Genomic DNA, 113,045 nt, shown 5'->3' with positions numbered 1-113,045 from the left:
TCTACCACCTGCCGACGGTGCGCGCCCGCGCCCGTGCACTGGCCGCAATCAAGCCGATCGACCAGCGCTACTACGCGATCAAGGCCAACAGCCACCCGGCCATCCTGCAGCTGCTGGAAGCCGAAGGCTTCGGCCTGGAGTGCGTGTCGCACGGCGAGCTGAAGCATGTGTTCCAGCACCTGCCGGAACTGTCGCCCAAGCGCGTGCTGTTCACCCCCAGCTTCTGCCCGCGCAGCGAGTACGAGGCGGCGTTTGCGCTGGGCGTGACCGTGACCGTCGACAACGTGGAAGCGCTGCAGCGCTGGCCGGACCTGTTCCGCAACCGCGAGCTGTGGCTGCGCGTCGATCTGGGCCGGGGTGAGGGCCACCACGCCAAGGTCCGTACCGGTGGCAAGGAGTCCAAGTTCGGCCTGCCGATCGCCCGCGTCGACGAGTTCGTGCGCGCGGCCACCGAACTGGGCAGCCGCGTGGTGGGCCTGCATGCGCACCTGGGCAGCGGCGTGGAAACCGCGCAGCACTGGCGCCTGATGTGCGATGAGCTGGCCGGTTTCGCCCGCCGCATCGGCAGCGTGCAGACCATCGATATCGGTGGCGGCCTGCCAATTCCGTACAGCGACGAAGACGAACCCTTCGACCTGGACGCCTGGGCCGAGGGCCTGGCCGAGGTCAAGGCGCTGCACCCGGCATTCCGCCTGGCGATCGAGCCGGGCCGCTACCTGGTGGCCGAATCGGGCGTGCTGCTGACCCATGCCACCCAGGTGGTGGAAAAGGACGGCGTGCGCCGTGTCGGCCTGGACGCCGGCATGAACGCACTGATGCGCCCGGCGCTGTACGACGCCTGGCATGACATCGAGAACCTCAGCCGCCAGGGCGGTTATGCCGAAGCGGCGTTCGATGTGGTCGGCCCGATCTGCGAATCCAGCGATGTGTTTGGCAAGCGCCGCAAGCTGCCGGTGTCGACCGCGCCGGACGACGTGATGCTGATCGCCGATGCCGGTGCCTACGGCTATGTGATGGCCAACACCTACAACCAGCGGATGCTGCCGCGCGAAGACGTGATCGAATGACCACCGCGCGCGCCCTGCACCCGCCCACCGACACGCCCCGCGCCTTCGCGCGGGCCCGTGCCTGACCGGATACACCATGACTGCTTTCGACAAACACCAGGTTTCCCGCTTCCGCTTTGTCCGCTGCGAGTTCGCCGCAGAGACCGGCGTGGCCAAGCTGGTTTATGCCTTTGATGACGGCCCGGAGATGGTGGAAACCATCACCGTGCCGGGCGCCCCGTTCGTGCTGGACGAGGCGCGTGCCGCCGCCGTGCAGCGTGCGCTGCAGCTGCTGCACCTGATCGCCGGCGTCAGCTACTACAAGGCCGGCGTACCGGATACGGTCAGCATCGACAGTTACAGCATCGATGCCGATACCGCCGCACTGGTGGAGACCATTTACCTCAATGGCCTGGGCGAATTCGCCTACCGCAACGGCCTGAACCTGCGCGGCCGCTTCCGGTTGCCGGTGCAGGGCGAGGCCGTGCAGGCGCCGGCGCTGGGCCTGCGGCCGCACGCGCTGGTGGCCATCGGCGGCGGCAAGGATTCGCTGGTCAGCATCGAAGCGCTGCGCCGTGCCGGCGTGGACGAGACGGTGACCTGGATCGGTGGCTCGCAGCTGATCCGCGCCTGCGCCGAGCGCACCGGCCTGCCGACATTGAACCTGGGCCGCACGCTGGCACCGGAACTGTTCGAGTTGAACCGCCAGGGTGCCTGGAACGGCCATATCCCGGTGACGGTGGTGAACTCGGCAATCATGGTGCTGGCCGCCCTGCTGCACGGCGTGGACCAGGTCGTGTTCTCCAACGAGCGTTCGGCCAGCTACGGCAGCCAGATTCCGGGCACCGGCGAAGTGAACCACCAGTGGTCCAAGGGCTGGGCCTGCGAGCAGGCGTTCGGCAGCCATGTGCGGAAGTACGTGGCGGCGGATCTGCAGTACTACTCGCTGCTGCGACCGATGTCCGAGCTGGCGGTGGCCCGCCAGTTCGCCAAGACTGATTTCTACGACGCGCACTTCTCCAGCTGCAACCGCAATTTCCACATCCTCGGCGAGCGCCCGGTGAACCGCTGGTGTGGCGTCTGCCCGAAGTGCCATTTCGTGTTCCTGGCGCTGGCCCCGTTCATGCCCAAGACGCGCCTGGTGCGCATCTTCGGCCGCAACCTGCTGGACGATGCCGAGCAGGCCGGTGGCTTCGATGCGCTGCTGGAATTCCAGGACCACAAGCCGTTCGAGTGCGTGGGTGAAGGCCGCGAATCGCGTGCGGCGATGGCGACGCTGGCGCAGCGCCCGGAGTGGAATGAAGACGTGCTGGTGAAACGCTTCTGCAACGAGATCCAGCCGCAGCTGGATGCCGCCGAACTGGAACTGGCACCGCTGCTGCAACTGCAGGGCGAGCACCGCGTTCCGGCTGCGCTGTGGGAACGGGTGCGTGAAGATTTCGAAGCTTGAAGGAAAGCGCGTCGCGCTGTGGGGCTGGGGCCGCGAGGGCCGCGCCGCGTTTGCGGTGCTGCGTGAGCGCCTGCCCACGCTGCCGCTGAGCCTGTTCTGCCCGGCGGCCGAAGTCGAGACCGCGCGTGCGGAAACGCAGGGCGCGCTGGACGTGCGTGGCGAGCCTTCTGCTGAAGCGCTGGCCGCGTTCGACGTGGTGATCAAATCGCCCGGGATCAGTCCCTATCAGCCGATCGCGCTGGCGGCGGCAGCGCAGGGCACCACCTTCATCGGCGGCACCGCGCTGTGGTTCGCCGAACACGCGGCCGACGATGGCATCGTGCACGACACCGTGTGCGTGACCGGCACCAAGGGCAAGAGCACCACCACCGCGCTGGTCGCGCACCTGTTGCGCGCGGCCGGGCATCGCACCGGACTGGTCGGCAACATCGGCCTGCCGCTGCTGGAAGTGCTGGACCCGCAGCCGGCGCCCGAGTACTGGGCCGTCGAGCTGTCCAGCTACCAGACCGGTGAAGTGGCGCGCAGTGGCGCCCACCCGCAGGTGGCAGTGGTGCTGAACCTGTTCCCGGAACACCTGGACTGGCACGGCAGCGAACAACGTTACATCGAAGACAAGCTGCGGCTGGTGACGGAAGCCGCACCGCGCATTGCCGTGCTCAATGCCGCCGATCCGCACCTGGCGGCACTGTCGCTGCCCGATAGTGAGGTGGTCTGGTTCAACCAGCCGCAGGGCTGGCATATGCGGAGCGACATCGTGCATCGCGGCGAACAGGCGGTGTTCGATACCCGCAACACGCCGCTGCCGGGCCGCCACAACCGCGGCAACCTGTGCGCGGTGCTGGCCGCGCTGGAGGCACTGGGCCTGGACGCGGTGGCGCTGGCGCCGGCGGTGCAGGATTTCCGCCCGCTGCCGAACCGCCTGCAGCGCATCGGCGTGGCCGATGGCCTGACCTACATCAACGATTCGATCAGCACCACGCCGCATGCCAGCCTGGCTGCGCTGGAGTGCTTCGCCGGGCAGCGCATCGCGCTGCTGGTGGGCGGGCACGATCGTGGGCTGGACTGGACCGATTTCATGCAGCACATGGCGCACGACGTGCCGCCGGTGGAGATCGTGACCATGGGCAGCAACGGCCCGCGCATCCACGCCATGCTGCAGCCGCTGGCCGACGCCGGCCGCTTCGGCCTGCACGCTGCGGGCGATCTTGCCGAGGCGATGGCGTTGGCGCGCACGGCGCTGGGCGCGCAGGGCGGGGTGGTGCTGTTGTCGCCGGGTGCGCCGAGCTTTGGTGCTTACCGCGACTACGTGGCGCGCGGACGTCATTTCGCCGAACTGGCTGGGTTCGATCCGGACAGCATCAGCGCGATTCCGGGGTTGGGCATCGCTTGATCCGCCGGATCGGGGTCGGATCCCTTTCCTCAGGAAAGGGCTCTGACCCCGGCGAGTTACCATGGGCGCATCCCCGGACGGACCCGGATAGCCGCGTGTGCACCTTCATTACCCTGTTCCTGCCCGCATCCTTATCGCACATTGAAGCCGCCGCGATCATGCAGCGCAGTGGCCGGCGCCTGTTTGCGCAGGATTCGCCCAGCCTGCAGTCAGCGGTCGGGCCCGGTTGGCAGCCGTGGTTGAGTGCCGTGCACTGCGATTGCGGTACTGCGCTGGCCTCGTCGCAGGCGGTTCGTGCGTGGAACGGCGATGCCGATCGCTGGCGGAAGAAGGGTTGGAGCGAGGCGAAGATCGCCCGCGCGCTGGCCGAGCAGTTGGCGCGGCATGAACACGATCAACAGGTGCGTCGCGAGGAAGCCCTGCATGATGCTGGCCACTGGCTGCAGCGCATCGATGCGCTGCTGCAGGCTGGTGCCGCGCGTATCGGCCTGCTGGTGCGTGACTACGACGGTGCGGTGAGTGACCGGCAGCCGAAGCCGCCGGAACGTCACTGGCCGCGGGACCAGCTGGCCGCAGCGGATCTGCTGGCGTTCGAGCCGGGCACGTTGCATTGGATCGAGCGTGGGTGAGGTCGTCATCCACGCATGGCGTGGATCTACTGTAGAGCCGAGCCCATGCTCGGCTGGATTTCAGTCCTCGTGCCGGATGAACGCGTAATCGCGATCAATCAGCTGCTGCAGGTACGCATCGAAGCTGGGTGCGATGACTATGTAGCTGTCCGGATCGTGCAGATAGCGCACCACCTGGCCGACGGTGCCGCCCGGTGCGGGGTTGAAATCCAGGTACAGCTTCGAGGTGCCGCCGTTGTTCGTGCAGTGCGAGAAGCACAGGCGGCGGTCCATCGGGACATCCGCATCAATACCGTCGCCAAGAATCTCCGGCTCGTCGTCCAGCCATTCTTCGTAGATGGTGCGGATGCTGTCGTCCCACTCATCCTGGTCTTCGAAGATGTCTGCGGCCGAGCTCAGGTAGTAGGGATAGCGGCCGTTCTCGACATCCGAACCCAGCATCAGCACGCACACCTCCCCACCGGGATATCCGCGGAAGTATGTGCCATCCACGCGCGACAGCAGTTCCAGCAGGCTGTCCGGCACCTTTGGCCACTGCGCGCGCAGGCCCTGCAGGTCATCGGTGCTGGCGCCCTCGACATGCGCCCATTGCGCAGCGTCGTTGGCAGGCAGACGCGGAATCAGGCCGGAGAGGAAGCGCTCAACAAGGCTCATGCGGAATTGGGGGTCGAAAAGAGTTGAGTCGTATCCCACCACACCTGCGTCACGTCGCCAAGGCAGAATGCGACACGGGAGGGCGTTCTGCGACGTGATCCCCTCCGTCCCTTTTCATTGGAGCAGGCGCATGAACCGTTGGCGTTGCGGCGTGGCGATGGTACTGGGACTGGCGGCGATGCCAGCGTGGGCGGCGATGAAGACGCAGCCGGTGGAATGGAAACACCAGGGCACGACCTTCAGTGGTGTGCTGGTCTATGACGATGGCGAGCATGACCAGCGCCCCGGCCTGGTGATGGTGCCGAACTGGAAAGGTGTAAACGAGTCGGCGGTCGAGAAGGCCAAGCAGCTGGCCGGTGATGACTACGTGGTGCTGGTGGCTGATGTCTACGGCAAGGACGTGCGGCCGAAGACCGATGCCGAGGCGGGGCCGGTGGCCAGCAAGCTGCGCAACGACCGGCCGCTGCTGCGCGCGCGTGCACTGGAAGCGGTGAACGTGCTCAAGGCGCAGGCCGGCAAGGTACCGCTGGATGCCAGCCGGATCGGTGCGGTCGGTTTCTGTTTCGGTGGCACCACGGTGCTGGAGCTGGCCCGCGCCGGTGCGCCGCTGGCCGCTGTGGTCAGCCTGCACGGTGGGTTGGGTTCGCCGCTGCCGGCGCAGGCCGGTGGCGCCCATCCGTCCGTGCTGGTGCTCAACGGGGCCGATGACAGGAGCGTGACCGCCGAGGACATCGCCGCTTTCCAGAAGGAAATGGATGCGGCCAAGGTCGATTGGGAGTTCACCAACTACAGCGGTGCCGTGCACTGCTTCGCCGAGCGCGACGCCAACAGCCCACCGGGCTGCCAGTACAACGAGCGGGCGGCCAAGCGCGCGTGGAAGGCGCTGGATGAATTCTTCGAGGAACGCTTCGAGAAGCGTTAAGCCGTGCAGTGGTAGTGCCGGCCGCTGGCCGGCAACCTCATGATGCTGCGGATGTCATCGGGAATGCCGGCCAGCGGCCGGCACTACCGATGCTTCAATGCCGGCCAGCGGCCGGCACTACCGGATGCGGTCAATGCGACCGTTTCAGTGCCGACCAACGGTCGGCACCCACCGGAATGCCGGTTTGGTAGGTGCCGACCGTTGGTCGGCACTACCGGTCAATGCGAGCGCTGCACCGCGTAGCGGGCCAGGCCACGCAGGGCGGCCACGGCATCGTTGTCGCCCAGGCCATCGAGCGCGCGCTCGGCGGCTTCGGCATATTCCTCGGCACGCGCGCGGCTGTACTCCAGGCCGCCGGTAGCACGGATCGCGGCCAGCACTTCCGGCATCGCCGAGGCATCGCCGTCCTGCACGATGGTGCGCAGGCGCTCGCGGGTAGCGTCATCAGAGTGGGCCATCGCGTGGATCAGCGGCAACGTGGCCTTGCCCTCGGCGAGGTCGTCGCCCAGGTTCTTGCCCAGCTCCTCGGCGTTGGCCGAGTAGTCCAGCACGTCGTCGGCGATCTGGAAGGCGTAGCCCAGGTGCATGCCGTAGTCGAACAGGGCCTGCTGGGTGGCTTCATCCACGCCGCTGGCCAGCGCGCCCAGGCGGGTGCCGGCGGCGAACAGCACCGCGGTCTTGCGCTCGATCACGCGCAGGTAGGCGGCTTCGTCGGTATCCGGGTTGTGCACGTGCAGCAGCTGCAGCACTTCACCCTCGGCGATGCGGTTGGTGGCGTCGGCCAGGATCTGCATCACCGGCATGCGCTCAAGCTCGACCATCAGCTGGAAGCTGCGCGAGTACAGGAAGTCGCCCACCAGCACGCTGGGCGCGTTGCCCCACAGCGCGTTGGCGGTGCTGCGGCCGCGGCGCAGGCTGGATTCGTCCACCACGTCGTCGTGCAGCAGGGTAGAGGTGTGGATGAACTCGATGATCGCGGCCAGCTGGTGGTGCTCCGGGCCGGCCTGGCCGACCGCATGGCCGGCCAGCATCACCAGCATCGGGCGCAGGCGTTTGCCGCCGGCGGAAATGATGTGGTCGGCGATCTGGTTGATCAGCACGACGTCCGAGGACAGCCGGCGCCGGATCAGGGCGTCGACGGCGGCCATGTCGGCCGCGGCAAGCGACTGGATCTGGGGCAGGCCCAGGGCGGGACGGGTGTCTTCGGTGATGGTCATGCGATCAGGCTTTCAGGCTCACCATCGATTATAGGCGCTGGCCGTGAATTCGGGCGCAAACCGGGCGGGCCGGCGTTCCCGGCCCCGCAAACGCTGCGGCCTGCGTGAATACGTATGCAGGTTGCGCCATGCCCGCGGGGCCGCCGCTAAGCTTGCTGGAACAGGATTTCGGCCCGCTTCTGGCGGGTCCCGCATGCCCGGAGGGGGGCTGTCGATGTCGCACTATCCATGGTGGCGCGGAGCCGTCATCTACCAGATCTACCCGCGCAGCTACCTCGATGCCAACGGTGATGGAGTAGGCGACCTGCCGGGCATCATCCAGCGCCTGGACCACATCGCCGCGCTGGGCGTGGACGCAATCTGGATCTCGCCGTTCTTCAAGTCCCCCATGGCCGACTTCGGCTACGACATCGCCGACTACCGCGACGTCGACCCGCTGTTCGGCAGCCTGGACGACTTCGACCGCCTGCTGGCCAAGGCCCATGGCCTGGGCCTGAAGGTGATGATCGACCAGGTGCTGAGCCATACCTCGATCGAGCATGCCTGGTTCCGTGAGAGCCGCCAGGACCGCAGCAATCCGAAGGCGGACTGGTACGTCTGGGCCGACCCGCGCGAGGACGGCACCCCGCCGAACAACTGGCTGTCGCTGTTCGGTGGCGGCGCCTGGCAGTGGGAGCCGCGCCGTGAGCAGTACTACCTGCACAACTTCCTGGTCGACCAGCCGGACCTGAACTTCCATCACCCGGACGTGCAGCAGGCCACACTGGACAATGTGCGCTTCTGGCTGGACCGCGGCGTGGATGGCTTCCGCCTGGATGCGATCAACTTCTGCTTCCACGACGCACAGCTGCGCGACAACCCGCCCAAGCCGGCGGAGAAGCGGGTGGGGCGCGGCTTCAGCCCGGACAATCCGTACGCCTACCAGTACCACTACTACAACAACACCCAGCCGGAGAACCTGCCGTTCCTGGAGCGCCTGCGCGCGCTGCTGGACGAATACCCGGGGGCGGTCAGCCTGGGCGAGATCTCTTCGGAAGACTCGCTGGCCACCACGGCCGAGTACACCCGCGATGGCCGCCTGCACATGGGCTACAGCTTCGAGCTGCTGGTGGACGACTACAGTGCGGCCTACATCCGCGATACGGTCTCGCGGCTGGAAGCGGCGATGACCGAAGGCTGGCCGTGCTGGGCCGTGTCCAATCACGACGTGGAGCGTGCGGTCAGCCGCTGGGGCGGTCACCCGGCCGATCCGCGCCTGGCGCGGATGCTGGTGGCGATGCTGTGCTCGCTGCGCGGTTCGGTCTGCCTGTACCAGGGCGAGGAGCTGGGCCTGGCCGAGGCCGAGGTGCCGTTCGAGGCCCTGCAGGACCCGTATGGCATCACCTTCTGGCCGAATTTCAAGGGCCGCGACGGCTGCCGTACCCCGCTGCCATGGACCGATGCGCCATTAGCCGGTTTCACCACCGGGCAGCCCTGGCTGCCGATCCCGGCCGAGCACCGCGCGGCGGCGGTGGCCGTGCAGGAGCGCGACCCGCATTCGGTGCTGGCGGCGTTCCGCGCGTTCCTGGCCTGGCGGCATACCCAGCCGGCCCTCCTGCACGGCAGCATCAGATTCCTTGAAAGTGCCGAGCCTGTGCTGCTGTTCGAGCGTATGCTTGCAGATGAAACCCTCCTGCTGGCCTTCAACCTGTCGGCCGAGGCGGTGACCCATCCGCTGCCGCCGGGGAACTGGCAGCAGGTGGCGGTACCGGGCCCGGATGCGGGCACGGTGCAGGGCAATGAACTCCAGCTGCCGCCGCGCGCGGTGTATTGCGCCCGACGCAGCTGACCGTTTTCTCCGGTGGCGGTACTTGCGGGGACGGGGCCGAAGCGCCCCGTCCCTTTTTTGTGGGTGGAATTCCGGTGAACGGCATCCACGCATGGTATGGATCTACGGCTTGGAATGTCGCTGCATGGACCTTGCTGATCACGTGCCGGCATCCGCGCAAAAGAAAACCCGCTGCCTGCGCAGCGGGTTTCCGGTCCTGCTCCCTTTGTGTTGCCGGCCAGCGGTCGGCGCTACCGGGTTCGGGGTCCCAGCCAGCGGCCGGCACGACCCGGCCGTGATCAGAACTTGTAGTTCACGCCCAGCATGTAGGTGCGGCCCCACTCGATGTACTCCAGCGGGCGGTCCTTGCTGCCGGCGTAGGTGCGGTACGGCTCGTTGGTCAGGTTGCTGCCCTGCAGCAGCAGGGTCAGGCCACGCAGGGCACTGCTGTCGCTGAAGGTGTAGCTGATCTGCGCATCGGTCACGTTCTCGCCGACCACGTAGCGCAGGCTGCGGTTGCCGTTGAAGTTGCCGATCTCGCCGATGAAGTCCGAACGGCGGCGCTGGCTGACGCGTGCTTCAAAGCCGCTGCGCTCGTAATAGGCGGTGAAGTTGTACACGCGCTTGGACAGGCCCGGCAGGCTGATCGGATCACTGCCCACGCTGGAGGCGCTCTCCGGGTCCAGGATGGTGATGTCGCTCTTGTTGAAGGTCGCGCTGGCCTGCACGCCGAAGCCACGCAGGCTGTCGGTCAGCATCTCCAGCGGGAACGATGCGGTCAGTTCCAGGCCCTTCAGCGTGCCGCCCTTGCCGTTCTGCGGGGCGGAGAAGGTGCCGGTGGTCAGCACCGGTGCCGTCATGCCCGGCGGCGGCACGTAGCTGCCCAGCAGCGCGGTGAAGTCGTAGTTGTCGACCGATTGGGTGTAGACGTAGCTCTTCAGGTCCTTGTAGAAGATCGCGGCGGCCACGTAGGCCTTCTCGCCGAAGTACTTCTCGTAGGACAGGTCCAGCGCGGTGGCACGCCACGGGTCCAGCAGCGGATTGCCACCGCTGCCGCCGGGGCGGCCGGTGCCGGTGTCCACGCCGAACTCCAGGCCGGCGCGCATCTGGTCCACGCGCGGGCGCGCGACCTGCTTGGCGACGGCGAAGCGCAGCGTCTGCTGGTGCGGGAACAGGAAGGCCAGGTTCAGGCTCGGCAGCCAATCGTTGTAGGTGCGGCCGTTCGAGTACGGCTGCACGTTGTTGCCGGCCGACTGCGAGCTGTCCCAGTAACGCGAATCCGAACTCTGGTCGGTGTGCTGCATCTGCACGCCGATGTTGCCGCGCACGCCGACGTCGCCGATGTCGGCGTTGATGTTCAGGCGCGCCCAGGCGGTGGTGATCTTCTCCTGTACCGTCCACGACTTGGGAATCAGGTAGTCCAGGTTGTCGACCGGGTTGAAGGTCATGTAGCGGCCCACCGCGGCCGGCACGTTCCAGGCCGGGATGGTGCCGAGGCCGGCGAAGCCCAGGTTGACCGGGCGGTACTGCAGGTCCGAGGCGATGTTGGCGTCGCCCTGCGCACCCAGCAGGATGTTGCCTTCGGACTGGGTCTTCACCTTGCGGCGGTCAGCGTAGTTCACGCCGATGTCGATGTCCGGCGCCCATGACGCGACGGCATCGGGCAGGGCGATGGTGGCGGCCAGCTTGCCACCCTTCAGGCGGTCTTCCACCTGCGGCACCTTGCCGTAGCCGGAGCCGTAGATGGTGTTGGTCAGGAACAACGCATCCGGGTTGGAATAGTTCAGCCCCGGGCTGATCTGCGAGAAGCCGTCCTGGCGGATCGACACGCCGACCGTATCCAGCTGCGGCATCGGGGTCAGCTGCAGGTTGTTTTCCAGGTTCAGCTCGTCGCGCGTGGCCTTGGAGTAGTTCAGGTCGGCGACCAGCTTGACGCCACTGAAATTGAACTCGTTGTTCCAGCCGAACGCGTCGATCTTGTCCTTGCGCTTGTTGTACATGCCGCGTACCAGCGGGTACACGCCGCTGGCGGTGCCGCCAGTGAACGAACCATTGGCGTTGACCTGCGGGTTGCTGACCAGCAGGCCCGGGGTGTAGTTGCCGTTGTAGTTGCTGAGGTTCAGCTCGAACTGGTTGGCGGTGTCGATCTGCTCGGCTTCGGTGTGGAACGCATCGAAGGTGCTGGTCCAGCTGTTGTTCGGCCGGAACTGGATCGTGGCCATCACGCCGTCGCGCTTGTTGTTGCCGGTGCGGCGCAGCGCCTTGATGCCATCGGAGAAGTAGGTGCCGGCACCCACGCCCGGACGGTCGCCCTTGTCGGTGTGCTCGGTGGTCCACGGTTCGTACAGGCCGACCTGGTTCTCCTGGATCGGCATGTCGCTGTGCGCATAGCCGATGGCGATGCCCAGGGTCTTGTCCAGGAACTGGTCGATGTAGCTGGCGCTGAAGCGGTTGCCGTACGGATCGGTGTTGGCGGCGCGGCCCAGCGAGCTCTTCTGGTAGCGGCCACTGACCGCGATCACGCGCTCGCCGAAGCTGAGCGGGCGCGCGGTCTGCATGTCGATGGTGCCCGACAGGCCCTGGCCGACCAGCGCCGCGTCCGGGGTCTTGTACACGGTCACGCCGTTGACCAGCTCGGACGGATACTGGTCGAACTCGACGCCACGGTTGTCGCCGGTGCTGACCACTTCGCGGCCATTGAGCAGGGTGGTGGCGAAGTCCGGCGACAGGCCGCGGACGCTGATCACCTGCGCGCGGCCCGCCACGCGCTGGGCGGCCAGGCCGGGCAGGCGCGAAATGGACTCGGCGATGCTGACGTCGGGCAGCTTGCCGATGTCTTCGGCGGAGATCGCTTCGACCACCGAGGTGGCGTCCTGCTTGACCGCGATCGCGCTCTCGATGCCGCGGCGGATGCCGGTGACCTGTACCGTATCGAGGTTGGTGGCGGCGGTGCCGGCCGGCGTGGTGGTGCTCTGCGTGGACTGTGCCGACGCCAACGTCGGCGCCAGGACAACGGCCAGCGCGATGCTCAGCGCGCTGCGCTTGTGGTTCAACATTTTCCCCTCCCAGGCAATGTTGCAGATCGATTTGTGAGCGTTCCGGCGGCGCCGTGAACGTGCGACGCGGTGGCCGCTGTCGTCGCCGCTATGGTAGGCAGCGCGTTCTTCGCGGGAATCACCCTGCATACGTATTCAATGGCGTCTGCAGGGATGTAATCGCTTTCAAGTGTCTCGTTCTGTAGAGCCGAGCCCATGCTCGGCTGCATTTCGGCGCTACGCACCGCCGCCCGAGCGTGGGCTCGGGCGCTACGGGGGCGCAGGCAGGAAAACGTTCAGCGGATCGGCGTGAAGCGAATGGCCTGGCCACCGCCGGGTGCCAGCACCAGCGTCAGCGCATCGGCGCTGGTCACTTCGCGGGTTTCGCGAACGAACGCGAACGGGTTGCTGCGGAAATCCGCGCCTTCACCATCACGGTAGATCTCGGCGCGATAGCGCACGCCAGGTTCCAGGAAGCCCAGTGACACCGGCAGCACGCGGCCGTGTTCATCGGTGATGCTGCCGAGGAACCAGTCGCGGCTGTTGCGGTCGCGGCGCACGATCGTCACGTAGTCGCCCACTTCGCCATCGAGCACGCGGCTCTGCTCCCAGTCCACCGCCACGTCCTCGATGAAACGGAACGCCTCGCGATGCTGCAGGTAGTGTTCGGGCAGGTCGGCGGCCATCTGGATCGGGCTGTACAGCACCACGTACAGCGCCAGCTGCCGCGCCAACGTACTGGGGATGGCCTGGCCGTGGCGGCCCTTGAGGCTGAGGATGCCGGGGGTGTAATCCATCGGCCCGGCCAGCATGCGGGTGAACACCAGGTTGACCTCGTGCTCCGGCGGGTTCGGTGGTTGGCCCCAGGCGTTGTACTCCATGCCGCGAGCGCCTTCGCGCGAGATCCAGTTGGGATAGGTGCGGCGCAGGCCGGTGTCCTTGATCGGCTCATGCGGGTTCACCGACAGGTGCCGGCGCGCGGCTTCCTGCACCACCTTCAGATGGTGGCGAGCCATGAACTGCCCGTCATGCCACTCGCGCCACAGTGGGCCCCCCGTGGGATTGCGGCGGTCGACCTGGCCGTCGTCGCAGACGTAGCCGGTCTTGAACTGGTCCACGCCCAGCCGTGCGTACAGGTCCAGCGCGGCGTCCAGCTGGGCCTCGTAATGTTCGATGGCGCAGCCGGTTTCATGGTGGCCGATCAGGTGCACGCCTTTCTTCAGGCCATACGCCGACAGCGCTTCGATGTCGAAATCGGGCGTGGCGCGGGTGAAATCGAAGTCGTAGCCATTGCCCACCCACATGCCGTCCCAGCCTGGGTTCCAGCCCTCCACCAGCACGCCGCGGAAGCCGTGTGCAGCGGCGAAATCGATCACCTTCTTCGTCTTGGCGGTGGTGGCTGCGTGCTTCGGCCCGGTCGCCCAGCTCTCGTTGTCCAGGTGCATCGACCACCACACGCCCAGGTACTTGGCCGGCTTCACCCAGCTGACATCGCCCAGCGCATTGGGTTCGTTGAGATTGAGGATCAGGTCCGATTCGACCAGGCCGCCGGCACGGTCGGCGATCTGCAGCGTGCGCCACGGCGTGGCGAAGGGCAGGGTGCGGCGCACCTTCCAGCCTTCGGCCGAGGGCGACAGCTGCGCGCGCAGGCGCTGCCCCTCGCTGCGGCGCAGCCACATGCCGGCGTAGTCCACCAGCGCGGCCTCGTGAATGGCCACATGCAGGCCATCGCGGCTGCGCAGGGTCATCGGCGTATGCACCAGCGGTACTTCGCGCAGCGGGGTGCGCTGGTACAGGTACTCGTAGTGGATCGGTTCGCCGGCGGGGATCCACCAGGCGGTGGAGTCCTGTGCGATGGCGAACTCGGTCAGCTCGTCATCGATGATGGCCTCGCGCAGATTCGGCTGTTCGGGGAATACGTAGCGGAAGCCGAGGCCATCGTCGTAGACGCGGAACACTACATCCAGCCGGCGCTTGCTGCCGGTGGTTTCGGCCAGCTGCACGGTCAGCTCGTTGAAATCGTTGCGGGTGAGCCGGCGTTCGCCCCACGGCTGCTCCCAGGTGTCATCGACGCTGCGCCGCTGCTGGCCCAGCAGAGTGAAATCGCGGTCCAGGCGACCGTCGCGCAGGGCGAAGCCGAGCTTCGAATCCTCCACCACAGTGTCGCCCAGGCGCTCGACCCGGTAGCGGGCCGTGCCGCCGTCCAGCACCAGGCTGACCTTCAACACCTTGCCCGGCGATTCGACGCTGGCCACCTGGGGCGCGGCCTGTACCAGCGTGGCCCATCCGATCAGGGCCAGGCCCAGCATGTGCGCGAATACCGCGCGTACAGCAGTGGGTGACATCGGCAATTCCCCTCCCAAGGCGCCGTTGGCAGACCCGGACCATAAGCCAGCGCGGCGGGTGCGCTACCGCGCGACGCCATGAATACGTATGCAACTGGACGCAGCCGACAGCCCCGCGTCTACCATGGCGCCAGGGCACCTTGAGGGAGGGGCCGCGCCCGCCCGCCGGCAACGACGGTGCGGACCTACAACGCGTGCAGAGAGGGAGGGAGGCCGACGGGCGCGAGCCGGTCCGCCGCTTCGATGCTGAAGATCATTTGCCTGACCGCTGCCCTGGGGGCAGCGCTGGGGACGACCGCGCAGGCGGCCGACCTGCAATTCGACGGCCGCCATGCGCGCGCCGAAGCCACTGCCAAGGGCAGCTTCGTGCTGCATGCGCCGAAGCGCGAGGTGCGCATCGCGCCGATGCCGATGCGCAGCCAGACCGGCAGCGTGATGTTCGATGCCCTGTTCGCACTGGCCCAGCAGGAGATGGACCAGGACCGCGTGGATGCGATCCGTGATCCCGCCTTCGACGAAGGCCGGCCGGTGCCGTGCGAGTGCTTCCAGACCGGCGCGCGCTGGCCCTATGTGTGGACGCGCGATGTCAGCTTTGCCGCCGATCTGGCGCTCGCACGCCTGGACCCGAAGCGCACCCGGCAGTCGCTGCAGTTCAAGCTGTCGGCGGCGCGCGATGGCCATACGCCCGGCCTGTTCGTTGCGCAGGACACCGGCTCCGGCGGCAGCTGGCCGATCAGCAGCGACCGCGTGGTGTGGTTCCTGGCCGCGCGTCACCTGCTGGAGGATCGCGCGTTTGCCGACCAGGTCTGGCAGGCGCTGCAGGGCACGCTGGCGCAGGACCGCGCGATGGTGTTCGACGCGCAGATGGGCCTGTACCGCGGCGAGACCTCCTTCCTGGACTGGCGCGAGCAGACCTATCCAGACTGGACCCGCGAGGATGTGCGTTTCATCGGTGATTCCTACGCACTGTCCACCAACGTGCTGCACTACCAGGCACTGCGCCTGGCCGAACGCCTGGCCGGGCAGCACGGCGATGCCCGCGCGGCCGACTACAAGGCCTGGGCCGATGCATTGGCGCAGCAGATCGATGCGCGCTTCTGGCGCGAGGATATCGGCCAGTACATGAGCTACATCGGCGAAGCCGCGCACCCGGTGCCGTACGCCAAGGTGGATCTGCTCGGCCTCTCGCTGGGCATCCTCGCCGAGGTGCTGCCGCCCGAGCGCGCGCGGCGTGCGCTGGCGGCGTATCCGATGGGCCCGGCTGGCAGCCCGGTGGTCTGGCCGCAGGAAGCACAACAGCCGATCTATCACAACCGGGCGATCTGGCCGTTCGTCAGTGCCTACTCGCTGCGTGCGGCGCGGCAGCTGGACGATGCGCCGCGCATCGCCGCCGAGATCCGCTCGCTGATGCAGGGTGCCGCGCTGGCCGGCTCCAACATGGAAAACTACGAGCTGGTCAGCCAGGCCGTGCATGTCGAGGAAGGCGCACTGAGCGGCCCGGTGGTCAATTCCGAACGCCAGCTGTGGTCGGTGGCCGGCTATCTGTCGATGGTGGTCGAAGGCGTATTCGGCGTGCAGGACGATGGCCGCGTGCAGCCCAAGCTGCCAGCCGCGCTGGTCCCCGTACTGTTCGGCAAGCAGCGCCGCATCTCCCTGGAGGCCGATGGCAAGCGCTATGTGCTGGAGCGCCCGAAGCAGGTGGGTGATGGCCTGCTGGTGGCGGGCGAGGTAAAGACGCGTGGTGCCACCACCACCGTGCAGCTGGTGGCCACCGCAGCGGCACCGCGCAGCGTGGCGACGACGGCCGACGCCAATGCGCGCGCACCGGCCACGCCGGCCGCACCGCAGGCGCGACGCAAGGGCAGGGGCTGGAATGTCGAGGTCGCTGCCGGCCAGGTGCTGTGGCAGGACGGCCGGGCGCTCACCGCCAGCAATGGCCTGGCACGCATCGGTGACGATGGCCTGCAGCATTGCCTGAGCCTGACCCGGCGCGACGGCGCATTGGAATCGCTGCACAGTCCGATGGTCTGCGTCGGTCCGCAGCAGCGATTGAAGGGTGCCGAGCGCTGGCAGTTCACCTCGGCCAAGGCGGGGCAGGTGCGCCTGCGCCTGCAGTACAGCAACGCGAATGGGCCGATCAACACGGGCGTGACCGCCGCGGTGAAGCAGCTGGTGCTGCAGTGCCCGGGCCAGCCGTTGCAGCGGCACACCGTCACCCTGCCGCACAGCGTGGCCGTGCAGGACTCGACCTCGGCGACGTTCCCGGTGCCGAAGGGCCGATGCGCGGTCACGCTTGAAGAGGGCTTCAACATGAGCACACTGCAGCACTTCGCGCACTACACCGGGGGCAAGGGTGGCCGCGAAGGCGTGCTCAACCAGGCCCAGGTGCAGGCGCTGACGGTGGCGCCGGTGGCGATGGAAGAGGGTGCACGATGAATCGCCCCGCCAAACCCCAGCTGTCGTTCTGGCAGATATGGAACATGTGTTTCGGTTTTCTCGGCATCCAGTTCGGCTTCGCCCTGCAGAATGCCAACGCCAGCCGCATCTTCGAGACGCTGGGCGCGGACATCGACGCGGTACCGGGGCTGTGGATCGCCGCGCCGCTGACCGGCCTGCTGGTGCAGCCGGTGATCGGCTACCTGTCCGACCGCACCTGGACGCGCTGGGGGCGGCGCCGTCCGTTCTTCATGATCGGTGCGGTGCTGACCACGCTGGCCCTGCTGGTGATGCCGAATTCGCCGACGCTGTGGATCGCGGCCGGCACGCTGTGGGTGCTCGATGCCTCGATCAACGTATCGATGGAGCCGTTCCGAGCCTTCGTCGGCGACCAGCTGGCGCCACGCCAGCGTCCGGCCGGCTACGCGATGCAGAGCTTCTTCATCGGTGTGGGCGCCATCGTCGCCAGCTTCCTGCCGTTCATCCTGGCCCACTTCGGCGTTGCCAATACGGCCGCCGCCGGTGAGGTGCCGGACACCGTGCGCTATGCGTTCTACTTCGGCGCGGCGGTGCTGCTGGCGGCGATCACCTGGACGGTGGTCAGCACCCGCGAGTATTCACCAGCAGAACTGGCTGCCTTCGATGATGCCGAGCCGCCGGCACATCATGCGGGAGCGGTGATCAACGGCCCGGCGCCATGGACGCGGGTGGCCCTGTGGCTAGGGCTGGGTGTGCTGTTGGCGCTGCTGATCACCTGGCGACAAGGTGACAGGATGCTGTACGTGCTGGCAGGCCTGTGCGCCGGCTACGGCCTGCTGCTGGCGGTCGCGCGCGCGTTGCCGGCCACGCATATGCTGGCCGCCATCGTCGGCGACCTGCGCGCGATGCCGGTGACCATGCGCCGCCTGGCGTGGGTGCAGTTCTTCTCATGGTTCGCGCTTTTCGCCATGTGGATCTACACCACTGCTGCGGTGGCCGGTACCCACTTCGGTTCGACCGATCCACAGTCGGCGGCCTACAACGAAGGTGCCAACTGGGTGGGCGTGCTGTTTGGCGCCTACAACGGCTTCGCTGCGCTGGCGGCGGTGCTGATTCCGCCGATGGTGCGTGCGATCGGCCTGCGCTGGAGCCACCTGGTCAACCTGTGGCTGGGCGCTGCCGGCCTAGTCTCGCTGATGTTCATCCGCGACCCGCACTGGCTGCTGCTGTCGATGGTGGGTGTGGGCTTTGCCTGGGCATCGATCCTGTCGTTGCCGTATGCACTGCTGTCCGACAGCGTGCCTGCGTCGAAGATGGGTGTGTACATGGGCATCTTCAATTTCTTCATCGTGATCCCGCAGCTGGTGGCGGCCAGTGCGCTTGGCTTTGCCCTGCGCGCATGGCTGGGTGGCCAGCCGATGCATGTGCTGGTGCTGGGCGGCTGTAGCCTGTTCGTCGCCGGCCTGTGCGTGCTGCGGGTTCCGTCCCGTCCGGAGGTGGTGTGATGCGTGGTGTCCTGGCTGTTGCTGTTTCCCTTGCCCTGTTCGCCGGTCAGGCCGTGGCCACGCCACGCCCGGACTACGTCGGCACCACCGAACCGTTCGCCAGCGATGCGGTGTATTTCGTGGTCACCGACCGCTTCGTCAACGGTGATCCATCCAATGACCATCGCGACCAGGGTGGCGCGCACCGCACCTTCGACATCCCGGTGCCATGCCCGGACAAGGTGGACGGCAACATCGGCTACCTCGGAGGCGACTTCCGTGGCGTGCTCGACAATGCGCAGTACATCCGCAACCTGGGGTTCGGCGCGGTGTGGATCACGCCGATCATCGACAACCCCGACCAAGCTTTCACCGGCAGCAAGCCGATCAGCTGCACCAGCACGCTGACCGACCGCGGCAAGACCGGCTACCACGGCTACTGGGGCATCAACTTCTACAGACTCGATGAGCACCTGCCCAGCAGGGACCTGGACTTCGCCGGACTGACCAAGGGCCTGCACGGTGCCGGCTTGAAGGTGGTGCTGGACATCGTCGGCAACCACGGTTCGCCGGCCTGGACCATGCCGACACGGCAACCGCAGTTCGGTCAGATCTTCGACAAGGATGGAAAGTTGATCGCCGACCACCAGAACCTGCCGCCGCAGAAGCTGGACCCGAAGCACAACCCGCTGCACGCGTTCTACAACAACATTGGACCGGTCGACAGCAAGGATGGCTCGATCTTCGATGGCAACCTGGCTGAGCTGTCCGACTTCAATCAGGACAATCCGGCGGTGATGGACTACCTGGTCGGTGCCTACCTGCAATGGACCGCGCAGGGCGTGGACGCGTTGCGCATCGACACCATCGGCTGGCTGCCGCACCCGTGGTGGCATGCCTTCGTCAAGCGCATCCGTGCCGAGCACCCGGGCATGTTCATGTTTGGCGAAGCCTTCGACTACAACGCGGCGACCATTGCCGAGCACACCTGGCCATCCAATGCCAACGTGAGCGTGCTCGATTTCCCGTTGCGCGGCGCACTGGAGCAGACCTTCGGCACCGCCAACAAGGGCTTCGAGACACTGGCTGAGCCACTGCACCTGAGCGGTGGCCCGTATGCCAATCCGTACGAGCTGATGAGCTTCTACGACAACCACGACATGCCGCGCCTGCAGGCCAGTGACAACGGCTTCATCGACGCGCACAACTGGCTGTTCACCGCACGCGGCATTCCGGTGGTCTATTACGGCTCGGAGACCGGCTTCATGCGGGGCCGCGCCGAGCACGCAGGCAACCGTGCCTACTTCGGCCAGCCGCGTGTGGACGCTGCGCCGCAGAGCCCGATCTTTGCGCCGCTGCAGCGTATCGCGAAACTGCGCCAAACCACGCCGGCGCTGCAGCGCGGGCTGCAGGTGAACGAGCGGCTGCAGGGCGATGAGGCGGTGTTCCTGCGCGTGCTGCAGCAGGAAGATCTGGCGCAGACGGCGCTGGTGCTGCTGAACAAGGGCGATGTGGCGCGCACCTTCGAGGTGGGCCGCTACCTGCAGGCCGGCACTTGGCGTGACGCGCTGGATGGCGGCACGGTGAAGGTCGAGCGGCAGCTGAAGACTAACGTGCCGGCGCATGGGGTAAAGGTCTATGTGCTGGACGCCACCGTGCAGCAGCCGGCACTGCAGGCCGAACTGGACAAGGCGATGGCCGACCAGAAGGCGCGGGACGTGCGTCTGGGGCGTTGATCGGCCTGGGCCAGGCGGCTGTAGAGCCGAGCCAATGCTCGGCTGCGCTTCTGAGGAGTAAAGATAGGGGCAGCCGAGCGTGGGCTCGGCTCTACAATAGGAGCCCCTATCTCCCCGCCGTATCGCCATGACCGACCTCGCTCCGCAGACCCCGATCGAAACCCTGCTGAAGGCCGCGATGGATGGGGCGGTGCCGATCCGCGCCTTCATGGAAGCCTTCGTCGCCTCCGAGGTGGTGCTGCTGACCGGCAGCCTGGTGACACCCGACGGCAGCGGCTTCGACCCGCTGCTGTTCGACAAGCAGGGCACCCTGCACGTGGCCGTGTTCACCGATCCATCGCGGGTGGGCATCTACAGCCAGCAGGCCGAACACCAGATCCGCTGGCTGATGCTGGACGTGCTGCGCCGCGTGCCCGGCGGCTACGGCGTGGTGATCAACCCCGGCACCCCGCTGGGCTTCGAGATCTCGCCCAGCGGCGTCGGCGAGATCCTGAAGGACTTCGCGCAGGGCTGATTGTCATGTAGAGCCGAGCCCATGCTCGGCTGCCGTTCGCGCCATGCCGGATCAGTCGAGCACGGCCCGACCCTACAGAACGCTTCCCTTCGGGTGCAGTACGTGGTTCCTTTTGGATAACACCAGGATCGAGGCTCTGCTGTGGAATTGAAGGAATTACCTGTCGGCTCACCGGCACGATCACGCCATTCCCGCTCCGCACTGATCTTCCTGATCGCAGCCATCGTTGCTGCGCTGGTGTCCGTGCCCCTGCTGCGCGCGGTGGGCATGGTGCAGTGGCCGGCCTTCGCCATTGCCTGGCTGATCAACCTGGGTTCGGCCTGGTATCTGGCCCAGTGGGCACGCCAGCAGGGCCGTTCGGCGTGGGCCTACGGATTGCCGGCGGTGCTCGGTACCGTCGCTTCGATCGTGGTCTATGTGCTGTTGGCGTTGCTGGGGCCGAAGTCCCCGGTGCGCTGAACCTTCGCCGGCTGTCGCGGGTAGTTTGCCGAGCACGGCTCGGCACTGGCACTAGGGTAAGACCAAGCCAAACAACAAGGGCGAGGCCAAGAGCGATCCCGCCCTGCGGCGCCTACCCGCGCAGCGACGATTCCCGCACCACCAGCTTCACCGGGATGCTCTGGCTCTCCACCGGCTGCCGGCCGATCAGCGTCAGCAGGCGTTCCACCAGCAGCTGGCCGGCCTGCTTGGTGTCCTGCTGCACCGTGGTCAGCGCCGGGGATACCGAAGCGGCCAACGGGATATCGTCGAAGCCGGTCACCGCCACGTCCTGCGGTACCCGCAGCCCGGCCTCGCGCAGGGCGCGCATCGCACCGATGGCGATCAGGTCGCTGGCCGCGCAGATCGCATCGATCGGCTCTCCGCGCGCCAGCAGCGCCTGGCAGGCTTCCTGGCCAGAGGCCTCAGTGGTGATCGCATCGTGCTGCAGCGCCGGTTCGGCGGCCAGGCCGTGGTCCTGCAGCGCCGCGACATGACCGCGGTAGCGCTCCTGGAATTCGGGGTAATGGCTGGAGGCATGGCCGAGGAAAGCGATGCGGCGGCAGCCCTGCTGCAACAGATGGGTGGTGATGTCATGCCCACCCTGGAAGTTGTCGCTGCCGATCGAGACACCGGGCTGGCCGGGCAGGGCGGCGCCCCAGCGCACGAAGTGCGTGCCCTGTTCAACCAGCCGCTGCAGGCGGTCGCGCGATTCGTGGTAGTCGCCGTAGCCGAGCAGGATGATGCCGTCGGCCTTGTTGCTGTCTTCGTAATCGGCCTGCCAGTCGGTGGACAGCTGCTGGAACGACACCAGCAGGTCCTGCCCGTGCAGGGCGCAGGCGCGGGTGATCGAGCCCAGCATCGAATGGAAGAATGGGTTGATCAACGAGTCGTCGTTGGTCGGGTCCTCGAAGAACAGCAGGGCCAGCGTGCCGGCATTGCGCAGGCGCAGGCTGGAGGCGTTCTTGTCGACCTTGTAGTTCAGCTCGCGGGCGATGCGCAGGATGCGCTCGCGGGTCTCGGCGTTGACCATCGGGCTGCCGCGCAGGGCCCGCGACACGGTCGGCTGGGAGACCCCGGCCAGGTGGGCGATGTCGAGGGAGGTGGCTTTGCCTTTGATCGTCATGGGCGGGCGGAGCGGGCAGGTGGAAGGTGCCCGGGCATGATGCCATGCGCAGACGCGAATGCCTCTCTGGACGTCGGTCGGGGCGAAGGTAAGTCATTGCCGGACAAGGAAATCAGCCTGATCCTTCGGTGCGGTCGGGGTCTCCTGACCGGGCGGACGGCGGCGGCAATGGTAAGATGCGTCGTTCTCGCATTCCCCCAAATTTCACCAGGGGCGGCCCAGCGTACTGCACCCCGCCCGGGGCTGTGCTATCACTGGCGGTCTGCCCCTGGACAACGGACGAAGGTACCTATGGCGCGCGGCATCAACAAAGTCATCCTGGTCGGCAATCTCGGCAACGACCCGGACGTGAAGTACACCCAGGGCGGCATGGCGATCACCCGCATCAGCCTGGCCACCACCAGCGTCCGCAAGGACAAGGACGGCAACCAGCAGGAGCGCACCGAATGGCATCGTGTGGTGTTCTTCGGCAAGCTCGGCGAGATCGCCGGCGAATACCTGCGCAAGGGCAGCTCGGTCTACGTCGAAGGCAGCCTGCGTTACGACAAGTACACCGGCCAGGACGGCGTGGAGAAGTACTCCACCGATATCATCGCCGATGAAATGCAGATGCTGGGCGGCCGCGGTGAAGGCGGCGGCGGTGGTGGCGGCAACTACGGCGGCGATCGTCCGCAGCGCCAGCAGGCGCCGCGCCAGGAGTATGGCGGCGGTGGCGGCGGCCAGCGTGGTGGCCAGGGCGGTGGCTATGGCAACCAGGGCGGCAACCAGGGCGGCGGCTACGGCAACCAGGGTGGCAACCAGCGTCCGCAGCCGCAGCAGGCGCCGCCGATGGACGACTTCGCTGACGACGATATTCCGTTCTGATTCCTACTTGACGGTTTTAGTGTTGATAGAGGCCCTCATCGTTGTGGATGGGGGCCTTTTTTTCGTTAGGCAGAATCCGGCCGTGATCTAACCATCTACTTGCGGCAGGGTGTTGATGGATGACTGGCGACACACCATAGCGAATCAGAATGGAGAGCGACACGGGAAAGCCGTCTGCTCGAGCCCATCGCTGGTGCATGGCTTCGGCGGGTCTTGATACGGCGTGCGAAGGACAAGCATAAGCCTAACGAGCTGGCGCGGGGCTGTCGCATACTCTGTGGACACGGTTACCGCGGGCCTATGCTCAATTGCGGTGTGCTTCTCCAAAGCTTGTCTTGTCGCACAAAATCTGTCATTAGCTTGCTCTAGGATTTGCCCATCCCCAGCAAGGTTGGGGGAGAGAAGATGTTCGTTCCGCGCATTAAGGATTGATGTCGGATGGAGTCCTTTGGCCGGACTTGCCAGCTGTATTTCACATGGAGCGTGTACCAATGGCATTTGCAATGCCCCTGCGCAGTCACAAGGCTGCCGCGATTCTCTCCTTCTGCCTGGCATTAGGCGGCACATCGACGGCAAGTGCAGCCACCTACTACGGTCCTCCCTACAAGGTCCAGTCGTTTCGCGGGGTTGGCTCGTTTGAGAGCATCGGTGCTGCGGTCAATTTCCTGGTTGGGAAGATCCAAGCCCCTTGCCAACAGGACCCCAAGTGCACCAAGCCGCCCGTTGTCACGGTGCGATACGGCACCGACGGCTGGGCTGCGACGATCTACGTCAATGGAAGTGTTAGTGACAACGTTTTTGCTTCCGAGATATTGATTGGACAGCCCCAGAAGAACTTCGGCGGGTGCCAGAAGCGTTGTTCGGCTGGGCTTGGCTCCGCTACCGATGGAACTGGTGCTCGAGGTGCTGTTGACAGTGCTTCAAAGGCTAACGCCCGTGATCCAGGAAGCCCGTTTGAGGGTGATCCGATCAATACCTCCACTGGCAACTTCTATCGGCAGGAAACGGACTTCGAGTCTCCGTCAGGCCTGATGTTCCGGCGGTTCTACAACAGTTCTGCTCGTGCCCCGGGTTCTTCTTTGGGTCGTCAGTGGCGCCATCTTTTTGATCGGCGACTCGAAGTGCTTGCACCCACCACGGGAGCGGCCGGAGACCGCACGTTCATTCGTGCCATTCGGCCGGATGGCAGTTCAGAGCTGTTCACTCGAACCCCGAGCGGCTGGATCGTCGATGCTGATGTCGCAGACGTGCTCGTCGATCGAGAGGCGGGCACTGGCTATGCATTGCAGTTAGCGGCCAACCGCCAGACCGAAATCTACGATGCAACAGGCTTGCTGAAGGAGGTCTATGACTCTGCAGGCAGGAAGCTTCTGTCCTTGCAGTATTCAGACGCAACCACGCCGGCAGACGTAGCGCCAGTCGCTGGGCTCCTGTTGACTGTTGGCGACGTCAGCGGGCGCACCTTGAACTTTAAGTATGATGCATCATCGCGTTTGACCACGATGATGTTGCCAGACGGTGCATCGCAAACGTTTGGCTACAACCCCGCAGGACAGCTTGCCTCGGTGACCTATCCGGATACCACAAGCAAGGGCTACATCTACAACGAAACAGCAAACAGTCCCACTGTCGCAGGCACGTCCTTCCTCACAGGAATTGTGGATGAGAAAGGCGTCCGTTACGAGACCATAAAGTTCGACTACAACCATCGCGCCTATCACGCAGAGTTCGCTGGCGGAGTTGATACCACAACCTTGGACTACGCCGCTTCCACCTGGAAGGGAACGTTGCCAGTCACCGTCAAGGGGCCGCTCGGAGCCACTTCCAAGTTGGGCTTCGTGGATACAGGAAAGGGGCGTTTGATGCCCGCGGGCGGTTCGGCCCCCTGTGGCGACCAGTGCAACCAACCCTACAAAGCCATGACCTATGATGCGAACGGCTACCCGGCGTCGGTCACGGACTTCAAGGGAATCACCACAAGGACCACGTACACGGCAGACGGGCTACTGGCCGAACAGGTTGACGCCGCCGACACCCCACAGCAGCGCACCACGACGACCACGTGGGATAGCGCACTCCGTTTGCCCCTGAGTCGGGTGGTAAAGAACTCTGCGGGCGTGGCCGTTTCCAGCAGTTCATGGAAGTACAACGCGTTGGGCCTGGAGGTCGCGCGGTGCGAGGTGGATCCTGCCAATTCGGCTGCGGTCGGGTATGCGTGCGGAGCTGCGACCAATGCGCCCGCTGGGGTTCGCCAATGGACCACCGCCTACTGCTCGGCGGTGGATGCCACCCAATGCCCGCAAGTGGGTCTTGTCCTTGCCGAAGACGGGCCGCGGTCCGATGTTCAGGACGTTACCAGGTACACCTATTACCTGACCGCGGATGAGTCGGGTTGCGGCGTTCTCGGGGGCTCGTGCCACCGCGCTAGTGACCTTCAGTCCGAGATCAATGCTCTCGGTCAAGTGACGACACGGCTGGCCTACGACCGAAATGGACGTGTCAGCCGCCTTCGAGACGCGACCGGCACGATCCATGATTTTGGCTATTCCACTCGAGGCAAGCTCACCTCGATAACTGAGCGGAACAGCGTGGACGGAGCTGCGTCTACCGACGATCGAGTGACCTCCCTTTCCTATGATGCGACAGGTAATGTCGCATCGCTTGTTGACCCCGATGGAGTATCCCTCAGCTACACCTACGATGATGCGCACCGTCTCGTCCAGATCAATGACGGGGCCGGGAACAACATTCGCTACACCCTCGATGTGGCAGGCAATCGCACGAAAGAGGAGGTGTTCGACGCAGGTGGTGGACTGAAGCGTTCGCTCTCTCGCGTTTACAACAAGCTGGGGCAACTGGTGTCCCAGAAGACGGCAGCGGGGAATTCAACCGACTTTACGTATGACCTGGCGAACAACGTCCAGCTCATCACCGATGCCCTGAAGCGCAAGACGCAGTTTGACTACGATCCCTATGGAAGGCCCAGCAGGGTGCTTCAGGACGTTTCCGGAATGGCGGTCGAGACGCGATACGAGTATGACGTCGAAGGCCGGACCACCAAGGTGGTCGATCCCAAAGGCCTGGCGACCATTTACGGCTATTCAGGGCTGGGCGACTTGTTGAGCCGCCAGAGTCCTGACACGGGCGCAACCACTGCCAGTTACAACAGTGCAGGGCAGCCAGCGAAGCAGGTTGACGCCAATGGCACGGCTAGCAGCTACACATACGATGCCTTGGGACGCGTGGTGCGCAAGGTTTATGGGGACCAAGCGATTGTTGCGTCATACGTGTATGACCAAGTCGAGGACATCTGCTCAGCTGGTGAGTCGTTTGCAAGCGGGCGGCTCTCATCCATGCAGGATGACGGCGCTAAAACCCAGTATTGCTACGATCGCGCCAGCAATGTGACGCGCAAGGTGCAGACGTCATCGGGGCAGAGCGTAGGCGTCAGCTATGCCTATACCAATGCTGGCCGACTTCGTTCTGTCACCTATCCTGACGGAATGGTGGCGGACTACAAGCGAGATGCAGCCGGCATGGTCACCGAGATCGGCGTGACGCGACCGGGTGCTGCTCGTGTCGTGTTGCTTTCCAGTGCAAAGCGCCATCCCTTCGGCCCCACTGCAGGCTGGGCCTACGGCAACGGGCGTACGCTGGCGCGAGACGTTGACCAGGATTACCGTCCGTCAGCGTTGATCGGCAGTGGCTCGGGAGCACTGAATGCAGCCTTCTCGTTCAGTGCCGTGGGCGAGTTGACCGGCCTCACCTCCGGAGGGACTGGGGCAACGTCCGTATCGATGACCTATGACGCATTGAGCCGACTGACTGCCTTCAAGGATGCGGCGACTGGCTCGATCATCGACAGCTATGCCTACGACGCCACGGGCAATCGCACGTCCGCGAAGGTCAATGGAGTTGATCAAGCCTACGTCTATCCGTCAGACAGTCATCGCCTGCAAAGCGTCGGGGGCGTGTCGCGTGCCTACGATGCGGCTGGCAACACGCTTTCGATCCAAGGCGTAGAACGCGAGTTTGCTTACAACGCAATGGGGCGCCTGAGTGCGGTGAAGCGAAACGGCGCGGTTGCTGCGGAATACCATTACAACGATCTTGGCCAGCAGATAGCACGTAAGGCCGGAGGTGCCTCAGCGCTGAGTCTCTACGATGAGCGCGGGCAATGGCTGGGGGAATACGACCAGGCGGGTATTGCGCGTCAGCAGGTGATCTGGTTGGACAACCTGCCTGTCGGATTGCTGAAGGGTAGCGCGCTCTACTACGTTCAGCCGGATCATCTGGGCACCCCTCGCGTTGTCGTTGATCCAGCCCGTGACGTCGCAGTTTGGAGTTGGGATCTGAAGGGGGAAGCGTTCGGTGCGACGGCACCAAACGAGGATCCGGACCAGGACGGCACGCTGTTTGAGTTCGCGATGCGCTTCCCTGGGCAGCGATACGACGCTGAGAGCGGCCTTCACTACAACGTTCAGCGTGACTACGATCCCGCCAGTGGCCGCTTCGTGACGTCAGACCCGCTCGGATTGCATGGGGGAATCAGCACCTACGGCTACGTGAAGGGCAACCCGCTTACCTCGATTGACCCCGATGGGATGCAGGCAATTCCTTTGCTGCCCCCGCCCCCCGTGGTCACGGGCGCCCCGGGTGCCGTTGGGGCGTACAATGGGGGCGACCTCAGCAATCCGAACGGCAATTGGGATTTTGGTCCAAAGATCAACAGCGATAGCCTTAGTAATGCCCTTAAGGCGGGTGAGATGCTGGGGGTTGGGCCAAACGGTCTTCTTGGACCGAATGGTATCCTGAACCCGCAGAGTTCCGCGTCCAAGATGGCGGTTGCGTTGATTCGGTCGGCATGTGCGGATGGGGAGGATGATCTTGAGGCAGACTGCCAAGAGCACATTCAAGCCTGCAAAGTGACATGCACGCGCGCAGGCGGTGACTTCAGACAGCCTGGTGTGTGGGGGGGAAGCTTCGTTCGTTGCATGACCGGCTGCGTCCCGCACCGCTGTCAAGACTTGATCAAGGAGAGCGATGTCAATGGATATTAGGAGTGCCAAGTTGCTGCTGGAGTCGGGCGACTTGGATGGTGCTCGTAAGCAACTGTTGGAGATCGTTGAGCGTGATCCCTCTTCCGAGCGCGCTTGGCTATTGTTGGTCGGCCTCGGTTTTCGAACAAATGACGCGAATCTATCGCTGCAAGCGTTGCGCCAGCTTGAAAAAACCCGACCGCGTGATGCGTTCGTTGTTTCTGGGTTGGTGGACTGTTTGATTCAGCTGGAGCGCTATGGCGAGGCGAAGGAGGTCATTCGCGCCTTTTCGGATGCAGCCGTTCCTGGAATTCCTGCTCACGATACCGTGCTGCAAGAACATCGCAGAGCACTTCAGTTCATCAACGATAGACTTGAGGCTATAGACAGGAGCTCAGGCTCACCCTGACAGCTGGTCCTGCGTCATTCATCGGCCGGCTGCATGCAATGCAGTAGCCGGCCGCCTTGGTTGGTGGCAGGATTAACTAATCAGGAAATCTTGAGGCGATGCTCCCTTAGCAACCAGCAGGGCCATCCACTTAGGCTGCCTTCCGCGCCCAGTCCAGGTCTCTTCAGGATTCGCCGGATTGCGATACTTCGGAGCCACCTTGCCCAACTTACGGCTTTGGGTGATTTTCCGACCTTTTGCATTCTTTGGCTTGTCTGCCGTCGCTGCTGAGGGGAGGGCATACAACTCCTCTATCGTGTAAGCATGATCCTTGACTTATTTGTTGATCTTAGCTCGCATGGCTGCGGCTTTGGGCCGAGTCAGCACTTTGGTTTGCTGTTTTTCTGCCTGAGTGATGAGGGCTTTGAGTTCTTTGGCCGACAGGCCGCTGACATCAATGGTCATCTGTTTGATCCGAGCGGTGAGGGCTTTAGGGTAATTCCAAATGGAATCCGATGCGAACGCTCGCAGGGGCGCCCAAGCCCTCCTTCAGAATTCGGTAAGGCCCAGGCAACAGTTGCAGATCTACGGGTAGAACTTGCCTGGGTCGCTTAGGGAAAGTCTGCAAAACCTCCCCTGGCAGATCTGTAATTAACGTCAAGCATCCATGACAATTGCTCTATGGATCAAATCACCCTGAGCTTGGACCCACTGCCCAAGAAGACCCGCAAGCAAGTCTTTCTCGACGAAATGAACCGGGTTGTGCCCTGGGCAGCACTGGTGGCCCTCATTGCCCCGTTCGCTCGCGGTGCGCACTGAGTCTTGGGCGGGCGCCCGCCGTTTCCCATTGAGCCCATGTTGCGCATTCACTGCCTGCAACTGTGGTGGAACCTGAGTGATCCTGCGATGGGGGAAGAACTGCACGAGCGGCCGCTGTATCGGCGCTTTGCCGGCCTTGATGGCGCAGCACGCATGCCTGATGAAACCACCATCTTGCGTTTTCGCCATCTGCTGGAAAAACACCAGCTGGCCCCGCAGATACTGGCTGCAATCAACACCGGCCTGGCTCAGCAAGGCTTGATGCTCAAGACCGGCACCATTGTCGATGCCACCCTCATTGCCGCGCCCAGCTCGACCAAGAACAAGGATGGGCAGTGCGATCCGCAAATGCACCAGACCAAGAAGGGCAATCAGTGGTACTTCGGCATGAAGGCGCACATTGGCGTGGATGCCGACACAGGCCTGGTGCATACCGTCATTGGCACGGCGGCCAACGTCAACGACGTGACGCAGGCAGTGGGCTTGCTGCACGGTAAGGAAAAGCATGCGTGGGGCGATGCGGGCTACCAAGGCGTGGACAAGCGCCAGGAACTGCAGGGCAGCAAGGCGAAATAGCACGCGGCCATGCGCCCAGGCAAGCGCAAGGCACTGGACCTCAAGCAGACACAGCACCAGCTGCTGGATGAGGCCGAGAAGATCGAAGCCAGCGTGCGGACGGAAGTGGAACATCCGTTTCGAGTGATCAAACAGCAGTTTGGCTACGCCAAAGTGCGCTACCGGGGCCTGCAGAAGAACACCGATCGCCTGATGATGCTGTTTGCACTGGGCAATCTGTGGATGGCCAGGAAGCGTTCGGTGCGACGGCACCAAACGAGGATCCGGACCAGGACGGCACGCTGTTTGAGTTCGCGATGCGCTTCCCTGGGCAGCGATACGACGCTGAGAGCGGTCTTCACTACAATGTTCAGCGTGACTACGATCCCGCCAGTGGCCGCTTCGTGACGTCAGACCCGCTCGGATTGCAGGGGGGAATCAGCACCTACGGCTACGTGAAGGGCAACCCGCTTACCTCGATTGACCCCGATGGGATGCAGGCAATTCCTTTGCTGCCCCCGCCCCCCCGTGGTCATGGGCGCCCCGGGTGCCGTTGGGGCGCACAATGGGGGCGACCTCAGCAATCCGAACGGCAACTGGGATTTTGGTCCAAAGATCAACAGCGATAGCCTCAGAAATGCCGTTAAGGTGGGTGAGATGTTGGGGGCAGGTCCGAACGGCATTCTGAATCCGAATAGCCCAGCGTCGCGGATGGCTGTTGCATTGATCAGATCTGCGTGTGCCGACGGGGATGACGATGACTTCATTGCTGACTGCCAAAGCCATATTCAGGGCTGTAAGACTACCTGCACGCGCGCTAAGGTTGATTTCGATCAGCCGGGCGTCTGGGGTGGGAGCTTGGCACGCTGCATGCTTGGGTGCGTTCCCTATCGGTGTCAGAAGTTAATGAAGCAGAGCGACCTTGATGGATATTAATGAAATTACCATGATGCTTGAGGCGGGTGACGACAATGGCGCGCGTCACCACCTTTTGGATCTTGTAAGGCGCGATCCCGCTAGTGAGGTCGCGTGGTTGTTTCTTGTTGGGATTGGTTTTCGGAGCGATGATGCGGAGTTGTCCCTCTGGGCGCTTCGTGCGCTTGAGAAGCTTCGTCCTCGCGATGTGTTGGTCGCGTCTGGACTCGTGGACTGCCTGCTTCGGCTGGAACGATATGAGGAAGCTAAGGAGGTCATTCATGCCTTCTCCAAGATTGCTTGTCCTGGTATACCCGCCCATGACACAGTCCTCGAAGAGCATCGCAGGGCCCTTCAGTTCATCAACGATATCGTTGAGGCTGCAGGTGACGAAGACGAATAGCTGACGCGTTCGCTAATCGCGAAGCCTTGGCTTGATCGATTACTTTCGCTCGACGTCACGAGCTCTACGCCTTGATGAGGTTGCTCTCCCAGCCGTGCGTGGCTGGCAGCGTTGTCTTCGATGAATTTCTCAAGCTTTTGCGCGAGTACATTATTCTTGATTCGTCCCAAGGCAGGCGTTGCCTTGGTTTGGATGATGAGGATGGCGAAGTTCTTGGGCCTGGATGAAGTAAAGGAATGGCTTGAAGGCGGAGATGTCCTTGGGGCGCGCGCCTGCCGGTCCGTGTCGATGCTCTTGACTGACGGGTGCACCTGACGAGTGCAGATGTTTACGTTCGAACAGGCTCAATCGAACAGAACGCCTGTCTTGCCTGACCAGCGAGGATTTGTTTACACGCTTGGTAGTCACAACCGTTCTGATTCCTACTGGACACTTTTAGTGTTGATAGAGGTCCCCATCTTTATGAATGGGGGCTTTTTTCGTTTGGCAGCATCCGGTCGTGACCCAGCCTTCTACCTACGGCGAGATGTTGATGGATGAGGGACGAAACATCTGAGCTAATCAGATTTGAGAACGCAGAGCAGTACGGGAAGAAGTCTGCTCGAGTCCATCGCTGGCCGGGGAGGCAATCATCAGCATCGGCCCGTTTCGACTATGGATCTGTGCAGGGTCTCGGCGGGTCTTGATGACGGCGTGCGAAGGACGGCCATAAGCCTGGCGAACTGGCGCGGGACTGTCGCAGATCCTGCGGACACGGTCACCGCGGGACTATGCCCAATTGCGCTGTTCTTCACCAAAGCAAGCCCAATGGCCGAGCCTTGGAGCCCGCTCAAGGAACCAATACATTTGGCAGATCCCTGATAAGGTCACACAGCTGTGCAAACGCCTTTTGGTCCGTCTTCCCCCACGTTTCTGGTGAGCCGATGAATACCACTGCGCAAATTTCGTGCCTCATCCTTTGCGTTCTGCTTGGGTCTTCCGTGTCCGCGCGGCCGCTTGCAGAGAGACTCGCGGCGGACATTGAGATGGCTGAACACTCTATTCTTGCCTCGCTGGTGGTGCACAAAAGTTCCGAGAGCAAGTCACTGTGCTCTCAGACGCCATATGCTTGTGTAGGAGCAGACGGTGCTGAGCTTGGTCTCGCCTTGATAGGGGGCAGCAGGAGTGCTGCCGCTCCTCGGCGCTTGGTTGAGCTGTCGCGATTTCGTATGGATGGAGCGCTTTCCGAGGACTACAAGTGCTACCTCGCCGCGCATGGCAATTCAACGGTTCAGGCCGCGTCGAAGCTGGATGCCAAAAAGCTGGCAGGGCAATGCATGTCCGAACTTGCTGCTTTCAAACGTCGGGCCGGCGCTGCAACGTTCGACGTGGCGCCCGAGAATATTTGCAGCTCAGTGGCGGACATCCAGCGATCCCTGCGTGAAGCTGTCCGGCTAGCCAATGCAGGCGGTGAATGTGACGGCTTCTGAGTCGGTCGTCGGAAAAAGCTGATGCGTACGTGATTCGCGAAGCCTTGGCTTGGTTGACTAATGTCGCTCGACGTCGCGAGCTATACAGTTCTGCAATCCGCCGGCTCCGAGGCAGGGCTGGGCCCTGGCGGTGGGGTGCACCCGGATGCAGAACGAAGACATCCAGGAACTGGCTGATATGGTTCGTGAGGCTACGAACGCCCGGTGATCATTCAATGCCTCTGAGAATAGGGCCAATGCCTTGGCTCGGGGCATCGAAGTTCTACTGACTTTGCTCGCTCGCTTGAGAAAAAAGCCAGTAGATTTCATCTCAGGCGACTGATCTGGTTAGAAAAGAAAGCCCCGCCAATGCGGGGCTTTTCTTTCTGCGCGATGTCGTTGGCATTGTGCCTCGCAGCATTGATTTTCGTGCACTGCGACTTGCAAACACACAAATTCCTCCCCTATGGTGCAATCGATTGCATTGCAGTGAATCCTCAGTGTTCGATGTCGGTTGGGAGGCCGGCAGGTGGATGTCCATCCATTCGATCAGACCGGCCCCGGCGATGGGCATCACGCGACGCGACGCGCTACGCCTTGCGGTTGCCGGCGGCATTGGCCTGGGGGCTGCAGGTGTGCTCCCTGCATTCGCCGCCGATGCCCCCCTCAAAGGAAACCTGAAGCAGGCCGTCGCCCGTTGGACCTTCCCGCAGCTGTCGGTTGCCCAGCTCTGCGCGACGGTGAAGGACATCGGTTTCGCCGCGATCGACCTGGTCGGTCCCGAAGACTGGCCCACGCTGAAGGCCCACGGCGTCTACAGCTCGATGTGCAACGGCGCGGAGCTGGGCCTGACCAAGGGCTTTGCCGGCCGTGAGTTCCACGATGAACTGGTGGCGCGCTACACGCGGCACATCGACCTGGTCGCCGATGCCGGTTACCGCAACCTCATCTGCTTCTCCGGCAACCGCAACGGTATGGACCCGCAGGACGGCATGGCCAATGCCGAGGCCGGCCTCAAGCGCGTCCTCGGGCATGCCGAGAAGCGCGGCGTCGTGCTGGTGATGGAACTGCTGAACTCCAGGGTCGACCATCGCGACTACCTGTGCGACCACTCCGCATGGGGCGTGGAGCTGTGCCAGCGGCTCGGCTCGGACAATTTCGGCCTGCTCTACGACATCTACCACATGCAGATCATGGAGGGCGACATCATCGCCACCATCGGAAAACACCATGCCTGTTTCAAGCACTACCACACCGCAGGCGTGCCCGGCCGGAACGAGATCGGAGACCAGCAGGAGCTCAACTATCCGGCCATCTGCCGCGCGATCCGCGACACCGGTTTCAAGGGGTATCTGGCGCAGGAGTTCATGCCTGCCGCGCCCGATGCCGTTGCTTCATTACGCGAGGCGATCCGCCTCTGCGACGTCTGAAACGATATCCACCCAGGTGAGAGACCCATGGCAGATAATCACTACGACGCCATCGTTGTTGGCTCGGGAATCAGTGGCGGTTGGGCGGCAAAAGAGCTGACCGAGAAGGGCCTGAAGGTCCTGATGCTGGAACGAGGACGCAACATCGAGCACGTCAAGGACTACGTCAATGCGATGAAGGAAGCGTGGGACTTCCCGCATCGCAACCGTCCGACGCAGGCGATGAAGGCCGCTTTTCCGGTGCTGATGCGCGACTACGGCCTCGCCGAGAACCTGGAAGGAATGTGGGCCAACGAGCAGGACTCGCCCTACATCGAGACCAAGCGCTTCGACTGGTTCCGCGGCTACCACGTCGGTGGCCGTTCGCTGTTGTGGGGCCGTCAGAGCTACCGCTTCTCCGACCTGGATTTCGAGGCGAACCTCAAGGAGGGCATCGCCACCGATTGGCCGATCCGCTATGCCGACATCGCGCCGTGGTACGACCATGTGGAAAAGTTCGCCGGCATCGCCGGCACGCGCGAGGGACTGGACGTGCTGCCGGATGGTGAGTTCCTGCCGCCGATCCCGTTGAACATCGTCGAGAAGGACGTGGCCGCGCGGATCAAGAAGGCCTTTGGCGGCACGCGGCACATGATCCACTCGCGCACGGCCAACATCACCCAGCCGATGCCCGAGCAGGGGCGCGTGAACTGCCAGTATCGCAACAAGTGCATTCTGGGCTGTCCCTTCGGTGCCTACTTCTCGACCCAGGCGGCGACGCTGCCAGCGGCGATGAAAACCGGCAACCTGACCCTGCGCCCGTTCTCGATCGTCAAGGAAGTGCTCTACGACAAGGATCGCAAGCGCGCGCGTGGCGTGGAGGTCATCGACGCCGAGACCGGGCAGACCTATCAGTACACGGCCAAGGTCATCTTCCTCAACGCATCGTCCTTCAACTCGACCTGGCTGCTGATGAACTCGGCCACCGATGTCTGGGAGGGGGGGCTGGGTTCTTCGTCGGGCGAGCTGGGGCACAACGTGATGGACCATCATTTCGGTGCAGGCGCCTCGGGCCGGGTCGAGGGCTACGAAGACAAGTACTACTTCGGCCGCCGTCCCTGCGGCTTCTACATTCCGCGGTTCCGCAATGTCGCCGCCGACAAGCGTGGCTACCTGCGCGGATTCGGCTACCAAGGCGGTGCCAGCCGCACCGGCTGGTCGCGCGAGATCGCCGAGCTGAACATCGGTGCCGACCTGAAGGAAGCGCTGACCGTGCCCGGTGACTGGCGCATCGGCATGACCGGGTTCGGTGAGATGCTGCCGCACCACGACAACACGATCCGCCTGGACCGCGAGCGCAAGGACAAGTGGGGGCTGCCGGTGCTGGCGATGGACGTGTCCATGCGCGCCAACGAACTGGCGATGCGCAAGGACATGGCCGCCGATGCCGCCGAGATGCTGGAGGCGGCCGGGGTCAAGGACGTGAAGATGCACGACAACGACTACGCCCCGGGCAAGGGCATCCATGAGATGGGGACTGCGCGTATGGGACGGGACCGGAAGAGCTCGGTATTGAACGCGCACAACCAGGTCTGGGATGCCCCCAATGTGTACGTCACCGACGGTGCCTGCATGACCTCCAGCGCCTGCGTGAATCCGTCGCTGACCTACATGGCGCTGACCGCGCGCGCGGCCGACCACGCGGTACGCGAACTGAAAGCGGGGAACCTGTGATGGATCGCCGCGAACTGCTGAAGATGATCGTCGCCGCCACCGGTGCGGCCATGGTCGGCCTGCCTGTGCTGGTGCAGGGCAAAGCGCCAGCGGCCGGGGCGATGGCCGCGTTCTCCGATGCCGAAATCAGCACGCTGGACGAGATCGCCGAGACCATCCTGCCGCGGACCCGGACACCCGGGGCGAAGGACGCGGGCGCCGGTGCGTTCATGGCGACGTTCGTCAGCGACTGCTACACCGCCAGGCAGCAGGCGGTGTTCCGCGCCGGGCTGTCGGACATCGACAAGCGCGCCGGTGGCCGCTTCGTGTCGCTCACGCCGGAGGCGCGTACCGGATTGCTGCGTACACTGGATGCCGAAGCCAAGGCGCGCAATGCAGACGTGACCGAGACCGGAACGCCCGAAGAGGGCGAAGCCATGCCGCATTACTTCACGATGATCAAGCAGCTGGCCATCTTCGGCTTCTTCACCTCCAAGGTCGGTGCGACCGGGGTGCTGCAGTACGTCGCCGTGCCGGGGCGCTACGACGGTGACCTCGCCTATGTCCCCGGCACACCTGCCTGGGGGACCAGCTGATGGACACCAACCTGATGATCCGCCCTGCGTTGATCACCGCCGGCCTGCTGGCCGCTGCATCTGCGTTCGCACAGGACAGTGCCGACGCTGTGCGTGACCCGAAGAAGACGGAAGTGTGGACCCCTGTGCCCGCGACCGTGGCAACGCCACCCGGCAAGGCACCGTCCGATGCGATCGTGCTGTTCGATGGCAAGGATCTCTCCGCGTGGGAATCGGAGCAGGGTGGCCGCGTGCCCTGGAAGGTTGCCGGAGGCGCCATGACGGTTGTTCCGGGCAGCAAGGGCATCCGTACCCGGCAACCCTTCTGCGATGTCCAGCTGCATGTCGAATGGCGTACGCCCACCGAAACGAAGGGCTTCGACGGCCAGAACCGGGGCAACAGCGGGATCTTCCTGCAGGGACTGTATGAGTTGCAGGTACTCGACAGCTACCACAACCCGACCTACGCCAATGGCCAGGCGGGTTCGATCTACAAGCAGGCCATGCCACGGGTGAACGCCTCGCGCGCACCGGGCCAGTGGCAGGTCTACGACATCCTCTGGAAGGCCCCGCGCTTCTCGCCGGGCGGCGGCCTGACGTCGCCCGCACGGATCACCGTGCTGCACAACGGCGTGCTGGTACAGGACGACACCGTGCTGGCGGGCAGGACCGAATACATCGGTGCGCCTTCGTACGCACCGCATGGGTGCGCGCCGCTGTATCTGCAGGAACATGACTCCAAGGTCAGCTACCGCAACATCTGGGTGCGCGAGCTGTAGCGCCCACCCGCTACTTCGCCAGGTAGCTGGCGATGTCATCGATCTCCTGCTGTGACAGCTGCGGGAAGGGGGGCATCAGACCGCCGCCCTTCCTGATCCTGTCCTTGACCTGGGCGGGCTGCAGCCGCTTGCCGACATCGGTGAGCGCCGGGAACGTCGGCGGTACACCGGTGCGTTCAGCACCGTGGCAGGCGGTGCAGTGCTGGGCGTAGAGTTTCGCACCGGCGGCCGGGTCGTCCTTGGCCCACGCTGCCGTCGCAACGTTCATGCCGCCCAGGGCCACGGCCACTGCCAGGATCATTTTCATGTGGGGCTCCTTGATGCGTCAGCGGTGGGCACGGGTGGGCAGGTTGGTGGTCAGGTGTTCACGCAGGTAGTCCGCGCCGGCCTGGATGACCTTGGCCGGGTCGCGTGGCTGGTCGTGTTCGACGATGTACCACTGCACGCCAGCGGTGGCGGCGGCCGGCAGGATCGCGTCCCAGTCCAGCACGCCCTGGCCGACCGCAGCGAATCCACCTTCGTCTTCGGCCTGGCCCTTGGGCGCATTGTCCTTGGCGTGTACCGCAAATATGTGGCCGCGGAACTTGCCAAGCATCACGGCCGGGTCCAGGCCCGCGCGCGCGACCCAGGCCAAGTCCAGTTCGGTCTGCAGCTCGGGGCCGGCGGCGTCGAACAGCAGCTCCAGTCCGGTCCTGCCATTGAAGTCGACCAGCTCGAAGTCGTGGTTGTGATAGGCCAGCTGCATCCCCTTGCCGCGCACCTGCCTGGCAATCCGGCCCAGCTCCCGGCCCAATGCGGTCCAGCCGGCGGCATCGCGCGGACGGTCCTTCTGGTCCAGATAGGGCACCACCAGCGTACTGTTGCCAATCGAGCGGTTGAAGGCCACCACGGCATCCAGGTTGTCGCGCAGCTCGGCCAACTGAACGTGCGACGAAACCGCTTTGATCGAGTAACGGTCCAGCAACTGTTTCAGCTCCGCAGCGCTTGCATTCTGCGTACCGACGGTCTCCACCGCACGCACGCCCGCGTCGTGGACGATCTTCAGCTGTTGGTCAAGCGGGCCGGCGTTGCGCAGCGTGTACATCTGCACGGCGATGGGCTTCTGCGCACCGGCTGTGTTTCCTGCGAAGGCGGGCAGGACTGCGAGCAGCAGCAGGACGAGGGTTGCAGTTCTACGGACAGGGATGTTCATCAACAGATCCTCCCGGGATTCAACCGATGGTGGTCCAGGTGCGTGACCTGGCCGATGCAATGACACGATCGACGATCCGCGCCGAGCGCAGGCCGTCTTCGAAGGTGGGAAGACCCTGCGGCCGCTCGCCTTCAATGGCGCGATAAGTGTCGGCCACGAACGCTTCGAAGCACTGCCCGTAGCCCTGCGCGTGCCCCGCTGGCAGCGGCGACAACCGGCGTTGTTCGGCACTGCCGGCGCCCGGGCCGCGCACGAAGATTTCCTCGCGCTGCTCGGGCAGGCCGATCCACAGCCGCTCGGCATCCTCCTGGTTGAACGCCACGCTGGCGTTGGCGCCGTCGATCTCGAACCAGAGCCGGTTGTGGCGTCCGGCCGAGACCTGGCTGACCGTCAATGACGCCAGCGTGCCCGCGCCGGTCCTGAACATCGCTGTGGCCACGTCCTCGCTCTCGACCGCTTGCTTTGCGCCGTCTGTCGCCGGCGTGCTGAAACTCTGGGAGGTGGTTGCGCTGCGCTCGGCGATCACTGTGGCAAACGCCGCGTTCACTTCGGCGAAGCACTCACCGCTGACCCATTCAACCAGGTCGCACCAGTGCGACCCGATGTCAGCGAACACGCGCGATGTGCCACCCAGTGCCGGGTCAACCCGCCAGTTGTTGCTGGCCGGGTCCAGCAGCCAGTCCTGCAGGTAGCTGCCATGGATCAGGTGCAGTGGCCCCAGGTCGCCCTGCGCGATGCGTGCACGTGCCTCGCGGACCACCGGGTGGTAGCGGTAGACGAAGGGGACGGTGGCGACCAATCCGGTCGAGGCGGCCAGCGCCGCCAGCGCCTGCGCATCGTCCAGCGTCGTCGCCAACGGTTTCTCGCAGATCACGTGCTTGCCGGCGTCCAGTGCGGCCTGCGCCATCGCGCGGTGCAGGTGGTTGGGCGTGCAGATGTGCACGACCTGTACCTGGGGATCAGCGACGAGGTCCTCGATATCGGGATAGGCGCGCTGGACATTCCACGCGTGCGCCACCTCGCGCGCGCGCTGCGGCGACGAGGCGGCCACGCCGCGCACCTCGGCGCCAGCCAGCAGTGCCGCGCGGCGATGCACCGCGCCGATCATGCCGGTACCAACGATGGCGATTCCAAGCGGGGGCATCGGCCGGTCTCCTCAGGGTGTGGACGACGCGGCCGCCGCTACCGGGCGGTCGCGGAACAGCAGCAGGAAGGCGATCAGCACCACCAGTGCGACGCCGGCCGGGAACAACCAGATCTGCTGCCAGTCCGGGCCCGCTGCAGTGGTGAAGTGCTCCACTACCGCGCCGGACAGGAAGGTGCCGATCAGCATGCCCACGCCATAGGTGGCCAGGGTGATGAAGCCCTGCGCGCTGCTGCGCGCGGCGGGGCCGGCGTGGGCATCGGTGTAGATCTGGCCGGTGACGAAGAAGAAGTCGTAGCAGATGCCATGCAGTACGATGCCGATCACAAGCAGGGAGAAGCCACTGCCCGCATCGCCGAAGGCGAACAGGGCGTAGCGCACGACCCAGGCCGCCATGCCGATCGCCAGCATGGTCTTCACCCCCAGCCGCACGAACAGGAACGGCATGGCCAGCATCAGCAGCACTTCGGACACCTGGCCCAGCGACTGCAGGCCGGCCGCGCCCTGCACGCCCAGGTCGTTGAGATACGGATTGGTGAAGTTGTAGTAGAACGACAGCGGGATGCAGATGGCGATGGAGGCCAGGAAGAACACCAGGTAGGCGCGCGACTTCAGCAACCGCAGTGAATCCAGCCCCAGGATCTGTCCCAGCCCGGCATCGCGCTGCTGCGCCAGTGGCGGCGTGTGCGGCAGGGTGAACGCATAAAGGCCCAGCACCAGCGATGCCAATGCGGCCATGCGGAAGGTCAGTTCAAGCCGATGCGCCTGTTCCCAGCCCAGCCAGCCGATCAGCACCCCTGCGACGATCCAGCCGACGCTGCCGGCCACGCGTACCAGCGGGAACTGCTTCTCCGGCGATTGCATGTGCCGCATGGCGACGCTGTTGGCCAGTGCCAGCGTCGGCATGAACAGGAGCATGTAGCCCATGACGCACGCGGAAAACACGCTGAAGCTGGTGGCGGTGGACGCCAGCCACATCAGCACCGCGCCGGCCAGGTGCAGTACCGCCAGGATGCGCTGTGCCGCGAAATAGCGGTCTGCGATCAGGCCGACCAGGAACGGCGCCACGATGGCACCGATGGACTGGCTGAGGAACGCCGTTGCCACCTGGCTTGCGCTGGCCTGCAGCGGGCCCTGTACCAGGTAGGTGCCCAGGGTGACGAACCACGCCCCCCAGATGAAGAACTGCAGAAACATCATCGCGCCCAGGCGCGACATGGCGTGCGTCATGGCTTGCCCTCCCGGGGCGGTCTTGGCTCAGATTCCCAGCATGCGGCGCAGTGATCCAGCGTCCGTGCCGCTCCCGGCAAAGTCGTCGAAGGCGCGTTCGGTTACATGGATGATGTGATCGCGGATGAAGGCGGCACCCTCGCGCGCGCCGTCCTCCGGGTGTTTCAGGCAGCACTCCCACTCCAGCACCGCCCAGCCGGGGAAGTCGTACTGGGCGAACTTCGAGAAGATCGCCTTGAAGTCGATCTGGCCGTCACCGGGTGAGCGGAACCGGCCCGGACGATCGATCCAGTCCTGGTAGCCGCCATACACGCCGCTGCGCGCGCTGGGGCGATACTCCGCGTCCTTGACGTGGAAGATGCCGATGCGGGCGTGGTAACGGTCGATGAAACCGAGGTAATCCATCTGCTGCAGCAGCAGGTGGCTGGGGTCGTACAGGATCTTCGCGCGGGGATGATGGTCGACCTCATCGAGGAAGCGCTCGAAGGTCGCACCGTCATGCAGGTCCTCGCCGGGGTGAAGTTCGAAGCACAGGTCCACGCCGCAGGCGTCGAACACATCCAGGATCGGGCGCCAGCGGCGGCCGAGTTCGGCGAAGGCTTCTTCCACCAGGCCCGGCGGGCGCTGCGGCCACGGATAGAAGTAGGGCCAGGCCAGCGCACCGGAGAACGTGGCGTGCGCGGTCAGCCCCAGGCGCTGGCTCGCCTGCGCGGCGAGCCGCAGCTGCTCCACGGCCCAGGCCTGGCGCGCGGGCGGGTTGCCGCGCACGTCTACGGGTGCGAATCCGTCGAACAGGCTGTCGTAGGCGGGATGGACCGCGACCAGCTGCCCCTGCAGGTGGGTCGACAGTTCGGTGATCTGCAGGCCGTGCCCGGCCAGCATGCCGGCAACATCGTCGCAGTACGCCTGGCTGCGCGCCGCCTCGGCCAGATCGAACAGGTGGGGCGCGGAGGTGGGAACTTGTACGCCAGAATAGCCCAGACCCGCGGCCCACCCGGCCAGCGTGTCCAGCCGATCAAAAGGAGCTGTGTCGCCGATGAACTGCGCCAGGAACAGCGCTGGACCCTTGAGCGTCTTCAACGTGATTCGCCCTCGATGCAATCGATTGCATTATCCTAGCAGGGGCGCACGCAGGACCTGTTGTGCACTGCACAGCGGACAGGAGAACTAACGCCATGGCCACCATCTACGACATCGCCAGGCACGTCGGCGTCTCCGCAGGCACGGTGTCACGGGCGCTTTCCCGGCCGGACAAGGTGCTGCCGGCCACCCGCGCGCGCATCGAGCAGGCCGCCGCCGCATTGGGCTATGTGCCCAACACGGTGGCCCGCACGCTCAAGACCCAGCGCAGCGGCAAGATCCTGGTCACCGTCCCGGACATCGCCAATCCGTTCTTCGCACAGATCCTGCAGGGTGCGGAGGAGGCCGCGCAGGCGGTCGGCTACGCGGTTTTACTGGGCGATACCCAGCATCAACCCGATCGTGAGGAGCGCTACGCACAGATGCTCCGGCGCAACGAGGCCGACGGCATGATCGTGCTGGGCCATCGCCTGCCACCGACCGCGCGCGAAATCGTCGAGCAGCGCGGCGCAGCTGCGCCGGTGGTCAATGGATGCGAGTTCGACCCCGCACTGGGCATCCCCAGCGTCCATATCGACAACGCGGCCGCCGCACGCGCGGTGATGGAGCACCTGTACGGCCTGGGGCACGAACGGATCGCCGTGGTCGGCGGGCCACTTGACAACCCCCTGCACCAGCAGCGGCTGGAAGGGGTCCGGGCCGCCGGCAAGGCGCGGGGTCGCCTGCGCCAGCTGAGCATCGTGCCCGGGGACTTTTCCGTTGAGTCCGGGCATGCGGCGGTGATGGCGCTGCTGGACGGCACGCCCGTGCCGACCGCGGTGTTCTGCTTCAGCGACCAGATGGCACTGGGGGCACTGGCGGCCTGTCGCGACCGGGGCATCCGCGTTCCGGAAGCGCTCTCCATCGTCGGCTTCGACGACCTTGCCTCTTCGCGTTATCTCACCCCGCCGCTGACGACCATCCGGCAGCCGATGCGTGAAATCGGCGAGCGCGCGGTCAACCTGCTGCTCGCCATCATCGAACAGGTCGATGTACCGCTTCAGCAGACGCTGGAGTTCAGCTTCATGCTGCGCGGTTCGACAGCGGCGCCTGGGCGGTAGCGCAGGCAAGGCAGGGCAGCCGGAGCAGGGCGGCCGGCCCGCGCGTCGTGCCGCGACCTTGATCCCGAATTGACGCAAAGCTGTCAGACTCATCGCAGGCAGCCCGGCAAGGGCCGTGGCAGCAGGTGCGATCGCGCAAGGGGGGGGGCAATGCCATTCTTCACCGATTCGGCGGAAGGCGCGGTCGAAGGCATTGGCGCGGCACGTCGCATCGGCTGGATGCGTTTCGTCGGCAATGGATTGGGGGCAATCCCCATCGCTTCGATCATCCTCGAGCGCCACGATGGGCCGCTGGCGTGGGTCCTGCTGCTGCTCAACGCCCTGGCGTGGCCTGCGCTGGCATTGATGCTGACCCAGCGCTCCGGCCAGCCCGCGCTCGTCCAGTTCCGCTGCATGGTGGCCGACTCCTTTTTCGGTGGTGGCTGGATCGCCTTCATGGCGTTGAGCGCGGTGCCCAGTGCACTGTTCGCCGCACTGCTGGTGGCCGACAAGATCGCTGCCGGTGGCGTTCGCCTGGCGATGCGCGCCACGCTGGCCCTGATGCTGGGCTTCGCGCTCACCTGGTGGGCGCTCGGCTTCCCTTACCAGCCGGTCACCTCGCAGCGCACGATCGTGCTGAGTGTCCCGTTCCTGTTCGTGTATGGCATCGGCCTGAGCATTCTCAGCTGGCAGCTGGCGCGCCGGGTCAAATCGCAGAACCGCCAGCTACAGCGTCTCAGCCGGATGGACCCGCTGGTCGAACTGGCCAACCGTGGCTTCCTGATCCTGCGTGCGCAGCAGGCGCTGGACCGGGCACAGGGCCAGGGCGGGTTTGCCTGCCTGCTGATGCTCGATGTGGACGACTTCAAGCGCATCAATGACTCGCATGGCCACCGCGCCGGTGACGAGGTGCTGCGGCATATCGCGGCGACATTGCGCGCCGTTGCCCGGCCCGGTGATACGCCCGCGCGGCTGGGGGGCGATGAGTTCGTGGTGCTGCTGCGCGACTGCACGCCTGTTGACGCGATGCACGTGGCCGAGCGGGTGCGCCTGCACCTGCTCGAGGCCGCGCGGCAGGCCACGCCGGGTGTGGAATTCAGCGTCAGTATCGGCATTGCGGCCACGCCGCGTGGCGGCAGTGTCGAGGACTGGTTGGCACTGGCCGACCGCGCGCTGTACCACGCCAAGCGCCAGGGCAAGAACACCGCCAGCTGCGGCGAGTGAGCGCGCGTGGGTACGGCACGGCTGCCGCCGAACGAGGATGAAATGCCCATTCATCCTGCACGCGGAATCAGCACGCCAATCCTCTACCATGGGCCACCCCGCCCGGACGCGCTCCCATGCAAGACGCTCTCGTTGCCCAGCCCAAGCCCCCCATTCCAAGGATCGCGGCGTGGCTGATGATGCTGCTGGGCATGTGGCTGGCGCTGAAACTGGGCCTGGTGGTCACCCTTCTGTCCGGCCTGCTGGTGTTCCAGCTGACCCACCTGCTGGCTTCCACCGTGGAAGGCAGGCTGCCGCCGGGACGCGCACGGGCGATCGCCGTGATCGTGCTGTCGGCGATCATCATCAGTGCGCTGGTGCTGGCCGGGATCGGCGTGGCCTCGTTCTTCCGAAACGAGACCGGCGGCCCGGACGCATTGCTGGCGCGCCTGATGGAGATCCTCAACACCTCGCGGCACCAGGTGCCGGCGCTGCTGCAACCCTACATCCCCGAGGACATGCCGGCGCTGCGCGCGGCGCTGAACGACTGGGCCGCCGAGCATCAGCGCCAGCTGGGCGTGGCCGGTACCTCGGTGGTCCAGGTGGGTGTGCGCGTGCTGATCGGCATGGTGCTGGGTGCGATGATCGCACTGTATGACGAACTGCCGCTGCCGAAGATGGGTCCGCTGGCGCAGGAGCTGATCGGGCGCACCAGCCGCCTGGCCACCGCGTTCCGCCAGGTGGTGTTCGCGCAGGTGAAGATCTCGCTGCTGAACACCGTGTTCACCGCGATCTTCCTGCTGGGCGTGCTGCCGTTGTTCGGCGTGCACCTGCCGCTGTCCAAGACCCTGGTGCTGATCACCTTCCTGGCCGGCCTGCTGCCGGTGGTGGGCAACATCATCTCCAACACGATCATCACCATCGTCGCACTGTCGGTCTCGTTCTACGTGGCGGTGGCGGCGCTGCTGTACCTGATCGTGATCCACAAGCTGGAGTACTTCCTCAACGCGCGCATTGTCGGTGGCGAAATCCAGGCGCGTGCCTGGGAGCTGCTGCTGGCCATGCTGGTGATGGAGGCGGCCTTCGGCCTGCCGGGCCTGGTCGCCGCGCCGGTGTTCTATGCCTACGTGAAGCGCGAACTGGTCGACCAGCGCTGGATCTGACGCGGCGGGGCATGACGTATTTGTCCCGATTCGAGTGTCCGCGCGGCCTTGTCGGTGCGGTCGCGGCGGGCACGGTGTACCGACGGCCACGGTTGGCCCGCTAGCGGCTTGGCGCCTGTGCAGGCGGCCGCTACAGTGTTCCGCACGACAGGGGAAATGTGCATGGCCCGCAAGGCGTCGCCCATCGGATTGCGGACCTGGGTCTGGATCCTGGCCGGGCTGTTCGTAGTCTGTACGCTGCCGCTGATGGCCATCGCACTGGTGCAGGGCACGCTGCGCTTCACCGCTGCCGAGGACAACCTGGTCAGCCTGCGCCGGCTGCAGCAGACCTTCGACCTGGCCAACCGGGTGTCGGCTGAGCGCGGCCCCGCCAACAGCCTGCTGGGGGCCAATACGGCCGATGCGGCCGAACAGGCGCGGCTGGCCGCGCAGCTGGCGTTTGCGCGCAAGCGGGTCGACACCGCCCTGCTGCAACTGGACACCGTGTTCAAGGCCGATCCGGGCGTGGTCGACGAACATGGGCTGCTGGCCGACGCGCAACGTCGCCTGCAGTCGGCGCGGGCCGCGGTGGACCAGGTGGCGGCACAGCCGCACGACGCGCGCCGGGTGGAAGACGTGGAGCGCGCGATCAGCAGCATGTTCGCCGTGGTCGATCGCCTGCACGTGTTGACCTCGATGCAGATCAGCGTGCTGGTCAGTGCCGACCGCGAAGCGGCGATCCCGGCGATGCAGGGCCAGGTGCTGATCGACCTGCGCGAGCATGGCGGCCGCCTGGCCTCGAACGTGATGGCGCCGGTGGCGGTACCGGGGGCCTGGCGTGACGAACAGGTGCGGGCGGCATTGCAGACCGAAGGCCGCCTGCTGGAACTGTGGCGGCTGGCAGGCAGCCATGAAGCCGTGTTCCGCAGCGAACCGACGCTGTCCTGGCATTGGGACATGGCACGCCGGCAGTTCTTCGGCGAATCGCTGCCGATGATCGAACGGCTGATCGAAGATGGACGGCGCGGCGTGCCGCCGCCGTGGACCGCCGCCGAGTTCACCACGCGCTACGTACCGACCCTGCGGTCGCTGGAAGCGCTGCGTGACGGTTACCTGAGCGTGTCCATCGCCCGTTTCGAGCGCACCCGCAACCGCGAAGCGACGCGCCTGGTGGTGCTGGTGGCGACCGTGCTTGGCACGCTGGTGGTGCTCGGCGTGGCGCTGCGCATTGCCCATCTGCAGATCCTGCGGCCGCTGCTGCAGGCACAGAAGCAGGTGATCCAGATCGCCTCGGAAGCGCCCGGCCCGGAACAGCACGTGACCCACCCGCTGGCCGAGATGCAGCGCCTGTTCGATGCCATCGAAGTGCTGCGCGAGAAGTCGCGCGAGCGCTCGGCGTTGACCAGCGAGCTGCGCCAGCTGGCCGGCACCGATGAACTGACCGGGTTGTTGAACCGGCGCGCGCTGGACCAGAGGGTGCAGCAGCGCCATGCCGACGGTGGCAACAGCGCGGTGGTGATCCTGCTGGACATCGATCGCTTCAAGGCCATCAACGACGGCCACGGGCATGCTGCTGGGGACCAGGTGCTGGTGCAGGTGGCACAGCTGCTGCAGCGCCACCTGCGCCGCAGCGACAGCATCGCCCGCTACGGTGGCGAGGAATTCCTGGTGCTGCTGGCCGACGGCGATCTGGCCGGCGGCCGCCAGTTGGCCGAGTCGCTGCGCGTGGCCATGCGGCAGCTGGACATCGCACTGGCCGCAGGCAACGTGCTGCGGGTCACTGCCAGCTTCGGTGTAGCCGAGGGGGGCACCGATGCGCTGGGCTGGCGCACCCTGCTGCGCGCCGCCGACGCAGCCATGTACCAGGCCAAGGCGCAGGGCCGCGACCGCGTGCGGGTGGCCGGCGGCGGCCGCAACGCACGTTGAGGACACGCATCAGCCGATGCGCGCATGCACGCGCCGCAGCGTGCGCGCGATCATCCGGCGCGCGATGGGACGCGGCATCGAGAGCCCGCGCCAGCGCAGCGCACCCACCCGGAAGGTGGCGCTGGCGGTAGCCAGTACCTTGCCGGCCGGGTCGGTCAGCCAGCCACGGGTGAAGGCGATGCTGCCCTTGCTGTGCTCGACTTCGCCCCAGCCGATGATCCGCCCCGGCCGTGCCGGGTTGACGAAACTGGTCTTGGATTCCACCGTGACCGCGATGCGGTTGGCTGGCAGGGTGGCGTAGATCGCCGGCCCCATGCAGTCGTCCAGCATCGCTGACAGGAATCCGCCCTGCACGTTGCCCATCGGGTTGGTGAGCACCGTCCCGGCGTCGAACTCAACCTGGATGCGACGCAGTGCATCGTCATAACCGATGAAGCGCCAGCCGAGCAGGGTGCCGGCCTGGGAACGTGGAAGATCACCGTTGACCACGCTGTAGAAGATCGATTCGGGGTTCATGGCGGAGCCTCGTGGGGAGGGGGGAAGGGAACTCACCGGGACAGTGACAGCACGGCCAGCGCGAGGCCGAGGAGCGACAGCAGCACCACGGCCGCGCCGGTGGATACCGGGGTACGCGCACCGGTGCGTCGCCGCACGCCGGAGGCGACCAGCACCGGGGGCGCGGTGGCGACCAGGCAGAACAACTGGAACGCCAGCAGCTGTGGCAGCGCGAAGTGACCACCGAAGAAGATCAACCAGGCCAGCATCACGCCGGCACCGGCCAGTGCGATCCACCCGGCGCCGACCACGCGGATGAGTGCCATCAGCAGCACCTGCATGCGCGGTTCGATCTCCGCCCACGACAGGCCCACGGCCTGCGCGTGGTAGGGCATGAAGTCGGAACGTTTCAGATAGGCCGCAGCAAACAGCGAGACAATGAAGAACGCCGACAGATAGCAGCCGAACGCGAGCCAGGTGAACAGATCCATGTGGAGGCCATGCGGTTGGGGAGGAATCGCCGCGTGCACGCCGGCGGCCATGCCGGTCGTGCCACAGGGTTGCGCGATTCTCGGGCACCCCCCTGTTAGCCGGCTGTGGTGCTTCGCAGGGGCGTTCCTCCATCTGCTTTTAACGTAAGCATGGTGGTGTGGAGTGCGTCACGAACGGGCCATGCGCCGTATCTCGTTTCCCGTGAAGAGGCCGCAAGTGCTCATCCACTTTCCGGTCACCGCTCTGCGCAGACGCTGGGCGTCCCTCCGATCAAGGACCGCGCCGTGACCCAGCTCACCCTCCCAGAACTTGCCAAGAAAATGGCCGGCATCGATTTCACGATGCTGCAGACCCGCGCCGGTGGAGAAATTGCCGGTCGCCCCATGAGCAACAACGGTGACGTGGACTATGACGGTGACAGCTGGTTCTTCACCATGGAAGACACCGACATGGTGCGCGAGATCGAGGCTGACCCCACCGTCGCACTGGGTTTCTCCGGCAGCAAGTCGCTGCTGGGCAAGCCGCCGCTGTTCGTGCACGTGCAGGGAAGGGCGGCGCTGGTGCGCGATCGGGCCACGATGCGCGAGCACTGGGTGAAGGACCTGGAACGGTGGTTCGAACAGGGAGTGGATACACCGGGACTGGTACTGATCCATGTGCGCGCCAGCCGTATCCACTACTGGGATGGCGAGGACGAGGGCGAGATCACAGCCTGACCTCGGCGCGGGGAGGCCGGCGGCAACGCGGCCGTTGCACGCCGCGCCCGGGCTTTGCCATCCTCCCCGCTGCGTTCCGTACCGTGGAGTTCCAATGCGCCCTGCCTCCTGGCTGATCCTGGCCCTGCTGCCTGCCCTGGCGGCGGCGCAGCCTGCACGTGCACCGAAGGCCAGCGCACAGGCGCAGGACCCTTTCAGTGAGTTGTTCGATACCGCCTGCATGCAGCACATCGGCGCACCGGCGCGGTTGCAGTCGTTGATGGAATCCAACGGGCTGTCACCGCTGCAGCCTGCCGAGGCGGCAACGTTGCTGCAGGGGCAGTCGGGCGTGGCCTGGATGGTGCCGCTGGCCAGCGGCCGCTATGCGGTCAGCTGGGCTGACGATGGCACGTGTACGGTCTACGCCGAAAAGGCCGACGCGGCGGTCGTGCAGAAGGGCTTTGCCCGGTTGGTGCAGGCGGCGCCGACGCCGTTGCAGGCGCGCTCGCTGCCAGGCCGTGGGCCGTTGTCGGCGGACCAGGTGGCGATCCAGTACGGCTGGGCCACGCCCGGGCAGGCCAAGCTGCAGGTGCGTTTCCGGCTGGTCACGCGGCAGGCGGCCGAGGCCGGCGTGCAGGCGATGGCCTCGGTGACGCCGGGCGAAGCGATGCTGGAGCAGACTGCACCCAGCCAATAACGCTGGCCCCGTGCCGCGCAGGCTGCCCAGGCCCGCGATTCAGCCTTTCACGCACGTTGTGATATATCGTTTATCGATAAATCCACCCCGGGGCGGCGAGGCCGCCCCAATGCCGGAGGCCGCTTGACCGCTCGTCCCGCCCGCGCCAGACCCGCGCGAGGCTTGTTCACCCTGGCCCAGGCCGCCGTCCAGGCCGTCCGGGCGATGTGCTGGCTGGGCATCCTGGCCGCACTGCTGGCCGTGCCGCTGGTCGCGCACGACCGTCGCTGGCTGCTCGACAGCGTCCACGATGCCGCTGCCGCTGCTGCACACGGCAACGCGCTGTTCCTGCACTTCTGCCTGGGGCTGGCTGCGATCGTCGCGCTGCTGGTGCTGTGCCTGCTGTTCCTGCGCCATCTGCTGCGGCTGCTGAAATCGGCGGCGCGCGAAAGGCCGTTCACCCACGCCAATGCGCAGCGACTGCAACGGATGGCGTGGCTGATGCTGGCGATGGAGCTGCTGTCGATTCTGATCGGCGCCTACGCGGCCTGGATGGGCCCGGACTTCACCTGGATGGAGGTGGGCGGCGGCATGTCGATCACCGGGCTGGTGGCGGTGATGATGCTGTTCGTGCTGGCACGCGTCTTCGCCGTGGGCGCGGCGATGCGCGATGACCTCGACGGTGTCATCTGATGGCAATCGTCATCACCCTGGACCGCGTGCTGCAGGAACGGGGCATGACCCTGTCCGAGCTGGCCGGGCGCATCGACATCACCCTGGCGAACCTGTCGATCCTGAAGACCGGCAAGGCGCGCGCCATCCGCTTTTCCACGCTGGATGCGATCTGCCGGGAGCTGCAATGCACGCCTGGCGACCTGCTCGGGTACGACCCGTCGCACACGCAGGACGCAGACTGAGTGTTTGTTCTTCTCCCTTACCTACTGACGAAACGGACCTGAAATGGAATGGTTGGCTGACCCCTCGATATGGATGGGCCTTGCAACCCTGGTCGTGCTTGAGATCGTGCTCGGCATCGACAACCTGGTGTTCATCGCGATCCTTGCCGACAAGCTTCCGCCACACCAGCGCGACCGCGCGCGGGTGATCGGCCTGGCACTGGCCCTGCTGATGCGGCTGGTGCTTCTGGCGGCGCTGGCCTGGATCATGAAACTGACCGAGCCGCTGCTTACGCTGTTCGAGCACAGCTTTTCCGGACGTGACCTGATCCTGCTGGGCGGTGGCCTGTTCCTGCTGTTCAAGGGCACCATGGAGCTGCACGAACGGCTGGAAGGCCGCGCGCACCACGAGGATGGCAAGAAGGTCTACGCCAGTTTCGCCATGGTGGTGGCGCAGATCGTGGTGCTCGATGCGGTGTTCTCGCTGGATTCGGTGATCACCGCGGTCGGCATGGTCGACAACCTGGGCGTGATGTATGCCGCCGTGACCATCGCGATGGCGCTGATGTTGCTGGCGAGCAAGCCGTTGACCCGCTTCGTCAACAAGCATCCCACCGTGGTGGTGCTGTGCCTGGGCTTCCTGCTGATGATCGGCTTCAGCCTGGTGGCCGAGGGCCTGGGCTACAAGATCCCGAAGGGCTACCTGTACGCGGCGATCGCCTTCTCGATCCTGGTGGAAGCCTTCAACCAGTGGGTGCGTTTCAACCGTGAGCGCAACGAGCGTCGCCAGCCGTTCCGGCAGCGCACCGCTGATGCGGTGCTGCGCATGCTCGGCGCGCGCCCGGCCAATGGCCACGACGATGAAGGCCTGGACGCGCAGGTGGACGCCGGAGAGCGCCTGCAGCCTGCCGAACACGAAATGATCCGCAGCGTGCTGGGCCTGGCCGACCGGCCGGTGTCGAGCGTAATGACCGTGCGCGCCGATGTGCAGTGGATCGACCTGGCGCGTGGGCAGGAGGACGTCGTGGCGCGCCTGGTGGCGTCGCCGCACACCCGCCTGCTGGTGGGTGAGGGTGACCTGGACAGCCTGCGTGGCGTGGTGCAGAGCCGCGACCTGCTGGCCGACCTGCTGCAGGGCAGGCCGCTGCAGCTGGAAGGCAACCTGCGCGAGCCGCAGTACGTGCTGTCCAGCGCCAGTGCGCTGCAGGCGCTGGAACTGATCCGCCAGCATCCGGTACCGCTGGCGGTGGCGGTGGATGAGTACGGCAGCGTGGAGGGTCTGGTGACCGCCAACGATCTGCTGGCGGCGATTGCCGGCGATCTGGTCGATACCCAGGACGAGCGCTATGGCGTGGTCGCGCAGGGCGAGGAGCAGTGGGAGGCCGACGGTGCACTGACTCTGGACGACCTGCAGCGGCTGACCGGCGTATCGCTGCCACGCAGTGCCGACTACATGACCATCTCCGGGCTGGTGCTGGAGCAGCTGGGCCGGCTGCCGGACATCGGCGATGCGGTGGAGGTGGCGTGCGTGCGCATCACCGTGCTGGCGATGGAGAAGCGCCGTATCGCCCGCCTGCGGGTGCAGCGCCTCGACGGAATGGCTTGACGCCCCTGTTGTTGTAGCGCCGAGCCCATGCTCGGCTGCAGATTGAAATACCGGGCATGGGCTCGGTGCTACACAACACCGCCTGCAGCCGTCACCATGGCGGCCCACTTTCTTTCCAGGATGGTTGCAGTGCTGAGTACGATCGGTTTGTTGATGGGCCTGTATGTGGCCTGGCGCCTGTTCTGGCCACAGCGCATGCCCACTTGGCTGAAGGTCGTGCTGTCGCTGCTGCTGGTGGGCGTAGCCGTGCAGCTGCGTATCGTCGCCACCTTCTGGGGCACCATGGCGTCGCCGGAAATTCCGAAACTGGCCATCGCCACGCTGGCCACCGGCTCCACGGCGGTGTTGCTGTTGGCGTTGCTGATGATCGCGATGGATGTGGGCCTGCTCGCGTCCCGCCTGCTGCGCTGGCCACGTGCGGTAGCCGCATTGCGCACGCGGCGCTTGCGGCCGGCGGCCGGCGTGCTGGCCCTGCTGGTCAGTGGTTATGGTGTCAGCCAGGGCATGGCAGTGCCCCAGCCCCGGCAGATCGAGGTGAGCGTTGCCGGGCTGCCAGCGGCGTTCGACGGCTATCGCGTGCTGCAGCTGACCGACATCCATGCCAGCCGCCTGCTGACCGGCGACTGGGTGCGCAGGGTGGTGGATGAGAGCAACGCATTGGCGCCGGATCTGATCGTGATCACCGGCGATCTGATCGACGGCAGTGTCGAGGCCCGTCGTGACGACGCGCGTCCTCTGGCCGATCTGCGGGCGCCGGACGGTGTCGTCGCCATTACCGGCAACCACGAGTATTACGCGCAGTACCAGGCATGGATGCAGGCGTTCCGTGCGCTGCACATGCAGGTGCTGGAGAACAGCCACCTGCAGGTACGACGCGGTGATGCAGCGCTGACCATTGCCGGGGTCACCGATCCGGTGGCCGCACGCTACGGCCTGCCGCTGCCGGATCTGGACGCCGCCTTGGCCGGCGCCGATCCTTCTGCGCCGGTGATCCTGCTTGACCACCGCCCGCGCAACGCGCGAGAGGCGGCGGCGCGCGGCGTGAAGCTGCAATTGTCCGGGCACACTCACGGTGGGCAGATCATCGGCATGGACCAACTGGTGAGGCGGGCCAATGGTGGCTTCGTCTCCGGCCGCTACGACGTGGACGGGATGACCCTTTACGTGAGCAATGGTGCGGGCCTCTGGGCCGGTTTCCCGGCACGCATCGGCGTGCCGTCGGAGATCACCCTGGTGACATTGCGCCGCGTGCCGTGACCTGAAGTGGGGCAGGTCCCGTTCCCGCAGGGAAAGGGAACTGACCCCTGACAAACCACATGGAAGGAACGAAGGCTTATTCCCGTGCCCTGATGGAACGCCTGATCCGAGCCAATGCGGATGAGATCAACCGGTTGCCGCGGGCCATCCGGGAGAGTGCTGCGTTGCGCTGGCGTGACCCGGAACGCAGGCTGCTGCACACCCAGGCCTGCGCGGCGTTCCACCAGCACTACGAACGGCTCGCGTTTCCGGGTGGCTACACCAATGCACTGAAGCAACTTGCCGAACACGATCCCGATACGCTGGATGTCGCGTTGGCTACGGGACGCAGGAAACAGGCGTGGATCAGCAGCAGTTCTGCCTCGACGGTGCGCTGCTGGTCTACCGCGCGTTCGAGCAAGGACGCTTCTGCTTCGGCTTTGACGGTGAGCGCTTCACCGGCCATGAAACCCAGTACATGCAGGCAGCCGATAGCCGATGACCGGTATTTCACCCCATCCATGCCACGCTGCGCCGAACCTGCCCAACCGGGATCGAGGCTGTTGAAGGCGAATACGCGATGACTGTGGCGCGACAGCGCTCGATGTGGGTGGCCGGCCTGTCCACGGTGGTGGAGTGGTACGACTTCACCCTGTACCTGTACTTCGCCACGGTGCTGTCGCGGGTGTTCTTCGGCGGTGGCGAGCAGGCGCTGCTGGTCACCTTGGCCGGATTCGCCGTGTCCTACCTGATGCGTCCGCTGGGCGCGCTGTGCTTTGGTCACCTGGGTGACCGCCTGGGCCGGCGCTGGATGCTGCTGGCGTCGATGGCGTTGATGGCAGCGGCAATGCTGGCCACCGCGCTGCTGCCGACCGCGGCCACCGCAGGCGCCACGGCCGGCGTGCTGCTGCTGGTGCTGCGCTGCGTGATGGCGTTCTCGGTGGGCGGCGAATATACCGGCGTGGTGGCGTACCTGCTGGAAAGCGCACCGGCGCGCCGACGCGGCCTGGTTACGTCATTGGCTTCGGCGGCCAGCGAAGTGGGCGCACTGCTGGCGGTGGCGATCTCTGCACTTACCGTTGCACTGCTGCCGACACCGCAGCTGGACAGCTGGGGCTGGCGGATTCCGTTCCTTGTCGGCGCTGCGCTTGCGCTGGTGATCCTGATTGCGCGTTCGGGCATGCACGAGTCGCCGGAGTTCGAGCGCCAGCGCCGCGAAGGCAGCATTCCCGCCACACCGCTGCGGCATGTGCTGCAGCATCATCCGTTGGCGGTGGCGCGCACGTTCGCGATTTCGGCGCTGGGATCGATCACTTACTACGTGGGCATCACCTATGTGCCTGCATTCCTGCACGCGCAGGGCCACGATGAGGGTGACGCACTGTGGCTGTCGACGATCGCGGCGGTGGCAGTCATCGCGATCACGCCCCTGTGTGGCGCATTGTCGGACCGGGTCGGACGACGTCCGGTGTTGTTGGGCCTGACCGTGCTGGCAGCGCTGCTGCCGCTGTCCCTGTTTGCGTGGATGGCACAGGCGACGGCGCTGGGCATCGTGCTGGCGGCGGTGCTGCTGGCCTGCGTGGCCGGCGGTGTAAGCGCGGTGGCCGCCCCGGCCACGGCTGAGCAGTTCCCAGGCGAAGGCCGGGTCAGCGGTCTCGCACTGGGGGTAACCATGGCCACTGCCTTCTTCGGCGGCGCAACGCCGTGGCTGGCGCAATGGTGGGTGGAGCGCAGCGGCTGGGCGGCGGCGCCGGGCGCGATGATCGCACTGGTGGCGGTGCTGGTGCTGCCGGTGCTGTGGACCCTGCCCGAGACGGTCCCGGGCAGGGCCAAGCGCTAGACGGTCAGACCTTCAGGGTCTGCTCGATGTCGGCCAGTACCGCGGCCGCATCCACACCGATGGCAATCGACTGCACCACGTGGCCGTCCCACACGCTGGGGCCGAATGCCAGGCCTTCCGGCTTGGGAATGGTCATGCCGCGGGCAACGCCGTCGGTGGCCACACGCACGCTGGCGCGCTCGAACTGGAACAGTTCCGGGCGGGTCAGCGCGATGCATGCGCAGCAGTCGTGCACGACCATGCCCTTGTGGCCGGCCTGCAGGTAGAAGTCGACGTAATCCTGCGACAGCGCACGGACCAGCTCGGCGTCGGCACCGCCGATGGCGGCCAGCTTATCCAGGCCGTCACGGTCCATTTCCACGCGGGTGGTCACGTCCAGGCCGATCGCGGTGACCGGCCAGCTGGCGGTGAACACCACGTCGGCCGCTTCGGCATCGCCCCAGATGTTGGCCTCGGCGGCCGGGGTGATGTTGCCGTTGACGTGGAAGGCGCCGCCCATGATCACCACGCCGCGTACCAGGCCGGCGATGTCCGGGGCCTGCTGCAGGGCCAGGGCCAGGTTGGTCATGCGGCCGACCGCGACCAGGGTCAGTTCGCCCGGATGGGCGCGGACCAGATCGATGATCAGCTGGTGGGCCGGGCGGGCATCGGCGGCCACGTCCAGGCTGGCCGGCACCGGGTGGTTGCCCAGGCCGTTGTGGCCGTGGATGTGCACCGGCCACGCTTCCGGGGTGGCTTCCGGCTGCAGAGGGCCATCGGCACCGCGCGCGACCGGGGCGGCGAAGCCCCAGGCCTGCTTCAGGTACAGCGCGTTGTGCGTGGTCGACTCCACCGAGGCATTGCCGAAGGTGGTGGTGACACCGATCAGGTCGATCTGGGCGTGCTTGTGCAGGTAAAGCAGGGCCAGGGCGTCGTCGACGCCCGGGTCGGTATCGAAAATGACTTTCAGCATGTTGTTGTTCTTCTTCTTCCGTGTGGTGCGAGGGGCGCCGGCGGCCTGGAAGCAGCCCGGCGCGCCCTGCATTGTCCCATCTTCATGACGGGCAGGGCGAACCAGGGCGCCGGTGGGGGCATATCATCGCCTTCAAGGCAGGGTATCGACTCGAACCGTTTGAGAGCTGTCCTGCCAGACTCCGAACCATCTTCATTGATGATGAGCCAGTGCCACTTTGCATTGCCGACACCTACTATGCAGAGAACGGCAGCACTTCCGTATTTGAAGAGCGCACCTGGCTCATTGGCAGGACGTGACTCCTTGGTGGAAACAATTGCAGAGAGTTTCAGGAAAATAGCGATGAAATATCAACTAACAGAAGGACAGCTCAATGGTCCAGCTCAACTTTCGGCCATTGATAGCCTGCCAGAAGAATTGAGAACGGCACTCCCTAAGAGCTACCTTGAATTCCTTAAGACTCACGACGGCGGCGAAGGATTCATTGGCGATAACTACATCATTTTTTGGAAGGCGGAAGAGCTGGTTGATTTCAATCGTGAATATGAAGTCGAGACGGATGCGCCCGGTGTATTTTTGTTCGGCTCCAGCGGAGGGGGAGAAGCGTATGGATTCGACATGTGGGATGTCGCTATGCCGGTAGTAATGATTCCTTTTATAGGCATGGATCGTCAATACGCCATCGTGGTAGCGGCCGACCTTCCGGATTTATTTGCGCAATTGGCAGAGCGAGAATGATTGGCCTGGATAAGCACGCACGCCCTAAAGGCATGGAGCTGTTCGAGCTTAGACCCGTTATCGTTGGTGGTGATCCGGTCAGCCCTGAGAACAAAGCCTGGTTGACGAGAGAGCAGCATTTTGAGGCTGTGCGCTACTGGAATAGGATTGTCAGAAGTCTGCGTGATGGGCCGAAGTAGCTGGAGATAGAACAGTGTAGAAGGAGTAGGTCAGGAGCGGCCAGCTGCTATATCAGACATCTTGAATTGCTAAGCGAACCGGAGGATGTCCGGCTCGCGCAAGATGGTTTGTAGAATTCCTGCAGGTCTGACTAAAATGCTTGGTCAACATTTATCGATAGCCTCGCAGAGTATTTATTCGAGCGGAAATCCGATGGAAAAGCCGCGCTGCAACCAATGGATCAGTCGCGGTAGGTATGCCCCCCTGCTCAAGGAGCTGCGCCATGCTGGTGGTAACCCTGGTCTTGGTCGCCCTGGTATTGGGCTTGAACCTCGTCGCCACCTTCGTGGTGCTGGGGCGCGAAGAGGTGTCGGCGGGCGGCCGGACGGTGCAGCTGCTGCTGGTATGGCTGCTGCCGCTGGTCGGCGCCATCCTGTGCTTGGCAGTGGCCACGGCCGATGGCTCCGGCAGCCGGGGGGATGGCGGCGGAAGCCATGACACCTCCGTTGGCTATGCCAGTGACAACCACAGCCATCACAGCTACAGCAGCTCCGACTGCGGAAGCGACGGTGGCAGCGGTGACGGCGGCAGCTGCGGTGGCGGCGATTGACGAGATGTTCCGGGATGCGGGCCAGCGGCCGGCACTACCAGGGCGTGACCTCGGCTGGGTAGTGCCGGCCGCCGGCCGGCAACCTCATCCGCTCAACCGCCGCCTTCGGTCGGCAATGGCGCCGGCACGTTCAACAGCCCGCCCGCTGCCACATAGGCGGCCAGGGCCTGGCCCTGGCTGAGCAGATGGCGCTCCATGGTGCGTTCGGCAGCCTGCGCATCGCGGCGGCGGAAGCACTCCATCAACTCGCGGTGTTCGGCCAGCGACTGCGCGGTGCGGCCCGGGGTCAGCAGCTGGCGGCCGCGATGCATCTTCAGGATGCGGTGCAGGTCGTGGGTGATGCGGATCAGCCACGGATTGCCCGCGTAATGCTGCACGGTTTCGTGGATCAGGTAGTTGTTGCGGTAGTACTCGGCGATGTTGCCCTCGGCCGCCGCGGTTTCCATCGCTGCATGCAGGTCTTCCAGCTGCTGCACGCCGGCATCGTCGATGTGCTTCACCGCCTCGTGCGCGCAACGGCCTTCCAGCATGGCCATTACCGGGAACAGCTGGTTGAGGTCTTCCAGCGTCAACCGGGTGACCCGGCTGCCACGACCTGCGTCGATCTGTACCAGGCCTTCGGCGGCCAGCAGCTTCAACGCCTCGCGCAGCGGCGTGCGGCTGATGCCCAGTTCTTCGCACAGCGCGGGCTCGTCGATCCACTCGCCCGGCGGCAGCCGGTAGTCGTAGATGCGCTCGCGCACGTGGTCGGCCACCTCTTCATACAGAGGCGCGCGCTTCTTCGGTGATCGCGGGGCAGGGGCAATGGCCATGGAGGAAGTGTACCGCCAGGTAGTGCCGGCCGCTGGCCGGCAACCCGTGATCGCTGGATGGCTTCATGAGATTGCCGTCCAGCGGCCGGCACTACCGCTGGGTGGTTACATCCAGCCGGGCACCACGAATACCAGCCAGGCCAGCAGCGGTCCAAGCGCCACCACAAGACCGCTGTAGACCAGGAAGCGGCGGAACAGGGTTTCGCGCTCTTCCTTCGCTGCCGAGGCCACCACCAGTGCGCCATTGGTGGAGAACGGGCTGACATCGACGATGGTGGACGACACCGCCAGCGCGCAGATCACGCCGGCGGCGCTGAGGTGACCCTGCATCAGGAACGGCACCGCCAGCGGAATCGTGGCGCCCAGCACTGCGGCCGACGAGGCGAATGCGGAGACGATGCCGCCGACGTAGCAGACCAGCAGCGCGCCGAGCAGCGGAATGCCGATGTCGGACACGCCATTGCCGATGAAGTCCACCGCGCCGGCATGTTCCAGCACGCCGATGTAGGTCACCACGCCACAGATCAGCAGCACGGTGGACCAGCTGATGCCATCGACCGCGCCCTTCTGGCTTTGTGGCGACAGCAGCGCCAGCGCCACCGCGACGGTGATCGAGACCAGGCCGACGTTGAGGTTGTAGATCAGCGCGGCCACGCCCAGGCCGAGCAGGCCGATCAGGGTGAACAACCGTTCGCGGGTCAGGCCCACCGCATCCAGTGCCGCCGGATCATTGCTGAGCGTGCCGCCGCCTGCTGCGACCAGCGCGCCATGGCCTTCGATCGCGAACTGGCGCGACGACGCCTGCGGGCCACCGGCCATCGCCAGTTCGGCATTGCCGATTGTTCCTGCCGCGGTGATCGAGCCGCGACGCAGCAGGGTGATGCCACCGAAGGCGAAGAAGCAGATCGTCGCCATCATGAAGTTGAAGCCCAGGCTGGTCAGGAACACTGCCATCTCGGTCACTTCCAGCCCAGCCTTCTGCACCACGCCGTTGGTAATGCTGCCGTACACGCTGATGGGCGAGAAGCCGCCGGCCTGCGCACCATGGATGACCAGCAGGCCCATCATCAGCGGGTTGATGTTGTACTGCTTGGCAAAGCGCAGCGCGACCGGGCCGATGATCGCGACCGCCGCCGGGCCCAGCGCACCGAACGCGGTGAGCACCGCGGTGATCACGAACATCACCCACGGAATGGCCACGATATGGCCACGCACCACTTTCACCGCCCAGTGCACCAGCAGGTCGATGGTGCCGTTCTTCTGCGCGATGGCGAACAGGTAGGTGATGCCGACCAGGGTCAGGAACAGATCGCCGGGAAAGCCGGCCAAAACCTCCTTGCCGCCCATGTCGACCCACAGCCCGCCGATGATGAAGGCCAGCGCAAAGGCGACCGCGCCCATGTTGATCGGCATCGCTGTGGCGACGATGAACATGATCACCAGGCCGATGATCGTTGCGATTTGTGGACTCATGCGCCCTCCCAGACACGTGGCTCACGTACAGCGCGGATGGAGACCCGCCATCCCGGGGTAAGGCGACGTACTGCGTGATGCGTGATACGTACTGCTCGAACCCGTTACTGCAGCCGCTCCAGCGCACTGCGGACCCACGCCGCGGCGCCTTCCAGGCTCTGGAACTCTTCCACCGCGCGCACTTCGCAGCACGGATAGGACGGCGCGACCATGCGCGCCAGTGCGTTGCCCGGGCCCAGCTGCAGGAACACCCGCGCGCCGCGCTCGAAGGCCTGGCGCATCACCTGCGCCCATTCGATGGTCTGCGCCAGCTGCGCCGACAGCGCGTGGACCGCCATTGCGCGATCCCGCACCGGTCGCGCATCGATGCCGGCCAGCAGCGGCAGGCGTGGGGCCTGCAGCGGCGAGGCATCGAGTGCGGCAGCGAACGGTGCGACCGCCGCCGCCAGCAACGGCGTGTGGGCAGGCACGTGCACCGCCAGCGGACGGATGCCGGCACCCTGCGCCCGTGCGGCACCGGCCAGCCGCTGCAATGCGGCGTGCGTGCCGCCCACGATGAAATGGTCCTGCCCGTTGGCGATGGCCATGTGCGCACCGTGCAGATCGCACAGCGGCTGCAGTACATGGCGTTCCAGGCCGAGCACGGCCTGCAGGCCTGCATCGGCGGGGCTGGCGCCGTCCATCAACTGCGCGCGCTGCGCAGCCAGGGCAAGGCAGGTGGTCGCATCGAAGCTGCCGGCGATGGCATGCGCGGCCAACTCGCCGATGCTGTAGCCGGCGACCAGCGTCGGCGTTGGCACGTTGTCGCGCAGCCCCTGCCACTGCGCCAGAGTGACCGCGCACAGCAGCGGTTGCGCCTGCGCATTGTCGAAACGGTCGTCGGCCGCAGCGGCGGGAAACACATCGCGGCCAAGTACCGTGCTGGCCACATCAAGGGTATGGCGTGCGGCCGGAAGATCGCGCACGCGGTCGAACATCGCCGCATGCTGCGCACCTTGGCCGGAGCAGAGCAGGGCAAGGCTCATGCGTCCTCCTGCTGTAGCAGGAACCAGGCACAGGCCAACAGGTCGGCACTGCCACCGGGACTCAGGCGGCGCGCGACGAAGCGCTCACCGATGCCGTGCAGGCGTGCCTGCCAGCCGGGCACGAACGCACCGCCGCCGTCGAGGAAACCATGCGCCTGTCGCTGTGCCCAGCGCAGGCCGTCGGCGCCGCCACGGTGCAGCAGGTTGAGGTCATCCACGCATGCGACCAGCTGCATCAGGGCCTGGCACATCGCGGCCTCGCGCGGCAGTCCGTTGGCCACTGCGTGGCGCAGGGCAGGCAGTGCCACTTCGCGCAGCAGCGGGTAGCCAGAGGCTGCTTGTTCACGCACCCCCTGCACGCCATGCCGGGCGCGAGCGCGCTGGCCAGGGCTGTTGGCATCCAGAGGTGCGTTGGCGAGCTGGGCAGACCAGCGGCGCACTTCCTGGCAGACCTGCTCACCCGTGGCGGCATGGCCCAGGCGGGAGCGACAGGCCGCGGCGGCCGCCACCAGCAGGCCGAGACTGAAGACCGCGCCACGATGGGTATTGACGCCGGCGGTTGCGCGCAGCATCGCGATTTCGGCGGCGATGCCACATCGGCGCAAGGCGTCGAAGTCCGCCCCGGCTGCACCGAGGCAGGCCACGGCGGTGAAATAGTGGCGCAGCGCGAACAGGCTGCGCAGGAATGTGCCGGCGTCCATGTCGTGATGGCTGCCGCTGTCGAATGGCGTGACCAGTCCGGGCTTGGGCGCCAGCGCCAGCTCCGCATGCAGGCTGGCGACGGCGAGGCGCCCCAGGCGCGCGCCGTCTACGGCAGCTGCCGGCCTGACTGCCGATTGCACGACGGCGGTCATGCGCTCACCCCGGCGGAGGCGAACATCGCATCGCGTAGTTCCAGTGCGGCACCATCGAGGCGCTTGACCAGTACCTCGCGGCTGCGTCCGGCGTACTCCCGCCAGTTCACGGCGGCGTCGCCGCCCAGGCACAGCTCGCCATCGACCCGCCGGTCGTGTTCGGCTTCCCATGCCTGTAGCCGTGCAGCCAGGGCATCGGCCTGCGCGGTGGTGTCGATCGGCCACAGCAGATCGACGTCCGAGCGCGCGTGCACATAGCGCAGGCCAGTAAGGTGCTGCCACGCGAAGGCACCGAATACGCGCGCCTCAGCGATGTTCTGCAGCACTTCAAGGGGCCGCCGCCAGTCCTGTGGAACGTCGCCTTTCAGCACCGCCTGAAGTGCCGGCGGCGGGGTGGTGCGCAGCACATCGTGTGCTGGCACGCGCAGGGCCAGGCGCAGTTTGTCCTCGGCGGGCGGCAGCGGCACGCCGAGACGCAGGCGTGGATCGGCATCGTCGGCGGCACGCCGCGCGACGATGGCCGGCCGGCCCTGTGCAAACCAGTCGGCCAAGCGCGATTCATGCGCGGCGATGTCCGCCTGCCAGCCGGCGTGCGCTGACAGCCAGACCAGCGTATGTCGGGGCAGCCGCTCAGGCATCGCCCTGGCTCACGGCTTCAGCCACGCGTGCGGCCAGCATGCGCCCGCCACGTTCGGCTCCGCGCACTGCGCGGCGGTCGCCGTGGGCGGGCGTGCGCAGGGCCTGCAGAAGGTGCTGGGCAAGATTGCCCTCCCACAACGATTCCACCGCACCCATCGCCACGTAGTTCTCCACGCCCGGTGCGAACACCGGTGAGGTCTGGCTCAGCGCCTGCAGTTTATCCAGCGGCTGCTTGGTCACCCGGGCCATCGCGCGCAGGTCCATCACCCGCACCTGCGCATCCGGCAGGGCATGGATGCGGTCGGCCATCAGCCCGAACGAGAGGAAGCCGCCACTAACGGATTCACCGTAGACCAGCGTGACCAGTCGCGCGCCACGTCGACGCGCGAGATCCAGCGTCTGCGCCAGGTGCGCGAAACAGCCGTTGATGCCGAGCAGTTCGTCGCGGCGTGCCAGGCGCTGGCCGGCGGTGTCGACCAGCATCACGATCGGTTGCTGCGGATGCGCGGCGGTGCTGGCCAGCACCGTTTCGGCCAGTGCCAGTGCGTGGTCCACGCCCACCTCGAGCTTGTTGGCGGTGCCGATCACAGTCACATCGCCATTGTCGGTGGTGGCGCTGCCGGTCAGCACCGAATCGCTCACCGCAATGGCATGCCCATGCGGAAACAGGGCATCGAGCAGTGTCTGCAACGGCATGCTCATGGCAGGCTCCGGTCGCCGGTGGCGGTGAGGAATTCATCGGTGTCGAGCAGTGGCAGGCGTTCGGGGTGGGCAATGCCCAGCCGCGCCCAGATCTCCAGGCCATCGCGGCAATCGCCCCAGGCCCGCACGCGCGCCTTCAAGGCCGCATGGCGTTCCTGCAATGCGGCCAGTGCAGCATCCGGGTCAGTGCTGCCCGCATCGGAGTGCAGCGCGTCGCGTGCGGCCAGCGCGAATGCTTCAAGGGCATCGGGCACCAGCACCTGCGCCTGGTCGATCAGGTACCGGTGCTTGCCACCGGTCACACGCCAGACCAGCGCGCGATCGCGTGAGTCGAACTCTTCCACGCCGCGAACGGTTTCGATCACCTCCGGTCCGGACAGCGACATCCGGCCTTCCTCGGACATGATGACCGTGGTGCAGCAGCGGGCAACGATGCCCATGCCACCGAAGGCGCCGTTGCCGCTGCCGATCAGCGCGATCACCGGCACGCCCGCTGCACGCGCGTCCAGGGTGGCGCGCATGATCTCGGAGATCGCAATCAGGCCCGCATTGGCTTCGTGCAGCCGCACGCCGCCGGTATCGAGCAGCAGCAGCACGCCGTCAGGGCGGGTGTGCGCCGCACGGCGCAGCAGCCCGGTCAGCTTGGCGCCATGCACTTCGCCCACGCCGCCGCCCATGAATTCACCCTGTTGTGCGGCCAGCAGCACGTGTTTGCCCTGCAGCCTGGCCTCGCCGACGACGATGCCATCGTCGAACGCGGCCGGCTGGTCGAGCTGGGCCAGGTGCGGACTCATCATCCGTCGCGCCGGGCCGAGGAACTCGTGGAACGAGCCGGCGTCGACCAGCCCGGCGATGCGCTCGCGCGCATCGGCTTCGTAATAGCTGTGGCGCTGTACGTGGTTCATGGCGTGCCTCCGGCCAGCAGGGTTTCCACGGCCTGGTCCAGGCGCAGGCTGACCACGGCCGGGGTCGCACCGGCGTCGTTGATCGAGACGCGCACATCGCGCAGCGGATGACGCTGTGCGAAGTCGTTGATCACCGCCTGCCAGATGCTGCCGAAGCCCTGCGCGGCGGTGATGACGCGCACCGTCATCGCGCCCTGCTGCGCCGCCGGTTCCAGCAGGATTTCCAGGTTGCCCGACGCCAGCACGCCCACCAGCACCGCATCGCGCGCGAACGGCACGTCGGTGCGGCCTTCGAATCGATAGTCGAGGGTTTCCATGCTCAGCCCCTTACCAGTTGCGGAAGCGCTTGGGCGGGTCGTACAGACCGCCGGACCAGCGCACCAGGTCCTTCACCGAACGCGCCGCCAGCAGGTCACGGCTGGCATCGCGCACGGAGATGCCGAGGTCACCGGGACGGCGGATCACGCCGCGGTCGCGCAGGTTCTCCACCATCGCGCGGTCGCGCCCGATGCCCACGGCGGTATAGCCGGCCACGCCACGGATCGCCTGTTCGCGCTCCTCGGGGGTGCGGCACAGCAGCAGGTTGGCGATGCCTTCCTCGGTCAGCACATGGCTGACGTCGTCGCCGTAGATCATCACCGGCGGCAGCGGCATGTTCGCGCGTTCGGCCAGTTCCCAGGCGTCGAGGCGGTCAACGAATGCCGGGGCCATGTGCTCGCGGAAGGTTTCCACCATCTGCACCACCAGTTTGCGCCCGCGTGGCATCTCGCCCGGGCGTGCGGCCTGCTGGCCGGCCTTGATCCAGGGCTCGCTGGCATGGCGGCGGCCGCGCGCGTCCGAGCCCATGTTCGGTGCGCCGCCGAAGCCGGCGATGCGGTCGCGGGTGGCAGTGGAACTGTTGCCCTGCAGGTCGATCTGCAGGGTGGAACCGATGAACATGTCGCAGGCATACAGGCCTGCGGTCTGCGAGAACGCGCGGTTGGAACGCATCGAGCCGTCGGCGCCGGTGAAAAACACATCGCCCCGCGCGGCAATGTATTTCTCCATGCCCAGTTCCGAACCGAACGAATGCACCGATCTGACGAAGCCCGATTCGATCGCCGGAATCAGTGCCGGGTGTGGATTCAACGCCCAGTGCTGGCAGATCTTTCCCTTCAGACCGAGCGATTCGGCGTAGGTGGGGAGCAGCAGTTCGATGGCGGCCGTATCGAAGCCGATGCCGTGATTCAAACGATTCACGCCGTACTCGGCGTAGATGCCCTTGATGGCCATCATTGCCATCAGTACCTGGATTTCGGAGATCTGCGCAGGGTCGCGGGTGAACAGCGGCTCGATATGGTTCGGCTTCGGCGCCTGCACCACGAAGTTGACCCAGTCCGCAGGAACATCGACGCGGGGGAGGCTGTCAACGATCTCGTTGACCTGGGCGATGACGATGCCGCCACCGAAGGCGGTGGCTTCGACGATCACCGGAGTGTCTTCCGTATTCGGCCCGGTATAGAGGTTGCCGTGGCGGTCGGCGGCCTGCGCGGCGACCAGCGCTACGCGCGGCGTAAGGTCGATGAAGTAGCGGCCGAACAGTTCCAGGTAGGTGTGGATGGCACCGATCTGGATGCGCCCTTCGGCCACCAGGTTGGCCAGTCGCACCGATTGCGGGCCGGAGAACGAGAAATCCAGTTTCGAGGCGACGCCACGCTCGAATACGTCCAGGTGCGAGGGCAGTGAGAGGACCGACTGCACCATGTGCAGGTCATGCACGCGGGCGGGGTCGAGGTCGGCCAGCGCCTGGGCGAGGAAATCGGCCTGCTTCTGGTTGTTGCCCTCCAGGCAGACCTTGTCGCCTGGCTCCAGCACTGCGTGCAGCAACTCGCCGACGTCGCTGCTGGCGACCTCGCGTCCCCGGGCCCACGGCGCGGCACGTTCCAGGCGGGCCTGGCGACTGCGTTCCAACGTATCCCAGCTCGGGTTCATTGACCGGCTTCCGACGGGTGTTGAGATAATTACGGCATAATTACGAAGTGGGTACAACCTGCAGTGCAGCAAAAAGAAGGGCCCGCGCGGAGGCGGGCCCATTCAGGGTGTGGGGTGTGGGGTGGGGGGCCCCCAACGCGGCCCCCCCCCCCCCCCCCCCCCCCCCCCCCCCCCCCCCCCCCCCCCCCCCCCCCCCCCCCCCCCACTACCGGGGAACAAAAAAAACCCGGCCAAAGCCGGGTTTTTGCACGGAACCACAACGCCATCATTGCGCGTCGCGGGCTTCCTGCTCTTCTTCCTTCTGGCGATCGAAGAAGGCCATGATCCGGCTCATGATCGGGAAGGTGCCTTCGCGCCCCAGTGCGGAGACCAGGAACCACGGCTCCTTCCAGCCCAGCTCGGCAACGATCTGCTCGGCTGCGGCCTGCGCCTCGTCTTCGAACATCAGGTCAGCCTTGTTCAGCACCAGCCAGCGCGGCTTTTTCAGCAGTTCCGGGTCGTGCTTCTCCAGCTCGCGCTCGATCGCACGCACCTGCTCCACCGGCGAGATGCCGTCCACGCCACCTTCCATCGGCGAGATGTCCACCAGGTGCAGCAGCAGGCGGGTGCGCTGCAGATGGCGCAGGAACTGCGCGCCCAGGCCGGCGCCATCGGCCGCGCCTTCGATCAGGCCCGGAATGTCGGCGATCACGAAGCTGCGGTGGTTCTCCACCTTCACCACGCCCAGGTTCGGGTACAGCGTGGTGAACGGGTAATCAGCCACCTTTGGCGTCGCCGCCGAAACGGCGCGGATCAGGGTGCTCTTGCCGGCGTTGGGGAAGCCCAGCAGGCCGACATCGGCCAGCAGCTTCAGCTCCAGCTTCAGCGTGCGCTCCTCGCCCGGCTCGCCCGGCAACGCCTGGCGCGGCGAGCGGTTGGTCGAGCTCTTGAAGTGCATGTTGCCCAGGCCGCCACGACCGCCCTTGGCCACCAGCAGGCGATCGCCGTGCTGGGTCAGGTCGCCGATGACTTCATCGGTGGCGACGTTGATCACCACGGTGCCGACCGGCACGGTGATGGTCAGGTCTTCGCCACCCTTGCCATAGGCCTGGCGGCCCATGCCGTTCTCGCCGCGCTGCGCCTTGAAGATGCGGTCATGGCGGAAGTCGACCAGAGTGTTCAGGTTTTCGTCGGCGCGGATGTACACGCTGCCGCCCGCACCGCCGTCGCCGCCGTCCGGGCCGCCGAGCGGAATGAACTTCTCGCGACGGAAGCCAATGCAGCCGTTGCCGCCGTTGCCGGCGAACACTTCGATTTCTGCTTCGTCTACCAGTTTCATTGTTTCGATGCCTGCGATGGGCGCGGCCTGCTGGCCGCCACCTTGAATGTCATGCCGGCCGTGGGCCGGCAACCCGGCCCAGCCGGTCTTGCTTCAACTCTAACGAAAAGCCCCGCCGAAGCGGGGCTCTTCATGCAGCACTCCCATGCCGGGGCACGGGTGCCGGCGATGCCTGGATCAGGCGTCGGCCGAGACGATGCTGACGGTGCGACGCTTCTTGGCGCCCTTGACCGAGAACTCCACCTTGCCATCCACGAGGGCGAACAGGGTGTGGTCACGGCCCAGGCCAACGCCCGAACCCGGGTGGAACTGGGTGCCGCGCTGACGCACGATGATGTTGCCGGCTTCGATGGCCTGGCCGCCGAAGATCTTGACGCCCAGGTACTTCGGGTTGGAGTCGCGACCGTTGCGCGAGGAGCCTACGCCCTTTTTATGTGCCATGACTGCTTCTCCTGATGCTTAGCCGGCGATGCCGGTGATCTCGATTTCGGTGTAGTACTGACGGTGACCCTGACGCTTCATGTGGTGCTTGCGGCGACGGAACTTGATGATCCGGACCTTGTCAGCACGACCCTGGGACAGGACCTTGGCGGTGACGGCAGCGCCCTTCAGCGCATCGCCCAGCTTCACGCCGTCGCTGTCACCCAGCATCAGGATGTTGTCAAACTTGATCTCGCTGCCGACTTCGACTTCGAGCTTTTCAATGCGGAGCTTTTCGCCCTGCGCCACGCGGTATTGCTTACCGCCGGTGACCAGTACTGCGTACATGACCAGGCCTTCCTCTGTAGTTATTGTGGTCTGAGCTGCCGCCATCGAGGGCGGACAGGAGCGGGATTGTACGCAGAACATCGGGCGCGGGTCAAGTCAACCCCTGGACGGCCTGGGGGGCCCGACAGGCAGGGGTCAGATCCCTTTTCACCCCGTGAAAAGGGATCTGACCCCTACCTGTCGGCCCGTCTCACAAGGTGAGACACCGGGCTGGCATTGTCGCCCATTGCCCCCATCTGGTCACCTCGGTAGGCTGACCGATTGCCGTTCCCTGCTGGCCCGGCACCCAGCCAACGCCCCCACAACCGGATCCCCCATGGCGATGGATTTCATCCGCATCCGCGGCGCGCGGACGCACAACCTGAAGAACCTCGACCTCGACCTGCCCCGCGACAAGCTGATCGTGATCACCGGCCTGTCCGGCTCGGGCAAGTCCTCGCTGGCGTTCGACACCATCTACGCAGAAGGTCAACGCCGCTATGTCGAGTCGTTGTCGGCCTATGCGCGCCAGTTCCTGAGCGTGATGGAGAAGCCGGACCTGGACCACATCGAGGGCCTGTCCCCGGCGATCTCGATCGAGCAGAAGTCGACTTCGCACAACCCGCGTTCGACGGTCGGCACGATCACCGAGATCTACGACTACCTGCGCCTGCTGTACGCCCGCGTCGGCACTCCGCGCTGCCCGGACCACGGCTATCCGCTGGAAGCGCAGACGGTCAGCCAGATGGTCGACCAGGTGCTGACCCTGGACCCGGAACAGCGCTACATGCTGCTGGCCCCGGTCATCCGCGACCGCAAGGGCGAGCACGCGCAGGTATTCGACCAGCTGCGTGCGCAGGGCTTCGTGCGCGTGCGCGTGGACGGCGAGCTGCATGAGATCGACGCGGTGCCGCCACTGGCGCTGCGCCAGAAGCACACCATCGAGGCGGTGATCGACCGCTTCCGCCCGCGCGAGGACATCAAGCAGCGCCTGGCCGAGAGCTTCGAGACCGCGCTGAAGCTGGGCGACGGCATGGCGTCGGTGCAGAGCCTGGACAACACGGAAACCGCGCCGACCCTGTTCTCCTCCAAATACTCCTGCCCGGTCTGCGATTACTCGCTGCCGGAACTGGAGCCGCGCCTGTTCTCGTTCAACGCACCGATGGGCGCCTGCCCCGGCTGCGATGGCCTGGGCATGGCCGAGTTCTTCGATCCTTCGCGCGTGGTGGTGCACCCCGAGCTGTCGCTGGCCGCCGGTGCGGTGCGCGGCTGGGACCGCCGCAATGCCTACTACTTCCAGCTGATCGCTTCGCTGGCCAAGCACTACCGGTTCGATGTCGACGCGGCCTGGAACTCGCTGCCGGACAAGGTGCAGCAGGCCGTGCTGTACGGCAGCGGCGACGAAGCGATCACCTTCACCTACTTCACCGAAGCCGGTGGCCGCACCCAGCGCAAGCATCGCTTCGAGGGCATCATTCCCAACCTCGAGCGCCGCTACAAGGAAACCGAATCGCCGGCGGTGCGCGAAGAGCTGTCCAAGTACATCAGCGAACAACCCTGCCCGGAATGCCATGGCGCGCGCCTGAACAAGGCTGCACGCAATGTGTTCGTGGCCGACCGCCCGCTGCCGGAGCTGGTGGTGCTGCCGATCGACGAGGCGCTGAAGTTCTTCAGCGAGCTGAGCCTGCCGGGCTGGCGCGGCGAGATCGCCGCGAAGATCGTCAAGGAAATCGGCGAACGCCTCGGCTTCCTGGTCGACGTGGGCCTGGATTACCTGACCCTCGAGCGCAAGGCCGACACCCTGTCCGGTGGCGAGGCGCAGCGCATCCGCCTGGCCAGCCAGATCGGCGCCGGCCTGGTCGGCGTGATGTACGTGCTCGACGAACCATCGATCGGCCTGCACCAGCGCGACAACGAACGCCTGCTCGGCACCCTCACCCGCCTGCGCGACCTCGGCAACACGGTGATCGTGGTCGAGCATGACGAGGACGCGATCCGCCTGGCCGACTACGTGCTGGACATCGGCCCGGGCGCGGGCGTGCATGGCGGCGAGATCGTCGGCCAGGGCACCCTGCAGGACATCCTGGAGGCACCGCGCTCGCTGACCGGCCAGTACCTGTCGGGCAAGCGCGCGATCGAGATCCCGGCGCGCCGGCACAAGCCGAACCCGAAGATGACCCTGCACCTGCGCGGGGCCAGCGGCAACAACCTCAAGGGCGTGGATCTGGCGATTCCGTCGGGCCTGCTGACCTGCGTGACCGGTGTGTCCGGCTCCGGCAAGTCGACCCTGATCAACGACACCCTGTTCTCGCTGGCTGCCAACGAGATCAACGGCGCCTCGCACCCGATCGCCCCGTACAAGGAGATCGATGGCCTGGACCTGTTCGACAAGGTGGTGGACATCGACCAGTCGCCGATCGGTCGCACCCCGCGTTCGAACCCGGCCACCTACACCGGCCTGTTCACTCCCCTGCGCGAACTGTTCGCACAGGTGCCCGAAGCGCGTGCACGCGGCTACTCGCCGGGCCGCTTCAGCTTCAACGTGCGTGGTGGCCGCTGCGAGGCCTGCCAGGGCGATGGCCTGATCAAGGTCGAGATGCACTTCCTGCCGGACGTGTACGTGCCGTGCGATGTCTGCCACGGCAAGCGCTACAACCGCGAGACGCTGGAGATCCTGTACAAGGGTTTCAACATCAACGACGTGCTGGAAATGACCGTCGAGGATGCGCTGAAGCTGTTCGAGCCGGTGCCGTCGATTGCACGCAAGCTGGAAACGCTGGTCGACGTCGGCCTGAGCTACATCAAGCTGGGCCAGAGCGCGACCACGCTGTCCGGTGGCGAAGCGCAGCGCGTGAAGCTGTCCAAGGAACTGTCGCGCCGCGATACCGGCCGCACCCTGTACATCCTCGACGAGCCGACCACCGGTCTGCATTTCCACGACATCGAAGCGCTGCTGGGCGTGCTGCACAAACTGCGCGACGAAGGCAACACGGTGGTGGTGATCGAGCACAACCTGGACGTGATCAAGACCGCCGACTGGATCGTCGATCTGGGTCCGGAGGGTGGCCACCGCGGCGGCACCATCCTGGTCACCGGCACGCCGGAAGACGTGGCGGCCTGCCCGCAGTCGTATACCGGCCAGTTCCTGGCCCGCATGCTGCCCTCCACCAGCGCGCGCCCCGAGCAGCCGGCCGCCGTGGCCAACAAGCCCGACGCCCGCCCGCCGCGCAAGGTGAAGCCCGAGAAGCCGGCCAAGGTGGCGAAGAAGGCCGTGGCCGCCAAGAGCACCGGCAAGGCCAGCAAGAGCACGTCGAAGAAGAAGGACGCCTGATGAGCAACGAACACAAGATCCTGGCCCGCATCCCGATCAGCGTGCGCTGGCGTGACATGGACAGCATGGGCCACGTCAACAACGCCAAGTACATTTCCTACCTGGAAGAAGCGCGCGTGCGCTGGATGCTGGGCGTGGACGGCGTGTCGATGACCGACCGCATCGCCCCGGTCGTGGCCGCGACCAACGTCAATTACCGGCTGCCGATCGTGTGGCCCAACGACATCGTGGTCGAATTGTTCGTCGAGCGCCTGGGCAACAGCAGCGTGACCATCGGCCACCGCATCGTCGACCAGCAGGACGCGTCGAAGCTGTATTCCGACGGCAACGTGGTGGTGGTCTGGATGGATACCCAGACCGGCAGGAGCGCGCCGCTGCCTGAGGCGATCCGCAGCGCTTCCACCTGAAGGTAAGGTAGTGTCGGCCGCTGGCCGGCAACCTCCAGACGCTTCGCGCATGCCGGCCAGCGGCCGGCACTACCGAACCCATTCAAAGGACTGAGATGATCCACCAGACTGAACTGCGCGACCTGCTGCCCGGCATGGTCCCCTTCCCTACCGATGTCTTCCCCGCCGACCAGACGTGGCTCGGCCAGCACCTGCTGCCGCTGCTGAAGATCGACCTCGGTGTGCTGCGCCCGGAACTGGCCGGCCAGGTGGCGACGATGCTGTGCCCGATCGAGCCGTACGACGGCTGCATCGGCGAAACCACCGAAGAACACCACAACGATTTCACCGCCACCAACTGGATCGCCTTCGAGCTGACCGCCGGCAACCAGATGCGCTTCCTCGGCAACGAGGGCTATTTCATCGGCGACGCAGTACAGGACAAGGACGCGCAGGAACACATTGCGCAGATGCGCGACAGCTACGTCAAGGCCCGCGACTACCACGCCATGCATGGCCGCCTCGCCTGCTACTCGCGCTACGGCAAGGGTGAGGCCAGCGAGCGCGATTATCTGGATACGCTGGGGGGACAGGTTTCCTGTGGCAACTGGATCGAAACGGCCGATATTCCGGCCGCTTTCACCCTAGAATTCACCGACGCCGCCAACGACCGGCATGCTCCAGATGATGCCGAACTGGCGATCATCCGCCGCAATGGCCACAAGTTCTTCGCCGTCGCCGAAGTCGCCGGCTACAACTGGTGCGCTGCCGGCGCCGACGCGATCGTGATGCTGTATGAGCCGGTGAGTCGCACAGTGCTGTTCTCGTACGACTGGTCGTAAGACCCTGCGGTAGCGCCGGCCGCTGGCCGGCATTTCCTGTGCTGCCGGCCAGCGGCCGGCACTACCCGTTCGTCATTTCGAAGCCCTGCGCACGGCCAGCGTCGCGCTCGCTTCACCACCACCTTCCAGCTGCAACTGCAGCGGCAGCGCCTGGCCTTCCTTCAGCGCGCCCTTGCCCTGCATCAGCATCAGGTGCAGGCCACCGGGCTTGAGCTCGGCGCGCGCGCCCGGTGCCAGCGGCATGCGCTCGATCGCGCGCATGCGGCTGACCCCATCGACAATCGTGGTCTCGTGCAGCGACACGTCGCCGAAACTACTGCTGGTCGCACCGGTGATCACCACCGCCCTGCTGCAGCCGTTGTGGATCACGCCATAGCCGGCAGTCATGGGCACCGCCGGATTCGGTGGCAACCGCGCCCAACCCTGCTCCACCGTGACGCAGCGTGATTCCGCAGCCGAAGCCGATGCTGCGGCCGCACACAGCACCCACAGTACGCCAACGAATGGTTTGGTTATCATCGCCCAGGTTCCTTCTTCGCAACGAGACCGCAGCATGACGACGCTCATCGAGGTGATCAACCACGGCCCCATCCGCGAACTGCGCCTGGCGCGGCCGCCGGTCAATGCACTGGACACCGATCTGTGCCGGCAGTTGATCCATGCCATCGAACTGGCCATGGCCGAAGACGCGCACGGCATCGTGTTGTCGGGCAGCGAGCGCATCTTCACCGGTGGAATGGACGTGCCGCACCTGCTCTCGCATGGCGATGACAAGCACAAGCTGCTGGACACCTGGAACGCTTTCTTTGGCGCCGTGCGCACACTGGCCGAGAGCCGCATCCCGGTGGTCGCGGCAATCACCGGCCACGCCCCGGCCGGCGGCTGCGTGCTGGCCCTGTGCTGCGACTACCGGGTAATGGCGCGCAGCGCCGATCCGTCGCGGCCGTATGCCATCGGCCTGAACGAGGTGCAGGTGGGCCTGATCGCGCCGGAGGGCATCCAGCGCCTGCTGCGCCGTGCGGTAGGCGTGCACCGCGCCGGCGTGCTGCTGACCACCGGTTCGCTGGTACCGGCCGAACAGGCGCTGCAGATCGGCCTGGTCGATGAGCTGGCCGAAGGCGACCTGGTGGTGGCCCGCGCCGTGGCCTGGCTGCAGAACCTGTTGAAGCAGCCTCGGCAGCCGATGCTGCTGACCCGCGCCATCGCTCGCGCCGACCTGCACGAAGCGCTGCACCCGGACCTGATCCAGCTCGACCGCTTCGTCGACGCCTGGTTCGCTCCGGACGCACAGAACGCCCTGCAGGCCCTGGTGGCGCGCCTGGGCAAGTAGCGGTTGCCCCGCCCGGGGTCAGATCCCTTTCGCCGGGCGAAAGGGATCTGACCCCTGACCGGTATAATCAGGCCCTCTTTCACTGCTGTGGCCGCCCCCTTGAACGACACGCCCGAACCCGTCGTCTCCGAGCTGATCGACCTGCTCACGCTGGAGCGGCTGGAGGACAACCTGTTCCGCGGGCAGAGCCGCGACATCGGCACCAAGTACGTGTTCGGTGGGCAGGTGCTGGGCCAGGCCCTGGCTGCGGCGCAGGCCACGGTCGACAACGGCCGCCACGTGCACTCGCTGCACGCCTACTTCCTGCGCGCCGGCAACATCGACCACCCGATCGTCTACGACGTGGACCGCACCCGCGATGGCGGCAGCTTCTCGGTGCGACGGGTCACCGCGATCCAGCACGGCAAGGTGATCTTCTTCTGCGCGGCCTCGTTCCAGCAGGCCGAGACCGGCGCCGAGCACCAGCACAAGATGCCTGAAGTGCCGCAGCCGGAAGACATCGAACCAAACCGGCCGCTGCCGGCCGAAGTGCTGGAGCGGCTGCCGATCAAGGTGCAGCGCTGGCTGTCGCGTGGCGGCCCGTTCGAGTTCCGCCACGTCTACCCGCGCGACGAGTTGAACCCGCCCAAGCGCCCGCCCTACCACCAGGTGTGGCTGCGCCTGAGCGAGCCGGTCGGCGATGCCCCGGAGCTGCACCAGGCGCTGCTGGCCTATGCCTCCGACTTCCACCTGCTGGGCACGGCGACCTTCCCGCACGGCATCAGCTACTACCACCCGCACGTGCAGATGGCCTCGCTCGACCACGCAATCTGGTTCCACCGCCCGTTCCGCGCCGACGACTGGCTGCTGTACTCGCTGGACAGCCCCAGCGCGCAGGATTCGCGCGGCCTGGCCCGCGGCCAGTTCTTCACCCGCAACGGCGTGCTGGTGGCCAGCACTGCGCAGGAAGGCCTGATCCGCGTGGTTCCCGACCAGGCTGCGGCCGCCGCCGTGCCGGCCAAGGAGTAACCCATGCGCCAGATCTTCAGCAGCCAGCGCGTGGAAACCGTCGAAGGCGTGGCCGAGCTCCTGCGCGGGCATGGGATCGACGTCAAGGTGACCAACGGGCGCTCGTACAAGACCCGTCGCCGCGGCCAGTTCAGTTATACCGACCTGGGCAACGCCAACGCCTACCCGGCGGTATGGATCGTGCGTGCCGACGACCAGCCGCGCGCGCGCGAAATCCTGCGCGAGGCGCGCCTGCTCGACACTACCCGCCGCGACCACCCCACCGCCGAATTCGCCTTCCGCGACGCGCCGGAACCGGGCAGCGGCGGCCGCAGCTGGGCCTGGCGCATCCGCATCGCGCTGCTGGTGGTGATCGCTGGCGTGGCGCTGGTGATCGGCCTGCGCCATCGCGGCGCCCCGGTGCCCGCCCCGCAGGCCCAGCCGCAGCAGGCGCAACCGGCCCCGCAGGCCGCGCCGGAAGAGGAAGAAGTCCGGGTCCGCATCCAGCCCTCGAAATGACTCGCGGGTGAAAAAGGGGACGGAGGGGATTAAGTCGTTTGTGCCACAAACGACTTAATCCCCTCCGTCCCCTTTTTGTCATGAGGATGCCGGCCAGCGGCCGGCACTACCGCACAGAATGCTGGTCACACTTCGCGCGCGGCTCCGTCATGGGACACAATCCCCGCAGGAGAGCCGCCGCCATGACGACGTTCACCGCATCGATCGACCAGACCCTGGAACGCGAACTGCCCGCCGCCGCCAACGGTTGCCAGCACGCCTACGGCCGCATCGTGCTGGCCTGCCAGAACACGGTCACCGCCATCGCGCTGGCCATCACCCGGGACCGCCAGGCCAGCGAGGACATCGCCCAGGAGGCCTTTGTGAAGGGCTGGCAGCAGCTGCACCAGCTGCGCAGCGCGACCAGCTTCCTGCCGTGGCTGCGGCAGATCACCCGCAACCTCGCCCGCGACTGGCTGCGCGCCCAGCGTGGCCGTCCACTGACCGGCGAGGCGGCCGAGGTGGCGATGGGGATGGCCGCCGATCCGTCCCCGGGCGCAGCCGATCGCCTGCAACGGGTGGAGGAAGAAATCGCCGCCGAGGACATCATCTCCACCCTGCCCGCCGACAGCCGCGAAGTCCTGTTGCTGTACTACCGCGAAGGCCAGCGCTCGCAGCAGGTGGCCGACCTGCTCGGGCTCAGCGACGCCGCCGTGCGCAAGCGCCTGTCGCGCGCCCGCGCGCTGGTGCGCGACGGCCTGCTGCAGCGCTTCGGTGAGTTCGCGCGCAGCAGCGCGCCGAGCGCCGCCTTCGCCACCGCCGTGGTGTCGATGGTGCTGGTGGCCGCACCCGGCACCGCCAGTGCCGCGATCCTGCTGAGCGCCGGCGTCGGCGTGGGCAGCAGCAAGCTGGGCCTGGGCGGGGCCAGCGTGGCCGGGGGTACAGCCATGGGCTCGGTCACCGCCACCCTGGGCTACCTGCACATGATTCCGGCCAGCACTTGGGGCGCGTTCGCTGGTGGCGTTGCCGGCGGCGTGATCGGCAGCTACCTGGGCGGTCGATTCCTGCTGTCCTATGCCAAGACCGATGCCGAACGCGCGCGGGTCTGGCGCTTTGTGCGCATGAACACCTGGACAGCCATGGCCTGCTGCCTGGCAGTGCTGGCGGTGGTACTGCTGCAGACCCCGACGTGGGTGCATCTGCTGGTGCTGGTGCTCGGCATGGGTCTGGTGAACTACCAGTGCCTGGGACCGCTGCAGCAGATCATGGCGCCGCTGATCGCGCGCGATTCGTCGCGGCGTGGGCGCACCGGCACCAACTGGGTGTATGAATCGCTGTATGGGCGTACCGGGATCATCGCCATGAACATCGTGGTGCTGGGCGTCGTGCTGTATGCCGTGGCCCATTCCAGCGGCCGCTAGGGCCTCAACGCACGACGCCGGCAGTACGCCGGCGTCGTGGTCGGTCAGCGCGCGATGAATCAGCGCTGCGACTTCGGTGCACCGCCGTCGCGCGGACCGCCTTGGCGCGGGCCACCGTGCATCGGGCCCTTGGCCGCGTCGAACTCGGCCTTGCTCAGCTGGCCGTCCTTGTTGGTGTCGGCGGCAGCGAACCAGGCATCACGATGCTGCTTCATGCGCAGCTCGCGGTCGGCCTTGTCCAGGTAACCGTCCTTGTTGAGGTCGAGCTGGTCGAAGCGCGCGGCCAGGCGCGGATCGGCCTTGGCCTCGTCGCGGCTGATGCGGCCGTCCTTGTTGACGTCCAGCCTGGCCCAGCGCTCGCCGCCGTGGCCACGGCGGCCATGCTGCCAGCGCGGCAGCTCATCGCGCGAGAGCTTGCCGTCCTTGTTCTTGTCCAGCTCGTCGAACTTCGCGGCCAGGCGCGGATTGGCAGCCGCCTCGCTGCGGTCGATCACGCCGTCGCCATTGGTGTCCAGCTTGGCCGGGCGCTGCGCCGGCGTGGCCGGGGTGTCGGCGGCCAGCGCGATTCCGGAAGCGGAGGTGCCCAGCAGCAGGGCCAGCAGCAGGGGGGTACGGATCATGAGGTCACTCCTGGGGATGGGAACAGCGTCGGGGTGATCACTTCACCCTCGGGGACAACAACGCCCGGGCGCGACGTCGGTTGACGCCACTGCCGATTCCATTCATCCGGCGGACAGTCGCCGCCTCTGCGACAGGCTGGGGCTATGCTGTGCCCATGGCGATACATGGCGACAGAGACGACGAACTGCGACTTTTCCAGACCGGCGAGCACCCCTGCGGGTACTGGTCGGACCGGGTGGCGCGCGACCTGGTGCTGGATCCGCACGATCGCCGGCTGGGTGGCCTGTACCCGCTGGCACTGAGCTGGGGCTTCCGCCGCAGCGGCGACCTGGTGTACCGGCCGCACTGCGCGCACTGCCAGGCCTGTGTGGCGGTGCGGATCCCGGTGGCGCGCTTCGCCCCGGACCGCAGCCAGCGCCGCTGTGCCGCCCGCAATGACGACCTGGAGGTGCGGATCACTGCCGCCACCGCCCGCGACGACCTGTTCGCGCTGTATCACCGCTACCTCACCCACCGCCACGCCAACGGCGGCATGGACGACCACGGCCCGCACGAATTCGAGCAGTTCCTGATCGGCAGCTGGTCGCACACCCGCTTCATGGAGATGCGCCTGCCCGGCCACGACGGCCAGCCCAGCCAGCTGCTGGGGGTGGCGGTGACCGACGTCACCGAGCATGGCCTGTCGGCGGTCTATACGTTCTTCAACCCGGACCACGCCGCGCGCGGGCTGGGTACCTTCGCGATCCTGCAGCAGATCGAGTGGGCACGCCGCGAGGGGCTGCCGCACGTGTACCTGGGCTACTGGATCCGCGGGCACCAGAAGATGGACTACAAGCGCCGCTTCCATCCCCTTGAGGCCTACGACGGCCGCCGCTGGCACGATTTCGACAACGAACTGGACGGGCGCTGACAAACCGCTGACACCGGGCCGGGTGCAGAATAGGGGGATGAACGCCAAACCCCTGATCCTCGCCCTGGCCCTGCTCTGCGGCGCCACCGCCCCCGCCTTTGCCACGTCCCCCGCGATGACTGAGAAGCCGTCCACTGCGCTGCGCCTGGCCACCTACAACACCTCGCTGTACTCCGACGACGCCGGTGGCCTGATCAAGGAGCTGGAGGGCGACAGCGAGCACGCACGCAAGATCGCCGCCGTGCTGCAGCAGGTGCGCCCGGACCTGGTGCTGCTGAACGAATTCGATTTCGACGATGCCCATCGCGCCGCCGACCTGTTCCAGAAGCGCTACCTGGAAGTCGCCCAGCCCGGCGGCGGCAAGCCGCTGCACTTTGCCTACCGCTACCTGGCGCCGGTCAACACAGGTGTGCCCAGCGGCCTGGACCTGGACAACAACGGCGTGGTCGGCGGCGAAGGCCGCGGCCGTGGCAATGATGCGTGGGGCTACGGCCTGCACCCGGGCCAGTACGGCATGCTGGTGCTGTCGCGCTACCCGATCGATGAAACCAAGGTACGCAGCTTCCAGCTGTTGAAGTGGAGCGCGATGCCCGGTGCGATCCGCCCGGTCGACCCGCGTACCGGCCAGAGCTTCTACAACGATCATGTGTGGTCGCAGCTGCGCCTGTCGTCGAAGTCGCATTGGGACGTGCCGGTGAAGACCCCGGCCGGCGTGGTGCACGCGCTGGTTTCGCACCCGACCCCGCCGGTGTTCGATGGCCCGGAAAAGCGCAACGCGGCGCGCAACCATGACGAACTGCGCCTGTGGCAGGAATACCTGTCCAAGGGTGACAAGCCCTGGCTGTGCGACGACAAGGGCCAGTGTGGCGGCTTGGCGCAGGACGCGCGCTTCGTGATCCTTGGCGATCTGAACAACGACCCGGTCGATGGCGATGGCCGCCACGAGGCGATCGTCGAGCTGATCGAGAACGCGCGCGTGCTGCGCTACCCCACCCCGCGCAGCGTCGGCGGTGAGCAGACCAGCCTGGCCTATGCGGCCAAGGGCATCGAACGCAAGGGCGCACCGTTCCACGCCACCGGCGATTTCGGCCCGAAGTCCGGCACCATGCGCCTGGACTACGTGCTTCCCTCGACCGGTTTCGAGTACGTGGGCAGCGGCATCTTCTGGCCGGCCAATGAAAGCCCGGAAGCGAAGATCGCCGACGGCAGCGACCACCACCTGGTGTGGGTGGACGTGCGGTAGAGTCGACTGCACGTTGAGCGTACCGACCAACGGTCGGTACCCACCGGGTTTCGGTAGGCGACGACCGTTGGTCGTCGCTCCTTTTTCAGGGGCGCAGCTCGACGCCGATGGCGTCGGCGGCATCACGCGCGATGGCGCGTGCTTCGTCGATGGTGTCCGCGCGCGCCAGGGTCACACCGACGCGGCGGTGGCCATGCACGCTCGGCTTGCCGAACAGGCGCACGGCGGTATCCGGTACCTGCAGCGCGGCGGCGACATTGTTGAAGTACGGCACACCCTCGCCGTGTGCCAACAGCGCGCACGACGCCGACGGGCCACTCTGGCGGATCACCGGAATCGGCAAGCCGAGGATCGCGCGCGCGTGCAGCGCGAACTCGCTCAGCTCCTGCGATACCAGCGTCACCAGGCCGGTATCGTGCGGGCGCGGCGACACTTCGCTGAACCACACTTCGTCGCCCTTCACGAACAGCTCGACGCCGAACAGGCCCCAGCCGCCAAGGTCGTCGGTGATCGCACGCGAAATCTCTTCGGCACGCACCAGTGCCGCGCTCGACATCGGCTGCGGCTGCCAGCTTTCGCGGTAGTCGCCGTCCTTCTGCAGATGGCCGATCGGCGCGCAGAACGAGGTGCCACCGGCATGGCGCACGGTCAGCAGGGTGATCTCGTAATCGAAATCGATGAAACCCTCGACGATGCAGCGGCCGGCACCGGCACGGCCACCGGTCTGTGCGTACTCCCAGGCCGGAGCGATGTCCGCTTCGCTGCGCAGCGTGCTCTGGCCCTTGCCCGAGGACGACATCACCGGCTTGACCACGCACGGCAGGCCGATGGCGGCCACGGCAGCGCGGTACTCGGCCTCGGTATCGACGAAGCGGTACGGCGAGGTCGGCAGGCCCAGGGTTTCGGCGGCGAGGCGGCGGATGCCCTCGCGGTCCATGGTCAGGCGCGCGGCGCGTGCGGTCGGGATCACCCGCAGGCCCTGCTCCTGCTCCAGCTGGACCAGGGTCTCGGTATGGATGGCCTCGATCTCCGGCACCACCAGGTGCGGCTGCTCCTGGGCGATCAGCGCACGCAGCGCCATCGCATCGAGCATGTCGATCACGTGCGAACGGTGGGCGACCTGCATGGCCGGGGCATCGGCGTAGCGGTCAGCGGCGATCACTTCCACGCCCAGCCGCTGCAGCTCGATGGCCACCTCCTTGCCAAGTTCGCCCGAGCCCAGCAGCAGCACGCGGGTGGCGGAGGGGGACAACGGAGTTCCAAGCTTGGCCATGGCGGTTCCAGCAGCGACGTGAAGGCGGGTGGGCATTCTAGCTGGCCGCGCACCCTGACCATGGCATCCGACGAACGGTAGTCGACAAGTGATATCATTTTGATATCTTCAATTCGAACCCTCAAGGACGTACCGCCATGAAAGAGAAGTCGCTTGCCTCCCTGAACGGCCTGGGCAGCCTGGCCGGATCCCTGCTGGTCGCGCTGGCGGGTACCGCACTGTTCGTACTCGGGGCGACGACCAGGACCGGTTCCGGCTCACCGAACCTGCTGCTGATGCTGGCCGGCATGCTGGTGATCTTCGCTGCGGTCTTCATCCTGGCCGGCCTGTACACCATCCAGCCCAACCAGGCGGCGGTGCTGAGCCTGTTCGGCAAGTACGTCGGCACCGTCAAGGACAACGGCCTGCGCTGGAACAACCCCTTCTATGCCAAGCGCCGGGTCAGCCAGCGCGTGCGCAACTTCGAGAGCGGCAAGCTGAAGGTCAACGAGCTGGACGGCAGCCCGATCGAGATCGCTGCGGTCATCGTCTGGCAGGTGGTCGATGCCTCCGAGGCCGTCTACAACGTGGACGACTACGAGAGCTTCGTGCACATCCAGTCCGAATCGGCACTGCGGGCGATGGCCACCAGCTATCCCTACGACCAGCACGAGGATGGACAGCTGGCCCTGCGCAGCCACGCCAGCGAGATCTCCCAGCACCTGAAGAACGAGCTGGCCGAGCGCCTGGCCGATGCCGGTGTACAGGTGATCGACGCACGCATCAGCCACCTGGCCTACGCCGCCGAAATCGCCCAGGCGATGCTGCAACGCCAGCAGGCCAACGCGGTGATCGCCGCGCGCACGCGTATCGTTGCTGGTGCGGTGGGCATGGTCGAGATGGCCTTGGCCGAACTGCAGAAGAACGGCGTGGTGCAGCTGGACGAGGAACGCAAGGCGCACATGGTCAGCAACCTGCTCACCGTGCTGTGCTCGGACCGCGGCACCCAGCCGATCGTCAATGCCGGCTCGCTGTATTGAGCCACACTCGCAACGGGGTGCCCCACCGCCCCGCCAGGAGCCCCCATGAGTGAGAAGAAAGCCTACCCGCTGCGCATCAATGCCGACGTCCTGGCTGCTGCGCAGCGCTGGGCTGATGACGAACTGCGCAGCCTCAACGCGCAGATCGAGTATGTGCTGCGCGACGCCCTGCGCAAGGCAGGCCGCCTGCCGAAACCCACGCCATCTTCAGAGGACAAGGAATGAGCAAGCGCTGGAGCTACCAGAGGATCGAGGTCAAGACGTCCATGATGGGCCTGCTCAAGGCCGAGGACATCCAGAGCGAACTGAGCCGCCAGGGCCAACTGGGCTGGGAGCTGGTCAACATCATCATCCCCGCACCGATGCGCCCGGCGATGCTGGTGTTCAAGAAGGAGGCCTGAGCCATGGGCGCCAGCGATCCGAAACAGTACGAGGTGGCCGAGAGCTCGCCGTTGCGCGTGCTGTGGATCGTGCTGCCCCTGCTCGCCGCCTTCGTGGCCTGCTTGTATGCGCAGCTGTACAAGGCGCCGGCCAGTGCCCCCTGGATCGAAGTAACGCTGTCGCCGCCCTGGTTCCGGATGGGCGGCAGTGCCGCCTGGAGTCTGCTGGTGATCGCGGTACTCGGCATCGGGTTGGGCGCAGCATTCTTCCGTCGCCGGGTGGAACTGGCCGACAACGTGCTGGATGTGCGCTCGACGATGTACCGCCGCCGCGTTCCGGTGGCGCAGCTGCGGCTGGACCAGGCCGAGGTGGTCGACCTGCAGCGTGACCCCCGCTATGGCATCCGCTTCAAGACCAACGGCTACGCAATGCCGGGCTTCTATTCCGGCCACTTTCGCCTGCAGGGCGGCGCCAAGGGCTTCGCGCTGGTCACCAACCGCGCGCGCGTCCTCGCCCTGCCGGTCCGCGATGGCAGCACCCTGCTGCTCAGTCTCGATCGGCCACAGGCGCTGCTGGAAGCACTGCGCAAGGTGGCCGTGCCGGGCCCGCGGCAGTAAGCTGCGGCGATGCAACGACGCCTGCCCCTGCTGATCAATACCGAAGCCATCGAACTGTGGCCCGCAGACCTGCTGCGTGCGCGCAGCAATCTCGACGCGCGCCTGCTGTCACGAGCGAACTGGGTGCTGCGGCGCAAATGCGATGGCCGTTACCTGGCGGCGGTGGTGGAACACGGCGTGCACGCCATGGTGCCGCGCCTGGCGCGCGAGCCCGGGGCCGAGGAAGCACTGGCCTTGCTGGATGCAGCCGCGGCCCGGCCATTCGGTGCAAATCTGGAAGCGCAGTGGCTGCCCCTCGCCGGGCTGCAGCAGCGCCTGCAGCAGCTCGGCCTGGATGCCCAGCGCTATGCCGACGACAGCGGCCTGCCGCTGGAACCCGAACCGTGCCTGCTGCACTTCGCTGGGCGCGACCGCTTCGCCCGCCCGCTGTGGCTGCGCCGCGGCGCTGCACAGGGCTGGCGGCGGATGCGCCTGCATGCAGCGCGCGATGGCATCGCACTGGATGCAATCTCCGGCTTCCGCAGCCATGCCTACCAGCTGGGCATCTTCGAACGGAAACGGGCGCGCGGGCTGAGCGTGACGGAGATCCTGAAGGTGAATGCCGCGCCGGGGTTCAGTGAACACAATAGCGGCCATGCGCTGGACATCGGCACGCCGGGCGATGCCCCGGCCGAGGAATCGTTCGACGCTACCGATGCATTTGCTTGGCTGCAGGCCCATGCCGGCGCGCATGGCTTCCAGCTGAGCTACCCGCGCGACAACCCGCACGGCATCGTCTACGAACCGTGGCACTGGTGCTGGAGACCGGCCAACGGCTGAGCCCCTCGTGGCGGCCGCAGGGCGAAATTCATGGAGCTGTCCGGGCGGATTCCGCGCGCGCCCACCACGAGATGGAACAAGAAGGCAAAGACAGAAGCCGGTCGCTTCGCTCGAAGCCTCTACAACGGATCAGCGCGCGGCTGTTGGGTCCGCCTTCAAGCGAGCCGAGCACCGCAGGTCCGGCGAGGGCGAAGAGGTGCGTGCGATTCTGTATAGCCGAGCCACGCTCGGCTGCTCTCCGCGCCGTCCCTCGACGGGCCGAGGAGCGCAGGGGACCGGTGCGCAGCACCGGCTCGCGGCCGGCGGCGCGTTTCTTTTGGTTACTTTTCTTTTCGCGCGAAAAGAAAAGTAACGCCCATGAACCATCACGATCGCATCGGCATGGATCGGAGCGACAGCCCTGCGAACGTCACCGCCTCAACGCATTGATCGCCAGCAACACCCATCCGGCCATCATGCTGGTGCCACCGATCGGCGCCATCCGCGTCGGCCACTGCCACAACGCCCCACCCATCAGGCTGCCGGAAAACAGCAGGACACCCAGCAGCAGCACGTACAGCGCCAGGTGTGCGATCGCCCCCTGCGCGCGCGGCCCAAGCGCCACCAGCACCGCGCCATGCGCGAACGCATACAGCGCCGCCATGTTCAGATGCTGCTGCGCCAACGGGTCGGCCACGCCATGCGATGCATAGGCAGACAGGCCGATCGAGGCGGCAGCCAACAGCGCCCCCAGGCAGGCCAACAGGGAAGGCTTACGTGCGCGACGTTCCAGATTGAACATGAGGGCTCCTTGCGCAGCGCCCCTTGACGGGCACCGGATGAAAAAAAAACGCGCCGCAATGAGCGGCGCGTTTTCGTGTCCAACACTACATGGGTCAGCCGGGGATTACTTGACGGCCCAGTAGATGTCGTAGGTACCTTCCGGGGTGAACGACTTGTCGATGCCGTCCTTCCAGGTTTCGTACGGACGGTCGATGACTTCGTTGCCCGAGGTCACGGCCCAGGCACGCAGGCCGTTGCGCGCCACGTCCAGACCCGCCATGTGGCCGGTGTAGGCCGCATGCGCCGAACGGTGCGGAGCAACGTGCACGTACTTGACCGGAGCGCCGCCGTCGATCTTGACGGTCAGCTCGTCGGCAGCAGCACCTTCAGCACCCTTCTTCTTCACCGGCTGGGCGATGTCGAAAGCGTACTTCTCCTGGCCGAAGTCGGTGGTGATGATGCGGAACGGACCGGCAGCTTCAAGGCCATTGGCCTCCATCACGCGCTTGATCCACTCCTGGTTGTCCTTGATGGACTTGGTGATGGTGTCCTGACCGCGGTCCACGTTGCCGGCGTTGACCACCAGCAGGTTCTCGGCCGGCACTTCAACGATGGCCAGGTCGGTCAGCGGGGCTTCCGGCGTGCGGTAGTCCACGTTCGGCACGGTTGCGAGCATGTTGGCCATGCGCGACAGACCCATCTTGATGTCATCGCCGATCTGGCGGCTGACATACAGGCCGGCGTAACGGCCGAACAGGTCGAAGCCGTACTTCACCGAGTAGTCCTGGGTGATCTTGACGTTGCGACCGCCCTTGCCGGTCGGCTCCAGGTTGAAGGTGGTGACCTTGTCGTGACCCTTGGTGGCGTCCTCGATGGCGATCACAACACGCTTGTTCTCTTCGGCTTCGGTGATCTTCCAGGAACCGGTACCCAGGTCCTTGGAGGTGAAGTCGAGGGTGGCACCGACACCCGAGGCCGGGCCGGACAGCTTCAGATCAACGGCGGGATCGCGCAGTACCAGCGGGTTCCAGTCCTTGAAGCGGCGCAGGCTGCTGACCGTGTCGTACACGATCGTCATCTTGCGGTTGGTCTCGATGCTTTCGGTGATGTGACGCTCGCCCGGCAGACATACGCCAATGATGACGAACAGGCCAGCCACGATCCCCAAGGCGATCAGGAACTCGATAATACGGGTCATTCAGAGAGTCTCCGGGGCCGATCCCACGGCCGGGTTGATTGAAGCGAAGCGCCAATCCTAGCAGGCTTCGCGGGCATTGTTTATCGGGATTGGCGCACCGGTTTCCCTGCCGGCTGCGTATTTGTATGGACAAAGGATTCGAAGGGTAACGCATACCGCTACCCGGCAAGTAGGGGGCAACCTTGGCGGAAACCCCCGACCACGACCCAAGTCTTTGTACTTGAAAGATTTTTTCTCAGACCAGCTGGAGTTCGAACGCCTTCAATACGGCACGCGTACGGTCGCGCACACCCAGCTTGGAAAGGATGTTGGACACGTGGTTCTTGATGGTGCCCTCGGCGACGCCCAGCGAATTGGCGATCTCCTTGTTGGAGAAGCCACTGGCCATCAGCCGCAGGATCTCGGTCTCGCGGTCGGTCAGCGGGTCCGGGCGGTCCAGGCTGACGAATTCATTGCGCATGTGCTCCAGGCCGGACAGCAGGCGCTGGGTTACCGACGGCTGCACCAGCGATCCCCCGTCGGCCACGGTGCGGATGGCACCGACCAGCTGTGCCAGGGTGACGTCCTTGAGCAGGTAGCCCTTGGCACCGGCCTTGAGCCCGGCCAGCACCAGCTGGTCGTCGTCGAAGGTGGTGAGGATGATGGTCGGCGGCAGCTGTTCCTGCCGCGACAGCACCTGCAGGGCCTCCAGCCCCGACATCACCGGCATGCGCATGTCCATCAGCACCACGTCGGGGCGTACCTGGGGGATCAGCTCGACCGCCTGCCGGCCGTCGCCGGCCTCGGCCACCACCTCGATGCCGTCGTCGAGCGCCAGCAGGGAGCGGATTCCCTGCCGCACCAGGGTTTGGTCGTCGACCAGGCAGACGCGAATCATCAACGCACTCCTTCAGGAACCTTGGTAAGGGCCGCCACCAGCACCGTTGCCGGCACCGTCGCCCGCAGCCGGAAACCCTCACCGGGGCGGGTTTCGATCTGCAGCTGGCCACCACATTGTTGCAGGCGCTCGCGCATGCCGCGCAAGCCATTGCCCACATTGACCATATCCGCGCCGACGCCGTCGTCGCGCGCCTCGACCACCACCCGATCGGGGGCTTCACGGTACACCCTGATCCACAGGTGGCGGGCACTGGCATGGCGCACCGCATTGGTGATGATCTCCTGGGTGCAGCGCAGCAGTACGTGGGCCCGCTGCGGGTCCTCCACGTTCAGCGGATCCTCGATCTCCAGCTGGATGTCCAGCGAGGGCACGTTCTCGGTCAGCGGGCGCAGCGCCGCAGCCAGATCGATCGCGCCGGTCTCGCGCAGCTGGCTCACCACCTCGCGCACATTGCCCAGCAGCAGCTTGGCCAGCGCGTGCGAGCGCTTCACGTGATCGAGGGCCTGGCCCTCGGCCAGGTGCCCGGCGACCTCCAGGTTCAGGGTCAGCGCGGTCAGCTGGTGGCCCAGCAGGTCATGCAGTTCGCGCGAAATGCGGGTGCGCTCGTTGACCCGCGCGCTCTCGGCCAGCAGGGCGCGGGTGGCGCGCAATTCCGAATTAAGCCGGCGCTGCTCGTCGCGGGCCTCGGTCTGCTGCCGCGCGACCAGGCTGGTCACGAAGATGAACATGGAGAAGCCGCCGTACAGCAGCGACTGCATCACCGCTTCGAACAGCGGGAAGCGCAGCAGCAGGTAATAGACCGGAGCCACGGCCAGCTGGCTGACCAGCAGCCACAGCACCCCCAGCCGTACCGACAGCATCCACGGAATGACCCCGGCGGCCACCATCATCAGGATGCTGCCCAGGCCCGACCCGCTGAGGAAGCTGACCCCCAGCGCCGAGACCGTCAGCAACAGCAGCAGGCCGCGGTCCAGCCAGCTGGTGTGGCTGTCGCTGCGCAGGATGCGGGTCAGCCAGTAGTAGGCCGTGCCGAAGGACAAGTAGGCGACGAACAGCAGGATCGCCCAGCCGCCCATGTCAGCGCGGCTGTGCAGGTTCTCGAACTGCGAGTACGCCAGCGGCAGGCCGACCATGACCCAGGTGAACAGGCCGGCCAGGCGGAGGACGCGGGTATGGCTGAGGACTCCCAACATGCCAGCACTCTACGGGCCCGGCCTGCGTCGCGCACTCCCACGGAAGTCATGCCTCCGCAGTCGCCTGTTCATGCCGCAGCCCACCCCGGGCATGCAATAATCGTGCGCAGGGTCCCTTGATGGACCAACCGCGTTACCCCACGGAGTCACAATGTCGATTGTCATCCGCGACGTGCGCGAGCACGAGCTCGATTCCGTCCTGGCTTTGAACAACAATGCTGGCCTGGCCATCCTTCCCCTGGATGCGGCCCGCCTGCGCCTGTTCTATGAGACCGCTGAATACTTCCGCGTCGCCGAGCGCGACGGCAACCTGGCCGGCTTCCTGATCGGCTTTGGCAGCGACAGCCAGCACGACAGCAGCAATTTCGCCTGGTTCAAGCAGCAGCTGGACACCCCGTTCTTCTATATCGACCGCATCGTGGTCGCCAGCCGCCGTCGTGGCGGCGGCGTCGGCCGTGCGTTCTATGCCGACGCGCAGAGCTTCGCCGAGCTGCGCTACCCGCAGATGACCTGCGAAGTCTTCCTCGACCATGGCGCCGATGCCGCCCTGCTCTTCCACGGCAGCTTCGGCTTCCGCGAGCTGGGCCAGAACACGATGCCGCAGGTCGATGTGCGCGCCAGCATGCTGGCCAAGGAACTGTGCAGCTACCCCTGGGTCAAGGAGACCTACGGCGGCAAGCTGCCGGATGTGGCATGGACACGCGCACGGCAGCTGCCGGCGCAGGCACAGCGGCCGACGGGGACCTGAGCGTGGCGGTGAATTTCGATTACGAACAAGCCGGTGAACTGAAGATCGGCCAGGTGGGCATCGCCAACCTGCGCATCCGTACCCTTGATGTCGAACGCCTCGTGCAGGAAATGCGCGAGCGCGTGACCCGCGCCCCGAAGCTGTTCGGCCGTGCCGCGGTGATCCTCGACTTCGGCGGCCTGAGCCAGGTGCCGGATGTGGCCACCGCGCAGGCGCTGGTCGATGGCCTGCGCAGCGCCGGCGTGCTGCCGGTGGCGCTGGCCTATGGCACCAGCGCGATCGACCTGCTCTCGCAGCAGCTCGGCCTGCCGCTGCTGGCCAAGTTTCGCGCGCAGTACGAGCGTGCCGAGGCCGAACCGGCCCCGCCGCCGCCTGCACCGGAGCCGCGCCGCGCAGCCCGTGCCGAACCGAAGCCCGCCCCGGCAACGCCGGTGGCCAAGGTGGCCGACGCGGCTGCACCGAAGCCGGGCCGCATGCAGCTGGGCAACGTGCGTTCGGGCCAGCAGCTGTACGCGGAAAACTGCGACCTGACCGTGATGGCCACCGTCGGCGCCGGCGCCGAGGTCATTGCCGATGGCAGCATCCACATCTACGGCACCCTGCGCGGCCGCGCGCTGGCAGGGGCCCAGGGCAACACCGCGGCACGCATTTTCTGCCGTGATTTCCATGCGGAACTGGTCGCCATTGCCGGCCATTACAAGGTACTGGACGATGTCCCGGACAACCTGCGCGGCAAGGCCGTGCAGGTCTGGCTGGAACAGGACCAGATCAAGATCGCTGCGCTGGACTGACGCAGCCCCCAAACAGAATCATCAGGAGAAGTCCTTTGGCTGAAATCATCGTAGTCACCTCCGGCAAGGGCGGCGTCGGCAAGACCACTTCCAGCGCGAGCCTGGCCTGCGGCCTGGCCCGGCGCGGCAAGAAGGTGGCGGTGATCGACTTCGACGTCGGCCTGCGCAACCTCGACCTGATCATGGGCTGCGAACGCCGCGTGGTGTATGACTTCGTCAACGTCGTGCACGGCGAAGCCACCCTCAAGCAGGCCCTGATCAAGGACAAGCGCTTTGACAACCTGTACGTGCTGGCCGCCTCGCAGACCCGCGACAAGGACGCACTGACCCAGGAAGGCGTGGGCAAGGTCCTGAAGGACCTGGCCGCCGACGGATTCGAGTACATCATCTGCGACTCCCCGGCCGGCATCGAGAAGGGTGCCTTCCTGGCGATGTATTTCGCCGACCGCGCGGTGGTGGTGGTGAACCCGGAAGTGTCGTCGGTCCGCGACTCCGATCGCATCATCGGCCTGCTCGACTCGAAGACCCACAAGGCCGAGTCCGGCCAGGACGTGCCGGCCTTCCTGCTGCTGACCCGCTACACCCCGGTGCGCGTGGAAAGCGGCGAGATGCTGAGCATCGCCGACGTCGAGGAAGTGCTCGGCCTGAAGGCGATCGGCGTGATTCCTGAGTCGGGCGACGTGCTCAACGCCTCCAACAAGGGCGAGCCGGTCATCCTGGATGTCGAATCCGCTGCCGGCCAGGCCTATGAAGACGCCGTCGCGCGCATCCTCGGCGAAGAACGCCCGATGCGCTTCACCAACGTCGAGAAGAAGGGCTTCTTCAGCAAGCTGTTCGGAGGGTAAGCATGGGCCTGTTTGATTTCCTCAAAGCGAAGAAGACCACCGCCGAAACCGCCAAGAACCGCCTGCAGATCATCATCGCGCAGGAACGCAGCCACCGCGGTGGCCCGGACTACCTGCCGCTGCTGCAGCGCGAGCTGCTGGAAGTGATCAAGAAGTACGTGAACATCGACGTCGATGCAGTGAAGGTCGACCTGGTGAAGGATGGCCAGCACGACGTGCTGGACATTTCCGTGGCGCTGCCCGAAGGCCCGGACAAACCCTGATCCCCAGCCCCGCCCGTGCCTGCATGGGCGGGGCTGCCTGACCCGCATGACCGATACGACAACCGCCGTGGACATCACCTGCGTGGGCGACATCGCCTTCGCCGACGCGCAGCGCCTGCTCGCCGCGCATGGCCTTCGGCTGCACCACGTGGCGCCCGGCGAACCGATTCCCGGCAGCTATTGGGGCGAGCCAGAGGCCGGCATCATCGCCAGCAACGTGTACGTGCGCGATGACACGCCCGTGCACTCGATGCTGCATGAGGCCTGCCACCTGATCGTACTGCCACCGGAGCGGCGTGCGCAGGTGCATACCGATGCCACCGACTCGGTGGCCGAGGAAGACGCGACCTGCTACCTGCAGATCGTGCTGGCCGGGCAGCTGCCCGGTGTCGGCAGCCAGCGGCTGATGGCCGACATGGATGCGTGGGGATATACGTATCGGTTGGGATCTACGAAAGCGTGGTTTGAACAGGACGCCGAAGACGCGAAGGCGTGGTTGATCGAACGCGGATTGCTGCAGGCGGCGTAACCGCCGCTGGTGGGTGCGGACCTTGGTGCGCACCATTCACGCATGGCGTGGATCTACTGTAGAGCCGAGCCCATGCTCGGCTGCTCTTCGCTGTTACCTGCACAAATGCAACCGAGCGCGGGCTCGGCTCTACAGGATCTGCCCCATCGCCCCGTGCACAATCACCCCTGCCCGGCCAGCGTCCGCAAGGTAATGCCGACGATGTAGGCCAGGTACGTGCCGGTGGCATAACCCATCGTCCCCAGCAGCACGCCGACCGGCGCCAGGGCCGGATGGAACGCCGCGGCCACCACCGGCGCCGAGGCTGGGCCACCAATGTTCGACTGCGAACCGATGGCGAAATAGAAGAACGGCACCTTCAGCAGCTTGCCCAGGCACCACAGCAGCACGATGTGCACGCTGATCCAGATGATGCCCAGCAGGAACAGCCACGGGCGATCCAGCAGCGCCAGCAGATCCATCTGCATGCCGATGCAGGCGATCAGGAAGTACAGCAGCAGCGAGCCCAGGCGCGATGCGCCCGCACCTTCCAGGTTGCGCGCACGGGTGAAACTGAGGCTGAGGCCGAGCGTGGTCGACAGCACCACCACCCACACGAACGGCGCGTCCAGGCTGAACTGCGCAGCCCAGCTGACATTCGCCTTGAACCACGCCGCCAGCGGAGTGCCAATGGCGTGAGCCAGGCCGACACCGCCGAAGGCCACCGCCACGATCAGCATCAGGTCGGTGAGGCTGGGAATGCGCTCGTGTTCGGCCTGGAAGCGCGCGATGCGCTCCTTCAGCTCATCGATGGCCGAGGTATCGGCACCACTGCGTGCGTCGATCTTCGCCGCGCGCCCGGCCAGGAAGATCAGCGCGGCCATCCATACGTAGCCGACCCCCACGTCGACCACCGCGAACTGTCCGAAGGTGGTCGCATTGACGTCGAACACTTCACGCATCGCCAGCATGTTGGCGCCGCCACCGATCCAGCTGCCGGCCAGCGCGGCCATGCCGGCCCAGGTGTCGCCGGCCACGGTTTCCGGATGCACGGCACGCATCAGCAGGAACGCCACCACCGCACCGAGCATGATGCTGGCCGAGGCACCCAGGTACATCAGCACCAGCTTCGGGCCAAGCCGCAGGATGCCCTTGATGTCGACCGCAAGGGTCAGCAGGATCAGCGCCGCCGGCAGCAGGATGTCGCGCGCGATCGGGTTGTAGAGTCGGGTGTTCTGCCCGTCGATCAGGCCGACGGTGTTGTAGATGCCGGGAATCAGGTAGCACAGCAGCAGTGCCGGCACGAAGGTGTAGACGCGCTTCCACAGGCCCTGCTCCCGCGAGGCGGTCCAGAACACGGCGCCAAGGGTGGCGGCGATCAAACCGAAGACGACGATGTCGTTCTGGATCAGGGCAGTCGAAGGCATGCAGGCGCTCTGGTAGAGCCGGCCGCTGGCCGGCTGCTGTTGGCGGCAGATCCGGAAGGTGCACCGACCAACGGTCGGCACCCACCGGTAAAGCAGAGGGTGAAACAAAAGCGCCGCCCCGAAGGGCGGCGCTGCAATCATCAATTGCCGATGTGCTGCTTCAGCCAGGCATTAACGGTGTCATGCCACAGGATGCTGTTGTTCGGCTTCAGCACCCAGTGGTTTTCATCCGGGAAATACAGGAACTTCGATTCGATGCCCTGGCGCTGGGCGGCGGTGAATGCGGCCAGGCCCTGCTCGACCGGAATGCGGAAGTCCTGCTGGCCGTGGATGACCAGGATCGGCTTCTTCCAGTCCGCCACGTGGTTGACCGGGTTGAACTTCTCGTAGTTGGCGGCCTTCTGGTACGGCGTGCCGCCCTGTTCCCACTCGGTGAACCACAGTTCTTCGGTGGCGTAGCCCATCATGCGCTGGTCGAACACGCCGTCGTGGTTGACCAGGCACTTGAACGGGCCGTTCCAGTTGCCGGCGATCCAGTTGACCATGAAGCCGCCGTAGCTGGCGCCCAGCGCGCAGGCCTTGTCACCGTTGAGGAAGGCGTACTTCTTCAGCGCCGCATCCCAGCCCTTCTGCAGGTCTTCCAGCGGGCGGTCGCCCCAGTGCTGGCTGATCGCATCGGTGAATGCCTGGCCATAGCCGGTGGAGCCGTGGAAGTCGATCATCACCACCGCGTAGCCCTGGCCCGCGTAGGTCTGCGGGTTCCAGCGGTAGCTCCAGCCATTGCCGAAGCTGCCCTGCGGGCCGCCGTGGATCAGGAACGCCACCGGGTAGGACTTGCCTTCCTGGTAGTTGTGCGGCTTGACCACGTAGCCGTGCACGGTGTCGTTGTTCCAGCCCTTGAACTCGAACTGCTCGTAGTCGCCGAAGGACACGTCCTTCAGCACCTCGCCTGCGGCCGGGGTCAGCGCGCGCAGTTCGCCGATGGCTTCGCCCGTGGCCGGCAGCAGGCCGACCAGCACCTGGTCGTTGCTCTTCAGGCTGTTGCGGGTGATCGCCACGCTGTTGCCGGCCACGTCGACCGCGGTCACGCTGCCGTCGCCGATCAGCTTGGTGGCCTTGCCGCTGGCCACGTCGATCTGGAACAGCGGGTGTTCGCCGAGGTCATCGGCAGTGGTGTAGATGCTGGCGCCGTCGGCGGACAGGGTGATGCCACCGGCCGAACGATCCCACTGCGGGGCAATCTCGCGGGTCTTGCCGCTGGCAACGTCCATCGCCATCAGGCCGAAGCGGTCGGCCTCGAAGCCCGGGCGCTTCATCGCGCGGTAGAACAGCGTCTTGCCGTCGGCACTGAACACCGGGCCGGCATCCCAGGCCGGGTTGGAGGCGGTCAGGTTGACCGGCGCCTGCTTGCCCGCGGCGTCGAAGCGGTACAGATCGAAGTTGGTCGACCACGGTTCCTGCTTGCCAGCCACACGGATGCTGGCCACTACGCTGGCGCCATCCGGCGACCACGCGAAGTCATCATTGCCGCCGAACGGCTTGGACGGCGCATCACCATCGATGGTCGCGCTCAGTGCCGAGGCGCCCTTGACTGCACCGGCCTTGGCCGCAGGCAGCGGAGCGACGAACAGGGTGTTGCGGCGGCCGTCGTTCCAGGTGTCCCAGTGGCGCACGAACAGCGAATCCCATACCTGGCCGCTGGCCTTGGCGTCCTTCTTTTCCTTCAGCTTCTTCTCGGTGCAGGCCAGGTCCGAGGCGCAGGCCTGGAACACGCCGGCGCTGAACAACACGCGGTCGTCCTGCGGCGACACGTGGTAGCTGTCCACGTCGACCGGGAAGTCGGTCAGCTGGCGCGGGGTGCCGCCGCTGATCGGCTGCGCGTACAGCTGCTGGCTGCCGTTCCTGGCACTGAGGAAATACACGGTCTGGCCATCGGCCGACAGCGAAGCGGAATTGACGTTCCAGCCGGCCGAGGTGATCTGCTTCGGCGGCGCTGCATCGCGGGTGCGCAGGTTGCGCGCGTACAGCGCGGTGGAGGCCTTGAGATTGGCATCCACGCTGCGCTTGGCGAACACCACGGTGCCGCCGTCAGCGGTCAATACCGGCGCGGAGACGCGGTCCATGGCCACCATGTCGCGGACTTCCAGGCCACGGGCAGCGGCGACGCTGGGCAGGGCGGCCAGCAGGCTCAGTGGCAGCAGGGCATGACGCAGTTTCATCGGGGTCTCCGCAGGACGGCAAAAAACCGATGGTAGGCCCGCATGGCCGGGGCTGCCAAGGCCATCGGTCATGGCTGCAGGCGGGCAATCGCCAGAAACAGCAAACCCCGCCGAAGCGGGGTTTGTGGGGACGCCGGGGTCGGATCCGATTCCGGCGGAATCGGCTCTGACCCCAGACGCCGTCAGCGCGGGGTCGGAGCCCTTCCCTGCGGGAAGGCGTCCGACCCCATTGCTTACGCCTTGGCGTACTTGCCGGTGCGGTAGATCAGCCAGCCGACCAGGAACAGCACGGCCAAGCCGATCCACTGTGCGCCCGGCAGGTGGAACGGCACCGCCAGCACGTCGGCACGGCTGCTGATCACGATCGGAATCGCGATGGCGATGCCCATCAGTGCCTCACCGGTGATCAGGCCCGCGGCAAACAGCACGCCCGGCTTGTGCACGCGGTCGCGGCCTTCTTCATCATCGGCGCGCACCTTGTGGAAGCGCTCGACCAGATGGGCGATCAGGCCGCCGAGGAAGATCGGCACCATCAGTTCCAGCGGCAGGTAGATGCCGATGGCGGCGGCCAGCACCGGCACGCGGAAGCGCGCGTTGCGGGACTTCAGCCAGCTGTCGAAGGCGATGATGGCAGCGCCGACCACAGCACCGATGCCGATGAAGGTCCACGGCAGTTCACCACCGAACAGGCCCTTGGCCACCGAGGCCATCAGGTTGGCCTGCGGCGCAGCCAGCGCGTTCGGGTGCAGCTCGGACTTCACGCCGATGCCGTAGGCAGTGGCCAGCAGGTTCAGTACCGGGGCCATGATCAGCGCGCACGAGAACGCACCGATGCCCAGCATCAGCTGCTGCTTCCACGGGGTGGCACCGACGATGTAACCGGCCTTGAGGTCCTGCAGGTTGTCACCACCGACCGCAGCGGCGCAGCACACCACCGCGCCGATCATGATCGCGGCCACCGCACCCAGCGGTGCACCGCCGGCACCGACCGGCTTGAGGCCGTCAGCGCCCAGCAGCACGACCAGCACGGCCGAGGCGAACAGGATGGTCGAGATGGTGATGCCCGAGACCGGGTTGTTGGACGAACCGATCAGGCCGGCCAGGTAGGCCGAGACCGAAACAAACAGGAAGCCGGCGACGATCATGATGAGGGTCATCGGGATCGACACGTGCCACTGGCCGACGATGGCCTGATACAGGGCCAGCAGCGGCAGCACGAAGGCCACCAGGGCGACCAGCATCCACTTCATCGGCAGGTCGCGTTCGGTGTGCGCCAGCACCGGACCACCGCTCTTGCGGGCTGCCGCGAAGCCACTCTTGACGCCGTTCAGCAGCGACTTGCGCAGCGAGATCAGGGTCCAGATGCCGCCGATCAGCATTGCGCCGACACCCAGGTAACGCATCTTCGCGCCCCAGATGGCGAACGCGGCTTCGGTGGACGAAGCGGTGGCAACCGACGCGGCCAGTGCCGGATCGGTGTTCATGAAGAACGCCTGGTAGATCGGAATGGCGATGTGCCAGGTCAGGATCGAGCCGGATACCACCACGATGCCGACGTTGAGGCCGACGATGTAGCCCACGCCCAGCAGTGCAGGCGACAGGTTGGTGCCGATGAAGGCGGTGACCTTGGAGCTGCCGACATAGGCCGAGGTGGCCCAGGCGTCCGGGATCAAGCGCATGCCGCTTTCCGCAGCCAGCTTGACGAAGGCGCCGATCACCGCCGACAGGCCGAGGATCTTCAGGCCCGGACCCGGGTTCTCACCGGCCTTGAGCACTTCCGCCGCCGCCTTGCCTTCCGGGAACGGCAGCGGGTCTTCAACGATCATCGAACGGCGCAGCGGCACCGAGAACAGCACGCCCAGCAGGCCACCCAGGCCGGCGATGCCCAGCACCCACCAGTACTTGAAGTCCGGCCAGTAGCCCATGATCACCAGCGCGGGGATGGTGAAGATCACACCGGCGGCGATCGATGAACCGGCCGAGGCACCGGTCTGCACGATGTTGTTTTCAAGGATGGAGCCACCGCCCAGCAGGCGCAGCACGCCCATGGAAATCACCGCGGCGGGAATGGCGGTGGCGATGGTCAGGCCTGCGAACAGGCCGAGGTAGGCGTTGGCGGCCGACAGCACCACCGCCAGCACGATGGCCAGGGCCACTGCGCGGAAGGTGAGCTGCTTGGGCGCAGCGTCGTGGTTCATGGAAGCCCCTGCTGGCAAAAAATCCCTGTCACGCTAGCGTTCAGGGCAGATCAAGTCCAGCGTGCCAAAGGATGGGGGCGTGCGCTGCAGCGCAACGGGCCAACACGTGGCACGGCAATCGACCGACCCGGCAAAGTCCGGATGGGCGCACCGCAAATGATATGTTATATCTTAATGCTTCCTTGTTCTTACTGCATCGCATGCCCCCTTCCCCCTCTCCCCGCCTGGCCTCCATCGACCAGCTGCGCGGCACCGTGATGCTGCTGATGCTGCTGGACCACGTGCGCGAGACCTTCTTCCTGCAGCACCAGGTGAGCGACCCGATGGACGCAGCCACGGTCTCCCCTGCGCTGTTCGCCTGCCGTCTGCTGGCCCACCTGTGCGCACCCGTGTTCGTCCTGTTGACCGGCCTGTCGGCCTGGCTGTACGGCCAGCGCCAGCCGGATCCGCGCCGGGCCACAGCCGCCTTCCTGCTCAAGCGCGGGCTGTTCCTGGTGGTGCTGGAACTGACCCTGGTGAACTTCGCCTGGACCTTCCAGCTGCCGCCGCACACGCTGTACCTGCAGGTGATCTGGGCCATCGGGCTGAGCATGATCGCGCTGGCCGGCCTGCTGTGGCTGCCACGCCCGGCCCTGCTGATGCTGGCAATCGCGGTGGTGGCCGGGCACAACCTGTTCGACGGCATGCGGGTGCAAGGCGATGGCCTGCTGGCGGTGCTGTGGAAAGTGCTGCATCAGCGCGGCTGGATCGAGGCTGGCGCGCTGCGCCTGCGTACCTCCTATCCGGTGCTGCCGTGGATCGGGGTGATCGCGCTGGGTTATCTGATGGGGCCCTGGTTCGCCCGCGAGCGCGCGCCGGAGCAGCGCCAGCGCTGGCTGCTGTGGACAGGCGTCGGCGCGCTGGCCCTGTTCGCATTGCTGCGGTTCGCCAACCAGTATGGGGATGCTCCCTGGTCGTACCAGACCACTACGCTGCGCACGTGGTTGAGCATCTTCAATGTCACCAAATACCCGCCGTCCTTGCAGTTCCTGCTGCTGACCCTGGGGGTGGGAATGTTGCTGCTGCGGCTGTACGAATGGCCGCCGCTGGCGCGGGCACTGCAGCCGCTGGCCGATATCGGCGCTGCGCCGATGTTCTTCTACCTGCTGCACCTGTATGTGCTGAAGGGGCTGTACCTGGGCGCGCTGGCAATCTGGGGCCCGACACACGGTGACCTGTACGCGCTGGATTCGGTCGCCGGCCTGCTGCTGGTGGCCTGTGTGCTGGCGGTGGTGCTGTACCCGCCGACGCAGGCCTTCGCGCGGTTCAAGGCGCGAAGGCGCGATCTGCCGTGGTTGCGATACCTGTGATCGCCCAGGCCAGTCCGGCAATCCATGGCGTGGATCTACTGAAAGCGGATCAGGCCACAGGCCTATAATTCCGCGATGAATTCCACCGCTATCGCTTCCGACGACTTCCTGGGCCATCCCAAGGGCGTCTACGTCTGCTTCTTCACCGAAATGTGGGAGCGCTTCTCCTTCTACGGCATGAAGGCGCTGCTGCTGCTGTACCTGACCAAGTACCACCTGTTCGGCGACAAGGCCGGCCTGGACCTGCTCGGTGCCTATGGCGGCCTGGTGTACTGCATCCCGGTGTTCGGTGGCATGCTGGCCGACCGCTGGCTGGGCATGCGCCGGGCGGTGCTGTTCGGCGGCATCCTGCTGGTGCTCGGCCACCTCGGCATGGCCTTCGAGGGCCACGCCGCGTACCGGGTGAACGGCGAAGTGGTGCGCGACACCTCGGCACTGGCGGTGACCTACCTGTCGCTGGCGCTGATCATCATGGGCGTTGGCTTCCTGAAGCCGAACATCTCCACCATCGTCGGCAAGCTGTACGCCAAGGACGATCCGCGTCGCGACTCGGGCTTCTCGCTGTTCTACGCCGGCATCAACCTCGGCGCGCTGTTCTCATCGCTGGTGTGCGGCTTCCTCGGTGAGGCCTATGGCTGGAAGTATGGTTTCGGTGCTGCCGGCATCGGCATGCTGGCCGGCCTGGCGATGTTCCTGTGGGGCCAGAAGTACCTGCAGGGCCATGCCGAACCGCCGCAACCGGCCGCGCTGAAGCAGAAGGTGCTGGGACTGCCGCGCGAATGGCTCATCTATCTGTGCGCGGTGCTGGGTGTACTGCCGGTGGCGTGGTTGATGTGGGCTGCCGGCAACGGCGCGTTCGCGCTGGGCGGTGAAATCAGCCTGGCGCTGATGCTGATGCTGGTGGTGCTGGGCGGCGTGCTGGTCTGGTTCGCCTGGTTCACCGGCAGCAAGTGCACGCCGGTGCAGCGCCAGCAGATGATCGCGCTGATGGTACTGATCTTCCTGGCGCTGGTGTTCTTCACCATGTACGAGCAGTCCTACGGCTCGTGGGTGACCTTCACCGACCGCCTGTTGACCAAGGACATCGTGCCCTCGCTGGTGATCACCGGCGGCACGCCGCTGCCGTGGTCGATCCTCTCGCTGCTGCTGGCACCGCTGGGCTTCGTGGTCAGCGCGCGCCTGTCGGAACGGCGCCCGGGCTCGGCTGCGCCGCGCATGTTCTTCGCCGCCATTGTCGTGCTGATGCTGGTGCTGCTGGTGCGCGACTGCCTGGTGATCCCGCAGACCGCCGGCTCGCTCACCTATCTCGGCGGCCTGTTCCTGGTGCTGCTGGCGCCGGCATTCGCCGCGCTGTGGACGTGGATGGACCGCCGCGGCTGGGAGCCGGGCAAGCCGGTGAAGTCGGCCTGGGGCCTGGTGATCGGCGCACTGTCGTTCGTACCGCTGGCACTGGCGGCGCAGCAGGTGGGCGCCACTGGCGAGATGGCCAGCGTGTGGTGGCTGGTGCTGGCCTACTTCCTGCTGGCCAGCGGCGAGATGTGCCTGTCGCCGGTCGGCCTGTCGGCAGTGACCCAGCTGGCCGTGCCGCGGGTGATGAGCCTGATGATGGGCACCTGGTTCCTGGCCACCGCATTCTCGGAGACGCTGGCCGCGCTGTTCGGCAAGCTGGCCGCGATCGAGGTGCCGGAAGGCGAATCGCTGGACATGGTGGCCGCAGCCGGCGCCTACGCGCACCTGTTCTGGCTGCTGATGTGGATCGGCCTGGGTTGCGCACTGGCGGCCTTCATCGCCGCACCGCTGCTGAAGAAGATGATGCACGGGGTGAAGTAAACCCCGCGCTTGCGGAAAACCAGGGCGGCGGAACGTTCATCCGCCGCCCTGTCAGCTCAGGGCGCCTTGTCCTTGCCGGTCGCAGGCGCGGCCGTCGCGGTCTTGCCACCCAGGCTGCGCGCCAGGAAGGCCAGCAACTTGTCGTAGTACTCGCTGCGATGGGCCTCGGTGTAGAAGCCGTGGCCTTCGGTCTTGTAGTACAGGCTTTCCACCGGCGTGCCGGCGCGCTTGAGCGCCGCTTCCATGCGTTCGGTGTGCTGGATCGGCGCGCGCTTGTCTTCGCCACCGGCGGCCAGGAACACCGGCACCTTGATCCGTTCGGCCAGGTTCACCGGCGACACCGCACCCAGCTTGGCCGGATCCCCCAGCCATTCGCGCAGATAGGTCACGCCTGAACCCCGGTCCTGGATGTCGCCGCGGGTGTACATCATCGGCAGGTCGTAAACCCCGACATAGCCCGCCGCGCACTGATACAACCCGGGTTCACGGGCGGCACCCATCATCGCCGAGTAGGCCCCGTAGCTGGCGCCGTAGATACAGATGCGACGGCCGTCGGCGATGCCTTCGCTGATTGCCCAGCGGGTGGCATCGGTGACATCGTCCTGCATTGCCGCGCCCCACTGCTGCGCACCGGCCTGGGTGTGGGCCCGGCCGTAGTTGCCCGAACCACGGAAGTTGACCTGCAGCACGGCATAACCGGCCGCGGCCAGCATCTGCGTTTCGCGGTCGTACTGGCCGGAATCGAAGATGTCGAACGGGCCGCCATGCGGCATCACCACCATCGGCAGGTTGCGCCCGTCGCTGCCGGCCGGCAGGGTCAGGAAGCCATGCAGCGGCAGCCCGTCGCGCGCCTTCAGTGCAATCGGCTTCACGCTGGCACTACGGTCCACGTCGATCCAGTCGCTACGGCTGATCAGGTGATCGGCCTTTCGCGCCACCGTGTCGTACACGTAGAAATCGCCCGGGTTCGAGCCCGACCAGGTTTCCACCAGCACGACACGGCCATCGCGGGTGCTGGAGGTGATGTAGACGGGCCCTCCGAAGGCCGCTTCCAGGCTGCGGTACAGGCGCGCCTCCGGCGACTTCTCGTCGAAGAACCGGGTACGCGGCGTATCGCCCAGATACAGCGCGCCCACCGGCACGTGGGTGCCGGGCCGATGGATGATGCGATACGGATTGACCACCTCGTCGCGCAGCAGCGTGGCACGCTCGCCGGTCTGCGGGTTCCAGCTGACGATCGCATCCGGGCCCTGGGCCTGCTCGACGTTGAGGTAGGCCAGGCTGTCATCGGCCGAGAAGCCGAGGGCGGTTTCGATGCGCTTGCTGACCGCCTCGTCGTTGATCAGCTTCCAGGTGTCGCCGCTGCGTTCGCGGAAATACAGCTTGTTGATGTTGTCGCTGCCCGAGCCGTGCACGAAGCGGACCTCGCCGGCGCCATCGGTGGTGAATTCGCCGCGCCGTACCGGCGAAGATGCCACCCGCGCACGGCGGCCGGTGGTCACATCCATGCGATCGACGCGGGTGAACGGGTCCTCGGCCAGCGGCCATACGGTCACCAGCACGTTGCGCTCGTCGCCCGGCAGGTCGTCGGCCAGGAAGGCGGCCACTGCTTCGACTTTCTTCGGCTGGATGCGGGTCCCCGGGCCCTTGCTTTCGACGCGATAGCCGACCAGCAGCTCGCCACGGTTGCCGTTGGCGTCGACGGCATAGAGTTCGCCGGTGGGATTGGGTTGGTCGAGCGAGCCCCACTTCTGGGCCAGGCCGATCAACAGGCGTTCGTTGCTGACCCAGTCGAATTCCTGCGCGTGGTTGCGGCTGGGTGGCCAGAAACTGCCGACCAGCTGCTTGTCCTTCAACCGCAGGATCGCGATCGCGGTGCTGTCTTCCCTCGGCACCGTTGCCGCTACGTACTCGCCCCCCGGCGAAATCTTGATGTCGGTGAAGGTCTCCCGGCGCAGGTACTGCGTCAGGTCCACCGCCCCCACGCTGCCTGCGGCAACGCCCCCGATGACGGCCAGTGCGGCCGCCAGAATCGTCTTGTGCATCCTTCCCCTGCTCCTGTGGACACCTTGTCCTGGTGGCCGATTCTAGGCAGGGCCATGCCTTTCCCGCCAGAGCCGGAAAAGACGACGGCACCGTTGCCGGTGCCGTCGTTGCCACTACCTTGGAGAGAGAGTCAGGACGTGGGTTCGGGGGGCGTGCGCCGGGTCAGTGGACCCCGCGCACCGCCAACATGAGGGCCAGGATGCTGAGGATCACGGCGATGGTGCCGTCGAGCACGCGCCAGGTGCTGGGCTTGGTGAACAGCGGCGCCAGCAGGCGTGCGCCGAGGCCCTGCGCGGTCAGCCACAGGCAGCTGGCGGTGACCACGCCGGCGGCGAAGGCCATGCGGGCGTTACCGAAGTTCTCGGCGATCGAGCCGATCACCATCATGTCCAGCCAGAAGTGCGGATTGATCAGCGAGAAGCCGACCGCGGCCATCAGCACCGCGCGGCGGCTGCCGTCGTCGCTGTCAGCCTCGCCCATGCCACCGCCCCCCGCGATTGCACGGCGTGCCGACTTCATCGCATACCAGGCCAGGAAGGCGACGCCGGTCCACAGCACGGCGCTGGTCAGCCACGGCAGCGCCGAGGTGAGCGTGCGCAGGCCGGCCACGCTGGCGAAGATGAAGATGGCATCGATGGCCGCGCAGGTGGCGACCACCGGCACGATGTGCTTGCGCAGGATGCCCTGGCGCAGAATGAAGGCGCTCTGGGCGCCGACCACGGCGAACAGGCCGATGCCGGTGGCTGCACCAGAGAACCAGGCACCGAGGCCGGTGCTGGCGGAGATGACCGAGAACATGGGATTCACTGCCTTGTATTGCTTGGGGGGACGGTGCCTCGCGAAGGCGGACAGCACCGGAACGGGCGCTATTGTCGCGCCGCAACATGAAAAAGACGAGCTAAACTTCCTAAATCAACATTAGCGGAGCTTAATTCGATGCGTATCGATCATGCCCAGCTGCGCGCCCTGGCCGCGGTGATCCGCGAAGGCAGCTTCGACCGCGCCGCGCAGTCGCTGAATGTCACGCCCTCGGCCATCTCGCAGCGGGTCAAGGCACTGGAGGACCGGATCGGCCGCCTGCTGGTCAAGCGCGGCACGCCGGCCACCGCCACCGCCGAGGGGCAGCTGCTGGTGCAGCTGGCCGAGCAGACCGCCCTGCTCGAACACGATGCGCTGCACCGGATGGGCCTGGCCGACGAGGACCTGCCCCAGGCCAGCATCCCGGTGGCGGTGAACCACGACAGCCTGGAGACCTGGTTCCCGCAGGCGGCCTACCAGTTCGCGCAGAGCACCGGCACCACCTTGGACCTGCGTGTGGAAGACCAGGACCACACGGTGGAGCTGCTGCGCCAGGGCACGGTGCTGGGCGCAGTGACCACCCTGGACGAGCCGGTGCAGGGCTGCCAGATCCATGCGCTGGGCAGCATCCGCTATGCAGCGACCTGCACCCCCGAATTCCGCGAACGCCACTTCGCCAAGGGCGTGACCGCGCAGGCGCTGGCGCAGGCCCCGGTGCTGGTGTTCAACCGCAAGGACGAAATGCAGTCGCGCTTCGCCCGGCGCATGGCCGGCGACGACCTGCCCAGCACCGCACCGACCTGGTGGATTCCCTCCACCCGGGCCTTCGTGCAGGCCAACCTGGGCGGCATGGGCTGGACGATGAATCCATTGCCGCTGGTCAAGCGGCACCTGGACGCCGGGCGACTGGTCTACGTACGCCAGCGCGCGTGGGAAGACGTGCCGCTGTACTGGCAGCACTGGAAGGGCGACGTGCAGACCATGGCTCTTCTGACCCGCGCCGTGCTGGATGCGTCCTCGGCGCTGATCCGGCGCAAGCGCTGAGCTGTACAGCGACAAGGGCGTGGAGGGATCAAGTCGCTTCCGCCGTGCAAGCCGTATGGCCTGATACGACTTGATCCCCTGCGTCCCCTTTTTCAGCGCGTGACCGGGGTCCGTTCCGGGTCGCCCGGTTGTGCCAGCATCGGGGCATCCGACACGGAGCGCCGCGATGCAAACCGATCCGCTGTTCCTGCACATCCGGGTGGTGATGGGCATCATCCTCGGCCTGTCGATTACCACCGTGCTCAAGGGCCTGGCGCAGATCATCGAGCATCCGCAGCGCCGCGGCTGCTCGGCCCTGCACCTGGGCTGGGTGGCGTGGACGCTGATATCGCTGGTGACCTTCTGGTGGTGGGAATTCCGCCTCATCGAGGTGCACCGCTGGACGTTTGAAACCTACCTGTTCGTGATCGTCTACTGCGCGACCTGGTTCCTGCTGTGCGCGCTGCTCTTTCCCGATGACCTGCGCGAATACGGCAGCTACGGGAACTACCTGATGCAACGGCGGCGCTGGATCTTCAGCGTGATTGCTGCGCTGACCCTGCTTGACCTGGTCGATACCGGCATCAAGGGCAGCAGCCGCTGGAAGCTGCTGGGAACCGCGTACCCGGTGCATGCCGTGTTGATGCTGGCGGTAGCGGTGCTCGGCTGGCGACTGCGCAGCCAACGCACACAGCTGCGCCTGGTGCTGGCAACGCTGGCGTACCAGATCGGCTATTTCGCCGTGGAATACTTCACCGTCGGCAGTGACTGACCCGGCTGCCTGCACTCCCGGGAAACGCCTTCGCCGCCCCGCGGCCGGGCGGCATCGGCATCCGCAGGGACGGCCGCGTCGCCGGGCATGGCCTGGCGCTATGGTAGAGGAACGCCGACCGGATGCTGCGTTGCATCAAAAACGGACCGGTTCCGGTTAGAATCACCGCTGGATGCTGCAAGGCGTTGTTTCTTCACGCCCTTTCCCTGCCCCACGCGCATCCTGACCCTTCCCCTCCGCCAACGATCCCGCCCCCATGAAGAAATTTGGCAAGGCTCTTCTCGCCCTGCTCGTGCTGCTGTTGCTGGCCGCCGCGCTGTTCCTGTACTGGCCGCTGACCCAGCGCTCGGTGCCCGCCGCCAGCAACGACAAGCCCGTCGATGTTGTGCTGGTCGGCGCCGGCATCATGAGCATCACCCTGGCCACCTACCTGCAGGAACTGCAGCCGGACTGGAACATCCAGGTCTACGAACGCCTCGACGGCGTCGCCGGTGAAAGCTCCGATGGCTGGAACAACGCCGGCACCGGCCACTCGGCGTTCGCCGAACTGAACTACACCCCGGAACTGCCCGACGGCAGCATCGAGACCAAGCGCGCGGTCGGCATCGCCGAATCGTTCGAGGTCTCGCGCCAGTTCTGGTCGCACCAGGTGAAGGAAGGCCGGCTGAGCCAGCCCAGCGACTTCATCAACCCGACGCCGCACATGAGCTTCGTCTGGGGCGATGACAACATCGCCTACCTGCACAAGCGCCAGCAGGCGCTGGTGAAGAACCCGCTGTTCTACGGCATGCAGTACTCGGAAGATCCGGCACAGATCAAGCAGTGGGCGCCGCTGCTGATGGAAGGCCGCGACCCGAAGCAGAAGGTGGCCGCGACCTGGATGCCGCTCGGTACCGACGTCAACTTCGGTGTGATCACCCGCCAGCTGACCGCCGGCCTGCAGCGCAGCCCGAACTTCAGCCTGCACCTGAACCACGAAGTGACCGCGCTGCGGCAGAACGCCGACAAGAGCTGGAACGTGACGGTGAAGGATCTCAAGGCCGGCACCGAAACGACCACCCACACCCGCTTCGTGTTCATCGGTGCCGGTGGCGCCGCGCTGAAGCTGCTGCAGATGTCGGGCATTCCGGAATCGAAGGACTATGCCGGCTTCCCGGTCGGTGGCCAGTTCCTCGCCTTCCAGGGCCAGGACGTGACCTCGCGCCATGGCGTGAAAGCCTACGGCATGGCCGAGACCGGTTCGCCGCCGATGTCGGTGCCGCACCTGGATGCGCGCAAGCTGGACGGCAAGCCGGTGGTCCTGTTCGGGCCGTTCGCGCTGTACAGCACCAAGTTCCTCAAGCACGGCTCGTGGTGGGACCTGTATTCCTCGGTGACCCACAACAACGTTGGCCCGATGCTGGAAGTGGGCAAGGACAACCTGGACCTGGTGCAGTACCTGATGGGCCAGGCGCGCCTGAACGATGCCGACCGCCAGGCCGAACTGGTCAAGTACTTCCCCAATGCCAAGCCGGGTGACTGGAAGCTGGTCACCGCCGGCCAGCGCGTGCAGATCATCAAGCGCGATCCGCTGAAGGGCCCGGTGCTGCAGTTCGGTACCGAGATCGTGACCGACAAGGACCACACCATCGCCGCCCTGCTCGGCGCGTCGCCGGGCGCCTCGACCTCGCCGCCAATCATGCTGGACCTGATGGCCAAGGCCTTCCCGGAGCAGATGAAGGCCGGCTGGGAAACCCGCCTGCGCGAGATCGTGCCGTCGTATGGGCGCAAGCTCAACGACAGCCCGGCGCTGGTGAACGAGATCCGTACACTGACCAGCCAGACCCTGCACCTGCCGTACCTGGAGGTCCCGGTGGATGCGAACGCGGCGGTGCCGGCTCCGGCCGCTGCGGCTCCAGCTCCGGCGAAGGAAAAGCGCAATGCCAATGAGGAACTGCAGGCGCTGTAAGCCCGCGCGTTCCTTCGATGCAGACGGACGGCCACCTTCGGGTGGCCGTTTGCGTCTGGGCGGGCTACCGCCTGTAGAGCCGAGCCTGCGCTCGGCTGCTCTTCGCGGCTGCCAACAGCCGAGCATGGGCTCGGCTCTACAGAAAGCCTGCCGGATGCCGGGAAGCCCCTGCGCAGTGACGCGAATTGTAATGTTGTTAAGAATTATTTACATTTGCACCCTGCGCAGTGATCGCGCCGCTCCAGATGGACCTGACCGTGCCCGAAGCCGCCGCCCCGGGTGCTGGACGACTGTTGCCGCCCTTCCCCGTTTCCAAGCCTCGAGCCCACCATGCCCCTGCCTGTCCGTAACCGCCTGCCCCGCCGCGCGCTGCTGCCGGCTGCCCTGCTTTCGTCGCTGACCCTGCTGGTCACGCCCGCCGCGTTCGCCGCCGCCGATGCCGCCGCCGATGCCAAGACCCTGGACCGGGTCAGCGTCCGGGCCGAGCGGTCCGCTCCGCCGGCCAGTACCACGCGCCTGCCGATCACCCTGCAGGAAACCCCGCAGTCGGCCACCGCGATCAGCCTGCAGCGCCTGCAGGACGAATCACTGTTCAGCATCAACGATGTGATGCGCAACGTGACCGGCGTCAGCGTGTCCTTCTATGACACGCAGCGCCCGCTGTACTACGCGCGTGGCTTCGCCATCACCGACTTCCAGGTCGACGGCATTCCCACCTACAGCGGCTCCACCAACCAGGAATACGACACCGCCTTCTACGACCGCATCGAAGTGATCCGCGGTGCCAACGGCCTGCTCAGCGGCGCCGGCGTGCCGTCGGCCACGGTCAACCTGCTGCGCAAGCGCCCCGGCAAGGAATTCGACGCGTCGTTCGCGGTCAGTGCCGGCAGCTGGGACTACCGCCGCATGGAAGCCGACGTCACCGCGCCGCTGACCGATGACGGCCGTTTCCGCAGCCGTGTGGTCGCCGCTTACACCGATCGTGGCCTGTATTACGACCGTTACGACGAGAACAAGATGGCCGGCATGGCGGTGCTGGAAGGCGATGTCACCGACAGCACCACCCTCACCCTCGGCTACCAGACCCAGGACAACAACCCGACCGGTTCGACCTGGGGCACCGTGCCGTTCTTCGACAACCAAGGCAATTTCGCCCATCTGCCGCGCTCGACCAACCTGTCGCCGAAGTGGAGCTACTGGAAGCGCGAGAGCAACACCGCCTTCGCCAACCTGGAACAGCGTTTCGGCGACAACTGGCTGCTGAAGATCAACACCGCCTACACCCGTGGCAACGTGCAGAACGTGCGCCTGTACGGCACCGGCAACCCGGACCCGGTGACCGGCTCGGGCATCTTCCTGCGTGCGGCCGCCGGTGATTCGAAAGACACCCGCCGCAATGTCGATGCTTACCTGACCGGCAGCTTCCCGCTGTTCGGCCGCGACCACGACCTCACGGTCGGTGCCCAGTGGTCGGATCTGGAAGGGACCACGAACACCGTGGCGCTGAACTTCCCGGGCGACTGGGCCACCTGCGGGCGTGAGCGCTGCTACTACATCCCCAATGTGTATTCCTGGAACGGCGACATTTCCGAGGTGACCTACACCCGCACCGGCGCGCGCCGCGTGGCCAAGACCACGCAGAGTGGCGTCTATCTGGCCACCCGCCTGCACCTGGCCGATCCGCTGTCGCTGATCGCCGGTGCACGCCTGAGCCGCTGGGAAACCCTCACCCGCTCCTACAACGCCGCCGGCGCCTATACCGGCACCAGCGGTGCGTACAGAGTGAGCGATGAAGTCACTCCGTACGTGGGCCTGGTCTACGAGATCACCCCGAACGTGTCGGCCTATGCCAGCTACACCGAGATCTTCAATCCGCAGAACTACAAGGACCGCAACGAGAACCTGCTGGCACCGGTGCAGGGCTCGAACCTGGAAGCGGGCATCAAGACGCAGTGGTTCGATGGCCGCCTGACCGCAAATGCCGCTGTGTTCGAGGCCAAGCAGGACAACTACGCGGTGCGTGACATGGGCGTGCCGGAAGGCACGCTGAGCGACGGCAGCTCGGCCTACATCGGCGTCAACGGTACCAAGGCGCGTGGCTGGGAGATGGATATCAACGGCGAAATCCTGCCGGGCTGGACGGTCAATGCCGGCTACACCCACGTCAAGGTCACCCGCGCCGCCACCGACCTGCTGTACGCCAACCCGCCCAAGGACCTGCTGCAGCTCAACACGCAACTGCAGCTGCGCGGTGCGCTGGAACGCCTGAGCATCGGCGGTGGCCTGCAGTGGCAGAGCAAGGTGCAGGGCTACAACATCGCCTACCCGCTGGGCGGCACGGTGACCGTGAACCAGCCGGCGTACATGCTGGTGCAATTCAATGCCAACTACCGCATCAGCGACAGCTGGACTGCAACGCTGAGCGTGCGCAACGCGCTGGACAAGACTTACTGGGCCAACCTGGACTACAACAACTACGGCGAGCCGCGCTTCGTGTCGGCCAGCCTGCGCTGGAAGTTCTGAGCCACCTGCGAACCGGTGGGGGGGGGGGGGGGGGGGGGGGGCGCCCCCCCCCCCCCCGAAGCGGCCCCGGCAGGAGCCTTACTGGCCGGCCTTCACCGCCACGAAGGCGCTGTTGCCGTTGGCCGTGCGGACCAGCAGCATCACCACGTCGTCCTTCTTGAAGCTGGACAACGCCCGGTTCAGGGCATCCACGCTGCCGACCGCAGTGCGGCCGACCTGCAGGATCACCATGCCCGGCGACAGGCCGGCATCGCGTGCCGCCTGGCCCTTGACCCCGGTGATGCGCACGCCTTCATTGCCGTTGAGCCCCAACTGCTTGCGCTGGGCCGCGTTCAGGTCGCTGACGTCCAGCCCCAGCAGGGCGTTGGCACCGGTCTGCGGAGCCGCCTCGCCACCGCCAGCCGACGGCCCGCGGGCATTGGCCTGCCCGTCCTCGCTCAGTGCGGTCAGCGTGGCACTGAGCTCATGCGGCTTGCCGTCGCGGTAAACCACCAGGTTCACCTTGCTGCCCGGCGCCATCGCACCGATCAGCGGCGGCAGGTCGGACCAGCTGTTGACTGCGCTGCCGTTGACCGAGCGGATGACATCGCCCACCTGCACGCCGGCCTTGGCGGCCGCACTGCCGGCCACGATCTGGTTGACCAGCGCGCCGCGGCTGTCGGGCAGGCCCAGTCCCTGCGCCTTCAGCGAATCGATCGGTTCGACCACCGCGCCGAGCTGGCCGCGGGTGACCTTGCCGCTCTTCTTGATCTGCTCGACCGCGCTCATCGCCAGGTCGATCGGAATCGCGAAGCTGATGCCCATGTAGCCGCCGGAGGCCGAGAATATCTGCGAGTTGATGCCGACCACTTCGCCGCGGGTGTTCAGCAGCGGACCACCGGAATTGCCCTGGTTGATCGCCACGTCGGTCTGGATGAACGGCACGTAGCGCTGGTCAGGCCCCCCCGTACTGCGACCGACGGCGCTGACCACGCCGGCGGTAACGGAATGGTCGAGGCCGAACGGCGAGCCGATCGCGACAACCCATTGGCCCGGCTTCAGGGTGTTGGAATCACCCACGCGCACGGTGGGCAGGTTCTTGCCATCGATCTTGAGCAGGGCCACGTCGTACTGCTGGTCGCTGCCCACCACCTTGGCGGTGAACTCGCGGCTGTCGCCCAGCTTGACCTTCACCTCGCTGGCGTCGGCCACCACGTGGTAGTTGGTCAGTACATAGCCATCGGGCGAGATGATGAAGCCCGATCCCATGCCACGCCCCTTGATGCTGGGACCGCCATCCTGCCCACCCGGCCCCTGCCCCGGCATCGGGAAGTCAGGGCCGAAGAAGCGGCGGAAGAACTCCGGCATGTCATCGTCGCCCATCGGGCCGCGCGAGGCCTGGCGGTTGTTGCGGACGATGGTGGTGTCGACGTTGACCACGCCCGGGCCGACCTGTTCGACCAGGTTGGTGAAGTCAGGCAAGCCACTGACCAGCGGTTGTGCAGGCGCCCGCGGCGCCGCGGCCGGCGCAGGCTGGGCCGGGGCGGCAGGCGCAGGCGCCTGCGCGCAGGCCACCAGGGGAAGGGTCAGGGCCAGCAGGCCAATGGCCTGCGTGCGAAGTCGGGGAGTCATCGGACGGCAACCTCCGGGTCGGATGGAAAGAGGAATACGGGCCCCGCCGACGGCGGGGCGTGAAGGCGCCCGGCTCAGTCGCGCGGGCGCGGCGGCACCGGCAGGTCGTCCTGCAGGCGCGGCTCGAACGGGTAGAACGCGGCACCGCCGGCGCGGGCCGGGAAACTGGCATTGAGCGCACCACCCGCGGTCGGCGCCAGGCTGGAGCGCGGCCACGGCCGGGCCTGCAGCCCGCCGACCTCACCGAATGGCAGGTTGTGGTTGGCGTTGGCCGGTACGGTCGGAGCCAGCGGTGCCTGCACGGCGGCAATCGCGCGCTGCGGAGCGTCATCGCGCTGGGCGGCACGCGCGGCCTGCTGGCTGCGGGTTGCACTGGCGCGGCGGGCGTCCTGGCGACGGCTGGTAGCAGCCATCGCCACAGCCGGCGCCGCCGCCACGGCCATCGCGGCGGTATCCACCGATGCTTCGGTCACCGGGGCCGGCGAGGTTGGCGCCGGCGGCAGTTCCGCCTGGCTGGCGATCACCTGCGGCGCCAGCGGTTCACCCGGCGTGGCCTCCTTCAGTTTCTCGCCACCGATGAACAGCGCGACGGCGGCCACCGACGCGGCCAGGGCGGCGCCGCCGCCCCAGGCCCGCCAGCCACTGCGACGTACCTGGCGACGCGGCTCGGCCTGTGGCGCCGGCTCGGCCGCGATGGCGGCAGCCACGGCGGCACTGAACCCGGCCGGGGCCAGTGCCGACGCCTGCCCGCGCATCACGTCGCCCAGCAGCTGCCAGCGTTCCTGGCAGCCGGCCAGCTCGGGGTCGTGCTCCATCCGGCGCAGCAGGAAGCGCGCTTCATCGGCGCCCAGCTCGCCATCGACCAGGGCCGACAGCTGCTCGCGATGGCGCTGGTCCAGGCGCTGCCCGGCGGGCGATTGATGGTTCTGCGATTCGTTGAACGGGTTACTGGTCATACGCGGCTCTTCTCACGGGTGGCGCTGCCGATGTCCAGCAGCGGCCGGAGTTCGGTGTCGATCGCCTCGCGCGCCCGGAAGATCCGTGAACGCACCGTGCCGATCGGGCACCCCATCTTCTGCGCGATATCCTCGTAGCTCAGGCCTTCCACCTCGCGCAGGGTGATCGCTGACCGGAGCTCTTCCGGCAGCGCGTTGACGGCCTTCATCACCGTCTGTTCCAGCTCCTGGCGCATCAACTCGCGTTCGGGCGTGTCGGTGTCACGCAGGCGCGTACCACTGTCGAACTGTTCGGCATCGCCGATGTCGATGTCATCGGTCGGCGGCCGTCGATTGTGTGAAGCCAGGTAGTTTTTGGCGGTATTCACGGCGATTCGATGCAACCAGGTTGAGAACTGGGCATCGCCACGGAAACTCCCGATCGCGCGGTAGGCACGGATGAAAGTGTCCTGGGCGACGTCCTGACATTCGCTCCAGTCGGCGATGTAGCGACCGACCAGGGCCACCACCCGATGCTGGTACTTGCGCACCAGGACATCGAAGGCGGCACTCTCGCCGTGCTGCACGCGCCGGACCAGTTCCAGATCCAGCTCCTGTGGTGTATCAACCTCGGCCATGAGGGGCCGCACTCCTGTCAGCCCAACCGACGTCGGGCAATGAGACTGCCAATCCCGGGAAAAGTTCAGTCGCCGATCACCTGGCGCCGCACCAGCTTTTAACCACCGTTCCGTTAGCGTCCCGGTCCACGGCCATGGATCCGGGGGCGCCACTCCCCTGCTATTGGGATTTGACGCGGGGGAAACAACCTCTGGATCATAGCCGCTTCTCCATACACAACCGGATGGAACGTCCATGCTCTCAGGCTTCGATGGTCTCCGCTTCAGCCACTGGCACCCCGAGATCCGCGACGACGGCGTGGTGGTTCTCTCCCTGGATCGTCAGGACAGCAGCGTCAACGCGATGTCGCAGGACGTGCTGCTGGAGCTGGGCGACCTGCTTGAGCGCATCGCGCTGGACCCGCCCAAGGGCGTGGTGGTCCAGTCGCTGAAGAAGGCCGGCTTCATTGCCGGTGCCGACCTGAAGGAGTTCCAGGAATTCGACCGTCGCGGCACTGTCAACGACGCGATCCGTCGTGGCCAGGCGACCTATCAGAAGCTGGCCGAGCTGCCCTGCCCCACCGTTGCGGCGATCCACGGCCACTGCCTGGGCGGCGGCACCGAACTGGCGCTGGCCTGCCGCTACCGCGTGGCGTCCAATGACAGCAGCACCCGCATCGGCCTGCCGGAAACCCAGCTGGGCATCTTCCCGGGCTGGGGCGGCAGCGCCCGCCTGCCGCAGTTGGTGGGCGCGCCGGCGGCGATGGACATGATGCTGACCGGCCGCACCCTGTCGGCCTCCGCCGCGCGTGGCATCGGCCTGGTCGACAAGGTGGTGGCGCCAGCGGTGGTGCTCGACACCGCCGTCGCGCTGGCGCTGTCCGGTACCACC

At 66.0% G+C, this 113,045-nt stretch carries 101 protein-coding genes and 2 pseudogenes (2 of these 103 running past the window's edge); 62 read left to right on the top strand and 41 right to left on the bottom strand.

Annotation, left to right across the window (positions count from 1 at the left end):
- From ACM0PY_RS03450 to ACM0PY_RS03435, 4 genes are all read left to right on the top strand, one after another.
- Positions 1–1,067, top strand: the 3' end of a protein-coding gene (locus ACM0PY_RS03450; protein WP_061479209.1) for a bifunctional aspartate kinase/diaminopimelate decarboxylase. It extends 1,528 nt beyond the left edge of the window; the window shows 1,067 of its 2,595 coding nt (coding positions 1,529–2,595); its start codon lies off the left edge, out of view; the stop codon is at positions 1,065–1,067.
- A 76-nt stretch (positions 1,068–1,143) separates the two neighbouring features.
- Positions 1,144–2,496, top strand: coding sequence for a UDP-N-acetyl-alpha-D-muramoyl-L-alanyl-L-glutamate epimerase (gene murL / locus ACM0PY_RS03445; RefSeq protein ID WP_180884948.1), 1,353 nt, complete (start codon positions 1,144–1,146; stop codon positions 2,494–2,496).
- Positions 2,477–3,886: a UDP-N-acetylmuramoyl-L-alanine--D-glutamate ligase gene (murD, locus tag ACM0PY_RS03440; RefSeq protein WP_134972257.1), complete on the top strand. Its 1,410-nt coding sequence runs from the start codon at positions 2,477–2,479 to the stop codon at positions 3,884–3,886. The genes murL and murD overlap by 20 nt, the downstream gene beginning before the upstream one ends.
- A gap of 95 nt (positions 3,887–3,981) precedes the next feature.
- On the top strand, positions 3,982–4,515 hold the full coding sequence (locus tag ACM0PY_RS03435) for a hypothetical protein (RefSeq protein WP_134972258.1): 534 nt from the start codon (positions 3,982–3,984) through the stop codon (positions 4,513–4,515).
- Between the two features lie 60 nt (positions 4,516–4,575).
- Here the strand turns inward: ACM0PY_RS03435 and ACM0PY_RS03430 are convergent, their stop codons facing one another.
- Positions 4,576–5,169: an SMI1/KNR4 family protein gene (locus tag ACM0PY_RS03430; RefSeq protein WP_134972259.1), complete on the bottom strand. Its 594-nt coding sequence runs from the start codon at positions 5,167–5,169 to the stop codon at positions 4,576–4,578.
- Between the two features lie 130 nt (positions 5,170–5,299).
- Here ACM0PY_RS03430 and ACM0PY_RS03425 point away from each other — a divergent pair, with 130 nt between their 5' ends.
- Positions 5,300–6,091: a dienelactone hydrolase family protein gene (locus tag ACM0PY_RS03425; protein ID WP_134972260.1), complete on the top strand. Its 792-nt coding sequence runs from the start codon at positions 5,300–5,302 to the stop codon at positions 6,089–6,091.
- Between the two features lie 218 nt (positions 6,092–6,309).
- On the opposite strand, the gene ACM0PY_RS03420 is transcribed toward ACM0PY_RS03425, so the two are convergent.
- Positions 6,310–7,308 (bottom strand): polyprenyl synthetase family protein, encoded by a 999-nt coding sequence (locus tag ACM0PY_RS03420; protein WP_005408451.1) that lies wholly within the window; start codon positions 7,306–7,308, stop codon positions 6,310–6,312.
- Between the two features lie 214 nt (positions 7,309–7,522).
- Here ACM0PY_RS03420 and ACM0PY_RS03415 point away from each other — a divergent pair, with 214 nt between their 5' ends.
- Positions 7,523–9,136 carry an alpha-glucosidase family protein gene (locus ACM0PY_RS03415; protein ID WP_134972261.1) on the top strand — a complete coding sequence of 538 codons (1,614 nt, stop codon included), beginning with the start codon at positions 7,523–7,525 and terminating at the stop codon, positions 9,134–9,136.
- Positions 9,137–9,414: 278 nt separating this feature from the next.
- Here ACM0PY_RS03415 and ACM0PY_RS03410 read toward each other — a convergent pair whose 3' ends face one another.
- Together ACM0PY_RS03410 and ACM0PY_RS03405 are read right to left on the bottom strand one after the other, a co-directional pair.
- The gene (locus tag ACM0PY_RS03410) at positions 9,415–12,171 is read right to left on the bottom strand and encodes a TonB-dependent receptor (protein WP_180884946.1); all 2,757 of its coding nucleotides are present in this window, start codon (positions 12,169–12,171) and stop codon (positions 9,415–9,417) included.
- A gap of 275 nt (positions 12,172–12,446) precedes the next feature.
- Positions 12,447–14,501 carry a glycoside hydrolase family 97 protein gene (locus tag ACM0PY_RS03405; protein ID WP_134972262.1) on the bottom strand — a complete coding sequence of 685 codons (2,055 nt, stop codon included), beginning with the start codon at positions 14,499–14,501 and terminating at the stop codon, positions 12,447–12,449.
- A 237-nt stretch (positions 14,502–14,738) separates the two neighbouring features.
- On the opposite strand from ACM0PY_RS03405, the gene ACM0PY_RS03400 reads away from it, so the two are divergent.
- The 5 genes from ACM0PY_RS03400 to ACM0PY_RS03380 all read left to right on the top strand — a co-directional run bounded on the left by ACM0PY_RS03400 (position 14,739) and on the right by ACM0PY_RS03380 (position 21,103).
- A complete protein-coding gene (locus ACM0PY_RS03400) occupies positions 14,739–16,931 on the top strand; it encodes a glucosidase family protein (protein WP_180884944.1) in 2,193 nt (730 codons plus the stop codon).
- On the top strand, positions 16,928–18,415 hold the full coding sequence (locus ACM0PY_RS03395; RefSeq protein ID WP_134972699.1) for an MFS transporter: 1,488 nt from the start codon (positions 16,928–16,930) through the stop codon (positions 18,413–18,415). Before ACM0PY_RS03400 ends, ACM0PY_RS03395 begins: the two co-directional genes overlap by 4 nt.
- The gene (locus ACM0PY_RS03390; protein ID WP_134972698.1) at positions 18,415–20,130 is read left to right on the top strand and encodes an alpha-amylase family glycosyl hydrolase; all 1,716 of its coding nucleotides are present in this window, start codon (positions 18,415–18,417) and stop codon (positions 20,128–20,130) included. The genes ACM0PY_RS03395 and ACM0PY_RS03390 overlap by 1 nt, the downstream gene beginning before the upstream one ends.
- 127 nt (positions 20,131–20,257) lie before the next feature.
- Complete coding sequence (locus ACM0PY_RS03385; RefSeq protein WP_057499788.1) at positions 20,258–20,644, top strand: SseB family protein; 387 nt, start codon at positions 20,258–20,260, stop codon at positions 20,642–20,644.
- A 141-nt stretch (positions 20,645–20,785) separates the two neighbouring features.
- A complete protein-coding gene (locus ACM0PY_RS03380) occupies positions 20,786–21,103 on the top strand; it encodes a hypothetical protein (RefSeq protein WP_134972697.1) in 318 nt (105 codons plus the stop codon).
- Positions 21,104–21,215: 112 nt separating this feature from the next.
- Here ACM0PY_RS03380 and ACM0PY_RS03375 read toward each other — a convergent pair whose 3' ends face one another.
- Positions 21,216–22,247, bottom strand: a complete 1,032-nt coding sequence (locus ACM0PY_RS03375) for a LacI family DNA-binding transcriptional regulator (RefSeq protein WP_076738870.1) — start codon at positions 22,245–22,247, stop codon at positions 21,216–21,218.
- 291 nt (positions 22,248–22,538) lie between these two features.
- Here ACM0PY_RS03375 and ACM0PY_RS03370 point away from each other — a divergent pair, with 291 nt between their 5' ends.
- The 3 genes from ACM0PY_RS03370 (at position 22,539) to ACM0PY_RS03360 (ending at position 28,559) form a co-directional block, all read left to right on the top strand.
- Positions 22,539–23,111, top strand: a complete 573-nt coding sequence (locus tag ACM0PY_RS03370; RefSeq protein ID WP_043034165.1) for a single-stranded DNA-binding protein — start codon at positions 22,539–22,541, stop codon at positions 23,109–23,111.
- A 503-nt stretch (positions 23,112–23,614) separates the two neighbouring features.
- The gene (locus ACM0PY_RS03365) at positions 23,615–28,171 is read left to right on the top strand and encodes an RHS repeat-associated core domain-containing protein (RefSeq protein ID WP_495493241.1); all 4,557 of its coding nucleotides are present in this window, start codon (positions 23,615–23,617) and stop codon (positions 28,169–28,171) included.
- 10 nt (positions 28,172–28,181) lie between these two features.
- Positions 28,182–28,559 (top strand): tetratricopeptide repeat protein, encoded by a 378-nt coding sequence (locus tag ACM0PY_RS03360; protein ID WP_180895445.1) that lies wholly within the window; start codon positions 28,182–28,184, stop codon positions 28,557–28,559.
- A gap of 72 nt (positions 28,560–28,631) precedes the next feature.
- On the opposite strand, the pseudogene ACM0PY_RS03355 reads toward ACM0PY_RS03360, so the two are convergent.
- A pseudogene (locus ACM0PY_RS03355) lies at positions 28,632–29,003 on the bottom strand (H-NS histone family protein).
- A 216-nt stretch (positions 29,004–29,219) separates the two neighbouring features.
- On the opposite strand from ACM0PY_RS03355, the pseudogene ACM0PY_RS03350 reads away from it, so the two are divergent.
- The 8 genes and pseudogenes from ACM0PY_RS03350 to ACM0PY_RS03315 form a co-directional block, all read left to right on the top strand.
- A pseudogene (locus ACM0PY_RS03350) lies at positions 29,220–30,167 on the top strand (IS5 family transposase); the annotation flags it as partial.
- Positions 30,152–30,541, top strand: a complete 390-nt coding sequence (locus tag ACM0PY_RS03345) for an RHS repeat-associated core domain-containing protein (protein ID WP_180884940.1) — start codon at positions 30,152–30,154, stop codon at positions 30,539–30,541. The pseudogene ACM0PY_RS03350 and the gene ACM0PY_RS03345, both read left to right, overlap by 16 nt.
- Before the next feature lie 296 nt (positions 30,542–30,837).
- Entirely contained in the window at positions 30,838–31,230 is a 393-nt protein-coding gene (locus ACM0PY_RS03340) for a tetratricopeptide repeat protein (protein WP_134972171.1), read from the top strand.
- A 923-nt stretch (positions 31,231–32,153) separates the two neighbouring features.
- A complete protein-coding gene (locus ACM0PY_RS03335) occupies positions 32,154–32,699 on the top strand; it encodes an Imm57 family immunity protein (RefSeq protein WP_180884938.1) in 546 nt (181 codons plus the stop codon).
- A gap of 512 nt (positions 32,700–33,211) precedes the next feature.
- A complete protein-coding gene (locus ACM0PY_RS03330) occupies positions 33,212–34,108 on the top strand; it encodes a hydroxypyruvate isomerase family protein (protein WP_180884956.1) in 897 nt (298 codons plus the stop codon).
- A gap of 27 nt (positions 34,109–34,135) precedes the next feature.
- Positions 34,136–35,821: a GMC oxidoreductase gene (locus tag ACM0PY_RS03325; protein ID WP_134972169.1), complete on the top strand. Its 1,686-nt coding sequence runs from the start codon at positions 34,136–34,138 to the stop codon at positions 35,819–35,821.
- Positions 35,821–36,396: a gluconate 2-dehydrogenase subunit 3 family protein gene (locus ACM0PY_RS03320; protein ID WP_134972168.1), complete on the top strand. Its 576-nt coding sequence runs from the start codon at positions 35,821–35,823 to the stop codon at positions 36,394–36,396. Before ACM0PY_RS03325 ends, ACM0PY_RS03320 begins: the two co-directional genes overlap by 1 nt.
- Complete coding sequence (locus ACM0PY_RS03315) at positions 36,396–37,154, top strand: 3-keto-disaccharide hydrolase (RefSeq protein WP_072168651.1); 759 nt, start codon at positions 36,396–36,398, stop codon at positions 37,152–37,154. Before ACM0PY_RS03320 ends, ACM0PY_RS03315 begins: the two co-directional genes overlap by 1 nt.
- 10 nt (positions 37,155–37,164) lie before the next feature.
- Here the strand turns inward: ACM0PY_RS03315 and ACM0PY_RS03310 are convergent, their stop codons facing one another.
- The 5 genes from ACM0PY_RS03310 to ACM0PY_RS03290 are packed head-to-tail and all read right to left on the bottom strand — an operon-like array spanning position 37,165 to position 41,800.
- Positions 37,165–37,461 (bottom strand): c-type cytochrome, encoded by a 297-nt coding sequence (locus ACM0PY_RS03310; protein ID WP_005415640.1) that lies wholly within the window; start codon positions 37,459–37,461, stop codon positions 37,165–37,167.
- 18 nt (positions 37,462–37,479) lie between these two features.
- A complete protein-coding gene (locus tag ACM0PY_RS03305; RefSeq protein WP_053497601.1) occupies positions 37,480–38,346 on the bottom strand; it encodes a sugar phosphate isomerase/epimerase family protein in 867 nt (288 codons plus the stop codon).
- A 19-nt stretch (positions 38,347–38,365) separates the two neighbouring features.
- On the bottom strand, positions 38,366–39,490 hold the full coding sequence (locus ACM0PY_RS03300) for a Gfo/Idh/MocA family protein (RefSeq protein ID WP_180884936.1): 1,125 nt from the start codon (positions 39,488–39,490) through the stop codon (positions 38,366–38,368).
- A 12-nt stretch (positions 39,491–39,502) separates the two neighbouring features.
- Positions 39,503–40,720 (bottom strand): nucleoside permease, encoded by a 1,218-nt coding sequence (locus ACM0PY_RS03295; RefSeq protein WP_134972167.1) that lies wholly within the window; start codon positions 40,718–40,720, stop codon positions 39,503–39,505.
- A 27-nt stretch (positions 40,721–40,747) separates the two neighbouring features.
- Complete coding sequence (locus ACM0PY_RS03290; protein WP_180884933.1) at positions 40,748–41,800, bottom strand: sugar phosphate isomerase/epimerase family protein; 1,053 nt, start codon at positions 41,798–41,800, stop codon at positions 40,748–40,750.
- 95 nt (positions 41,801–41,895) lie between these two features.
- Here ACM0PY_RS03290 and ACM0PY_RS03285 point away from each other — a divergent pair, with 95 nt between their 5' ends.
- The 4 genes from ACM0PY_RS03285 (at position 41,896) to ACM0PY_RS03270 (ending at position 47,150) form a co-directional block, all read left to right on the top strand.
- Complete coding sequence (locus ACM0PY_RS03285; RefSeq protein ID WP_134972165.1) at positions 41,896–42,900, top strand: LacI family DNA-binding transcriptional regulator; 1,005 nt, start codon at positions 41,896–41,898, stop codon at positions 42,898–42,900.
- A 150-nt stretch (positions 42,901–43,050) separates the two neighbouring features.
- Complete coding sequence (locus tag ACM0PY_RS03280; RefSeq protein ID WP_134972164.1) at positions 43,051–44,103, top strand: sensor domain-containing diguanylate cyclase; 1,053 nt, start codon at positions 43,051–43,053, stop codon at positions 44,101–44,103.
- A gap of 116 nt (positions 44,104–44,219) precedes the next feature.
- Positions 44,220–45,245: an AI-2E family transporter gene (locus tag ACM0PY_RS03275; RefSeq protein ID WP_072168658.1), complete on the top strand. Its 1,026-nt coding sequence runs from the start codon at positions 44,220–44,222 to the stop codon at positions 45,243–45,245.
- Between the two features lie 162 nt (positions 45,246–45,407).
- Positions 45,408–47,150 (top strand): GGDEF domain-containing protein, encoded by a 1,743-nt coding sequence (locus tag ACM0PY_RS03270; RefSeq protein ID WP_180884931.1) that lies wholly within the window; start codon positions 45,408–45,410, stop codon positions 47,148–47,150.
- 9 nt (positions 47,151–47,159) lie between these two features.
- On the opposite strand, the gene ACM0PY_RS03265 is transcribed toward ACM0PY_RS03270, so the two are convergent.
- Together ACM0PY_RS03265 and ACM0PY_RS03260 are read right to left on the bottom strand one after the other, a co-directional pair.
- Positions 47,160–47,666 (bottom strand): PaaI family thioesterase, encoded by a 507-nt coding sequence (locus tag ACM0PY_RS03265; RefSeq protein WP_061479182.1) that lies wholly within the window; start codon positions 47,664–47,666, stop codon positions 47,160–47,162.
- A gap of 32 nt (positions 47,667–47,698) precedes the next feature.
- A complete protein-coding gene (locus ACM0PY_RS03260; RefSeq protein WP_180884929.1) occupies positions 47,699–48,136 on the bottom strand; it encodes a hypothetical protein in 438 nt (145 codons plus the stop codon).
- Positions 48,137–48,421: 285 nt separating this feature from the next.
- On the opposite strand from ACM0PY_RS03260, the gene ACM0PY_RS03255 reads away from it, so the two are divergent.
- The 8 genes from ACM0PY_RS03255 (at position 48,422) to ACM0PY_RS03220 (ending at position 55,086) form a co-directional block, all read left to right on the top strand.
- Positions 48,422–48,853 carry a pyridoxamine 5'-phosphate oxidase family protein gene (locus ACM0PY_RS03255; protein WP_111201175.1) on the top strand — a complete coding sequence of 144 codons (432 nt, stop codon included), beginning with the start codon at positions 48,422–48,424 and terminating at the stop codon, positions 48,851–48,853.
- A 94-nt stretch (positions 48,854–48,947) separates the two neighbouring features.
- On the top strand, positions 48,948–49,529 hold the full coding sequence (locus tag ACM0PY_RS03250) for an NMCC_0638 family (lipo)protein (protein WP_180884927.1): 582 nt from the start codon (positions 48,948–48,950) through the stop codon (positions 49,527–49,529).
- A gap of 204 nt (positions 49,530–49,733) precedes the next feature.
- Positions 49,734–50,201 (top strand): DUF2975 domain-containing protein, encoded by a 468-nt coding sequence (locus tag ACM0PY_RS03245; protein ID WP_134968089.1) that lies wholly within the window; start codon positions 49,734–49,736, stop codon positions 50,199–50,201.
- On the top strand, positions 50,201–50,425 hold the full coding sequence (locus tag ACM0PY_RS03240) for a helix-turn-helix domain-containing protein (protein ID WP_061479178.1): 225 nt from the start codon (positions 50,201–50,203) through the stop codon (positions 50,423–50,425). The genes ACM0PY_RS03245 and ACM0PY_RS03240 overlap by 1 nt, the downstream gene beginning before the upstream one ends.
- A gap of 43 nt (positions 50,426–50,468) precedes the next feature.
- Positions 50,469–52,010 (top strand): TerC family protein, encoded by a 1,542-nt coding sequence (locus ACM0PY_RS03235; protein ID WP_134970915.1) that lies wholly within the window; start codon positions 50,469–50,471, stop codon positions 52,008–52,010.
- Positions 52,011–52,130: 120 nt separating this feature from the next.
- Entirely contained in the window at positions 52,131–53,267 is a 1,137-nt protein-coding gene (locus ACM0PY_RS03230; protein WP_134970917.1) for a metallophosphoesterase, read from the top strand.
- A gap of 59 nt (positions 53,268–53,326) precedes the next feature.
- Positions 53,327–53,830 carry a hypothetical protein gene (locus ACM0PY_RS03225; protein WP_180884925.1) on the top strand — a complete coding sequence of 168 codons (504 nt, stop codon included), beginning with the start codon at positions 53,327–53,329 and terminating at the stop codon, positions 53,828–53,830.
- Positions 53,827–55,086 carry an MFS transporter gene (locus ACM0PY_RS03220; RefSeq protein WP_061479175.1) on the top strand — a complete coding sequence of 420 codons (1,260 nt, stop codon included), beginning with the start codon at positions 53,827–53,829 and terminating at the stop codon, positions 55,084–55,086. The genes ACM0PY_RS03225 and ACM0PY_RS03220 overlap by 4 nt, the downstream gene beginning before the upstream one ends.
- Before the next feature lie 4 nt (positions 55,087–55,090).
- Here the strand turns inward: ACM0PY_RS03220 and ACM0PY_RS03215 are convergent, their stop codons facing one another.
- Entirely contained in the window at positions 55,091–56,038 is a 948-nt protein-coding gene (locus ACM0PY_RS03215) for a nucleoside hydrolase (protein WP_134970913.1), read from the bottom strand.
- A gap of 201 nt (positions 56,039–56,239) precedes the next feature.
- On the opposite strand from ACM0PY_RS03215, the gene ACM0PY_RS03210 reads away from it, so the two are divergent.
- Both ACM0PY_RS03210 and ACM0PY_RS03205 read left to right on the top strand, forming a co-directional pair.
- Entirely contained in the window at positions 56,240–56,776 is a 537-nt protein-coding gene (locus tag ACM0PY_RS03210) for an SMI1/KNR4 family protein (RefSeq protein ID WP_456115951.1), read from the top strand.
- 442 nt (positions 56,777–57,218) lie between these two features.
- Entirely contained in the window at positions 57,219–57,545 is a 327-nt protein-coding gene (locus ACM0PY_RS03205; RefSeq protein WP_134970911.1) for a hypothetical protein, read from the top strand.
- 92 nt (positions 57,546–57,637) lie between these two features.
- On the opposite strand, the gene ACM0PY_RS03200 is transcribed toward ACM0PY_RS03205, so the two are convergent.
- The 12 genes from ACM0PY_RS03200 to rplU all read right to left on the bottom strand — a co-directional run bounded on the left by ACM0PY_RS03200 (position 57,638) and on the right by rplU (position 68,012).
- Complete coding sequence (locus ACM0PY_RS03200; protein WP_059033516.1) at positions 57,638–58,357, bottom strand: GntR family transcriptional regulator; 720 nt, start codon at positions 58,355–58,357, stop codon at positions 57,638–57,640.
- A 105-nt stretch (positions 58,358–58,462) separates the two neighbouring features.
- Entirely contained in the window at positions 58,463–59,830 is a 1,368-nt protein-coding gene (locus ACM0PY_RS03195; protein ID WP_180884921.1) for an SLC13 family permease, read from the bottom strand.
- Between the two features lie 104 nt (positions 59,831–59,934).
- Complete coding sequence (gene mdcH / locus ACM0PY_RS03190; protein WP_414609412.1) at positions 59,935–60,855, bottom strand: malonate decarboxylase subunit epsilon; 921 nt, start codon at positions 60,853–60,855, stop codon at positions 59,935–59,937.
- The gene (mdcB, locus tag ACM0PY_RS03185) at positions 60,852–61,709 is read right to left on the bottom strand and encodes a triphosphoribosyl-dephospho-CoA synthase MdcB (RefSeq protein ID WP_134970907.1); all 858 of its coding nucleotides are present in this window, start codon (positions 61,707–61,709) and stop codon (positions 60,852–60,854) included. The genes mdcH and mdcB overlap by 4 nt, the downstream gene beginning before the upstream one ends.
- The gene (gene mdcG / locus ACM0PY_RS03180) at positions 61,706–62,347 is read right to left on the bottom strand and encodes a malonate decarboxylase holo-[acyl-carrier-protein] synthase (protein ID WP_134970905.1); all 642 of its coding nucleotides are present in this window, start codon (positions 62,345–62,347) and stop codon (positions 61,706–61,708) included. The genes mdcB and mdcG overlap by 4 nt, the downstream gene beginning before the upstream one ends.
- Positions 62,340–63,044, bottom strand: coding sequence for a biotin-independent malonate decarboxylase subunit gamma (gene mdcE / locus ACM0PY_RS03175; protein ID WP_180884954.1), 705 nt, complete (start codon positions 63,042–63,044; stop codon positions 62,340–62,342). Before mdcE ends, mdcG begins: the two co-directional genes overlap by 8 nt.
- A gap of 2 nt (positions 63,045–63,046) precedes the next feature.
- Complete coding sequence (locus tag ACM0PY_RS03170) at positions 63,047–63,955, bottom strand: biotin-independent malonate decarboxylase subunit beta (RefSeq protein ID WP_180884916.1); 909 nt, start codon at positions 63,953–63,955, stop codon at positions 63,047–63,049.
- On the bottom strand, positions 63,952–64,272 hold the full coding sequence (mdcC, locus tag ACM0PY_RS03165; RefSeq protein ID WP_134970903.1) for a malonate decarboxylase acyl carrier protein: 321 nt from the start codon (positions 64,270–64,272) through the stop codon (positions 63,952–63,954). The genes ACM0PY_RS03170 and mdcC overlap by 4 nt, the downstream gene beginning before the upstream one ends.
- Before the next feature lie 10 nt (positions 64,273–64,282).
- Positions 64,283–65,926 (bottom strand): malonate decarboxylase subunit alpha, encoded by a 1,644-nt coding sequence (gene mdcA, locus ACM0PY_RS03160; RefSeq protein ID WP_180884914.1) that lies wholly within the window; start codon positions 65,924–65,926, stop codon positions 64,283–64,285.
- A gap of 265 nt (positions 65,927–66,191) precedes the next feature.
- On the bottom strand, positions 66,192–67,244 hold the full coding sequence (gene cgtA, locus ACM0PY_RS03155; protein WP_134971713.1) for an Obg family GTPase CgtA: 1,053 nt from the start codon (positions 67,242–67,244) through the stop codon (positions 66,192–66,194).
- 177 nt (positions 67,245–67,421) lie between these two features.
- Positions 67,422–67,685: a 50S ribosomal protein L27 gene (gene rpmA / locus ACM0PY_RS03150; protein ID WP_005415704.1), complete on the bottom strand. Its 264-nt coding sequence runs from the start codon at positions 67,683–67,685 to the stop codon at positions 67,422–67,424.
- Between the two features lie 18 nt (positions 67,686–67,703).
- Positions 67,704–68,012, bottom strand: coding sequence for a 50S ribosomal protein L21 (gene rplU / locus ACM0PY_RS03145; protein WP_005408557.1), 309 nt, complete (start codon positions 68,010–68,012; stop codon positions 67,704–67,706).
- 316 nt (positions 68,013–68,328) lie between these two features.
- Between rplU and uvrA the strand changes: the two genes are divergently transcribed.
- The 3 genes from uvrA to ACM0PY_RS03130 all read left to right on the top strand — a co-directional run bounded on the left by uvrA (position 68,329) and on the right by ACM0PY_RS03130 (position 72,550).
- Positions 68,329–71,322, top strand: coding sequence for an excinuclease ABC subunit UvrA (gene uvrA, locus ACM0PY_RS03140; RefSeq protein WP_061480766.1), 2,994 nt, complete (start codon positions 68,329–68,331; stop codon positions 71,320–71,322).
- Positions 71,322–71,729 (top strand): acyl-CoA thioesterase, encoded by a 408-nt coding sequence (locus ACM0PY_RS03135; RefSeq protein WP_134971712.1) that lies wholly within the window; start codon positions 71,322–71,324, stop codon positions 71,727–71,729. Before uvrA ends, ACM0PY_RS03135 begins: the two co-directional genes overlap by 1 nt.
- Before the next feature lie 95 nt (positions 71,730–71,824).
- Positions 71,825–72,550: an enolase gene (locus ACM0PY_RS03130; RefSeq protein ID WP_134971711.1), complete on the top strand. Its 726-nt coding sequence runs from the start codon at positions 71,825–71,827 to the stop codon at positions 72,548–72,550.
- Positions 72,551–72,622: 72 nt separating this feature from the next.
- Here the strand turns inward: ACM0PY_RS03130 and ACM0PY_RS03125 are convergent, their stop codons facing one another.
- On the bottom strand, positions 72,623–73,069 hold the full coding sequence (locus ACM0PY_RS03125; protein ID WP_134971710.1) for a copper chaperone PCu(A)C: 447 nt from the start codon (positions 73,067–73,069) through the stop codon (positions 72,623–72,625).
- Positions 73,070–73,103: 34 nt separating this feature from the next.
- Here ACM0PY_RS03125 and ACM0PY_RS03120 point away from each other — a divergent pair, with 34 nt between their 5' ends.
- The 4 genes from ACM0PY_RS03120 (at position 73,104) to ACM0PY_RS03105 (ending at position 76,786) form a co-directional block, all read left to right on the top strand.
- Entirely contained in the window at positions 73,104–73,880 is a 777-nt protein-coding gene (locus tag ACM0PY_RS03120) for an enoyl-CoA hydratase/isomerase family protein (protein ID WP_088496140.1), read from the top strand.
- A gap of 87 nt (positions 73,881–73,967) precedes the next feature.
- Entirely contained in the window at positions 73,968–74,888 is a 921-nt protein-coding gene (gene tesB / locus ACM0PY_RS03115; RefSeq protein ID WP_005408551.1) for an acyl-CoA thioesterase II, read from the top strand.
- A gap of 3 nt (positions 74,889–74,891) precedes the next feature.
- Positions 74,892–75,386, top strand: coding sequence for a pathogenicity-like protein (locus tag ACM0PY_RS03110; protein WP_065178109.1), 495 nt, complete (start codon positions 74,892–74,894; stop codon positions 75,384–75,386).
- A 182-nt stretch (positions 75,387–75,568) separates the two neighbouring features.
- Positions 75,569–76,786, top strand: a complete 1,218-nt coding sequence (locus tag ACM0PY_RS03105) for an RNA polymerase sigma factor (protein WP_180884886.1) — start codon at positions 75,569–75,571, stop codon at positions 76,784–76,786.
- Positions 76,787–76,845: 59 nt separating this feature from the next.
- Here the strand turns inward: ACM0PY_RS03105 and ACM0PY_RS03100 are convergent, their stop codons facing one another.
- Positions 76,846–77,406, bottom strand: a complete 561-nt coding sequence (locus ACM0PY_RS03100) for an EF-hand domain-containing protein (protein ID WP_180884888.1) — start codon at positions 77,404–77,406, stop codon at positions 76,846–76,848.
- A gap of 155 nt (positions 77,407–77,561) precedes the next feature.
- On the opposite strand from ACM0PY_RS03100, the gene ACM0PY_RS03095 reads away from it, so the two are divergent.
- Positions 77,562–78,317, top strand: a complete 756-nt coding sequence (locus ACM0PY_RS03095; protein WP_134972678.1) for an arginyltransferase — start codon at positions 77,562–77,564, stop codon at positions 78,315–78,317.
- A gap of 37 nt (positions 78,318–78,354) precedes the next feature.
- A complete protein-coding gene (locus tag ACM0PY_RS03090; protein WP_180884890.1) occupies positions 78,355–79,560 on the top strand; it encodes an endonuclease/exonuclease/phosphatase family protein in 1,206 nt (401 codons plus the stop codon).
- A gap of 85 nt (positions 79,561–79,645) precedes the next feature.
- On the opposite strand, the gene purT is transcribed toward ACM0PY_RS03090, so the two are convergent.
- Positions 79,646–80,833, bottom strand: a complete 1,188-nt coding sequence (purT, locus tag ACM0PY_RS03085) for a formate-dependent phosphoribosylglycinamide formyltransferase (protein ID WP_180884892.1) — start codon at positions 80,831–80,833, stop codon at positions 79,646–79,648.
- Between the two features lie 137 nt (positions 80,834–80,970).
- Here purT and ACM0PY_RS03080 point away from each other — a divergent pair, with 137 nt between their 5' ends.
- The 5 genes from ACM0PY_RS03080 to ACM0PY_RS03060 are packed head-to-tail and all read left to right on the top strand — an operon-like array spanning position 80,971 to position 83,669.
- Positions 80,971–81,852 (top strand): SPFH domain-containing protein, encoded by an 882-nt coding sequence (locus ACM0PY_RS03080; protein WP_180884894.1) that lies wholly within the window; start codon positions 80,971–80,973, stop codon positions 81,850–81,852.
- Between the two features lie 45 nt (positions 81,853–81,897).
- Positions 81,898–82,077 (top strand): type II toxin-antitoxin system antitoxin, encoded by a 180-nt coding sequence (locus ACM0PY_RS03075; protein ID WP_005415691.1) that lies wholly within the window; start codon positions 81,898–81,900, stop codon positions 82,075–82,077.
- Complete coding sequence (locus ACM0PY_RS03070; protein WP_180884896.1) at positions 82,074–82,253, top strand: DUF4177 domain-containing protein; 180 nt, start codon at positions 82,074–82,076, stop codon at positions 82,251–82,253. The genes ACM0PY_RS03075 and ACM0PY_RS03070 overlap by 4 nt, the downstream gene beginning before the upstream one ends.
- Before the next feature lie 3 nt (positions 82,254–82,256).
- Positions 82,257–82,850 carry a PH domain-containing protein gene (locus ACM0PY_RS03065; protein WP_072166927.1) on the top strand — a complete coding sequence of 198 codons (594 nt, stop codon included), beginning with the start codon at positions 82,257–82,259 and terminating at the stop codon, positions 82,848–82,850.
- Positions 82,851–82,859: 9 nt separating this feature from the next.
- Positions 82,860–83,669, top strand: a complete 810-nt coding sequence (locus ACM0PY_RS03060; protein ID WP_180884898.1) for a M15 family metallopeptidase — start codon at positions 82,860–82,862, stop codon at positions 83,667–83,669.
- Between the two features lie 409 nt (positions 83,670–84,078).
- On the opposite strand, the gene ACM0PY_RS03055 is transcribed toward ACM0PY_RS03060, so the two are convergent.
- From ACM0PY_RS03055 to ACM0PY_RS03040, 4 genes are all read right to left on the bottom strand, one after another.
- Positions 84,079–84,450, bottom strand: coding sequence for a DUF423 domain-containing protein (locus tag ACM0PY_RS03055; RefSeq protein WP_061480384.1), 372 nt, complete (start codon positions 84,448–84,450; stop codon positions 84,079–84,081).
- Positions 84,451–84,555: 105 nt separating this feature from the next.
- A complete protein-coding gene (locus ACM0PY_RS03050; RefSeq protein ID WP_005415686.1) occupies positions 84,556–85,629 on the bottom strand; it encodes a polyketide cyclase in 1,074 nt (357 codons plus the stop codon).
- A 235-nt stretch (positions 85,630–85,864) separates the two neighbouring features.
- The gene (locus tag ACM0PY_RS03045) at positions 85,865–86,506 is read right to left on the bottom strand and encodes a response regulator (protein ID WP_414609443.1); all 642 of its coding nucleotides are present in this window, start codon (positions 86,504–86,506) and stop codon (positions 85,865–85,867) included.
- Positions 86,506–87,702, bottom strand: a complete 1,197-nt coding sequence (locus ACM0PY_RS03040; protein ID WP_061480385.1) for a sensor histidine kinase — start codon at positions 87,700–87,702, stop codon at positions 86,506–86,508. The genes ACM0PY_RS03045 and ACM0PY_RS03040 overlap by 1 nt, the downstream gene beginning before the upstream one ends.
- Positions 87,703–87,853: 151 nt before the next feature.
- Here ACM0PY_RS03040 and ACM0PY_RS03035 point away from each other — a divergent pair, with 151 nt between their 5' ends.
- From ACM0PY_RS03035 to ACM0PY_RS03015, 5 genes are read left to right on the top strand one after another with little or no spacing between them, the layout of a single operon-like run.
- On the top strand, positions 87,854–88,450 hold the full coding sequence (locus ACM0PY_RS03035) for a GNAT family N-acetyltransferase (protein WP_005415684.1): 597 nt from the start codon (positions 87,854–87,856) through the stop codon (positions 88,448–88,450).
- Positions 88,396–89,241 (top strand): septum site-determining protein MinC, encoded by an 846-nt coding sequence (gene minC, locus ACM0PY_RS03030; RefSeq protein ID WP_049413254.1) that lies wholly within the window; start codon positions 88,396–88,398, stop codon positions 89,239–89,241. Before ACM0PY_RS03035 ends, minC begins: the two co-directional genes overlap by 55 nt.
- Positions 89,242–89,276: 35 nt before the next feature.
- Positions 89,277–90,086 (top strand): septum site-determining protein MinD, encoded by an 810-nt coding sequence (minD, locus tag ACM0PY_RS03025; protein WP_072166930.1) that lies wholly within the window; start codon positions 89,277–89,279, stop codon positions 90,084–90,086.
- A gap of 2 nt (positions 90,087–90,088) precedes the next feature.
- Complete coding sequence (gene minE / locus ACM0PY_RS03020; protein WP_005408532.1) at positions 90,089–90,349, top strand: cell division topological specificity factor MinE; 261 nt, start codon at positions 90,089–90,091, stop codon at positions 90,347–90,349.
- A gap of 46 nt (positions 90,350–90,395) precedes the next feature.
- Positions 90,396–90,878 (top strand): hypothetical protein, encoded by a 483-nt coding sequence (locus tag ACM0PY_RS03015; RefSeq protein WP_061480387.1) that lies wholly within the window; start codon positions 90,396–90,398, stop codon positions 90,876–90,878.
- Positions 90,879–91,039: 161 nt separating this feature from the next.
- Here the strand turns inward: ACM0PY_RS03015 and ACM0PY_RS03010 are convergent, their stop codons facing one another.
- From ACM0PY_RS03010 to ACM0PY_RS03000, 3 genes are all read right to left on the bottom strand, one after another.
- Positions 91,040–92,284, bottom strand: a complete 1,245-nt coding sequence (locus tag ACM0PY_RS03010; protein ID WP_180884902.1) for a DUF819 family protein — start codon at positions 92,282–92,284, stop codon at positions 91,040–91,042.
- Positions 92,285–92,424: 140 nt separating this feature from the next.
- Positions 92,425–94,503: an alpha/beta hydrolase family protein gene (locus ACM0PY_RS03005; protein WP_180884904.1), complete on the bottom strand. Its 2,079-nt coding sequence runs from the start codon at positions 94,501–94,503 to the stop codon at positions 92,425–92,427.
- A 233-nt stretch (positions 94,504–94,736) separates the two neighbouring features.
- Entirely contained in the window at positions 94,737–96,701 is a 1,965-nt protein-coding gene (locus tag ACM0PY_RS03000) for an OPT family oligopeptide transporter (protein WP_180884906.1), read from the bottom strand.
- Positions 96,702–96,901: 200 nt separating this feature from the next.
- Here ACM0PY_RS03000 and ACM0PY_RS02995 point away from each other — a divergent pair, with 200 nt between their 5' ends.
- Both ACM0PY_RS02995 and ACM0PY_RS02990 read left to right on the top strand, forming a co-directional pair.
- A complete protein-coding gene (locus tag ACM0PY_RS02995; RefSeq protein ID WP_180884908.1) occupies positions 96,902–98,050 on the top strand; it encodes an acetyltransferase domain-containing protein in 1,149 nt (382 codons plus the stop codon).
- Positions 98,051–98,125: 75 nt separating this feature from the next.
- Entirely contained in the window at positions 98,126–99,880 is a 1,755-nt protein-coding gene (locus ACM0PY_RS02990; RefSeq protein ID WP_134970891.1) for a peptide MFS transporter, read from the top strand.
- A 56-nt stretch (positions 99,881–99,936) separates the two neighbouring features.
- On the opposite strand, the gene ACM0PY_RS02985 is transcribed toward ACM0PY_RS02990, so the two are convergent.
- Positions 99,937–101,925 (bottom strand): alpha/beta hydrolase family protein, encoded by a 1,989-nt coding sequence (locus ACM0PY_RS02985; protein WP_088496413.1) that lies wholly within the window; start codon positions 101,923–101,925, stop codon positions 99,937–99,939.
- Positions 101,926–102,088: 163 nt separating this feature from the next.
- A complete protein-coding gene (locus tag ACM0PY_RS02980; RefSeq protein WP_072168685.1) occupies positions 102,089–102,724 on the bottom strand; it encodes a LysE/ArgO family amino acid transporter in 636 nt (211 codons plus the stop codon).
- Positions 102,725–102,862: 138 nt separating this feature from the next.
- Between ACM0PY_RS02980 and ACM0PY_RS02975 the strand changes: the two genes are divergently transcribed.
- The 4 genes from ACM0PY_RS02975 to ACM0PY_RS02960 all read left to right on the top strand — a co-directional run bounded on the left by ACM0PY_RS02975 (position 102,863) and on the right by ACM0PY_RS02960 (position 108,990).
- Positions 102,863–103,768: a LysR family transcriptional regulator ArgP gene (locus tag ACM0PY_RS02975; RefSeq protein WP_180884910.1), complete on the top strand. Its 906-nt coding sequence runs from the start codon at positions 102,863–102,865 to the stop codon at positions 103,766–103,768.
- Between the two features lie 166 nt (positions 103,769–103,934).
- Positions 103,935–104,519 (top strand): hypothetical protein, encoded by a 585-nt coding sequence (locus tag ACM0PY_RS02970; protein ID WP_134970897.1) that lies wholly within the window; start codon positions 103,935–103,937, stop codon positions 104,517–104,519.
- A gap of 256 nt (positions 104,520–104,775) precedes the next feature.
- Positions 104,776–106,467 (top strand): malate dehydrogenase (quinone), encoded by a 1,692-nt coding sequence (mqo, locus tag ACM0PY_RS02965; RefSeq protein ID WP_134970899.1) that lies wholly within the window; start codon positions 104,776–104,778, stop codon positions 106,465–106,467.
- A gap of 330 nt (positions 106,468–106,797) precedes the next feature.
- A complete protein-coding gene (locus tag ACM0PY_RS02960; RefSeq protein WP_180884912.1) occupies positions 106,798–108,990 on the top strand; it encodes a TonB-dependent siderophore receptor in 2,193 nt (730 codons plus the stop codon).
- Between the two features lie 78 nt (positions 108,991–109,068).
- Here the strand turns inward: ACM0PY_RS02960 and ACM0PY_RS02955 are convergent, their stop codons facing one another.
- The 3 genes from ACM0PY_RS02955 to rpoE form a co-directional block, all read right to left on the bottom strand.
- A complete protein-coding gene (locus tag ACM0PY_RS02955; protein ID WP_061479812.1) occupies positions 109,069–110,601 on the bottom strand; it encodes a DegQ family serine endoprotease in 1,533 nt (510 codons plus the stop codon).
- A gap of 74 nt (positions 110,602–110,675) precedes the next feature.
- Positions 110,676–111,557, bottom strand: coding sequence for a sigma-E factor negative regulatory protein (locus tag ACM0PY_RS02950; protein ID WP_180886455.1), 882 nt, complete (start codon positions 111,555–111,557; stop codon positions 110,676–110,678).
- A complete protein-coding gene (gene rpoE / locus ACM0PY_RS02945) occupies positions 111,554–112,174 on the bottom strand; it encodes an RNA polymerase sigma factor RpoE (protein WP_005418256.1) in 621 nt (206 codons plus the stop codon). The genes ACM0PY_RS02950 and rpoE overlap by 4 nt, the downstream gene beginning before the upstream one ends.
- A gap of 235 nt (positions 112,175–112,409) precedes the next feature.
- Here rpoE and ACM0PY_RS02940 point away from each other — a divergent pair, with 235 nt between their 5' ends.
- Positions 112,410–113,045 carry the start of a 3-hydroxyacyl-CoA dehydrogenase NAD-binding domain-containing protein gene (locus ACM0PY_RS02940; RefSeq protein WP_134972111.1) on the top strand. 1,428 nt of this gene lie beyond the right edge of the window, so 636 of the gene's 2,064 nt are visible here — the first part of the coding sequence; the start codon lies at positions 112,410–112,412; its stop codon lies off the right edge, out of view.

Origin of the sequence: Stenotrophomonas sp. BR163, from assembly GCF_047520985.2 — a bacterium.
Taxonomy (GTDB): Bacteria; Pseudomonadota; Gammaproteobacteria; order Xanthomonadales; family Xanthomonadaceae; genus Stenotrophomonas; species Stenotrophomonas sepilia.
Note: the sequence above shows the minus strand (reverse complement) of the source record. Positions and strands in the feature narration are given on the sequence as shown.

Excerpts from the sequence above, each read along its gene's own strand:
- murL (WP_180884948.1), top strand. The coding sequence starts at position 1,144 with ATGACTGCTTTCGACAAACACCAGGTTTCCCGCTTCCGCTTTGTCCGC.
- ACM0PY_RS03430 (WP_134972259.1), bottom strand. The coding sequence starts at position 5,169 with ATGAGCCTTGTTGAGCGCTTCCTCTCCGGCCTGATTCCGCGTCTGCCT.
- ACM0PY_RS03425 (WP_134972260.1), top strand. The coding sequence starts at position 5,300 with ATGAACCGTTGGCGTTGCGGCGTGGCGATGGTACTGGGACTGGCGGCG.
- ACM0PY_RS03420 (WP_005408451.1), bottom strand. The coding sequence starts at position 7,308 with ATGACCATCACCGAAGACACCCGTCCCGCCCTGGGCCTGCCCCAGATC.
- ACM0PY_RS03415 (WP_134972261.1), top strand. The coding sequence starts at position 7,523 with ATGTCGCACTATCCATGGTGGCGCGGAGCCGTCATCTACCAGATCTAC.
- ACM0PY_RS03410 (WP_180884946.1), bottom strand. The coding sequence starts at position 12,171 with ATGTTGAACCACAAGCGCAGCGCGCTGAGCATCGCGCTGGCCGTTGTC.
- ACM0PY_RS03400 (WP_180884944.1), top strand. The coding sequence starts at position 14,739 with ATGCTGAAGATCATTTGCCTGACCGCTGCCCTGGGGGCAGCGCTGGGG.
- ACM0PY_RS03395 (WP_134972699.1), top strand. The coding sequence starts at position 16,928 with ATGAATCGCCCCGCCAAACCCCAGCTGTCGTTCTGGCAGATATGGAAC.
- ACM0PY_RS03390 (WP_134972698.1), top strand. The coding sequence starts at position 18,415 with ATGCGTGGTGTCCTGGCTGTTGCTGTTTCCCTTGCCCTGTTCGCCGGT.
- ACM0PY_RS03385 (WP_057499788.1), top strand. The coding sequence starts at position 20,258 with ATGACCGACCTCGCTCCGCAGACCCCGATCGAAACCCTGCTGAAGGCC.
- ACM0PY_RS03375 (WP_076738870.1), bottom strand. The coding sequence starts at position 22,247 with ATGACGATCAAAGGCAAAGCCACCTCCCTCGACATCGCCCACCTGGCC.
- ACM0PY_RS03370 (WP_043034165.1), top strand. The coding sequence starts at position 22,539 with ATGGCGCGCGGCATCAACAAAGTCATCCTGGTCGGCAATCTCGGCAAC.
- ACM0PY_RS03365 (WP_495493241.1), top strand. The coding sequence starts at position 23,615 with ATGCCCCTGCGCAGTCACAAGGCTGCCGCGATTCTCTCCTTCTGCCTG.
- ACM0PY_RS03340 (WP_134972171.1), top strand. The coding sequence starts at position 30,838 with ATGGATATTAATGAAATTACCATGATGCTTGAGGCGGGTGACGACAAT.
- ACM0PY_RS03335 (WP_180884938.1), top strand. The coding sequence starts at position 32,154 with ATGAATACCACTGCGCAAATTTCGTGCCTCATCCTTTGCGTTCTGCTT.
- ACM0PY_RS03330 (WP_180884956.1), top strand. The coding sequence starts at position 33,212 with ATGTCCATCCATTCGATCAGACCGGCCCCGGCGATGGGCATCACGCGA.
- ACM0PY_RS03325 (WP_134972169.1), top strand. The coding sequence starts at position 34,136 with ATGGCAGATAATCACTACGACGCCATCGTTGTTGGCTCGGGAATCAGT.
- ACM0PY_RS03320 (WP_134972168.1), top strand. The coding sequence starts at position 35,821 with ATGGATCGCCGCGAACTGCTGAAGATGATCGTCGCCGCCACCGGTGCG.
- ACM0PY_RS03315 (WP_072168651.1), top strand. The coding sequence starts at position 36,396 with ATGGACACCAACCTGATGATCCGCCCTGCGTTGATCACCGCCGGCCTG.
- ACM0PY_RS03310 (WP_005415640.1), bottom strand. The coding sequence starts at position 37,461 with ATGAAAATGATCCTGGCAGTGGCCGTGGCCCTGGGCGGCATGAACGTT.
- ACM0PY_RS03305 (WP_053497601.1), bottom strand. The coding sequence starts at position 38,346 with ATGAACATCCCTGTCCGTAGAACTGCAACCCTCGTCCTGCTGCTGCTC.
- ACM0PY_RS03300 (WP_180884936.1), bottom strand. The coding sequence starts at position 39,490 with ATGCCCCCGCTTGGAATCGCCATCGTTGGTACCGGCATGATCGGCGCG.
- ACM0PY_RS03295 (WP_134972167.1), bottom strand. The coding sequence starts at position 40,720 with ATGACGCACGCCATGTCGCGCCTGGGCGCGATGATGTTTCTGCAGTTC.
- ACM0PY_RS03285 (WP_134972165.1), top strand. The coding sequence starts at position 41,896 with ATGGCCACCATCTACGACATCGCCAGGCACGTCGGCGTCTCCGCAGGC.
- ACM0PY_RS03280 (WP_134972164.1), top strand. The coding sequence starts at position 43,051 with ATGCCATTCTTCACCGATTCGGCGGAAGGCGCGGTCGAAGGCATTGGC.
- ACM0PY_RS03275 (WP_072168658.1), top strand. The coding sequence starts at position 44,220 with ATGCAAGACGCTCTCGTTGCCCAGCCCAAGCCCCCCATTCCAAGGATC.
- ACM0PY_RS03270 (WP_180884931.1), top strand. The coding sequence starts at position 45,408 with ATGGCCCGCAAGGCGTCGCCCATCGGATTGCGGACCTGGGTCTGGATC.
- ACM0PY_RS03265 (WP_061479182.1), bottom strand. The coding sequence starts at position 47,666 with ATGAACCCCGAATCGATCTTCTACAGCGTGGTCAACGGTGATCTTCCA.
- ACM0PY_RS03260 (WP_180884929.1), bottom strand. The coding sequence starts at position 48,136 with ATGGATCTGTTCACCTGGCTCGCGTTCGGCTGCTATCTGTCGGCGTTC.
- ACM0PY_RS03250 (WP_180884927.1), top strand. The coding sequence starts at position 48,948 with ATGCGCCCTGCCTCCTGGCTGATCCTGGCCCTGCTGCCTGCCCTGGCG.
- ACM0PY_RS03245 (WP_134968089.1), top strand. The coding sequence starts at position 49,734 with ATGTGCTGGCTGGGCATCCTGGCCGCACTGCTGGCCGTGCCGCTGGTC.
- ACM0PY_RS03240 (WP_061479178.1), top strand. The coding sequence starts at position 50,201 with ATGGCAATCGTCATCACCCTGGACCGCGTGCTGCAGGAACGGGGCATG.
- ACM0PY_RS03235 (WP_134970915.1), top strand. The coding sequence starts at position 50,469 with ATGGAATGGTTGGCTGACCCCTCGATATGGATGGGCCTTGCAACCCTG.
- ACM0PY_RS03230 (WP_134970917.1), top strand. The coding sequence starts at position 52,131 with ATGGTTGCAGTGCTGAGTACGATCGGTTTGTTGATGGGCCTGTATGTG.
- ACM0PY_RS03225 (WP_180884925.1), top strand. The coding sequence starts at position 53,327 with ATGGAAGGAACGAAGGCTTATTCCCGTGCCCTGATGGAACGCCTGATC.
- ACM0PY_RS03220 (WP_061479175.1), top strand. The coding sequence starts at position 53,827 with ATGACTGTGGCGCGACAGCGCTCGATGTGGGTGGCCGGCCTGTCCACG.
- ACM0PY_RS03215 (WP_134970913.1), bottom strand. The coding sequence starts at position 56,038 with ATGCTGAAAGTCATTTTCGATACCGACCCGGGCGTCGACGACGCCCTG.
- ACM0PY_RS03210 (WP_456115951.1), top strand. The coding sequence starts at position 56,240 with ATGAGCCAGTGCCACTTTGCATTGCCGACACCTACTATGCAGAGAACG.
- ACM0PY_RS03205 (WP_134970911.1), top strand. The coding sequence starts at position 57,219 with ATGCTGGTGGTAACCCTGGTCTTGGTCGCCCTGGTATTGGGCTTGAAC.
- ACM0PY_RS03200 (WP_059033516.1), bottom strand. The coding sequence starts at position 58,357 with ATGGCCATTGCCCCTGCCCCGCGATCACCGAAGAAGCGCGCGCCTCTG.
- ACM0PY_RS03195 (WP_180884921.1), bottom strand. The coding sequence starts at position 59,830 with ATGAGTCCACAAATCGCAACGATCATCGGCCTGGTGATCATGTTCATC.
- mdcH (WP_414609412.1), bottom strand. The coding sequence starts at position 60,855 with ATGAGCCTTGCCCTGCTCTGCTCCGGCCAAGGTGCGCAGCATGCGGCG.
- mdcB (WP_134970907.1), bottom strand. The coding sequence starts at position 61,709 with ATGACCGCCGTCGTGCAATCGGCAGTCAGGCCGGCAGCTGCCGTAGAC.
- mdcG (WP_134970905.1), bottom strand. The coding sequence starts at position 62,347 with ATGCCTGAGCGGCTGCCCCGACATACGCTGGTCTGGCTGTCAGCGCAC.
- mdcE (WP_180884954.1), bottom strand. The coding sequence starts at position 63,044 with ATGCCGTTGCAGACACTGCTCGATGCCCTGTTTCCGCATGGGCATGCC.
- ACM0PY_RS03170 (WP_180884916.1), bottom strand. The coding sequence starts at position 63,955 with ATGAACCACGTACAGCGCCACAGCTATTACGAAGCCGATGCGCGCGAG.
- mdcC (WP_134970903.1), bottom strand. The coding sequence starts at position 64,272 with ATGGAAACCCTCGACTATCGATTCGAAGGCCGCACCGACGTGCCGTTC.
- mdcA (WP_180884914.1), bottom strand. The coding sequence starts at position 65,926 with ATGAACCCGAGCTGGGATACGTTGGAACGCAGTCGCCAGGCCCGCCTG.
- cgtA (WP_134971713.1), bottom strand. The coding sequence starts at position 67,244 with ATGAAACTGGTAGACGAAGCAGAAATCGAAGTGTTCGCCGGCAACGGC.
- rpmA (WP_005415704.1), bottom strand. The coding sequence starts at position 67,685 with ATGGCACATAAAAAGGGCGTAGGCTCCTCGCGCAACGGTCGCGACTCC.
- rplU (WP_005408557.1), bottom strand. The coding sequence starts at position 68,012 with ATGTACGCAGTACTGGTCACCGGCGGTAAGCAATACCGCGTGGCGCAG.
- uvrA (WP_061480766.1), top strand. The coding sequence starts at position 68,329 with ATGGCGATGGATTTCATCCGCATCCGCGGCGCGCGGACGCACAACCTG.
- ACM0PY_RS03135 (WP_134971712.1), top strand. The coding sequence starts at position 71,322 with ATGAGCAACGAACACAAGATCCTGGCCCGCATCCCGATCAGCGTGCGC.
- ACM0PY_RS03130 (WP_134971711.1), top strand. The coding sequence starts at position 71,825 with ATGATCCACCAGACTGAACTGCGCGACCTGCTGCCCGGCATGGTCCCC.
- ACM0PY_RS03125 (WP_134971710.1), bottom strand. The coding sequence starts at position 73,069 with ATGATAACCAAACCATTCGTTGGCGTACTGTGGGTGCTGTGTGCGGCC.
- ACM0PY_RS03120 (WP_088496140.1), top strand. The coding sequence starts at position 73,104 with ATGACGACGCTCATCGAGGTGATCAACCACGGCCCCATCCGCGAACTG.
- ACM0PY_RS03110 (WP_065178109.1), top strand. The coding sequence starts at position 74,892 with ATGCGCCAGATCTTCAGCAGCCAGCGCGTGGAAACCGTCGAAGGCGTG.
- ACM0PY_RS03105 (WP_180884886.1), top strand. The coding sequence starts at position 75,569 with ATGACGACGTTCACCGCATCGATCGACCAGACCCTGGAACGCGAACTG.
- ACM0PY_RS03100 (WP_180884888.1), bottom strand. The coding sequence starts at position 77,406 with ATGATCCGTACCCCCCTGCTGCTGGCCCTGCTGCTGGGCACCTCCGCT.
- ACM0PY_RS03095 (WP_134972678.1), top strand. The coding sequence starts at position 77,562 with ATGGCGATACATGGCGACAGAGACGACGAACTGCGACTTTTCCAGACC.
- ACM0PY_RS03090 (WP_180884890.1), top strand. The coding sequence starts at position 78,355 with ATGAACGCCAAACCCCTGATCCTCGCCCTGGCCCTGCTCTGCGGCGCC.
- purT (WP_180884892.1), bottom strand. The coding sequence starts at position 80,833 with ATGGCCAAGCTTGGAACTCCGTTGTCCCCCTCCGCCACCCGCGTGCTG.
- ACM0PY_RS03080 (WP_180884894.1), top strand. The coding sequence starts at position 80,971 with ATGAAAGAGAAGTCGCTTGCCTCCCTGAACGGCCTGGGCAGCCTGGCC.
- ACM0PY_RS03075 (WP_005415691.1), top strand. The coding sequence starts at position 81,898 with ATGAGTGAGAAGAAAGCCTACCCGCTGCGCATCAATGCCGACGTCCTG.
- ACM0PY_RS03070 (WP_180884896.1), top strand. The coding sequence starts at position 82,074 with ATGAGCAAGCGCTGGAGCTACCAGAGGATCGAGGTCAAGACGTCCATG.
- ACM0PY_RS03065 (WP_072166927.1), top strand. The coding sequence starts at position 82,257 with ATGGGCGCCAGCGATCCGAAACAGTACGAGGTGGCCGAGAGCTCGCCG.
- ACM0PY_RS03060 (WP_180884898.1), top strand. The coding sequence starts at position 82,860 with ATGCAACGACGCCTGCCCCTGCTGATCAATACCGAAGCCATCGAACTG.
- ACM0PY_RS03055 (WP_061480384.1), bottom strand. The coding sequence starts at position 84,450 with ATGTTCAATCTGGAACGTCGCGCACGTAAGCCTTCCCTGTTGGCCTGC.
- ACM0PY_RS03050 (WP_005415686.1), bottom strand. The coding sequence starts at position 85,629 with ATGACCCGTATTATCGAGTTCCTGATCGCCTTGGGGATCGTGGCTGGC.
- ACM0PY_RS03045 (WP_414609443.1), bottom strand. The coding sequence starts at position 86,506 with ATGATTCGCGTCTGCCTGGTCGACGACCAAACCCTGGTGCGGCAGGGA.
- ACM0PY_RS03040 (WP_061480385.1), bottom strand. The coding sequence starts at position 87,702 with ATGTTGGGAGTCCTCAGCCATACCCGCGTCCTCCGCCTGGCCGGCCTG.
- ACM0PY_RS03035 (WP_005415684.1), top strand. The coding sequence starts at position 87,854 with ATGTCGATTGTCATCCGCGACGTGCGCGAGCACGAGCTCGATTCCGTC.
- minC (WP_049413254.1), top strand. The coding sequence starts at position 88,396 with ATGGACACGCGCACGGCAGCTGCCGGCGCAGGCACAGCGGCCGACGGG.
- minE (WP_005408532.1), top strand. The coding sequence starts at position 90,089 with ATGGGCCTGTTTGATTTCCTCAAAGCGAAGAAGACCACCGCCGAAACC.
- ACM0PY_RS03015 (WP_061480387.1), top strand. The coding sequence starts at position 90,396 with ATGACCGATACGACAACCGCCGTGGACATCACCTGCGTGGGCGACATC.
- ACM0PY_RS03010 (WP_180884902.1), bottom strand. The coding sequence starts at position 92,284 with ATGCCTTCGACTGCCCTGATCCAGAACGACATCGTCGTCTTCGGTTTG.
- ACM0PY_RS03005 (WP_180884904.1), bottom strand. The coding sequence starts at position 94,503 with ATGAAACTGCGTCATGCCCTGCTGCCACTGAGCCTGCTGGCCGCCCTG.
- ACM0PY_RS03000 (WP_180884906.1), bottom strand. The coding sequence starts at position 96,701 with ATGAACCACGACGCTGCGCCCAAGCAGCTCACCTTCCGCGCAGTGGCC.
- ACM0PY_RS02995 (WP_180884908.1), top strand. The coding sequence starts at position 96,902 with ATGCCCCCTTCCCCCTCTCCCCGCCTGGCCTCCATCGACCAGCTGCGC.
- ACM0PY_RS02990 (WP_134970891.1), top strand. The coding sequence starts at position 98,126 with ATGAATTCCACCGCTATCGCTTCCGACGACTTCCTGGGCCATCCCAAG.
- ACM0PY_RS02985 (WP_088496413.1), bottom strand. The coding sequence starts at position 101,925 with ATGCACAAGACGATTCTGGCGGCCGCACTGGCCGTCATCGGGGGCGTT.
- ACM0PY_RS02980 (WP_072168685.1), bottom strand. The coding sequence starts at position 102,724 with ATGTTCTCGGTCATCTCCGCCAGCACCGGCCTCGGTGCCTGGTTCTCT.
- ACM0PY_RS02975 (WP_180884910.1), top strand. The coding sequence starts at position 102,863 with ATGCGTATCGATCATGCCCAGCTGCGCGCCCTGGCCGCGGTGATCCGC.
- ACM0PY_RS02970 (WP_134970897.1), top strand. The coding sequence starts at position 103,935 with ATGCAAACCGATCCGCTGTTCCTGCACATCCGGGTGGTGATGGGCATC.
- mqo (WP_134970899.1), top strand. The coding sequence starts at position 104,776 with ATGAAGAAATTTGGCAAGGCTCTTCTCGCCCTGCTCGTGCTGCTGTTG.
- ACM0PY_RS02960 (WP_180884912.1), top strand. The coding sequence starts at position 106,798 with ATGCCCCTGCCTGTCCGTAACCGCCTGCCCCGCCGCGCGCTGCTGCCG.
- ACM0PY_RS02955 (WP_061479812.1), bottom strand. The coding sequence starts at position 110,601 with ATGACTCCCCGACTTCGCACGCAGGCCATTGGCCTGCTGGCCCTGACC.
- ACM0PY_RS02950 (WP_180886455.1), bottom strand. The coding sequence starts at position 111,557 with ATGACCAGTAACCCGTTCAACGAATCGCAGAACCATCAATCGCCCGCC.
- rpoE (WP_005418256.1), bottom strand. The coding sequence starts at position 112,174 with ATGGCCGAGGTTGATACACCACAGGAGCTGGATCTGGAACTGGTCCGG.